At 72.0% G+C, this 106,398-nt stretch carries 118 protein-coding genes, 1 tRNA gene and 1 pseudogene (2 of these 120 running past the window's edge); 51 read left to right on the top strand and 69 right to left on the bottom strand.

What is annotated here, in order from left to right; translation table 11 throughout:
* Positions 1-1,144, top strand: the 3' portion of a protein-coding gene (locus HPS36_RS09580) for an NAD-binding protein (RefSeq protein ID WP_173229967.1). The gene continues 32 nt to the left of window position 1, outside the view; the window shows 1,144 of its 1,176 coding nt (coding positions 33-1,176); the start codon falls outside the window, past its left edge; the stop codon is at positions 1,142-1,144.
* Between the two features lie 16 nt (positions 1,145-1,160).
* Here the strand turns inward: HPS36_RS09580 and HPS36_RS09575 are convergent, their stop codons facing one another.
* From HPS36_RS09575 to sdhC, 6 genes are all read right to left on the bottom strand, one after another.
* Complete coding sequence (locus HPS36_RS09575; protein WP_173229966.1) at positions 1,161-1,796, bottom strand: uracil-DNA glycosylase; 636 nt, start codon at positions 1,794-1,796, stop codon at positions 1,161-1,163.
* A gap of 124 nt (positions 1,797-1,920) precedes the next feature.
* Positions 1,921-2,148 carry a helix-turn-helix domain-containing protein gene (locus tag HPS36_RS09570; RefSeq protein WP_053770751.1) on the bottom strand — a complete coding sequence of 76 codons (228 nt, stop codon included), beginning with the start codon at positions 2,146-2,148 and terminating at the stop codon, positions 1,921-1,923.
* 287 nt (positions 2,149-2,435) lie between these two features.
* Positions 2,436-4,265: an FAD-binding protein gene (locus HPS36_RS09565; RefSeq protein WP_137705441.1), complete on the bottom strand. Its 1,830-nt coding sequence runs from the start codon at positions 4,263-4,265 to the stop codon at positions 2,436-2,438.
* A gap of 53 nt (positions 4,266-4,318) precedes the next feature.
* Positions 4,319-5,203 (bottom strand): succinate dehydrogenase/fumarate reductase iron-sulfur subunit, encoded by an 885-nt coding sequence (locus HPS36_RS09560; RefSeq protein WP_121562831.1) that lies wholly within the window; start codon positions 5,201-5,203, stop codon positions 4,319-4,321.
* A gap of 7 nt (positions 5,204-5,210) precedes the next feature.
* The gene (locus HPS36_RS09555) at positions 5,211-5,582 is read right to left on the bottom strand and encodes a succinate dehydrogenase hydrophobic membrane anchor subunit (RefSeq protein WP_004596874.1); all 372 of its coding nucleotides are present in this window, start codon (positions 5,580-5,582) and stop codon (positions 5,211-5,213) included.
* Position 5,583: 1 nt separating this feature from the next.
* A complete protein-coding gene (gene sdhC / locus HPS36_RS09550; protein WP_053770748.1) occupies positions 5,584-6,009 on the bottom strand; it encodes a succinate dehydrogenase, cytochrome b556 subunit in 426 nt (141 codons plus the stop codon).
* Between the two features lie 224 nt (positions 6,010-6,233).
* Between sdhC and HPS36_RS09545 the strand changes: the two genes are divergently transcribed.
* The 4 genes from HPS36_RS09545 (at position 6,234) to HPS36_RS09530 (ending at position 9,680) form a co-directional block, all read left to right on the top strand.
* Positions 6,234-6,428 carry a cold-shock protein gene (locus HPS36_RS09545; RefSeq protein ID WP_004596869.1) on the top strand — a complete coding sequence of 65 codons (195 nt, stop codon included), beginning with the start codon at positions 6,234-6,236 and terminating at the stop codon, positions 6,426-6,428.
* 168 nt (positions 6,429-6,596) lie between these two features.
* The gene (locus tag HPS36_RS09540; RefSeq protein ID WP_173229965.1) at positions 6,597-7,298 is read left to right on the top strand and encodes a TetR/AcrR family transcriptional regulator; all 702 of its coding nucleotides are present in this window, start codon (positions 6,597-6,599) and stop codon (positions 7,296-7,298) included.
* Positions 7,295-8,575, top strand: a complete 1,281-nt coding sequence (locus tag HPS36_RS09535) for an MFS transporter (RefSeq protein ID WP_173229964.1) — start codon at positions 7,295-7,297, stop codon at positions 8,573-8,575. The genes HPS36_RS09540 and HPS36_RS09535 overlap by 4 nt, the downstream gene beginning before the upstream one ends.
* Before the next feature lie 628 nt (positions 8,576-9,203).
* Entirely contained in the window at positions 9,204-9,680 is a 477-nt protein-coding gene (locus HPS36_RS09530) for a 50S ribosomal protein L11 (RefSeq protein WP_173229963.1), read from the top strand.
* A gap of 55 nt (positions 9,681-9,735) precedes the next feature.
* Here HPS36_RS09530 and HPS36_RS09525 read toward each other — a convergent pair whose 3' ends face one another.
* A complete protein-coding gene (locus tag HPS36_RS09525) occupies positions 9,736-10,467 on the bottom strand; it encodes a DUF4013 domain-containing protein (protein ID WP_173229962.1) in 732 nt (243 codons plus the stop codon).
* Between the two features lie 134 nt (positions 10,468-10,601).
* Here HPS36_RS09525 and HPS36_RS09520 point away from each other — a divergent pair, with 134 nt between their 5' ends.
* Positions 10,602-10,898, top strand: a complete 297-nt coding sequence (locus HPS36_RS09520; protein ID WP_173229961.1) for a transcriptional regulator — start codon at positions 10,602-10,604, stop codon at positions 10,896-10,898.
* Between the two features lie 3 nt (positions 10,899-10,901).
* On the opposite strand, the gene HPS36_RS09515 is transcribed toward HPS36_RS09520, so the two are convergent.
* Positions 10,902-11,363, bottom strand: a complete 462-nt coding sequence (locus HPS36_RS09515) for a universal stress protein (RefSeq protein WP_121562837.1) — start codon at positions 11,361-11,363, stop codon at positions 10,902-10,904.
* 136 nt (positions 11,364-11,499) lie between these two features.
* On the opposite strand from HPS36_RS09515, the gene HPS36_RS09510 reads away from it, so the two are divergent.
* Entirely contained in the window at positions 11,500-11,733 is a 234-nt protein-coding gene (locus HPS36_RS09510) for an RDD family protein (RefSeq protein WP_173229960.1), read from the top strand.
* A 51-nt stretch (positions 11,734-11,784) separates the two neighbouring features.
* Here the strand turns inward: HPS36_RS09510 and HPS36_RS09505 are convergent, their stop codons facing one another.
* A complete protein-coding gene (locus tag HPS36_RS09505) occupies positions 11,785-13,677 on the bottom strand; it encodes an ATP-binding protein (protein ID WP_173229959.1) in 1,893 nt (630 codons plus the stop codon).
* Positions 13,678-13,800: 123 nt separating this feature from the next.
* Here HPS36_RS09505 and HPS36_RS09500 point away from each other — a divergent pair, with 123 nt between their 5' ends.
* Together HPS36_RS09500 and HPS36_RS09495 are read left to right on the top strand one after the other, a co-directional pair.
* Entirely contained in the window at positions 13,801-14,136 is a 336-nt protein-coding gene (locus HPS36_RS09500) for a DUF7113 family protein (protein ID WP_053770739.1), read from the top strand.
* Positions 14,137-14,217: 81 nt separating this feature from the next.
* Positions 14,218-15,576 (top strand): M28 family peptidase, encoded by a 1,359-nt coding sequence (locus tag HPS36_RS09495; RefSeq protein ID WP_173229958.1) that lies wholly within the window; start codon positions 14,218-14,220, stop codon positions 15,574-15,576.
* Between the two features lie 48 nt (positions 15,577-15,624).
* Here the strand turns inward: HPS36_RS09495 and HPS36_RS09490 are convergent, their stop codons facing one another.
* The 4 genes from HPS36_RS09490 to HPS36_RS09475 all read right to left on the bottom strand — a co-directional run bounded on the left by HPS36_RS09490 (position 15,625) and on the right by HPS36_RS09475 (position 18,618).
* Entirely contained in the window at positions 15,625-16,152 is a 528-nt protein-coding gene (locus HPS36_RS09490; RefSeq protein WP_173229957.1) for a hypothetical protein, read from the bottom strand.
* 80 nt (positions 16,153-16,232) lie between these two features.
* Positions 16,233-16,421 carry a hypothetical protein gene (locus HPS36_RS09485; RefSeq protein ID WP_121562843.1) on the bottom strand — a complete coding sequence of 63 codons (189 nt, stop codon included), beginning with the start codon at positions 16,419-16,421 and terminating at the stop codon, positions 16,233-16,235.
* Between the two features lie 47 nt (positions 16,422-16,468).
* Positions 16,469-17,209: a helix-turn-helix domain-containing protein gene (locus tag HPS36_RS09480; RefSeq protein WP_173229956.1), complete on the bottom strand. Its 741-nt coding sequence runs from the start codon at positions 17,207-17,209 to the stop codon at positions 16,469-16,471.
* A gap of 335 nt (positions 17,210-17,544) precedes the next feature.
* Positions 17,545-18,618, bottom strand: a complete 1,074-nt coding sequence (locus HPS36_RS09475; RefSeq protein WP_173229955.1) for an aldo/keto reductase — start codon at positions 18,616-18,618, stop codon at positions 17,545-17,547.
* 145 nt (positions 18,619-18,763) lie between these two features.
* Between HPS36_RS09475 and HPS36_RS09470 the strand changes: the two genes are divergently transcribed.
* The 5 genes from HPS36_RS09470 to HPS36_RS09450 all read left to right on the top strand — a co-directional run bounded on the left by HPS36_RS09470 (position 18,764) and on the right by HPS36_RS09450 (position 21,977).
* The gene (locus HPS36_RS09470) at positions 18,764-18,940 is read left to right on the top strand and encodes a hypothetical protein (protein WP_173229954.1); all 177 of its coding nucleotides are present in this window, start codon (positions 18,764-18,766) and stop codon (positions 18,938-18,940) included.
* Between the two features lie 63 nt (positions 18,941-19,003).
* Positions 19,004-19,915, top strand: a complete 912-nt coding sequence (locus HPS36_RS09465) for an acyltransferase (protein ID WP_173229953.1) — start codon at positions 19,004-19,006, stop codon at positions 19,913-19,915.
* Between the two features lie 114 nt (positions 19,916-20,029).
* A complete protein-coding gene (locus HPS36_RS09460; RefSeq protein ID WP_173229952.1) occupies positions 20,030-20,623 on the top strand; it encodes a DJ-1/PfpI family protein in 594 nt (197 codons plus the stop codon).
* A gap of 18 nt (positions 20,624-20,641) precedes the next feature.
* On the top strand, positions 20,642-21,487 hold the full coding sequence (locus HPS36_RS09455; RefSeq protein WP_173229951.1) for an Nmad3 family putative nucleotide modification protein: 846 nt from the start codon (positions 20,642-20,644) through the stop codon (positions 21,485-21,487).
* A gap of 79 nt (positions 21,488-21,566) precedes the next feature.
* Positions 21,567-21,977: a DoxX family protein gene (locus HPS36_RS09450; RefSeq protein ID WP_173229950.1), complete on the top strand. Its 411-nt coding sequence runs from the start codon at positions 21,567-21,569 to the stop codon at positions 21,975-21,977.
* Positions 21,978-22,059: 82 nt separating this feature from the next.
* On the opposite strand, the gene HPS36_RS09445 is transcribed toward HPS36_RS09450, so the two are convergent.
* From HPS36_RS09445 to HPS36_RS09425, 5 genes are all read right to left on the bottom strand, one after another.
* On the bottom strand, positions 22,060-23,136 hold the full coding sequence (locus HPS36_RS09445; protein ID WP_173229949.1) for a CNNM domain-containing protein: 1,077 nt from the start codon (positions 23,134-23,136) through the stop codon (positions 22,060-22,062).
* An 87-nt stretch (positions 23,137-23,223) separates the two neighbouring features.
* A complete protein-coding gene (hisS, locus tag HPS36_RS09440; protein WP_137716613.1) occupies positions 23,224-24,546 on the bottom strand; it encodes a histidine--tRNA ligase in 1,323 nt (440 codons plus the stop codon).
* A gap of 75 nt (positions 24,547-24,621) precedes the next feature.
* Entirely contained in the window at positions 24,622-25,077 is a 456-nt protein-coding gene (locus tag HPS36_RS09435; RefSeq protein WP_121562852.1) for a DUF892 family protein, read from the bottom strand.
* A gap of 107 nt (positions 25,078-25,184) precedes the next feature.
* A complete protein-coding gene (locus tag HPS36_RS09430) occupies positions 25,185-25,778 on the bottom strand; it encodes a DUF7411 family protein (RefSeq protein WP_173229948.1) in 594 nt (197 codons plus the stop codon).
* Positions 25,779-26,132: a DNA-binding protein gene (locus tag HPS36_RS09425; RefSeq protein ID WP_053770715.1), complete on the bottom strand. Its 354-nt coding sequence runs from the start codon at positions 26,130-26,132 to the stop codon at positions 25,779-25,781.
* Positions 26,133-26,255: 123 nt separating this feature from the next.
* Here HPS36_RS09425 and HPS36_RS09420 point away from each other — a divergent pair, with 123 nt between their 5' ends.
* Positions 26,256-27,401, top strand: coding sequence for a 60S ribosomal export protein NMD3 (locus tag HPS36_RS09420; protein ID WP_173229947.1), 1,146 nt, complete (start codon positions 26,256-26,258; stop codon positions 27,399-27,401).
* Positions 27,402-27,503: 102 nt separating this feature from the next.
* Here HPS36_RS09420 and HPS36_RS09415 read toward each other — a convergent pair whose 3' ends face one another.
* Positions 27,504-27,695 carry a UPF0175 family protein gene (locus HPS36_RS09415; protein WP_121562855.1) on the bottom strand — a complete coding sequence of 64 codons (192 nt, stop codon included), beginning with the start codon at positions 27,693-27,695 and terminating at the stop codon, positions 27,504-27,506.
* A gap of 83 nt (positions 27,696-27,778) precedes the next feature.
* Here HPS36_RS09415 and HPS36_RS09410 point away from each other — a divergent pair, with 83 nt between their 5' ends.
* Positions 27,779-27,949, top strand: a complete 171-nt coding sequence (locus HPS36_RS09410; protein ID WP_173228006.1) for a hypothetical protein — start codon at positions 27,779-27,781, stop codon at positions 27,947-27,949.
* A gap of 76 nt (positions 27,950-28,025) precedes the next feature.
* Here HPS36_RS09410 and HPS36_RS09405 read toward each other — a convergent pair whose 3' ends face one another.
* Entirely contained in the window at positions 28,026-29,930 is a 1,905-nt protein-coding gene (locus HPS36_RS09405) for a helicase C-terminal domain-containing protein (protein ID WP_173229946.1), read from the bottom strand.
* A gap of 92 nt (positions 29,931-30,022) precedes the next feature.
* On the opposite strand from HPS36_RS09405, the gene HPS36_RS09400 reads away from it, so the two are divergent.
* A complete protein-coding gene (locus HPS36_RS09400) occupies positions 30,023-30,253 on the top strand; it encodes a hypothetical protein (RefSeq protein WP_173229945.1) in 231 nt (76 codons plus the stop codon).
* Between the two features lie 28 nt (positions 30,254-30,281).
* On the opposite strand, the gene HPS36_RS09395 is transcribed toward HPS36_RS09400, so the two are convergent.
* Positions 30,282-30,746, bottom strand: coding sequence for a DUF302 domain-containing protein (locus HPS36_RS09395; protein WP_173229944.1), 465 nt, complete (start codon positions 30,744-30,746; stop codon positions 30,282-30,284).
* Between the two features lie 173 nt (positions 30,747-30,919).
* Between HPS36_RS09395 and HPS36_RS09390 the strand changes: the two genes are divergently transcribed.
* Positions 30,920-32,395 carry a carotenoid oxygenase family protein gene (locus tag HPS36_RS09390; RefSeq protein WP_173229943.1) on the top strand — a complete coding sequence of 492 codons (1,476 nt, stop codon included), beginning with the start codon at positions 30,920-30,922 and terminating at the stop codon, positions 32,393-32,395.
* A 131-nt stretch (positions 32,396-32,526) separates the two neighbouring features.
* Positions 32,527-33,138 (top strand): hypothetical protein, encoded by a 612-nt coding sequence (locus HPS36_RS09385; RefSeq protein ID WP_173229942.1) that lies wholly within the window; start codon positions 32,527-32,529, stop codon positions 33,136-33,138.
* Positions 33,139-33,278: 140 nt separating this feature from the next.
* Here the strand turns inward: HPS36_RS09385 and HPS36_RS09380 are convergent.
* Together HPS36_RS09380 and HPS36_RS09375 are read right to left on the bottom strand one after the other, a co-directional pair.
* Positions 33,279-33,353 (bottom strand) — tRNA-Glu (locus HPS36_RS09380).
* 94 nt (positions 33,354-33,447) lie between these two features.
* Positions 33,448-34,524 (bottom strand): M28 family peptidase, encoded by a 1,077-nt coding sequence (locus tag HPS36_RS09375; RefSeq protein ID WP_173229941.1) that lies wholly within the window; start codon positions 34,522-34,524, stop codon positions 33,448-33,450.
* A 99-nt stretch (positions 34,525-34,623) separates the two neighbouring features.
* Between HPS36_RS09375 and HPS36_RS09370 the strand changes: the two genes are divergently transcribed.
* Entirely contained in the window at positions 34,624-35,724 is a 1,101-nt protein-coding gene (locus HPS36_RS09370; protein ID WP_173229940.1) for a zinc-dependent metalloprotease, read from the top strand.
* Between the two features lie 13 nt (positions 35,725-35,737).
* Here HPS36_RS09370 and HPS36_RS09365 read toward each other — a convergent pair whose 3' ends face one another.
* Positions 35,738-36,145, bottom strand: coding sequence for an SHOCT domain-containing protein (locus tag HPS36_RS09365; RefSeq protein ID WP_173229939.1), 408 nt, complete (start codon positions 36,143-36,145; stop codon positions 35,738-35,740).
* 104 nt (positions 36,146-36,249) lie between these two features.
* On the opposite strand from HPS36_RS09365, the gene HPS36_RS09360 reads away from it, so the two are divergent.
* Positions 36,250-36,900: a non-canonical purine NTP pyrophosphatase gene (locus tag HPS36_RS09360; protein ID WP_173229938.1), complete on the top strand. Its 651-nt coding sequence runs from the start codon at positions 36,250-36,252 to the stop codon at positions 36,898-36,900.
* An 18-nt stretch (positions 36,901-36,918) separates the two neighbouring features.
* Here the strand turns inward: HPS36_RS09360 and HPS36_RS09355 are convergent, their stop codons facing one another.
* Entirely contained in the window at positions 36,919-38,259 is a 1,341-nt protein-coding gene (locus HPS36_RS09355) for an aminotransferase class III-fold pyridoxal phosphate-dependent enzyme (protein WP_173229937.1), read from the bottom strand.
* A 223-nt stretch (positions 38,260-38,482) separates the two neighbouring features.
* Here HPS36_RS09355 and HPS36_RS09350 point away from each other — a divergent pair, with 223 nt between their 5' ends.
* Both HPS36_RS09350 and deoC read left to right on the top strand, forming a co-directional pair.
* On the top strand, positions 38,483-38,845 hold the full coding sequence (locus HPS36_RS09350) for an Hsp20/alpha crystallin family protein (RefSeq protein WP_053770988.1): 363 nt from the start codon (positions 38,483-38,485) through the stop codon (positions 38,843-38,845).
* A 154-nt stretch (positions 38,846-38,999) separates the two neighbouring features.
* Positions 39,000-39,665, top strand: a complete 666-nt coding sequence (deoC, locus tag HPS36_RS09345; RefSeq protein ID WP_173229936.1) for a deoxyribose-phosphate aldolase — start codon at positions 39,000-39,002, stop codon at positions 39,663-39,665.
* On the opposite strand, the gene HPS36_RS09340 is transcribed toward deoC, so the two are convergent.
* Both HPS36_RS09340 and HPS36_RS09335 read right to left on the bottom strand, forming a co-directional pair.
* Entirely contained in the window at positions 39,662-42,112 is a 2,451-nt protein-coding gene (locus HPS36_RS09340; RefSeq protein ID WP_173229935.1) for a methyl-accepting chemotaxis protein, read from the bottom strand. The two genes, deoC and HPS36_RS09340, sit on opposite strands and share 4 nt — an antisense overlap.
* Positions 42,109-43,263 (bottom strand): BMP family lipoprotein, encoded by a 1,155-nt coding sequence (locus tag HPS36_RS09335; RefSeq protein ID WP_173229934.1) that lies wholly within the window; start codon positions 43,261-43,263, stop codon positions 42,109-42,111. The genes HPS36_RS09340 and HPS36_RS09335 overlap by 4 nt, the downstream gene beginning before the upstream one ends.
* Positions 43,264-43,421: 158 nt before the next feature.
* On the opposite strand from HPS36_RS09335, the gene HPS36_RS09330 reads away from it, so the two are divergent.
* Together HPS36_RS09330 and HPS36_RS09325 are read left to right on the top strand one after the other, a co-directional pair.
* Positions 43,422-43,646: a hypothetical protein gene (locus HPS36_RS09330; protein ID WP_173229933.1), complete on the top strand. Its 225-nt coding sequence runs from the start codon at positions 43,422-43,424 to the stop codon at positions 43,644-43,646.
* Between the two features lie 72 nt (positions 43,647-43,718).
* Positions 43,719-43,889 carry a hypothetical protein gene (locus HPS36_RS09325; RefSeq protein ID WP_173229932.1) on the top strand — a complete coding sequence of 57 codons (171 nt, stop codon included), beginning with the start codon at positions 43,719-43,721 and terminating at the stop codon, positions 43,887-43,889.
* Between the two features lie 32 nt (positions 43,890-43,921).
* On the opposite strand, the gene HPS36_RS09320 is transcribed toward HPS36_RS09325, so the two are convergent.
* From HPS36_RS09320 to HPS36_RS09305, 4 genes are all read right to left on the bottom strand, one after another.
* Entirely contained in the window at positions 43,922-44,749 is an 828-nt protein-coding gene (locus HPS36_RS09320; RefSeq protein WP_121562870.1) for an ABC transporter ATP-binding protein, read from the bottom strand.
* Positions 44,737-45,540: an ABC transporter permease gene (locus HPS36_RS09315; RefSeq protein WP_121562871.1), complete on the bottom strand. Its 804-nt coding sequence runs from the start codon at positions 45,538-45,540 to the stop codon at positions 44,737-44,739. Before HPS36_RS09315 ends, HPS36_RS09320 begins: the two co-directional genes overlap by 13 nt.
* Positions 45,540-46,562, bottom strand: a complete 1,023-nt coding sequence (locus HPS36_RS09310) for an ABC transporter substrate-binding protein (RefSeq protein ID WP_173229931.1) — start codon at positions 46,560-46,562, stop codon at positions 45,540-45,542. Before HPS36_RS09310 ends, HPS36_RS09315 begins: the two co-directional genes overlap by 1 nt.
* A 231-nt stretch (positions 46,563-46,793) precedes the next feature.
* A complete protein-coding gene (locus tag HPS36_RS09305; RefSeq protein WP_053770698.1) occupies positions 46,794-47,003 on the bottom strand; it encodes a hypothetical protein in 210 nt (69 codons plus the stop codon).
* Positions 47,004-47,145: 142 nt separating this feature from the next.
* Here HPS36_RS09305 and HPS36_RS09300 point away from each other — a divergent pair, with 142 nt between their 5' ends.
* Positions 47,146-47,949 (top strand): SDR family NAD(P)-dependent oxidoreductase, encoded by an 804-nt coding sequence (locus HPS36_RS09300; RefSeq protein ID WP_173230806.1) that lies wholly within the window; start codon positions 47,146-47,148, stop codon positions 47,947-47,949.
* A 49-nt stretch (positions 47,950-47,998) separates the two neighbouring features.
* Here HPS36_RS09300 and HPS36_RS09295 read toward each other — a convergent pair whose 3' ends face one another.
* Positions 47,999-48,595, bottom strand: a complete 597-nt coding sequence (locus HPS36_RS09295) for a PadR family transcriptional regulator (RefSeq protein WP_173229930.1) — start codon at positions 48,593-48,595, stop codon at positions 47,999-48,001.
* Positions 48,596-49,123: 528 nt separating this feature from the next.
* On the opposite strand from HPS36_RS09295, the gene HPS36_RS09290 reads away from it, so the two are divergent.
* From HPS36_RS09290 to HPS36_RS09275, 4 genes are all read left to right on the top strand, one after another.
* Complete coding sequence (locus HPS36_RS09290) at positions 49,124-50,728, top strand: heme-binding protein (protein WP_173229929.1); 1,605 nt, start codon at positions 49,124-49,126, stop codon at positions 50,726-50,728.
* Between the two features lie 69 nt (positions 50,729-50,797).
* Entirely contained in the window at positions 50,798-51,262 is a 465-nt protein-coding gene (locus HPS36_RS09285) for a universal stress protein (protein WP_173229928.1), read from the top strand.
* Positions 51,263-51,338: 76 nt separating this feature from the next.
* A complete protein-coding gene (locus tag HPS36_RS09280) occupies positions 51,339-52,604 on the top strand; it encodes a DHH family phosphoesterase (protein WP_173229927.1) in 1,266 nt (421 codons plus the stop codon).
* A gap of 4 nt (positions 52,605-52,608) precedes the next feature.
* Positions 52,609-53,616, top strand: a complete 1,008-nt coding sequence (locus HPS36_RS09275) for a carbohydrate kinase family protein (RefSeq protein ID WP_173229926.1) — start codon at positions 52,609-52,611, stop codon at positions 53,614-53,616.
* 50 nt (positions 53,617-53,666) lie between these two features.
* Here HPS36_RS09275 and HPS36_RS09270 read toward each other — a convergent pair whose 3' ends face one another.
* The 4 genes from HPS36_RS09270 to HPS36_RS09255 all read right to left on the bottom strand — a co-directional run bounded on the left by HPS36_RS09270 (position 53,667) and on the right by HPS36_RS09255 (position 56,318).
* On the bottom strand, positions 53,667-54,572 hold the full coding sequence (locus tag HPS36_RS09270; protein WP_173229925.1) for a DUF106 domain-containing protein: 906 nt from the start codon (positions 54,570-54,572) through the stop codon (positions 53,667-53,669).
* A gap of 116 nt (positions 54,573-54,688) precedes the next feature.
* On the bottom strand, positions 54,689-55,312 hold the full coding sequence (locus HPS36_RS09265) for an adenylate kinase (protein WP_173229924.1): 624 nt from the start codon (positions 55,310-55,312) through the stop codon (positions 54,689-54,691).
* Between the two features lie 50 nt (positions 55,313-55,362).
* Entirely contained in the window at positions 55,363-55,953 is a 591-nt protein-coding gene (locus tag HPS36_RS09260) for a GNAT family N-acetyltransferase (protein WP_173229923.1), read from the bottom strand.
* Positions 55,950-56,318 (bottom strand): universal stress protein, encoded by a 369-nt coding sequence (locus tag HPS36_RS09255; protein WP_137716636.1) that lies wholly within the window; start codon positions 56,316-56,318, stop codon positions 55,950-55,952. The genes HPS36_RS09260 and HPS36_RS09255 overlap by 4 nt, the downstream gene beginning before the upstream one ends.
* An 89-nt stretch (positions 56,319-56,407) precedes the next feature.
* Here HPS36_RS09255 and HPS36_RS09250 point away from each other — a divergent pair, with 89 nt between their 5' ends.
* Both HPS36_RS09250 and HPS36_RS09245 read left to right on the top strand, forming a co-directional pair.
* Positions 56,408-57,148, top strand: a complete 741-nt coding sequence (locus HPS36_RS09250; RefSeq protein ID WP_173229922.1) for a DUF5806 family protein — start codon at positions 56,408-56,410, stop codon at positions 57,146-57,148.
* The gene (locus tag HPS36_RS09245; protein WP_173229921.1) at positions 57,145-58,806 is read left to right on the top strand and encodes a sensor histidine kinase; all 1,662 of its coding nucleotides are present in this window, start codon (positions 57,145-57,147) and stop codon (positions 58,804-58,806) included. Before HPS36_RS09250 ends, HPS36_RS09245 begins: the two co-directional genes overlap by 4 nt.
* A gap of 27 nt (positions 58,807-58,833) precedes the next feature.
* Here the strand turns inward: HPS36_RS09245 and HPS36_RS09240 are convergent, their stop codons facing one another.
* The 6 genes from HPS36_RS09240 to glyA form a co-directional block, all read right to left on the bottom strand.
* Positions 58,834-60,555, bottom strand: a complete 1,722-nt coding sequence (locus HPS36_RS09240; protein WP_173229920.1) for an aldehyde ferredoxin oxidoreductase family protein — start codon at positions 60,553-60,555, stop codon at positions 58,834-58,836.
* A gap of 97 nt (positions 60,556-60,652) precedes the next feature.
* On the bottom strand, positions 60,653-61,195 hold the full coding sequence (locus HPS36_RS09235) for a YfcE family phosphodiesterase (RefSeq protein WP_173229919.1): 543 nt from the start codon (positions 61,193-61,195) through the stop codon (positions 60,653-60,655).
* Between the two features lie 82 nt (positions 61,196-61,277).
* Positions 61,278-62,279, bottom strand: coding sequence for an ornithine cyclodeaminase family protein (locus tag HPS36_RS09230; RefSeq protein ID WP_173229918.1), 1,002 nt, complete (start codon positions 62,277-62,279; stop codon positions 61,278-61,280).
* 95 nt (positions 62,280-62,374) lie between these two features.
* Positions 62,375-62,734 carry a hypothetical protein gene (locus HPS36_RS09225; protein ID WP_394353757.1) on the bottom strand — a complete coding sequence of 120 codons (360 nt, stop codon included), beginning with the start codon at positions 62,732-62,734 and terminating at the stop codon, positions 62,375-62,377.
* A 100-nt stretch (positions 62,735-62,834) separates the two neighbouring features.
* The gene (locus HPS36_RS09220; protein ID WP_173229917.1) at positions 62,835-63,245 is read right to left on the bottom strand and encodes a DUF3054 domain-containing protein; all 411 of its coding nucleotides are present in this window, start codon (positions 63,243-63,245) and stop codon (positions 62,835-62,837) included.
* A 77-nt stretch (positions 63,246-63,322) separates the two neighbouring features.
* Entirely contained in the window at positions 63,323-64,570 is a 1,248-nt protein-coding gene (glyA, locus tag HPS36_RS09215) for a serine hydroxymethyltransferase (RefSeq protein WP_137716644.1), read from the bottom strand.
* A gap of 232 nt (positions 64,571-64,802) precedes the next feature.
* Between glyA and tbsP the strand changes: the two genes are divergently transcribed.
* The 5 genes from tbsP (at position 64,803) to HPS36_RS09190 (ending at position 70,090) form a co-directional block, all read left to right on the top strand.
* The gene (tbsP, locus tag HPS36_RS09210; RefSeq protein ID WP_137716645.1) at positions 64,803-65,624 is read left to right on the top strand and encodes a transcriptional regulator TbsP; all 822 of its coding nucleotides are present in this window, start codon (positions 64,803-64,805) and stop codon (positions 65,622-65,624) included.
* 122 nt (positions 65,625-65,746) lie between these two features.
* Positions 65,747-67,438: a YcaO-like family protein gene (locus HPS36_RS09205; protein WP_173229916.1), complete on the top strand. Its 1,692-nt coding sequence runs from the start codon at positions 65,747-65,749 to the stop codon at positions 67,436-67,438.
* Between the two features lie 85 nt (positions 67,439-67,523).
* Positions 67,524-67,862, top strand: a complete 339-nt coding sequence (locus tag HPS36_RS09200; protein ID WP_173229915.1) for a cupin domain-containing protein — start codon at positions 67,524-67,526, stop codon at positions 67,860-67,862.
* 101 nt (positions 67,863-67,963) lie between these two features.
* On the top strand, positions 67,964-69,241 hold the full coding sequence (locus tag HPS36_RS09195; protein WP_173229914.1) for an aminotransferase class V-fold PLP-dependent enzyme: 1,278 nt from the start codon (positions 67,964-67,966) through the stop codon (positions 69,239-69,241).
* 255 nt (positions 69,242-69,496) lie between these two features.
* Positions 69,497-70,090, top strand: a complete 594-nt coding sequence (locus HPS36_RS09190) for a response regulator (protein WP_173229913.1) — start codon at positions 69,497-69,499, stop codon at positions 70,088-70,090.
* A gap of 68 nt (positions 70,091-70,158) precedes the next feature.
* On the opposite strand, the gene HPS36_RS09185 is transcribed toward HPS36_RS09190, so the two are convergent.
* Positions 70,159-70,320 (bottom strand): DUF7331 family protein, encoded by a 162-nt coding sequence (locus HPS36_RS09185; protein ID WP_173229912.1) that lies wholly within the window; start codon positions 70,318-70,320, stop codon positions 70,159-70,161.
* A 113-nt stretch (positions 70,321-70,433) separates the two neighbouring features.
* On the opposite strand from HPS36_RS09185, the gene HPS36_RS09180 reads away from it, so the two are divergent.
* The 3 genes from HPS36_RS09180 to HPS36_RS09170 all read left to right on the top strand — a co-directional run bounded on the left by HPS36_RS09180 (position 70,434) and on the right by HPS36_RS09170 (position 73,804).
* On the top strand, positions 70,434-71,534 hold the full coding sequence (locus HPS36_RS09180) for an NADH:flavin oxidoreductase/NADH oxidase (protein WP_173229911.1): 1,101 nt from the start codon (positions 70,434-70,436) through the stop codon (positions 71,532-71,534).
* 104 nt (positions 71,535-71,638) lie between these two features.
* Positions 71,639-72,892 carry a GNAT family N-acetyltransferase gene (locus tag HPS36_RS09175; RefSeq protein WP_173229910.1) on the top strand — a complete coding sequence of 418 codons (1,254 nt, stop codon included), beginning with the start codon at positions 71,639-71,641 and terminating at the stop codon, positions 72,890-72,892.
* Between the two features lie 75 nt (positions 72,893-72,967).
* On the top strand, positions 72,968-73,804 hold the full coding sequence (locus HPS36_RS09170; protein WP_173229909.1) for a DUF7547 family protein: 837 nt from the start codon (positions 72,968-72,970) through the stop codon (positions 73,802-73,804).
* 6 nt (positions 73,805-73,810) lie between these two features.
* On the opposite strand, the gene HPS36_RS09165 is transcribed toward HPS36_RS09170, so the two are convergent.
* The 8 genes from HPS36_RS09165 to HPS36_RS09130 form a co-directional block, all read right to left on the bottom strand.
* Positions 73,811-74,560 carry a sugar phosphate isomerase/epimerase family protein gene (locus HPS36_RS09165; protein WP_173229908.1) on the bottom strand — a complete coding sequence of 250 codons (750 nt, stop codon included), beginning with the start codon at positions 74,558-74,560 and terminating at the stop codon, positions 73,811-73,813.
* Between the two features lie 115 nt (positions 74,561-74,675).
* Positions 74,676-74,882, bottom strand: coding sequence for a hypothetical protein (locus tag HPS36_RS09160; protein ID WP_173229907.1), 207 nt, complete (start codon positions 74,880-74,882; stop codon positions 74,676-74,678).
* A 154-nt stretch (positions 74,883-75,036) separates the two neighbouring features.
* Positions 75,037-76,110: a methionine synthase gene (locus HPS36_RS09155; protein ID WP_173229906.1), complete on the bottom strand. Its 1,074-nt coding sequence runs from the start codon at positions 76,108-76,110 to the stop codon at positions 75,037-75,039.
* Positions 76,110-77,126, bottom strand: a complete 1,017-nt coding sequence (locus HPS36_RS09150; protein WP_173229905.1) for a 5-methyltetrahydropteroyltriglutamate--homocysteine methyltransferase — start codon at positions 77,124-77,126, stop codon at positions 76,110-76,112. Before HPS36_RS09150 ends, HPS36_RS09155 begins: the two co-directional genes overlap by 1 nt.
* Positions 77,127-77,201: 75 nt before the next feature.
* On the bottom strand, positions 77,202-77,819 hold the full coding sequence (locus HPS36_RS09145; RefSeq protein WP_173229904.1) for a HemK2/MTQ2 family protein methyltransferase: 618 nt from the start codon (positions 77,817-77,819) through the stop codon (positions 77,202-77,204).
* Positions 77,816-78,994 (bottom strand): mechanosensitive ion channel family protein, encoded by a 1,179-nt coding sequence (locus HPS36_RS09140; protein WP_173229903.1) that lies wholly within the window; start codon positions 78,992-78,994, stop codon positions 77,816-77,818. The genes HPS36_RS09145 and HPS36_RS09140 overlap by 4 nt, the downstream gene beginning before the upstream one ends.
* Before the next feature lie 2 nt (positions 78,995-78,996).
* On the bottom strand, positions 78,997-79,908 hold the full coding sequence (locus tag HPS36_RS09135; RefSeq protein ID WP_137716659.1) for a 16S ribosomal RNA methyltransferase A: 912 nt from the start codon (positions 79,906-79,908) through the stop codon (positions 78,997-78,999).
* A gap of 73 nt (positions 79,909-79,981) precedes the next feature.
* Positions 79,982-80,617: a DUF655 domain-containing protein gene (locus HPS36_RS09130; RefSeq protein WP_173229902.1), complete on the bottom strand. Its 636-nt coding sequence runs from the start codon at positions 80,615-80,617 to the stop codon at positions 79,982-79,984.
* A 102-nt stretch (positions 80,618-80,719) separates the two neighbouring features.
* Here HPS36_RS09130 and HPS36_RS09125 point away from each other — a divergent pair, with 102 nt between their 5' ends.
* A complete protein-coding gene (locus HPS36_RS09125) occupies positions 80,720-81,523 on the top strand; it encodes a hypothetical protein (protein WP_173229901.1) in 804 nt (267 codons plus the stop codon).
* The gene (locus HPS36_RS09120; RefSeq protein WP_173229900.1) at positions 81,481-82,230 is read left to right on the top strand and encodes a class I SAM-dependent methyltransferase; all 750 of its coding nucleotides are present in this window, start codon (positions 81,481-81,483) and stop codon (positions 82,228-82,230) included. The genes HPS36_RS09125 and HPS36_RS09120 overlap by 43 nt, the downstream gene beginning before the upstream one ends.
* A 27-nt stretch (positions 82,231-82,257) precedes the next feature.
* On the opposite strand, the gene HPS36_RS09115 is transcribed toward HPS36_RS09120, so the two are convergent.
* The 3 genes from HPS36_RS09115 to HPS36_RS09105 all read right to left on the bottom strand — a co-directional run bounded on the left by HPS36_RS09115 (position 82,258) and on the right by HPS36_RS09105 (position 83,419).
* Complete coding sequence (locus HPS36_RS09115; RefSeq protein ID WP_121562906.1) at positions 82,258-82,692, bottom strand: universal stress protein; 435 nt, start codon at positions 82,690-82,692, stop codon at positions 82,258-82,260.
* 75 nt (positions 82,693-82,767) lie between these two features.
* A complete protein-coding gene (locus tag HPS36_RS09110; protein WP_173229899.1) occupies positions 82,768-83,124 on the bottom strand; it encodes an RNA polymerase Rpb4 family protein in 357 nt (118 codons plus the stop codon).
* 1 nt (position 83,125) lies between these two features.
* Positions 83,126-83,419 (bottom strand): 50S ribosomal protein L21e, encoded by a 294-nt coding sequence (locus HPS36_RS09105; RefSeq protein WP_006112901.1) that lies wholly within the window; start codon positions 83,417-83,419, stop codon positions 83,126-83,128.
* A 271-nt stretch (positions 83,420-83,690) separates the two neighbouring features.
* Between HPS36_RS09105 and mptA the strand changes: the two genes are divergently transcribed.
* Complete coding sequence (mptA, locus tag HPS36_RS09100; protein WP_053770660.1) at positions 83,691-84,617, top strand: GTP cyclohydrolase MptA; 927 nt, start codon at positions 83,691-83,693, stop codon at positions 84,615-84,617.
* A gap of 15 nt (positions 84,618-84,632) precedes the next feature.
* On the opposite strand, the gene HPS36_RS09095 is transcribed toward mptA, so the two are convergent.
* The 3 genes from HPS36_RS09095 to HPS36_RS09085 form a co-directional block, all read right to left on the bottom strand.
* Complete coding sequence (locus HPS36_RS09095) at positions 84,633-85,436, bottom strand: TrmB family transcriptional regulator (protein WP_121562908.1); 804 nt, start codon at positions 85,434-85,436, stop codon at positions 84,633-84,635.
* A 124-nt stretch (positions 85,437-85,560) separates the two neighbouring features.
* Positions 85,561-87,219 carry a DUF255 domain-containing protein gene (locus tag HPS36_RS09090; protein ID WP_173229898.1) on the bottom strand — a complete coding sequence of 553 codons (1,659 nt, stop codon included), beginning with the start codon at positions 87,217-87,219 and terminating at the stop codon, positions 85,561-85,563.
* A gap of 179 nt (positions 87,220-87,398) precedes the next feature.
* Positions 87,399-87,620, bottom strand: coding sequence for a hypothetical protein (locus HPS36_RS09085; RefSeq protein WP_121562910.1), 222 nt, complete (start codon positions 87,618-87,620; stop codon positions 87,399-87,401).
* 280 nt (positions 87,621-87,900) lie between these two features.
* Here HPS36_RS09085 and HPS36_RS09080 point away from each other — a divergent pair, with 280 nt between their 5' ends.
* Both HPS36_RS09080 and HPS36_RS09075 read left to right on the top strand, forming a co-directional pair.
* Entirely contained in the window at positions 87,901-88,959 is a 1,059-nt protein-coding gene (locus HPS36_RS09080) for an asparaginase domain-containing protein (protein WP_173229897.1), read from the top strand.
* 105 nt (positions 88,960-89,064) lie between these two features.
* A pseudogene (locus tag HPS36_RS09075) lies at positions 89,065-89,745 on the top strand (hypothetical protein); the annotation flags it as partial.
* Positions 89,746-89,857: 112 nt separating this feature from the next.
* Here HPS36_RS09075 and HPS36_RS09070 read toward each other — a convergent pair.
* The 9 genes from HPS36_RS09070 to cheB all read right to left on the bottom strand — a co-directional run bounded on the left by HPS36_RS09070 (position 89,858) and on the right by cheB (position 99,941).
* Entirely contained in the window at positions 89,858-91,093 is a 1,236-nt protein-coding gene (locus tag HPS36_RS09070) for a carbohydrate kinase family protein (protein WP_173229895.1), read from the bottom strand.
* Positions 91,090-92,061: a ribose 1,5-bisphosphate isomerase gene (locus tag HPS36_RS09065; RefSeq protein WP_173229894.1), complete on the bottom strand. Its 972-nt coding sequence runs from the start codon at positions 92,059-92,061 to the stop codon at positions 91,090-91,092. Before HPS36_RS09065 ends, HPS36_RS09070 begins: the two co-directional genes overlap by 4 nt.
* 102 nt (positions 92,062-92,163) lie before the next feature.
* The gene (locus tag HPS36_RS09060; protein ID WP_173229893.1) at positions 92,164-92,856 is read right to left on the bottom strand and encodes a class II aldolase/adducin family protein; all 693 of its coding nucleotides are present in this window, start codon (positions 92,854-92,856) and stop codon (positions 92,164-92,166) included.
* The gene (locus HPS36_RS09055) at positions 92,853-93,566 is read right to left on the bottom strand and encodes an HAD family hydrolase (RefSeq protein WP_173229892.1); all 714 of its coding nucleotides are present in this window, start codon (positions 93,564-93,566) and stop codon (positions 92,853-92,855) included. Before HPS36_RS09055 ends, HPS36_RS09060 begins: the two co-directional genes overlap by 4 nt.
* A gap of 84 nt (positions 93,567-93,650) precedes the next feature.
* On the bottom strand, positions 93,651-94,523 hold the full coding sequence (locus HPS36_RS09050) for a CheF family chemotaxis protein (protein ID WP_121562917.1): 873 nt from the start codon (positions 94,521-94,523) through the stop codon (positions 93,651-93,653).
* The gene (locus tag HPS36_RS09045; RefSeq protein WP_173229891.1) at positions 94,524-95,738 is read right to left on the bottom strand and encodes a HEAT repeat domain-containing protein; all 1,215 of its coding nucleotides are present in this window, start codon (positions 95,736-95,738) and stop codon (positions 94,524-94,526) included. It lies immediately after the preceding gene.
* Positions 95,738-96,556, bottom strand: coding sequence for a CheR family methyltransferase (locus HPS36_RS09040; protein WP_121562919.1), 819 nt, complete (start codon positions 96,554-96,556; stop codon positions 95,738-95,740). Before HPS36_RS09040 ends, HPS36_RS09045 begins: the two co-directional genes overlap by 1 nt.
* Entirely contained in the window at positions 96,553-98,847 is a 2,295-nt protein-coding gene (locus tag HPS36_RS09035) for a chemotaxis protein CheA (RefSeq protein ID WP_173229890.1), read from the bottom strand. The genes HPS36_RS09040 and HPS36_RS09035 overlap by 4 nt, the downstream gene beginning before the upstream one ends.
* On the bottom strand, positions 98,847-99,941 hold the full coding sequence (gene cheB / locus HPS36_RS09030; RefSeq protein ID WP_137716677.1) for a chemotaxis-specific protein-glutamate methyltransferase CheB: 1,095 nt from the start codon (positions 99,939-99,941) through the stop codon (positions 98,847-98,849). Before cheB ends, HPS36_RS09035 begins: the two co-directional genes overlap by 1 nt.
* A gap of 102 nt (positions 99,942-100,043) precedes the next feature.
* On the opposite strand from cheB, the gene HPS36_RS09025 reads away from it, so the two are divergent.
* The 4 genes from HPS36_RS09025 to HPS36_RS09010 all read left to right on the top strand — a co-directional run bounded on the left by HPS36_RS09025 (position 100,044) and on the right by HPS36_RS09010 (position 102,365).
* Entirely contained in the window at positions 100,044-100,517 is a 474-nt protein-coding gene (locus HPS36_RS09025; protein ID WP_137716678.1) for a chemotaxis protein CheW, read from the top strand.
* A 108-nt stretch (positions 100,518-100,625) separates the two neighbouring features.
* Positions 100,626-101,321, top strand: a complete 696-nt coding sequence (locus HPS36_RS09020; protein WP_137716679.1) for an RAD55 family ATPase — start codon at positions 100,626-100,628, stop codon at positions 101,319-101,321.
* Complete coding sequence (locus tag HPS36_RS09015; protein WP_173229889.1) at positions 101,321-101,713, top strand: hypothetical protein; 393 nt, start codon at positions 101,321-101,323, stop codon at positions 101,711-101,713. Before HPS36_RS09020 ends, HPS36_RS09015 begins: the two co-directional genes overlap by 1 nt.
* Positions 101,714-101,756: 43 nt before the next feature.
* Positions 101,757-102,365: a DUF7504 family protein gene (locus HPS36_RS09010; RefSeq protein ID WP_137716681.1), complete on the top strand. Its 609-nt coding sequence runs from the start codon at positions 101,757-101,759 to the stop codon at positions 102,363-102,365.
* Positions 102,366-102,405: 40 nt separating this feature from the next.
* Here HPS36_RS09010 and HPS36_RS09005 read toward each other — a convergent pair whose 3' ends face one another.
* Positions 102,406-102,996, bottom strand: a complete 591-nt coding sequence (locus tag HPS36_RS09005; RefSeq protein ID WP_173229888.1) for a DUF6517 family protein — start codon at positions 102,994-102,996, stop codon at positions 102,406-102,408.
* Positions 102,997-103,122: 126 nt separating this feature from the next.
* Here HPS36_RS09005 and glmM point away from each other — a divergent pair, with 126 nt between their 5' ends.
* The gene (gene glmM, locus HPS36_RS09000; protein WP_173229887.1) at positions 103,123-104,487 is read left to right on the top strand and encodes a phosphoglucosamine mutase; all 1,365 of its coding nucleotides are present in this window, start codon (positions 103,123-103,125) and stop codon (positions 104,485-104,487) included.
* A 143-nt stretch (positions 104,488-104,630) separates the two neighbouring features.
* Complete coding sequence (locus tag HPS36_RS08995) at positions 104,631-105,224, top strand: type IV pilin (protein WP_173229886.1); 594 nt, start codon at positions 104,631-104,633, stop codon at positions 105,222-105,224.
* Between the two features lie 86 nt (positions 105,225-105,310).
* On the opposite strand, the gene HPS36_RS08990 is transcribed toward HPS36_RS08995, so the two are convergent.
* On the bottom strand, positions 105,311-105,985 hold the full coding sequence (locus tag HPS36_RS08990) for an Sjogren's syndrome/scleroderma autoantigen 1 family protein (RefSeq protein ID WP_173229885.1): 675 nt from the start codon (positions 105,983-105,985) through the stop codon (positions 105,311-105,313).
* A gap of 87 nt (positions 105,986-106,072) precedes the next feature.
* A protein-coding gene (locus HPS36_RS08985) for an iron-sulfur cluster assembly scaffold protein (RefSeq protein WP_121562930.1) crosses the window boundary here: on the bottom strand, positions 106,073-106,398 show its 3' portion. Its footprint extends 97 nt past the window's final position; the window shows 326 of its 423 coding nt (coding positions 98-423); its start codon lies off the right edge, out of view; the stop codon is at positions 106,073-106,075.

Genomic DNA, 106,398 nt, shown 5'->3' with positions numbered 1-106,398 from the left:
CGCGTCGATCGCGTTGACGTTCGGGGTCGCGATCCTCTCCATCCTCGCCGGGCTCGCGCAGATCGGGGGACTCGGCGTCGACGGGCCGCTCGCCCCGTACGTGCCCGGCGTCGTCCGGCAGACCGTCGGGTTCACGGGGACGATAACCGGCTTCGCGATGTTCGGGAGCGGGTTCGCACTGCGGAACGGGTACCGCGTGGGATGGTACTCGACGGCGGTGTTGCTCCCGCTGACGGCCCTCCAGGGGCTGATGCAGGCGTCCGTCCTGTCGTTCCCGCTCGTGGCGCTGTCCGTCCTGTCCGCCCCGACGCTCGTGATCAACCGGGGGCGGTTCGACCGGCGGTTCAGCCCCTCGCCCACGCAGTTGGCGGCGGGCGCGGCGCTCGTCGGGGCGGTCGCGTACGGAACGGTCGGCTCGTACGCCCTCAGGGACCAGTTCGAGGGGATCGAGACGATCGTCGACGCGTTCTACTTCACGATCGTCACGGCCTCGACGGTCGGCTACGGCGACATCCACCCGGCGACCGGCCCGGCCTCCGACATCGCGCAGCTGTTCGCGCTCTCGTCGCTCGTGGTGAACGTCGCCGCCTTCGCGGTGGCGCTCGGGGTCCTCCTCACGCCCGCAATCGAGGCGCAGCTCTCCAAGGCGCTCGGGAAAATGACAGACAGACAGATAGACCTCCTCGACGACCACGTCCTCGTGTTAGGCTACGGGGACCTGACGGAACCGATCCTCGAAGAGCTCGACGCCCGCGACGGCGTTGAGTACGCGGTGGTGACGCCGGACGAAAACGTCGCCAGGCGGCTCACGGACCGCGACGTGCCCGTGTACACCGCCGACCCCAGCGACGTCGACCCGCTCGAACGGGTCAACCTCGACGGAGCCCGCGCCGTCGTCGCCGCCACCGAGGACGACGCGCGCGACGCGCTCGCCATCCTCACCGCCCGCCAGCTCAACCCGGACGTGCGGATCGTCGCGGCGGTGACGCAGCGAGAGAACGTCGACAAGCTCCGCCGCGCCGGCGCCGACCAGGTCATCTCGCCGTCGACGCTCGGCGGGCACATCCTCGTCGACTGCGCGTTCGGCGCGGACAGCAGGGACGCGACCGAAGGGATCTTAGACGACGTCGACCTCGACGACTGAGGCCGGACCGCGAGGGCTACCGGCTCCGCCGCCCCTTCGTCTGCCGGTAGTCCCGGCTCAACACGTTCTCGCGCATGTGGTCGCGGAAGGCGTCGGCCTCGTCGTCGGTCATCGCGGCCGGCTCGGTCATCGGCACGAGTTCGAACCCCCGCCCGCGGATCGTCGTCGCGTGTTCCGCGTCGACGTCGAAGGAGTCCGGCCGGCGCGTCGTGTACTCGACGGCCAACTCCCTGAGCGGGCGCTCGCCGACCGGCACGATGATCTGCGGGTTGATCATCCGGATCTCCGCGTTGAGGAAGGGCTCGCAGGTGTCGACCTCGCGGTCGGTCGGCCCGCGCTCCGGGTGGCGACACCGCGTGAGGTTCGTGAAGAAGACGTTTTGCACGTCCGGCTCCGCGGCGTCCGGCGCCGACCGGACGAAGCCGAGGTCGGCGAAGATAGACTGGACGCGCTCGCCGCCCCCCTCGCCGGTGAAGGGGACGCCGTTGCGCTCGGCGGCCGCCGTCGGCGCCGTCCCGACCACGAGGAACTCGGCACCGACGTCGCCGTAGCCGTGGACGACGCGGTCGCGGGCGCTACACAGCGCCTCACAGTTCTCGCAGTCGGTGTCCATCGCGAACGGGTTCTCGAACTCCGTCTGGTTCGCGTCCACGGTCGATGTGGGCGCTCCGCCACCCTAAACGCTCCGCTGCGGCGGGGAACGCGAAGAGAGGAAGGCGGCGTCGCGGGCGAGGGATCGCGAGCCCGGGGGCCGCGCGGTCGGCGCCACGGCCGCGTCAGTTGGGGACGTAACAGTCGCCGTCGCAGTCGACGAGGCCCTCGTTGCGGAGGGTCTTCAGGATGCTGTACAGGGAGAGCTTCTTCATGCCGAGCGACTCGCCCATCTCCGAGACCGTGGCGTCGCCGTTCGTGGTCAGGTAGAGGTACACGAGCTTGGCGCGGGGCGACTGGAGCTCCCGGGGCAGCGCCGGGGCGGCCGCGGACGCGGTTTCCGTCTCGATCATCTTGTCCGATCCGTGTAGTTCGACGATAATAAATCCCCTATTCAACGTTCGTCGAAACTACCGGAAGGCGTCGGAGAGCGCGTCTTCCGTCGATTCTCTCGGACCTCGTGCGAGAAACGTCGATTAACGAACGGGAAATCGACGCGTATCGACGGTCGGTTTCGACCGTCGACGGATAGGAGACCGTGAACGATCCGGATCGATCGGGTGAAAGCGAGGGGGTATCGAAGCGAGTCGCCGCCGACCCGCGGCGGACGGTCGCGGGCGGCCGCGCGTCGCCGGACGGCTCAGTACGAGCGGCTCTTCGGCTCGTACGTCTTGTTCTCGCCCTCGAGGACGACCGGCTTGTACCACAGCTCGGGCTCGCCGTCGTTCCACGAGATGAGCGTGTGCTTCAGCCAGTCTTCGTCTTTGCGCTCCTGGTGCTCCTTGCGCCAGTGGGCGCCCCGGAACTCCTCGCGGGCGAGCGCGCCCATCGTGAGCGCCTCCGCGATGTCGAGGATGTTCCGCGTCTCGATGGTGTGGATGAGGTCGGTGTTGAACGTCCGCGACGGGTCCGACACCGCGACGTCCTTGTACGCCTCGCGGGCCTCGCGGAGGTCTTCGAGCGTCTCCTCCAGGCGGCCCTCCTCGCGGAACACGTTGACGTTGGCCGTCATCGTCTCCTGGACGGCGGAGCGGATCTCCGCGTGGTTGCGCCCCTTCCGGGAGAGCAGCTCCTCGACGCGCTCCTGGGCGCGGTCGACGGCCGCCCCGAGGACGCTGTCGGCGTCGGTCGCCACCGCGCCGCCGTCGGCCGCGGCGGGGCCCGAGCCGCCGGTCTCGCCGACCTCGACGCCGAACTCGTAGTCGGCCGGCTGCCAGTCGCCCGAGCGGCCGGTCTCGATCTCGGCCTCGCCCATCTCCTCGCCGGCGGCGTGGCGGCCGGCGCGCTTGCCGAAGACGATGAGCTCCGGCAGCGCGTTCCCGCCGAGGCGGTTCGCGCCGTGGACGGAGGCGCAGGCGCACTCGCCGGCGGCGTACAGCCCGTCGATGACGGTCTCGCCGAACTCGTTCGTCTCGATGCCGCCCATCGCGTAGTGCTGGCCGGGCTTGACCGGCATCGGCTCCGTGAGCCCGTCGGCACCCTCGAAGTCCTCCGCGAGGTGGAGGATGTTCTCCAGGCGGTCGAGGATGCGCTCCTCGCCGAGGTGGCGCATGTCGAGGTGGACGTACTCGTCCTCGATGCCGCGGCCCTCGTTGACCTCGGTCAGCTCGGCGCGGGAGACCACGTCGCGGGAGGCGAGCTCGCCGGCGTTGTTCGCGTAGCCGTGCTCGAACATGAACCGCTCGCCCTCGCTGTTGTAGAGGATGCCTCCCTCGCCGCGGACGCCCTCGGAGATGAGGACGCCGGTCGACGGCAGCGTCGTCGGGTGGAACTGGATGAACTCCATGTCCTCCATCGGGACGCCGGCGCGGTACGCCATCGCGACGCCGTCGCCGGTGTTGGCGACCGCGTTCGTGGTGTGGTCGAACACCTGGCCCATCCCGCCGGTGGCGAGGATGACGCCGTCGTTGGCTTGGAACCCGCTAATTTCGCCGCTCTGGATGTCGTAGGCGACGACGCCGTGGCAGGTCCGCTCGGCGGGATCGTCCTCGTCGGTGACCGCGAGGTCCATCACGTGCCACTCGTCGTACACCGTGATCCCGCGTTTGACCACCTGCTCGTACATCGTGTGGAGCATCTGGTGGCCGGTCTCGGCGCCCGCGTAGGTCGTGCGCGGGAACGAGAGGCCGCCGAACGGCCGCTGGGAGACGCGGCCGTCGTCCTCGCGGGAGAACGGCATCCCCCAGTGTTCGAGGCGGATGACCTCCTCGGGGCTCTCCTGGCAGAGCGCCTCGACCGCGGGCGCGTCGCCGAGGTAGTCGGACCCCTTCATCGTGTCGTACGCGTGGTCCTCCCAGGAGTCGGCGTCGCGCAGCGCCGCGTTGATCCCGCCCTCTGCCGCGCCGGTGTGGGACCGGACGGGATGGAGCTTCGACACCATCGCCACGTCCGCGCCCGCTTCCTGTGCCGCGATCGCCGCCCGGAGTCCCGCCCCGCCGGCCCCGACGACGACGACGTCGTGTTCGTACATTGTTGGTATGTAATTTCGTAAGTTCCGGAGTCCCTTGATACTGTCTGTCGGGTTTACCAGAACTTCAGGTTGTTTTTGACTGCCTCCCGCTTCAGCTCCTGGATGTGCTCGGTGAGGGGGATGTCCTTCGGGCACACCTCCGTACAGGAGAACTGGGTCTGACACCGCCAGACGCCGTGTTCCTGCTCGATGATCTCCAGGCGCTTCTGTTTCATCTCCTCGCCCTCGCGCTCGTCCATGGCGAACCGGTACGCCTTGTTGATCGCGGCCGGCCCGAGGTACTCGTTGTCGCCGGCGGCGATGTTACACGAGGACATGCACGCGCCGCACCAGATACAGCGCGTGGACATCTTGATCTTCTCGCGGTTCTCCCGGTCCTGTCGCTGCTCTTCGAGCTCGCCGTCCGGGTACTCGTTCGTCTGGAAGTACGGCTCGACGGCCTCCATCTGGTCGTAGAAGTGCTCCATGTCGACGACGAGGTCCTTCGTGACCTCGGCGTGCGGGAGCGGCTCGACGCGGACCGGCTCTTCGAGGTCCGAGATCTGCGTCTTACACGCCAGCTTCTGCCCTCCGTTGACGAACATGGCGTCCGATCCGCAGACGGCCTGCCGGCAGGAGTGCCGGAACGTGAGCGAGGAGTCGTACGTGTCGCGCGCGTACATCAGCGCGTCGAGGACGGTCATCCCCTTCGTGAACGGGACGTGGAACGTGTCGAAGCGCGGCTCCTGTTTCCCCTCGACCTGCGGGTCGTAGCGGAACACCTTCAGCTCGACCGTGCTCTCGTCGGCGGCCGCCTTCTCCGCCTCCTCCTCCTGTCGCTGCTCGCGGCGCTCGGCCGCGCGGCGCCGCTTCTCGGCGCGGCGCTCGTCGCCCTTCGAGGCGGGCTCCGTCTCGGTCTCGGTCGATTCCTCGGTCTGCTTCGGAATTTGCGTGCTCATTGTCGGTTCAGTAGAGTCCGATGCCCGCCCACGCGTTCGCGGTGCGGATTCCCTGCGCGATCAGCACGACGCTCGCGGCGACGAGCGTCCACTTGATGACGGTGCGTTTCGTGCCGGTGAGCCCCTGGTTCACCAGGGCGTTGTAGACGCCGTTGACCCCGTGGAACGTCGCCGTCACGAGGAAGAGGATCATCAGCGAGTAGTAGCTCAGCTGCTCCATCCGCGCGGAGCTGGCGAGGAACGACACCTCGTCCGCGTGGTGGACGAAGTGGAGCAGGAAGAAGTGGAACGCCAGCACCACCAGCAGGAAGACAGCGGTGACCCGCTGGAGGAACCACATCCGGCCGCCCGACTGGAACGAGGAGTAGCGCTCGGCCATCTCAGAACGCCCCCGCGATGAACGTCGGAACCGACGCGACGGTGATCGCTCCCGTGAGGATCAGCGACGCGTAGAAGCTCTTGTCCTGTGCGTCCAGTCCGATGCCGAGGTCGGTGAGGAGGAGCCGGGTCCCGTTGAGCATGTGGAAGACCGCCACCGCGAGCAGGCCGACCTCCAAGAGGCGGACGAGCAGCAGCCCCTCAAGCGAGACGATGGTCTGCGTGTACACGTCGTTCCCCGCGGCGATCGCTGCTTCGCTGGCACCGGCGGCCGGGATCCCCGTACTCAGGACGGCGATGTGCGTGAACAGGTACCCGATGAGCACCCATCCCGTGAACTTGTGGAAGATCCACGCCCACATCCCCGCCTCGAACTCCCGCCAGCGGCCGAAGTCCTCGATGAGGCCTCGATTGTACGACTGACTCATACCTAACGGTTCTGGACCGCGCTGGTATAGTAGTTACTAACACGGCGGCCTGCGCGGACGGATCCCGGACCAATCGGATCGGCGCGGAATCGGAAAGAACGAGGGCCTCAAGCGGCCGAATTCCGAGACGGATCCGACCCGCGAACGCGGTCCGTGCGAGGGCGTTCCACGCCGCGGATCGTCGCGGAAGCCTTATATGTCACAGTCCCGCTTCTACGGTCGCAATGGCGAAAGGCGAAGTTGACTTCTTCAACGACACTGGCGGCTACGGTTTCATTTCGACTGACGACGCGGACGAGGACGTGTTCTTCCACATGGAGGACGTCGGCGGCCCGGACCTCGAAGAGGGTCAGGAAGTCGAGTTCGACATCGAGGAGGCGGACAAGGGTCCGCGCGCGTCGAACGTCACCCGTCTGTAAGTCGGCGACACCCGAGGCGAATCGGCTTTTCGACTGTTCTCGACCGCCGAGCGGCGGCGCCGTCGCGCGCCCCGCCGCGGACGGGCGTCGCTCCAGCGCCGAGCGGTTTCGGCGCCGAGCGGCCCCGACCGATAGGAATTTACCGCTCGTTGACTGACCGGTCAGTCAATGAGCGACTCGCCGAGCGCGGCCGCGGAGATCATGGACGGGGTGTACAGCGCCCTCCGCGCTCACGGCTACGCCGACCTGACGATGCAGGACATCGCCGACGAGTGTTCGAAGAGCAAGTCGCTGCTCCACTACCACTACGACACGAAGGAGGACCTGCTCGTCGCCTTCCTGGAGTACATCATCTCCGACTCCGAGGACCGGATCGCGGCCCGCGCGGACGACCCGCCCGTCGACCGGCTGGTCCAGTTCGTGGGATGGTTCGTCTTCGCCCGCGACGAGGCCGACCGCGAGGCGTTCCACATCGCCCTGCTGGAGCTCCGCACCCAGGGCCCGTTCAACGAGCGGATCCGCGAGCAGTTGGCCCGTAGCGACCGGCTGCTCCGCGGGACCGTCGCCGACATCCTCGCGGACGGCATCGAGGCGGGCGTCTTCCGCGACGTCGACGTCGAGGAGACCGCAGCCCTGCTCGTGGCGACCCTCGACGGCGCGCGGACCCGACAGATCACGCTCGCCGGCGCCGAGCGCGACGCCGAGGGCGAGGGCTACACCCGGGAGGTCGCGGAGGCGGCGCTCCGGCGGATCGTCGGTCCACTGCTCGCCGACGGGGTCGAACTGCCGCCGCTCGACGAGGCGATCGATGCGCTCCGGCTCGACGCCGACGAGCCGGGGAGCGACGCCGCCACGGACCGCACCGAATGACCCGCTTCGGGTTCGAGCGCCCGCCGCCGGTCCTGCTCGCGGTGATCGCGAGCACGTTCTTCGTCGGCTTCGGCGGCGGCGTCGTCTTCCCGATCCTCCCGAACCTCGGCGCGGTCCTCGGCATCTCGGCGTTCATGGTGGGCGCGATCCTCTCCGCGAACCGGTGGGTGCGGCTCGTCGCGAACGCGCCGGCCGGCGCCCTCGTCGACCGGTACGGGACGCGCACGCCGTTCGTCGTCGGGCTGTTCGTCGAGGGGGTCGCCACGCTCGGGTACGTCGTCGCGCTCGCGGTGCCGGCGGGGATCGCCCCCGAGGCGTGGTTCCTGCTCGCGCGGGTCCTCTGGGGGCTCGGCTCCGCCGCGGTGTTCGCGACCGCGTACACCATCGCCGCCGACCTCTCCGACAGCGGCGACCGCGGGACGAACATGGGGATCGTCCGCGGCGGGATCACGATGGGGTTCCCGGCCGGCCTCGTGCTCGGCGGGGTCGTCTCGGCGGTCGCGGGCAACGTGGCGGCGTTCGCCGTCGCCGCCGCCTTCGCGCTCACCGCGAGCGTGGTCGCGTACCGGTACGTCCCGGAGACGCACGTCACCGGCGACCGGTCCGGCGACTCGATCAAGCCCTGGGAGGTCGACACCGCCGTCCCGGCCCTGACGGTCGGGCTCGTCAACTTCGGGCTGATGTTCGCGTACATCGGCGCGCTGTTCTCCACGCTCGTGCTGTTCCTCGGCGCGAACGACATCTCGCTGTTCGGCCTCGCCCCGCAGGGGACCTCCGGGCTGTTCATGGCCGGCACGGTCGTCTCGGCTGCCGCCTTCATGCTCGTCGGCGGGCGGGTCTCCGACACCCGCGAGTCGCGGACGCCCATCCTCCTGATCTTCCTCGCGGTCTCGTTCGTCGGGTTCCTGCTGCTCGCCCGGGCCGGGTCGGTCCTCTCTCTCGGGCTCGCCTGCGTCTTCATCGGCGCCGGCCAGGGCGGGACCAGCGGCCCGATGATGGCCCTGCTCGCCGACCTCACCCCCGACGAGCGGATGGGTCGCGCCTCCGGGACGAACAACGTCCTCGGCGACGTGGGGGGCGGGCTCGGCCCCATGGTGTCGCTCCCCCTCATCGAGGCGGTCGGCTTCGCGCCGATATACGCCGCCTGCGCCGCCCTGCCGCTGCTCGCCGGCGGCGTCCTCCTCCTCGGCGTCCGCCGAGAGACCGGGACGTTCCTCCCCGGCCGCGTCGCCGACGAGGCGGGGGCGACCGACCCGTCGAGCGTCGTTGACTCGTAGGTGCGGACTTCCCGCTCCGCTTCGCAGACCGATTAATAAACCAGACCAAGCAGTGGCGCGTGCCGATGCGCGCCCGAAGGGCGCGAATCGACCGCGCGAGGGAGTCGCTGGCTCCCGGAGCGAAGCGGAGGGACCAGCGACGAGGCTGGGGAGGCGTGAGGTGCGGTTGCTGTGCGGTCGGGGTGGGACTCAAAGGGGCAGTCGCGAGGAGGTCGTAGGCGACGCAAGCACTGGAAGGAGCGAGCAGCGCGAGCGACTGAAGCGCGCAGCGAGCGTACGGCCTCCTCGCGGCTGGGGCTTTGGAGATCACCTCGGCAACAGCGATCACGTCTCACCGAGCGGTTGGAGCTTTGAAAACCACCTCAGCAGCGACCAGGTCCCACCGAGCGCCTGGGGCTTTGGAGGTGTTCGGCGTCGATCCGCAGCCAGTGTCTTGTAAATAGACGATACGATCGTCGACGGGGGACCGCGCGATGTTGAGTGGTGACGTATGAAGTCAGACCGGACAGGCGCGCACCGCCGAGCGAGCGGCTCACCGCCGGGGAACCCAGACGTACGGTGTGCGAACCGCTGACTCCCCCTACCCGAAAGAACAACCGTTAAAAGTCGGCGACGGGTTCGTACGGACATGGCTGGAACTATCGAAGCGCTCGTCCCCGGCGGGCAGGCCAACCCCGGCCCGCCGCTCGGTCCCGAGCTCGGACCGACGCCGGTGGACGTCCAGGACGTCGTCGCGGAGATCAACGACGAGACCGCTGCCTTCGACGGCATGGAGGTGCCCGTCACCGTCGAGTACGACGACGACGGCTCCTTCACCATCGAGGTCGGCGTGCCGCCCACCGCGGAGCTCATCAAGGACGAGGCCGGCTTCGACACCGGCTCCGGCGAGCCGCAGGAGAACTTCGTCGCCGACATGTCGATCGAACAGGTGAAGAAGGTCGCCGAGCAGAAGTCGAGCGACCTGCTCGCGTACGACACGAAGGCCGCCGCCAAGGAGGTCGGCGGCACCTGCGCCTCCCTCGGCGTCACCATCGAGGGCGAGGACGCCCGGACGTTCGACGAGCGCGTCGACGCCGGCGAGTACGACGACGTCCTCAACGAGTAACGCCGCCCCTTTTCGCGAGCTCCCGCCCTTCCGCGGCGATTTCGATTCGACCCCGTTACACCGCGGGCCGTTCCGCGGGCTCCGTCTCCGGCGGTTCCGTCCCGACCGGGCGCACGTCGGTCCACGTCCACCCGACGATGGCGGCCGCCGCCACGAGCGCGTAGAACTGGACGAACACCCCCGCGATCGTCCCGAGGATCGGGACCACGGAGAGCACGCCGATCGCGAGCGCGCCGGCGAGCACCACGACCGCCGCGGTGATCCACCCCGTCGCGTACGCCCGCTTCGTGACGACGCCCCAGAGCGTCCCGAGGGCGAAGCCGTCGCCGACCTTCCCGGAGTCCGCGACCGCCGCCAGCGCCGCGGGCGTCACGTAGAGGCCAACGAGCGACAGGCCCAGGGCGACGAGCCCCGCGACGAGGACGACGACGCCGACGACGAAGGTGCCGAGGAACGTCCCGGCGCCGGGGTCGCCGGTCCCGGGCACCACGACGAACGCGCCGACGGTCAGGGCCCCGGCGACCGCGAGGACCCCGAGCGGCAGCAGCGAGTAGACGAACGCGACGACGAACGCCTTCAGGCCGTCGACGAACAGGTCGCCCCACGCCTCGAACGCCGGGGGCTCGTCGTCGCCGCCGGCGGTGCGCCGAATGACGCGGGTCACGTAGCCGAAGACGAGGATCGAGGGGATGATGAGCGGACTCGCGAGCAGCAGGACTCCGCCGATGACGGCGGTAGTGACGGCGTCGTCGCCGTCGCGAAGATAGCTGAGCGATGCTTCTAACATGGTGATTCTCACGGCCACGACGCGCCGTGAGGTATTAAAGTAGTACGGCGGCGGTCCGCAGTAGCCGGGCGGCGGCCACGCTGCGCGACCGACGGAGCCGACGGCTTTTATTCTGACCGCACCGACCTGCCGGTATGCCGGATCTACACCCGATCGCGAAGCGGATCCACAACGTCCAGCCGCGCCCGGTGCGGCTCGAACTCGACTCGGGCGAGACCGGCGTCTACGAGTTCTCGTCGACCGAGTTCTTCCAGCGCGAGTTCCGCGGCGAGGGCACTCGGACCGACGCCGACGCGGACGCCGAGTTCCGCCTGATCAGCTCCGAGGACTACGAGCGGATCCTGCTCGGTCAGTCTGGGCCCGACGAGGAGGGCTGGTCGATGGTCGGCGAAGTGGTCGAAGCGGAGGCGGCGGCGGCGGCCGAGGAGTGAGCCTCAGCGGACGACCGTCACGGGCATCTCGGCGCGGCGGACGACCCCTTCCGCGACGCTGCCGAGGAGGACCCGCGAGAGCCCGGTCCGGCCGCGGCTCCCGACGACGACGTGGTCGAACGGCTCCGGGTCGGCGGGCTGGTCGCGGTCCGTGGTCGGCTCCGTCTCCCCCGCGGCGACGCCGAGGATGGTCGCCGTCGGGCGACCGACCTCCATGCGGGTGTCGATATCGCGGTCGACGGACTTCGCCGCCTCGCGGAGGATGCGCTCGCCGCGCGCGGTGGCGCTCTCGTACCACTGGTCCGCGGCGCCCGGGAACCCGCCCTCCGCGCCGGTGGTCGAGTCCGCCGGGTTGACCACGTACAGCGCCGTCAGGTCGGCGTCGGGCCACTCGGCGACGGCGAACGAGAGCGCTTCGGCGGCCTCCTCCGACCCGTCGACCGCGACGAGGATGCGTTTGCTCATGCGCGGGGATTCGCCCGCACCGAATAAAAAGGGCGACGGCGACTCCGGGCCGGCGACAACGCGCCGCGGGCGGCACGTTTCGGGGGCGGAGGCGACCGGTCACAAAGCACTTGCTGGCGCCGGCTCAGGCGCTTGTATGAGCACCCCGTACGCGCGGTCGCAACTGGCGTCGGTCACCGCCCGCGGCGGCGCGTGGCTCATCGACATCGTCGCGAGCGTCGCCGTCGCCGCGGTCGTACGGAACGTCACCAAGATCCTCGGCGGCCCCTCCCTGTTGCTGATCCTCGCGGGCGTCGTGTTCATCGCCGACTCGCCGGACAACCAGCGGCTCGGCGACCGGTGGGCGGACACGCTGGTGGTGCGGGTCTGAGTCGGGTCGGGACCCCCGTCGGCGACCCGACGGGCCCGGGGCGGCCGGCCGTCAGTCGTGCCGCGTCACGCACTCCGAGAGGCCGATCAGCTCGACGGGCTCGGAGTTGTCGGGCGAGTAGACGACCATCTGTCCCTTCTCCATGTACGGCACCTTCCCGGCGAGGTTCGTCGGGATGTTGACGCTGGAGATGGCGTCCTCGTCGCCGAGGTTCAACACGATCTTCGTGTTCACCTGCTTGAACACCGACTCGGCCACGTCCTGCGGGTCCTGGGTGATCAGGAACAGGCCGAGCCGCTCCTTGCGGCCCTGCTTGGCCGCCTCGGTGAACTTCTGGACCACCTTCTGCGCCTGGACGTTGTCGGCGTCGGCGAGGAAGTTGTGGGCCTCGTCCATCCCGACCAGAAGCGGCGTCTCCTTGATCCGGTCGCTGTCCGGGTCGTTCGAGAGCTTGTCGTCGATGAGCAGCCCCGCGACCGCGAGGACGACGATCTCCTTCTGCCGGGAGGTCGGCAGGTGGTAGGTGGGGACGACCGAGAGGCCGCCCGGCCGGACGAGCGTGTGATCGAGCTCCGTGATCGGCTTCGCGTCCTGGTCGAACACGCCGCCGGGGACAACACGGACACGACGCATCACCGCCTCAAACGTTTTCTCGTGGATCCGGCCATTCTCGTCATACTCCTCTTTGAGCGCCGGGTCGTCGAGGAACGAAAGGAACTGGTTGTACGTTCCAGATTCTCCATAATCCCTGAAGAATCGGGTTATCAGTGTCCTCAGTGCCGAGTACTGGTTGTCGTTGAGACCCGATCCGGCCACCAGCCACGGCATGTCCCGCGCCAGCGAGAAGGGGATGGTGAACTCGACGCGCTCGGCGCGGTGCCCCTCGCCGGGGTACGTCGCGTTCGCCGCCCGCGGAACGAGGGCGACGGTGTCGTCGTGGCCGCCGTGGGCGATCCCCTCCCGCTCCAGCCGGCGGGCGAAGCCGTCGTCGAGGTCGGGGTTGTCGTCGTGCATCTGGGCGTACTCGTCCTGCGGGTCGAACTGGACGACCGCCATGCGCGACTCCCGACCGTCGCCCATCGGGTACGTCCGGTCGTCGTCGAGGTACTGCCGGAGGACGTTCTTCGAGGCGTGGGTCTTCCCGGACCCGGTCCCGCCGGCGACGAGCGTGTGCCGGAACGCGAGCGGATCGCCGTCGGCGTAGTCGTCCTTCACGCGGTAGTCGACCGTCGGGGGCTCGGCGGCGGTGCGCACCTTCTCGCCGCCGACGGAGAGGTGCCCGAGGAAGACGCCGTCGTCGGGGATCTTCAGCCCCGTCTTGATCTCGGCGTCGTCGGCCGCCTCCTCGACGACGGCGCCGGGCTTCGGGACCCGGTCGGTCATCCGCCGCTTCATCGAGTCGCCCTCGCCGTAGACGACGGACATCGGCTCCAAGTCGGCGACGAACTTGTAGTCGCGCTCGGCGAACTCGTCGCGGCGCATCTGCCGGCGGGCGTGGATCTCGGTCGCGTCGTCCGACTGGAACTCCTGGGCGTACTCCAGGCCCGTGATCCGACAGAACAGCCGCTCACCGTCCGGATACGGGATCAGGAGGTACTTCCCGAGCCGCACCGACTCGCGGTTCCCCGTCGTGACGAACGCCTTCAGCGACGTCTCCTCCTCCTCCTCGGCCACGCGGAGCCCCTGCGAGACCGAGACGACGCCCAGGCCGGCGTCGCTGCCCGCCGGCGTCGCGTCGTAGGCGGCGAACGCGTCCTCGTCGGCGTCGGCCCCGGGGGCCTCGCTCGCGCTTCCCCCGTCGGCGACGCCCCCGCTGTCGGCCGCGGCCTCGCCGTCGACCGCGGACTCGCCGTCGCCCCCGCCCTCGGCGCGGTCGGCCTCGCTCGGGGCGCCGCCGTCGTCGTCACCGTCCCCGGTGAAGTCGGTGAAATCCTCCAGCGTCATGGCGTATCCACCGGTCGCCGGGCCGAAAGCGTTTGCCCTCGCGCCGCGGGCGGCCTCCCCCCGTCGGCGGGCGCTCTGCGTCCGTCACGGGGCGCTTATCACGCTCGACCCCGTATCTGTGGCATGATACTCGTTCGCGGCAGCGGCGGCGGGACGGACCTCACCGGCACGGTGTTCGAGCGCGGCGAGGAGCCGCCCGCGTACAAGGGCGCGCCGGACGAGGACGCGCCGTACGTCTGGGTCTGCGACTCGTTCTACGAGGTCGAGAGCGGCGGCTCGCCGCTCGTCGTCGACGGCGAGGAGATCCGCGTCGCCTTCGAGGAGCCGATGCCCCGCGGGTTCGACACCCGCGACCAGGCGGTCGAAGCGGCCCGCGAGCACGTCCGGACGCAGTTCGCCCGGATCGGCGTCGACCCCGACGCCGTCGAGGTCGAGGTGACCGCGGCCGACCCGGCCTGAGGTCGGACGCGCCGAGCCGTCCGCTCCGACCGCGGCTTCGCCTCCCGCAACCCCTTTTCGCCCGGGGCCCAACCGGACCGTATGACCGACCTACCGGACCGCGTCGTGGGCGACGCGCGGACGAGCGACTTCGGGTGGAACCTCCTGACCGACCTGACCGACATCGGGAACCGCATGGCGGGATCGGCGGGCGAGCGCCGCGGCGCCGAGCGCGTCGTCGAGGCGTTCGAGGCGGCCGGCCTGCGGAACGCCGGCCTCGACGAGTTCGAGATCCCCGGCTGGTGGCGCGGCGAGTCGTCGCTGTCGGTGACAGGCGCCGTGGACCGCCACCACGAGGGCTCGCACGAGGTGATCGCGCTGCCCGGCACGCCGAGCGGCGAGGCGTCGGCCCCGCTCGTCGACGTGGGCGACGGCACCGACGAGGAGTTCGCGGCCGCGGAGGGGGACCTGGAGGGCGCGGTCGCGATGGCCTCCTCGCGGACGCCGGACTCCCACGACCGGTGGATCCACCGGATGGAGAAGTACGTCGCGGCGGCGGAACGCGGCGCGGTCGGGTTCGTCTTCCGAAACCACATCGAGGGCGCGCTCCCGCCGACCGGCGAGATCGGCTACCACAACCGGCCCGGCCCGATCCCCGCGGTCGGCGTCTCGAAGGAGGTCGGCGACCGGCTCTCGCGGCTCGCCGCGGACGGGGGCGGCGACCGCCCGACCGTCTCGCTCGACATCGATTGCCGGAACGAGCCGACGACCTCGGTGAACGCGGTCGCGGAGGTCGGCCCCGACACCGACGAGGCGGTGTACCTCACCGCCCACGTCGACGCCCACGACGTGAGCGACGGCGCCAACGACAACGGCGCCGGCTCGGCGCTCGTCGCGGAGGTCGGGCGCCTGCTCGCGACCGTCGAGGGCGACCTCGACACCCGGGTGCGGCTCGTCACGTTCGGGTCCGAGGAGATCGGGCTGTGGGGGGCGTACCACGCCGCGGAGACGACCCCGAAGGAGGACATCGCCTGCGTCGTCAACCTCGACGGCACCTGTAGCTCGCGGGACCTCCGCGTGGGGACGAACGGGTTCGAGGGGATGCGCTCGACGTTCGAGGCGGTCGCCGACGCGTTCGACGCGCCCCTGACGACCGGCGAGACGATCTCGCCGCACGGCGACCAGTGGGCGTTCGTCCAGGAGGGGATCCCGGCGGTGATGGCCTCCACGACGAGCGACCAGTCCGGGCGCGGCTGGGGCCACACCCACGCCGACACCCTCGACAAGCTCGACTCCCGCGACCTCCGGGAGGTGGCGACGCTCGTGACCGCGGCCGTCTACCGGTTCGCGACCGGCGAGGTCGGGGCCGAACACCGGTCGCGGGAGTCGATCCGCGACGCCATCGACGAGGGGTACGTCGAGGAGCTGAAGACGGGCGGGCGGTGGCCCTACGACGAGTGACGGCGCCGCGCGCGTCGCTTCGACTCCGACGGTCGGGCTCCGCACGCACTACTTCGGGAGCCGCGACCACCATCGTCGCTGCTCGTCCGGCGACCGGTAGAGCGCCTCCATCCCGAGGAAAAAGATCCCCGCGGCCGGGACCACGAACGCGAGTGCCAACGCGAGCACGCGGAGGAGTTCCGGGTCCGACATGACGTAGCCGGGCGTCCGGTAGAACTCGGCCGGCGGAGTCGCTCCCCGGATCCAGAAGGCGACGGCGCCCCCGTTGACCGCGAACGCCGCACCGACGAGGACGTTCCAGATGTGCCACCCGTACGCACGGAGCGTCGCGAGACCGACGAAGGCGCCGAGCCCGAGGTTCGCTCCGAGGGTCGCCTTCGTCCTCGCGACCTGTCCCGCGACCGAGTGCGCCGCGAGTTCGGGCGAGAGTCCGAGGACCGCCACCGTCGCCTCGAAACCGACGTACCAGCAGACGAGCCCAACGCAGGGAACGAGGAGATTCAGCGGGAGCGGCCGGCGGAACGGCTTGAACACTGCCCACGCGGAAACGCCGGTCGACTCGTCGGCGTCGGCCATCGGCGCGAGTTGTGCTGCCTCCTATTAGGTTCCACCGGCGACGGTGGGCGCCTCGGCGACCCGTCGGCCCGCCGCCCGGCTCACTCCTCGGCGGAGTCGTCGCAGACGCCGAGGGGGAGCGTCTCGGGGGCCTCGTCGCCGTCGAGGCCGGCGTACGCGTCGTCGATGAGCCGGGCTAGCTGCGTCTCGGGGCTCACGCCGCGGGCGGCGGCGAGGGCCGCGAGCCGCTCGTACTGCTCGTCCGGCACGGAGACGGTTCCGTCGTCCATACGCTGCGCTCCGTCCCGAAGCTACAAAAGCGTTGGTCTGAGCCCGCTCACGGCGATTCCGACCGGTCCGTCTCGCGCACGGCGCCGATCGGCTCGCCCTCGGCGAACCGCTCGAACAGCGCGTTCATCACCGACGACTCGGCGCGCGAGAGGTGCTCCCACACCGTCGTCGAGCCGAGACCGAGCTCGGCGGCGACCTCCTCGACGCCCACGCCCCCGCCGTGGTCGTAGTAGCCCGCGGCGATGGCGGTCGCGAGCACCTCCCGCTGCCGGTCGGTGAGGCCGTCGAGGAGCCCCGAGGCCGGGAGCTGCGGCGAGCGCTCGATCGACGCCAGCTCCACGTTCCGCGCGAGCTCGACCTCGTTGCCGCCGCGCTCCAGCTCGCGCATCACCGCCGAGAGGTCGTCGTCGTCCTCTAGGTACGCCGTCCAGCGCTCGACGCCGCCGACGATGGTCGTCCCGGTCCGGTAGTGGATGCCCATCCGCGAGAACCGCTCGCCGATGCCCTCCCAGTCGGCCGGCCCCGCGTCGATCGTCAGGGCGACGTAGGCGTGGGTGCCCTCGATCGGCGCCAGCGGCTCCGCGGAGACGACTAGGTCGAACTCGCGGAACTCCTCGACGAACGCCTCGATCTCCGCCGGCGGTCCGGTCAGTTCGGCGATCCGCTTGCGTTCGGGGCCGCTGCCCGTCATCGAGGAGACGGACCGGTACCGCACCTCCGGGTGGCGCGCGCTCACCTCGCACTCCGGCTCCCCGGCGTGGCGGATCCGGAACGTCACTTCCCGCATGCCAGAGCCGAGGGCGCCGGGGTTCAAACGGGTTCCGGACCGTCGCGAGGCATTTATCACCGCGACCGCGCAACCGTCGACGTGGTGGCGATGACGAGTCGGTTACCCCCACTGAGCCCCTTGTGATGACGGGTTTCGACCGAGCCACCTTCCACCCTCGCCAGCGGCGCGACTGCGCCGCCCCCGAACGGTCGTCGACATCCCACGGGGCGGCGCCGAGCGACGGAGCGCGGTGAAAGTGATTCAGCGCCGTGGCAACCGCTTGCTTTCGGGCGGTTTCGAGGCGAAAAGGGCGGGTCGGTCGGCGTCGATTCCGGCGGACGGGGCGCTCCCGCTCAGTACGAGGCGGCGCGCTTGTCGAGGCCGGCGGCCTGGATGTCCTCGCCGTCGACGGAGGTGCGGAGCACGTCCATCCCGTCGTCGCGGTCGACGTCGAAGTTGCGGGCGTACAGTTCCTCCAAGCGCTCGTACTCGGCGTCGGAGATCGGCGGCACGTCGGCGGCGGCGCTCCACTCGGCGATGTCGTCGCCGTCGCGGAAGGTTGGCGTGACCGACGCGACCTCGTCGTGGGCGAGCAGCCAGCGGATCGCGGCCTGCGCCATCGTCCGGGTCCCCTCGACGCCCTCAGGGTCCTCGAGGAAGCGGATCGCCTCCACCTTCTCCCAGCCGGTCTCGTACCACTCCTTCGGACGGTGCGAGCGGTGGTCGCCGTCCTCGAGGACGGTGTCGGGCGTCACCTGCTCGTTGAGCAGGCCGGAGGAGTGCGGGACGCGCGCCATGACGGAGGTGTCCGAGCCGGACTCGCGGATCGTCTCGACGAAGTGGCGGCCGGGCTCCTGCTCGAAGAGGTTGAAGACGGTCTGGACCGCGTCGAACTCCTCGTACTCGACGGCCGCGTCGCCCTCGGCGAGCCAGCCGATCGAGGGGCCGAGCGCCCAGCCGAGCGCGCGGACGCGCCCGTCTTCCTTCCACTCGCGGAGGAGGTCGCGCACCTCGGGCGTCACCTCGTCGACGTTGGCGTTGTGCAGCTGGAGCACGTCGACGTAGTCCGTGTCGAGGCGGTCCAGCGAGGCCTCGAACGCCTCGGTGAGGTACTCGCGGTTCAGCTCCTTGGGGAGCTCGCCGTGGCCGGCCTGCGGGTTGTCGTAGAAGTCGTAGCCGATCTTCGTCGACAGCGTCACCTCGTCGCGGCGGCCGTCGATCGCCTCGCCGATGATCGCCTCGCTGTCGCCGTGGCCGTACACGTCGCCCGTGTCGACGTAGGTGACGCCCGCGTCGAGCGCCTCCTCGACCATCGCGACCGCCTGGTCGTCCGAGCGGTCGCCCCACCAGTCGGTGCCGACGACCCACGCGCCGAAGCCGATCTCCGAGACCTCGACGCCCGAGTTACCGAGTTCGCGGTGTTCCATACCGGCCGGTTGGCGGTCGGGACACTTATCGGGCGCGGTCGCTCTCGGCCCGCCGGAACCGACGCCGTGCGGGCGCGGGGGACCGCGGTCCCGGGTCGCGGCCCGCACCGGTGGATATTACTCTCGCGTCGCCGATCCGAGACTCATGGACGACGCCCTCCGCCGGCGCCTCGACGCCGTCGTCGCCCTGCTCGCGGTCATCGCCATCGTCTCGGTCACCGCCCTGTTGCTCTCGTTCGGCAGGGCAGCGATCGCCCCGGTCTTCACGGTCGCGTTCGTCGGCGTCCTCGCCGGCCTGTTCGTCCACGCCGAGCTGTACTGACCGGATCGGGCGCCGCGCTCGCACAACCGAATCCCTTTGAGGGGCGGCGACGAAGGTGGGCCGATGACAAAGCGACACGTGTCCCTGCCCGACGGCGCCGAGGCCGGGGTCCGAGGGTTCATCGACGAGGTGGACGAGCGGCTCTCCTCGGACGAGGACACCTGCGAGGTCGTCCGCGACGTGCTGATCGACCTCCACGGCGACCGGGAGGCGTGGGAGGCGTGGCAGGACGGCGAGTCGGTGTCGCGCGCCGAGCGCGTCCGCCTCCAGGGGTACGACCCGTGTAACGCGACGCTGGAGTCGGAGTACTACGCCGAGAAGGACGAGGACCGCTTCCAGCGCTCGAAGCACCTCCAGTGGCTCTGGCGGCAGTTCGACGCCACCCCGATGGCCGACAACGTCGAGTTCGCGCTCCGCTTCCGGCAGATGCTCGGGAACCACCTGTTCGCCGAGTGCGGGGACAACTGCCGCTTCTTCAAGGGCATCTCCGTCACCTACGGCCACAACATCGAGGTCGGCGACAACGTCGTGATCCACGACGACGTCCACCTCGACGACCGCGGGAAGCTGACGATCGGCGACCGCGCCTCCATCTCCGACGGCGTCCACCTCTACAGCCACGACCACGATATCGTCGACCAGACGGAGGTCCGGAACTTCCACACCATCGTCGGGGACGACGCCCGGGTCACCTACGACGCGATGGTGCGCGCCGGCTGCCGGATCGGCGAGAACAGCGTCGTCGGCGCGCGCTCCGTGGTTCAAGGCGACGTGCCCGACCACCACGTCGTCGTGGGGTCGCCCGCGCGCTCCGTCCGCGTGAAGCCCGGGTGGGAGGATGTCGCCGACGACCTCGAAGACGGGCGGCTCCCCGACAACCAGGACGGGCGCGAGATCGAGTACGAGCTCCCCGAGGACCTCGAACAGTTCGACGAGTTCCAGCGGGACCTCCAGCCGCCGAACCGACCGCGCTGACGCCGCCGTGCGGTCGACCCTGCGGAGACCGTGAACCGACGGTCACGTGGTGTGTTACCTCTCGCCAGCATCGTTATTTGACAGTAGCACGTACCGGCGACCGGTGTTACACGCATGACAGGACAGCGGATACTGATGATCGTCGGCGACTTCGGGGAGGACTACGAGATCATGGTCCCGTTCCAGGCGCTTCAGGCGGTCGGCCACGAGGTCCACGCCGTCTGCCCGGACCGGGAGGCGGGCGAGACGGTCAAGACCGCGATCCACGACTTCCGCGGCGACCAGACGTACTTGGAGGAGCGCGGCCACGACTTCGAGCTTACCCACGGCCTCGACGAGGTCGACCCGGCCGACTACGACGCCCTGGTCGTGCCCGGCGGGCGCGCCCCCGAGTACCTCCGCGGCTACGACGAGGTGCTCGACGCGGTGCGGCACTTCTTCGAGGCGGACAAGCCCGTCGCGTCGATCTGTCACGGCCCGCAGATCCTCGCCGCCGCGGGCGTGCTCGACGGCTACGAGATGACGGCGTACCCGGCGGTCAGGCCCGAGGTCGAGGCCGCCGGCTGCTCGTGGGTCGACGGCGTGACGACCGACGGCAACCTCGTCACCGGGCAGGCGTGGCCCGACCACCCCGAGTGGATCGCGCAGTTCCTCGACCTCCTCGGGACCGAGGTCGAACACAAGGGGCCCGCCGCGACGGCGGACTGAGTCCCCCGATTTTCCCGCATGCCCGACCCCCGCGCGGTCGCCGTCAACGTCGCCGCCAACACGAACGAGCCCGGGTTCCGCGGGCCCGTCTACCCGGACGGCTCCTTCGCGTACGTCCCGATCCCCGAGCCGGCGGCGACGCTGCCGCGCGACCGGTTCCCGGTCGACGAGCCGCTCCCGACGTACGCCGACCTCGACCTCCCCTTCGCGGTCCCCGCCGACCTGCGCGCGACGCCGGTCCACGCCGACCCCGAGTTCCCGGGCGTCCACGGCCGCGAGCGGGCGACCTACGGCGACCCGTACGCCGTGAAGGCGGGCCGGATCGCCGCCCTCGACCCCGGCGACTGGCTCCTCTTCTACGCGACGCTGACGCTGCGGCCGCGCGACTGGGCGGGGCCGGGCGACGGGCGTCCCGGCGATTCGACCGGCGTCCGCGACGGCGGCGCGGACGACCGCGACGGCGCGTGGCTCCGGGAGCGCGGCGTCGCCGTCGACGACGACCTCGCGCCCGACTGGGGCGCGTACCTCTTCGCGGGGATGCGGATCGAGCGGGTGCTGTCGGGCGGGGACGGTGACGAGGGGACCGAGACCGTCGACCGCGCGGCCGCCGCGAGGGCCGCGCCGACCAACGCGCACCTGAAGCGCGACCCGTTCGACGCCCGCGTCGTCGTCGCGGGCGACCCGGACGCCTCCGGGCTCTTCGACCGCGTCGTGCCGCTGAGCGCGCCCGACGCCGGGAGCGAGGCGAACCGGATCGTCACCGACCTGTCGAGCGACTCCGGGAAGGGGCCGTGGTGGCGCCGCCCGATGGCCTTCGACGCGGCGGCGACGAGCCGGCTGCTGACGCGGATCGACGGAGTGTGAGGGCCGGGCGAGACGGCGGCGCGGGGCGCCGCCCCGGGCGCCACCGCGATTTATGAGGCGCGCTCCCGTTGCGTGCGGTATGAGCGACGACGACACGGAGACGAGCGACGGGGCGACCGGCCGCGGCGCGCCGTCGCGGCTCGGCCGCGTCCTGCTCGGCGTCGGCCTCGCCGCGCAGGCCTCGGAGGACTTCCGCGACATGGACGACACGATCGAGTACGCCGAGTCGGCGGGCGTCCCGATGCCGGACCTCGCCGCGCCGTTCGCCTCCGGCATGATGGTGGTCGCCGGCCTCGGGATCGCGCTCTGGCGGCTCCCCCGGGTCGCGACCGGCGCGGCGGTCGCGTTCCTGACCGTCGTGACCGGCACGATGCACGACTTCTGGAACGCCGACGAGGACGACAAGAGCGGCGAGCGGCTCGCCTTCTTCGGGAACCTCGCGATGCTCGGCGGCGCGCTGGTGTTCCTGCGCGAGGCGTACAAGAGGTGAACGGCGGCGCGGAGCGGGGATCCGAGGTCCCGGCCCCTTATTTCTAATCAGCCGCCGGATCGCCGGGGAGCGCCGGCGTCGCCTACAGGTTCCCGGCGTCCAGCGGGTCCTCGAGCTGGCCCATCACCGCCTCCATGGCGTCCGTCGCGGTGATCAGCCCGACGACCTCGCCGTCCTCGATGACTAAGGCGAGCTCCTGGGACTCCGCCTGGAACCGGTCGAACGCGTCGCTGACGCTCGCGTCCGCCGCGACCGTCATCGGCGGGGCGGCGACCTCGGCGAACGTCAGGTCGCCGTTCCGCAGCTCGTCGTAGCGGCTCACGATCGAGGGGGCGTACACGATCCCCTCGAAGTCGGTCAGGTCGTCGCCGACGAGCGGGAAGCGGGTGTGCGGCGTGTCCCGGATCCGGTCGAGGTTCTCGTCCACGGACGCCCCCGTCGTCAGCGAGACGATCTCCTCGGGCGCGGTCATCACGTCCGCGACGGTCACCCGGTCGACGTCGAGCGCGCTGAGCACCTCCTCGCGGCGCTCCTCGGGGAGTTCGACCTCCTCCATCATCGACCCGAGGCGGTTGCGGAGCTCGGCGCGCGTCTCCAGCACCTCCTCTTCGGCCTCGGTCCACGAGGCGGTCATCTCGACGCCGAACAGCCCGAGCGTCGCCTTCGCGACCCAGTCGCCGACCTTGATCAGCGGCGAGATGAGCCACGCGAACCAGTAGAGCGGCCGCGAGCCGTACCGGGCGACCTGCTTCGAGCGCTCGACGCCGAGGTACGTCGGCGTCTGCTCGCCGTGGGTCAGGTGGACCATGTTGATGATGAAAAAGCCCAGGAGCGACCCGGCGCCGGCGGACGCGAACGCCGTGTTCTCGAATATCGGGGCGAAAAGCGCCGCGAGCCCCGGCTCGGCGACGATGCCGAGCGCGATGGACGTGCCGGAGATCCACACCTGACAGGTCGTGAGGTAGAACTCCAGGTCGTCGGTCATCTCCCAGGCGCGCCGCAGCCCCGGGGTGTCCATCTCCGACTCGGGGTACTGCCGGAGGCGCGTCAGCCCGAACTCGATAGCCACGAAGTACGCGTTGATCAGGATGAGGAGGACCCCCGCGGCCACGCGGAGGGCGACCTCGGTCGGGGGCATCGCCGTCGCGAGCGGGATCATCGTCCACACCGTCCCGACGCGCGACGCAAAAGCGTTCAGGGATCGCGTCGCCCGGCCGGCGGGACGGGCCGCGGGCGCGCCGCGGCGTTACTCGTAGTCCTCGTAGGTCGGCAGCCCCTCCTCGGGCGGGAACTCCTCGACCGGGACCGTCGTCTCGTCGCCGCTCGCCATGTCCTTCACCGTGTACTCGCCGTTCTCCAGGTCGCGCTCGCCGACGACGACGACCGTCTCGGCGTTGATCGAGTCGGCGTAGCCCAGTTGGGCGCCGAACGAGCGGCCGGAGACGTCCTGCTCGACGACCACGTCGTCGCCGAGCGCGCGGAGGTCGCTCGCGAGCGCGGCCGCCTCGCTCCGCGTGTCGCCGACCGAGAGGACGTAGTAGTCGGTCGTCAGCTCCTCGTCGGGCCAGACGCCGGCGCGCTGGCAGAGCAGCTTGAGCGTCGCGTGGCCGGGCGCGACCCCGACCGCGGGGGTGGGCTGGCCGCCGAAGCTCTCGATGAGGTCGTCGTAGCGGCCGCCGCCGAAGACGGACCGGGACACCTCGCCGGTGGAGTCGAAGCACTCGAAGACGACGCCGGTGTAGTAGTCGAGCCCGCGGGCGGTGGTCAGAGACACCTCGCAGAACTCGCCCGCGCCGAAGTCGTCGGCCGCGGCGAGGACGTTCCGGAGGTTCTCGACCGCGGCCTCGACCGCCTCGCCGCCGGCCTCGGCGACCGCGTCGAGGTCGTCGACCGTCTCCACGTCCGCAATGAGGTCGTCGAAGTCGCGCGCGGTGTCGCGGGCGAGGCCCGCGTCAGAGAGGAGCCCGAGGTACTCGCCGTCGTCGACCTTCGCGCGCTTGTCGACCGCGCGGATCGCGGCCGCGGTGTCGACCGCGTCGGGGTCCGCGGCGAGCGAGCGGACGAGGCCGCCGAGGATGTCGCGGTGCGAGACCCGGAACTCGAAGTCGTCGCCCGTGAGCCCGAGGTCCGTCAGCGCGTCGGCGGCGACCGCCAGCACCTCGGCGTCGGCCTCGGGCGCCGAGGAGCCGAACACGTCGATGTTCGTCTGGTAGAACTCGCGGAACCGACCCTGCTGGACCTGCTCGTAGCGCCAGAACGGACGGGTGGAGACCCACTTGATCGGCTTCGACAGCTCCTGGCCCTTCGCGACGACCATCCGGGCGACGGTCGGGGTGAGCTCGGGGGTCATCGAGACGCCGCGGCCCCCTTTGTCGTCGAAGGCGTACAGCTCCTCGACGATCTCCTCGCCGGACTTGTCGACGTACATCTCCGTCCGCTCCAAGGCGGGGGTGGCGATCTCCCGGAAGCCGTGCCTGGCCGCCGCGTCCTCGACCGCGTCGGTCACCTCGCGGCGGGCGGACTGCTCGCCGGGGTAGAAGTCGCGGAATCCCTTGAGGCCGTCGTACATACGCGTCGGTTCGGCGAGCGCCCGCTTGAAAGCATCCTTTCGGGGGCGGCGCTCGCCGGCGTCGCCTCGGCCCGTCTACTCGCGCTGGTACTCCTTCTGGAACCCGCGGAACTCCGTCCGGTGAGCCTCCTCGTCCGAGAGCAGCGTCACCGCGAGGTCCTCGGTGACCGGGTCGTCGGCCGCCTCGGCGGCGTCGATCAGCTCCCGGTACGTCGCGATGGCGTCTTCCTCGGCGTCGAGCACGCCGTTGATGACGGCCAGCACGTCGGTCGAGTCCTCGGGCGGCTGTAGCGACTCTTGGCCGGCCGTGAACTCCGCCGAGCCGGGCGGCCGCGCGTCGAGCTGTTTGAGCCGCTGGCCGAGCTGTTCGGCGTGGCCGAGCTCCTCTTGAACGTCCTGTTTGAGGCTCTCCTTGATCTCCTCGGCGCGGACGCCGTCGAGGACGATCGCGTTCGTCTGGTAGTTCATTACGGTCTCGATCTCGTCGGCGTACGCCGTCCGGAGCAGGTCGACGACGCGGTCGGATGACATGCCTCACGCTACGCCCGGGGGGTCGAAAGGCGTTCCGGCGGGCGGGCGACGACGGCGGACGGGGACGGCGGGGGGTCGCCGACGGCCGACGGAGAACGAGGGGTCGGTCAGTCGCTGCGGCCGTGGACGTACGTCTGGTCGTGGTCGGGGAACACGTCGCCGACGGTGCCCTCGCCGTACCGGTCCGCGATGAGCGTGCGGAGCTCGTCCTCGTAGTCCGCCTTCGGGACCTCCTCGCTCGGGCCCTGCTGGACGTCGAAGGTGGCGTCGACGAGCTGGTCGACGGCGTGGCGACCGAACCCGGACAGCGGGGAGATGTAGTCGATCCCGTTGCGGTCTTCGAGGCTCTGCGCCTGCGCCCGCGACACCGTGGGGACGCGGTCGTCGCGGCGGGTGCCGTCCGCGATGGCGTCGACGTCGAGCGCGGCAATGGTATCCAGGGCGTGCTCGTGGACGCGCTGGATCCCGTTTCGCGGGTACCCGTCGGCGACCATGGTCTCGGCCGCGCTCTCGGCGACCTCGCGGTCGAGGTCGACGCGCTCGAACGGGAACCCCAGCTCGGCGGCCGCCCGCTCGGCGTGCTCCCAGTCGTCCGTGAGCCCGAAGCTCCCCGTGACGCAGCGGACCTCGTAGAACCGGTCGAGCAGGTGGGCGGCCAGCGAGGAGTCTTTCCCCCCGCTGTACAGCAGCGCGAGTTCCATTTACCGGTGGCGGATGTCGAAGCTCTTCTGGTCGGGCTGGAGCTCCTTGAGGAGCTCGCGCATCTGCTCTTCGTCGATCTGTCCCTGGATCCGGCCGCTCTGCGCCAGCGCGGCGACCTGCTGTTTCACCTTCTCGCCGAACTGCGGCTTGGACATCTCGACCGCGTTGAGCCGCTGGCGGGCGCCGTCCGTGAGGTACTGCTTCAGGACGGCCTCCTGCTGGGCCTCGGCGCGCTCCTGCGCCTGCTGTTGGGCCTCGGCGGCGTCGCCCTCGCCGCCCTGCCGCTCGCGGAGCTCCTCCATCTTCTGTTCGCGCAGTTCCTCGAGCCGTTCGTCGTCGGGGTTACCGCTCATACACGCCCGTTCTCGGTCCGTGCGAAAAACCATTTCGGAGGTCGGGACCCGCTCGGAGCGGCCGTCGGCGCCGACCGGGGCGGTCCGCGCCGTTTAAACGGGTCCTCGGCGTAGCGGGCGCCAATGAGCGAGTCGCGGGAGTTCTGTCCGCGCTGCGGCGACCCGGTCCCCGAGCGGCGCGACCCCCTTCCGGGCGAGCCGCGCGGGCGAGACGCCCTGCTGTGCGACGACTGCTACTTCGAGGACTTCGACCTGGTCGACGCCCCCGACCGGATCGAGGTGCTGGTCTGTTCCGACTGCGGCGCCGTCAGGCGCGGCGAGTCGTGGCGCGACGTGGGGGCGCGCGACTACACCGACGTGGCCGTCGACGAGGTCGCCGAGGCGCTCGGGGTCCACGTCGACGCCGCGGACGTGGAGTGGGGCGTCGAGCCCGAGCAGGTCGACGAGAACACGGTCCGGATGCACTGCCGCTTCTCCGGCGTGGTGCGCGGCACCCTGCGCTCCGCGGAGGTGACGGTGCCCGTGAAGATCTCGCGGGGGACCTGCGACCGCTGCGGGCGCATCGCCGGCGGGTACTACGCCGGGATCGTCCAGGTCCGCGCCGACGAGCGCGACCTCACGCCCGCCGAGCGCGCGGAGGCGCTGGACATCGCCGAGCGGTACGTCGCCGACCAGGAGGCCGACGGCGACCGCGAGGCGTTCATCACGGAGGTGACGGAGACCGACGACGGGCCGGACATCAAGCTCTCCTCGAACCGCCTCGCGCAGAACGTCGCGACGCGGATCACCGAGTCGCTCGGGGGGAGCTTCGAGTCGTACCCGACGCTCGTCACCGAGGACGGCGACGGCAACGAGGTGTACCGCGTCACGTTCGCGGTCCGCCTCCCGAGGTACGCGGAAGGCGAGATAGTCGACCCCGAGGACGGGGACGGCCCGGTCCTCGTCACGGGCGTCTCCGGGCGCCTCCAGGGCGTTCGGCTCGCCACGGGCGCGGAGTACACCTCGGCGTTCGCGGACGGCGACGCCCCCGACGCGACCCGGCTCGGCACCCGCGACGACGCGGCGGAGACGACGGTCGTGACCGTCGAGGACGAGAACGCGATCCAGGTGCTCGACCCCGTCACCTACGAGGCCAAGACCGTGCCGAACCCGGCGTTCGTCGACGACGACGCCGAGTCGGTCCTCGCCTTCGAACACGACGGGGAGGTCCACCTCGTGCCGGACGAGAACGCGGGACGGCCGGCGGAGTCGGTCTCGAACCGGGAGTGAGGGAGCCTCGCGGCTCGGTGGGAAAGGAGAACTGATCGTTCGTAGGACGAGTCGGAACGCCGACGCGGAGCGCCGCCCTCGCTGGCGGCGACGGAGCGCCGTTCAGTCGGCGCGAGCGGGCTGTTCGCGGCCGAGCGCCGCGGCGCGCTCGGACTCGGTTACCTCGATGCCGCGGCGTTCGAGTTGATCGATGAATTCGGCCTCGCTGAGCCCTGCCTGTGCGGCCGCCTGCGACAGCGTCAGGGTTCGCGCACCGTACAGCGTCAGCGCACTCGACAGCCCGTTCGTGGCCATACACCCAGTAGTCGGGTGAGGGATTATGAAGGTTACTACTTCATTGAGGGGCCTGATACACCTTATACGATATATATTGACGAATGATCGACGTGGGGGTGGTAATATGGCTCGCACCCGGGCGCCCGTCGCCCGCAGGAGTTATACGGCTCTGCGGTCGACACGCCGACATGGACAGACAACAGCTCATGGCGCTGTTCTTCGCGTTTCTCATGGTGAGCTCCATGGTGGCGTACGGCGTCTCGCTGCTGTAACCGACGGGCGGTCGCACGCCGCCGGTCCCCGCTCTCGCGGCGGTCGCCCGTCGCGCCTCGGCGGCGTCGGTCCCCGTCAGCCGTCGCCCCACACGTCCGACAGCGGGTGGTTCTCCCGCCGCTCGGCGTCCTGCTCGGACCGGGTCCGAACGGGGTCGTCGCCGCCCGTCCCGCCGTCGCCGGTCGCGTCGCCGCCGTCGCGCCCTCGACCGGGGCCGTCCCGAGACGAGCGACCGCCGGGTGCGCCGGCCGACCCGCCCGTCCGACGGCTCTTCCGGCGACCCGCTCCCGCGCCGCTCGACGGCGACGCGTCGACGCCGGCCAGCGCGGCCTCGGGGTCGAACGCCGGCAGCGAGGGGGTCGTCATCGCGTCGACCTGATCGCGGAACCAGTCGGGCGTGTCCGCCGCCGCGCGTTCGAAGAGGTCGAGCAGGGAGTCGTCGGCGAGGTAGGTCGCGCCGTGGTCGTCCGGGGCGCGGACGACCCGCCCGCACGCCTGGATGACGGTGCGCAGCGCGGTCCGGTGGTACCACGCCCACTGCCCGTCCGCCAGCCGGCGGGCGACCCGCGAGTCGTTCGTGTTCCGGTACGGCGCCTTACACACGACCTGCCAGCGACAGAGGTCGCCCTTCAGGTCCAGCGCCTCCTCCATCTTCACGGAGACGAACACCTCCGGGTCGGAGCTCGCCTTCCACGCCTCCAGCTCGGCGTCGCGGTTCGACCGGTCGTGGCGCCTGACGCGCGCGGCGACGCCGAACTCGCCGAGCCGCTCGGTGATCCGCTCCGCGATGTCGTACGAGTGCGCGTGGATCAGCCCCTTCTCGTCGGGGTGTTCTGCCATCAGCCGGACGATCAGGCGGGCGATCTTCGGGGTCGTCTCGTCGCGGTGCTCGTAGGTCATCGACCCCTGCGTCACGTCGTACAGCGGGCGGTTCGCGAGCGGGAACGTGTGCTCGACGTCGACGAGCGCGACGTCGGCGGGGTCGAGCCCGACCCCGCGGCAGAACGCCTCCTTCGAGAGGATGGTCGCCGACAGCAGCGCGAACCGGTTGCCCCGGTCCCACACCGTGTGTCTGAGGTACCGCGCGGGGTCGAGCGGCTTGATCTCCATCGCCGACCCCTCGCCGCCGGGCTGGTCGACGACCCACGAGGTGGGGGACTGCGGGTCGCGGTAGTCCTCAAGGAACCAGCCGAGCTCGCTTATCAGCTCCTGAAGACGGTCGCGCCGGGCGACCTCCTCCCGGTCCAGCTCGGGCCGCCCCACCAGCTCGTCTTTCGCGCGGATCGCCACGTCGCGGAGCGCCTCGACGAACCGCGCGGTGCGGTCGACGGCGTCCTCCTCTGGGCCGGCGTCGGCCGCCACGTCGGGGACGCCCACGTCGTCCCAGACCGGGACGCGCTCGGGCGATATCTCGATGGTCGCGTACATCTCGGCCCACTCGGCGAGCCCGTGCGCCTCGTCGATGACGACCACGTCGCGCTTCCGGAACACCTCGGAGCCGGCGGTGCGCATGAAGTACGCGAGCGTCATCGCGGCGAAGCGGTTGCCGGAGGCGATGGCGCGGTCGGAGAAGTACGGACAGCGGTGCCGGATCGAGCAGTCGAACCCCTGCTGGCGCGCGCAGGGCGCGCGGTTCACCGGCGTGTCGTGCTCGCCGGGCAGCACGCAGTCGTAGTTCGACTTGCCGCGGATCACGGCCAGGTCGTCGAGCAGGTCGTCGGCCTCGACGTCGTCGATCTGCGACACCTGCGGGGTCGTGTAGTAGGCCCCCGTCGCCTCGCTGGGGGCCGCCTCGCCCGCCGTCTCGGCCGCGCCCATGATGGCGCGGGCGAGCAGCGACTTGCCGCTGCCGGTCGGCGCGCGCACCAAGACGACCCGGTTGCCCGCCGCGAACGCGTCGCGGATGTCGGCGAGGGCCCGCTCCTGCGCGCCGCGGAAGCTCGGCGCGGGGAACTCGGCGGGGATCCGGCTCGGGTCCACACGACGCCCTCGCGCGCTGGCGGAATTAAACCCTCGCTTGGGCCGCGGGGGCGACACCTATTGGTAGCCCGGGGCGAAAGGGAGAAGCGACGATGAGCGACGACGGGATCCTCGGGTCGCTGTCCGCCGTCGGCCTGCTGAGCCTCTGTTGTATCGGGTTCGGCGGACTGGCGGGCGGGGCGGCGGTGGTCGGCGGCTCCGCCTCGGCGAGCGCGTTCGCGACCGGCGCGACGAGCGCGCGCGGCGCGCTGATCTCCGGCGCCGTCACGTTCGGGACCGTCCTCCTCGCCGCCGCGGTGATCCGCTGGCGGCTGAACCGCTGAAGCGGCGCGCTCGCGTCGACCGCGGCGCTCACTCCCGGCCGTGCGTCTCGATGTTCTCCCAGACGACGGCCATCAGCTCGCCGGTCTTCGCCACGAGGTCCTCGACGGCGTCCTCGTCGACGCCGGCGGCCGACGCGCAGCCGAGGTCGCGGATCGCCTTCGTCGCCGACACGTGATGGACGTGAACGCGGTCGTCGCCGGCGCGCTCGTAGACGACGGTGGTACACGGGAGCATGCCGGCGAGCGTCGGGTCGATCCGCAGGGCGTCGTACGCGATCTCGGGGTGACAGACGACGATCAGCGCCGTCCGTTCGACGTCGTCGTGACCGAGCATCCCCCCGATCATCTCGTCGAGCCGCGTGACGCGCACCGTCTCGAAGTCCGCGAGCTCGTGTTCGAGCTGGACGAACGGCACGGCGTCGTCGAAGGGGAGGTCGACGGTCGTGTGGAGCGCCTCGTCGGCGGTCGGCGCGGGGCGTGCGGCGTCGCTCATGGGAACGCTTCGCACGCCACCCTGCTAAACGGGTTTCGCCGTCTCAACACCTGCCGCTACCTCCGACAGGGAACCGCCTCGGCCGAGGGGTCAGTGCGCGAGCGCGCGGCGCAGCGAACGGTCGGGGTCGGCACCCCCGTCAGACCTTAGCCCGGCGCGTCCCGTGCCCCCGTATGGCGCACTCGGGCTTCCACTCGCTCCGCGAGGAGACGGCCGCCTCGCTCCCCGTGACCGGCGACCTGCCGGACTGGCTCCGGGGGAGCCTGATCCGGAACGGTCCCGGCGCGTTCTCGTTCCCCGACGGGAGCGCCGTCGACCACTGGTTCGACGGGCTCGCGATGCTCTACCGCTTCACCTTCGACCCGGGCGGCCGGGCGAGCGGGGGCGGTGACGCGGTCCACTACCGGAACCGGTTCCTCCGGACCGACGCGTACGAGGCGGCGCGGTCGGGGGAGTTCGACGGCGGGTTCGCCACGGGCGAGACCACCCTCCGATCGCGGCTGGCGGGGTTCCTGACGGCGCCGTACGACAACGCGAACATAGTCGCCGAGCGGGTCGGCGACCGCTACGTCGCGCTGACCGAGTCCCCGCGCGGCGTCGGCTTCGACCCGAACACGCTGGCGACGACCGGACCGGTCGACCGCGAGGGCGACGCGCCGAGCGGCCAGCTCTCCTGTGCCCACTTCAAGCGGGACCCGGCGACCGGGGCGCTGGTCACCCTCGACACCGAGTTCGGGCGGACGAGCCGGTACCACGTCACCGCCTGGACGCCGAGCGGGGACCGCCGGCACGTGGCGACCGTGCCGACCGAGAAGCCGGCGTACATGCACAGCTTCGCGCTCACGCCGCGGTACGTCGTGGTGACGGAGTTCCCGCTCCGGCTCGACCCGCGGCGGTTCCTCAGGCCTGGGCGACAGGCGCCGTTCATCGAGCAGTTCGAGTGGGAGCCGGACCGCGGCACTCGGATCGCCGTCGTCGACCGGACGACCGGCGCGGTCGTCGCGGAGCCGGTGACCGAGCCGCTGTTCGGCTTCCACCACGTGAACGCCTTCGAGCGGGCGGGCGGGAGCGAGGTCGTGTTCGACTTTGAGACCGTCCCGGACGCGACGGCGATCGACTCGCTGTACCTGGAGACCGTCCGCGCCGGCGAGATGGGCGCGATCGCGGGGCGGGTCGACCGGTTCGCGGTCGACCTCGGCGGCGCGGTCGGGACGGACCGCTACGGCGCCGCGGAGGCGACGGTCTCCCGCGAGCGCCTGTCCGACGAGGGCACCGCGCTCCCGACCGCGTCGCCGGCGCGCTGGTGTCGCGAACACCGCTACGTGTACGCGATGGGGATGGACGCGCCGGTCACCGAGTGGGCGCGGCGGGTCGTGAAGCTCGACGCGGAGACGGGCGTGACCCGGACCTTCGGCGACGGGGCCGACTACTTCGGCGAGCCGGTGTTCGTCCCGGCGCCCGACGGCGACGACGAGGACGACGGGGTCGTGCTGACGATCGCGCTCGACGTCGACGCCGACCGGTCGCGGCTGTTCGTCCTCGACGGCGAGACGCTCGCCGAGCGCGCCCGGGCGACGCTGCCGCACGCGGCGCCGTTCGACTTCCACGGCCGGTACTTCCCGGAGCTCCGGGCGGCCGCGGCGGAGTGAGGCGACCGCCGCCTCGATCGACGCACCCGACCGTCCGGCGGGGGTCGAGCGCCGGCGATCGGCGGTCGACGCACCGGCCGGGCGTGGGGGTCGGCCACAGACCTTTGCGGCTGGCGGCCGTCGGTTCGGCCATGAGCGACGACGAGGCCGCGGGCGACGCGGTGACCGAGTGGGACGGCGGGTTCGGCTGGATCGCGGTCCCCGACGAGGAGGCTCGTCGGGCGAGCCACGCGCTGGCGACGGGCGACGGGGTCTGGGTCGTCGACCCGGTCGACGCCGAGGGGCTCGACGACCGCCTGCGCGAGCTAGGCGACGTGGTCGGGGTCGCGGTCGTCCAGGACCGTCACACCCGGGACGCCGAGGCGGTCGCGCGGCGGCACGACGTCCCCGTGGCCGCGCCGGAGTGGGCGTCGCTGACGCGCGAGAAGCTCGACGGCGAGGCGGCGCCGCTCGGGGCGGCGCTCGACGGGACGGCCTACGCGGTCCGCGACCTGATCCGCCGCGACGACTGGGAGGAGGCCGCGCTGTGGGACGCGGCGGCCGGGACGCTGCTCGTCCCCGAGACGCTCGGCACCCTGCCGGCGTTCACCGACGGGGACGCCGCGCTCGGCGTCCATCCAGCGATCGACGACCCGCCGAGCTGGCTCGCCGACGCGGACCCCGACCGGGTGCTCGTGGGCCACGGGTCGAGCGTCCACGAGGACGCGAGCGCGGCGCTGGCGGCGGCGGTCGGCGACCGCTGACGACCTGTCGCCGAAGTAGAACTATTACGCCAGAGACGCGCGAACGTCCCATGAGGGACGGATCAGCCGGCTCTGAGGCGGGCGCCTCGCCCGGACGACCGAGGCCGGGCCTCAGAGGAAAACTGCCGCGAGAATCGGGATGCTCCGGCTGGGATTTGAACCCAGGTCCTTGCCGTGAGAGGGCAAGATGATTGGCCGGACTACACCACCAGAGCGCGTCCGTTCGTCGCAATCAACGGTAGGTGAGCGGATTGTAAAACAGTTCCGTTTCGACCCCGCCGTGCCCCGGTTTGTCGTGCCGGGGCGCGCTCAGACGTCGACGGCGAACGGCTCCGGTCCGGCCGCGTACTCGCCCGCCGCGGCTCCGATAGCGGCGAGGAGGTCGGCGACCTCGTCGAGGTCCCCCGTGTCGATCACCTCGACCGGCGTGTGCATGTACCGGTTCGGGATCGAGACGTTGAGCGCCGGGGTGCCGCCGCGGACCGTGTAGAACGCGTCCGCGTCGGTGCCGGTGCGGGTGCCGGCCGCCTGTAGCTGCACGTCGACGCCGGCGTCGGCGGCCGCCTCGCGGGCGAGGTCCACGAGGACCGGGTGGTTCGCGCTGCCGCGGCCGATCACCGGGCCGGCGCCGAGCTCGATCGGGCCGCGGTGCTCGCGGTCGACGTCAGGGTTGTCGGTGGCGTGGGTGACGTCGACCGCGACGAAGGCGTCGACGGCGTCGAGGTCGACGCCGACCATCCGCGCGCCCTGGAGGCCGACCTCCTCCTGGACCGTCGAGACGGCGTAGACCGTGGCGTCGACGTCGCGCTCGGCGGCGCGTCGCAGCCCCTCCGCCGCCGCCCACGCGCCGGCGCGGTTGTCGACCCCGCGGGCGGCGATCCGGTCGCCGACGAGGTCGCGACGGCCCGTCGAGAACGTGACGGGGTCGCCGACCTCGACGTGCTCGCGCGCCTCGGCGGCGTCCTCGGCGCCGATGTCGACGAACTGGCCCGCGACGTCCTCGTACTCGTCGTCCGCCTGGTCCCGCAGGTGGATCGCGGTCTGCCCGACGACGCCCTGGACCGGCTCGTCGGCGTGGACCGTGACGTGCTGGCCCTTCGAGACGGTGCGGTCGGAGCCGCCGATCCGCCCGATCCGGAGGAAGCCGTCGTCGAGTACGTCGCGGACGATGAACCCGATCTCGTCGGCGTGGCCGGTGACCGCGACCGTCGGCGCGTCGGGGTCGCCCTCGTGGACCGCGACAGCGTTGCCGTACGCGTCGGTTTCGACCCGGTCCGCGAACTCGCGGACGTAGTCGGTCCACACCCGCTGGGCGGCCGTCTCGAAGCCCGAGGGGCTCGGCGTCGCGAGGAGGTCGTCGAGGAACGCTCTGCGCGCGTCGTCCATGTCCGTGGCTGTGGGGCGGCCGGCAAGAAAACGTCGGTGTCGGATCCGGCCGCGACCGGTCGACACAAGCGCTTTGAGGCGCCCGCCCGTCCGATCCGTATGGACATCCTCCGAAGCGTCCGGACCGTCGCCGAGGCCGAGGGGCCGGGCGTCGTCGACTGGGACCGGGCCGCGGCGGCCGCGAAGGACGCCACCGACCCCGGATCGGTCGCGCTCTCCGACGCGGAGCGCGCGGGGTACGCAGGCGACGTTCGCGACGCCCGCTCGCGGCTGGCCGAGGTCGCCGGGATCGAGTTCGACGTGCCCGACACCGTGGAGGTACAGAACCGCCACCACTGGATCGACGCGAGCGTCGACACCTTCCGGCGCGTGATGGACCCGATAGAGGCGGCCGCGGCGGGCGACGCGGGCGGTCGGATCGGCGCGGACGCGGGCGGCGACGCCGGCACCGACTCGCCGGACGTGTTCCCCGACGCCTCGTCGGGCCCTGTGGGGCCCGCGCCCGGCGCCGGGTTCGCGCGGGACCTCTCGCGGGTCGCCAACACCGGGTCGATGGCGTTCGCGCTGGGGTTCCTCGCGCGCAACGTCCTCGGCCAGTACGACCCCCTCCTGCTCGCCGACGAGCCGGACGCCGACCACGGGCTCTACTTCGTCCATCCGAACATCGTCGCGGTCGCGAGCGCGCTCGACGTTGGGTACCCCCGGTTCCGCCGCTGGATCGCGTTCCACGAGGTGACCCACGCCGCCGAGTTCGGCGCGGCGCCGTGGCTCCCGGAGTACCTCGAATCGCGCGTCGAGCGCGGGGTGGAGGGCATGGTCGGCGGCGCGGGCGGCGTCGAGGGGACGGCCGGTCGCGGGCTCGACCCAGACGCGTTCGCGGAGCTCCAGGCCGCGATGACCGCGGTCGAGGGGTACGCCGAGGTGCTGATGGACCGCGCGTTCGACGGCGAGTACGCGGACCTCCGGCGGAAGCTCGACGAGCGCCGCGGCGGCGGCGGGCCCGTGCGGCGGCTCGCGCAGCGCCTGCTCGGGCTGGGGCTCAAGCGCCGGCAGTACGAGCGCGGCGCCGCCTTCTTCCGGCACGTCGCCGACGAGCGCGGCATCGAGGCCGCGGGCGCGGTGTGGGAGCGTGCCGAGAACCTGCCGACCGGGGCGGAGATCGACGACCCCGAGGCGTGGCTCGTCCGCGTCGACCCCTGAGCCCCGCGCCGACTCACTCCAATTCTACGTCGCGCTCCCGGCGCCGGTCGCCGCGGGCGGGCTCGGCCCGGTTGAGGCGCTCGTCGAGGTCCTCGGTCGCGAGCAGGCGGTCGAGCCGCCGCTCGAACTCTGCCTCGTCGATCTCGCCACTCGCGTAGCGGTCGCGCAGCGCGGCCACCGGCCGCTCGGCCGTCGCGTCGCTCGCGGCCGGCGCGTCGGGCTCGTCGGCCGCGACGAGCGGGAAGTCCTCGCCCAGCACCAGCACCAGCGGGATCAGGATGAAGAACCCGGTGATGAACGTCGCCGGGATCAGCGGCCCCAGCGCGGTCGGGAGGAGGACGGCGAAAAGCGACGTGAGCCCGAACGAGAGGATCGCGATGAGCCCGATGAGCCGCTTCTTCTCGAACGTGGGGAGGGACATACGTGACCGATTCAGTCGCGCTGACAAAAACGTGCTGCCGTCGGCGGCCGCGGCGACCGCCCGCGACCGACGCCTATTCGTCGCCGGCGCGCCCACGGCGATCCGTGCTCAGGTACGTGACGACGAACCCGGGGAAGGTGCGTGAGGCGGAGCGGTACCTCCCGGACGGCTCGGTGGAGCGGCTCGACTTCGACTACGCGGAGGTCCAGGCCGACGAGCTGGGCCTCATCGCGGCGCGGGGCGCGCGCGAGGCGTACCGCCACGCCGACGCGCCGGTCCTCGTCGACGACGCGGGGCTGTTCGTCGAGGGCCTCGACGGCTTCCCGGGCCCGTACTCCTCGTACGTCGAGGAGACGCTCGGGATCGAGCGCGTCCACGACATCGCCGCCGACCTCGACGACCGCCGCGCCGCCTTCCGCTGCGTGCTCGGCTACTGCGACGGCGAGGGGTTCGCCGCGAGCCCCGATCCGGTGGACCGAGGCGACCGCGACGCGGCCGCCGCGGCGGGGCCGGACGGAGCGGACGACGCGAGCGGCGGCGACGCGGGCGGAGCGGACCCGCTCCCGGTCAAGCTGTTCGAGGGGTACGTGCCGGGCCGGATCGTCGCGCCGCGGGGCGACGGCGGCTTCGGCTACGACCCGATCTTCGAACACGACGGCGAGACGTTCGCGGAGATGGACACCGACCGCAAGAACGCGGTGTCGCACCGCGGCCGGGCCTTAGAGAAGTTCGCGGAGTGGTACGCGGACCGATAGCGAACGACGACGTCGAGCCTACGTCGCCGCTTCGATCGCGTCCGTGAGGAGGTCGGCGCCGAGGTCGATCTCGCGTTCGGTGACGTCGAGCGGCGGAAGGATCCGGAGGACCTTGTGGCCGCACGCGAGCGTGAGGAGGCCGCGAGCGAACGCCTCGTCGACGACCGCGTCCCGCCGCTCCTTCGTGTCGAACTCGACGGCGAGCAGCAGCCCCTTCCCGCGCACGTCCTCGACGGGGTCGAGGGCGGCGTCGCGCATCGTCTCTTTGAACTGCCGGCCGCGGGCGACGGCGTTGGTCATCAGGTCGGCCTCTTCGATGGCGTCGAGGGTGAGCGCGCCCTGCGCGGCGGCGATCACGTCGCCGGCACCCCACGTCGAGGAGAGCCGGCCGGTCTCCTCGGGGAACACGTCGCTCCGCGAGACGGTCGCGCCCACGCGGAGCCCCTTCGCGCTCGCGATCACGTCCGGGTCGTACGCGTAGTGGTCGGAGCCCCACATCTCGCCGGTGCGCCCGACGCCAGTCTGGATCTCGTCGGCGATCACCGTGATGTCGTGCTCGTCGGCGAGCGCGGCGATCTCGTCGGTGAACGCCTCGGAGGGGAACCGGTAGCCGCCCTCGCCCTGGATCGGCTCCATGATCAGGTACGCCACGTCGTCCGGGTGGACGTTCCCCCGCTTCGGGTCGAGCTTCCGCCGGAGCCGGGAGACGCCGTCGGCGAAGAAGCCGCACGAGCAGGTCTCGGGCGAGCAGGTCCGGTCCTCGCAGAACGGGACCTCCGTGACGCCGCTGACCTCGGGGAAGTCGCGGCGGTACACCGACTTCGAGCGGTTGAGCGAGAGCGCGCCGAGCGTCCGGCCGTGGAACGCCCCGTCGAAGGTGATCGCGTACTTCGCGCCGTCGGAGGCGTCGTAGGCGATCTTGATGGCGTTCTCGACCGCCTCCGCGCCGGAGTTCGAGAGGAAGACGGTGTCCATGTCGTAGTGGCTCGTGAGGTCGGTGAGCCGGTCCATGAGCCCCGACGAGCCGGGGATCCCGTCCCCGGGCGCGGGGCCGCCGGCGGCGTAGAAGTCCTGGCCGGCGATCTTCAGGGGGTCCACGAGGTCGAACTCCGCGAGCCGGTCCATGATCAGCGGGTTGTTGTAGCCGAGCGGCGCGGCGGCGACGTGGCTGGTGAAGTCCATGAGGACGTTGCCGTCGACGTCGGTACAGAACGGGCCCTCGGCGGGGGCGGTACGGTCCCAGACGAACTCGTAGACGTAGGTGCTCGGCGCTGCCGACTCGTGGTGGTAGTCGACCCACTCGCGAGCGCGCTCGCCGGGGAGGTCCGAGACGGCGGGCGTGGCGGTGTCGCGATCCATGCGTCGGGGTGGCACGCGGACGAAATAAATCCGGGGCGATCGCGAGAACGTTGGAGAAATATCCAACCGAACGCGTCACACCTTACCGACCGTCCGGGAACGAGCCCGTTCGCCGGGGCGGTCCGCCGTCCGAAAGCGGTTGTTAATTACCCCCAAAATTCGTTGGATTTTTATAGAATCGCCGCCCTACTACTAACTGAGTTCGAGGTGGTCAGCAATGCCCATGCTCGAACCGGCGAACACGTGGACGCAAGGACTCGACTTCCCGAGCCGACTGTTCGAATCCGGTAGCAACGACTACGAACTGTACGAGGAGGACGGCGAGTTCGTCCTCTCGGTCGAACTGCCTGGGTTCGACCCCGCCGAGATCACCGCCTCGTGGAACGACGGCGTGCTCAACGTCGCCGGCGAGCACGAGGACGAGCGGCGCGGGACCCGCCGGACGTACCACCGGCGGTTCCGCTTCCCGAAGGCGATCGACGAGGACGGCATCCGGGCCGAGTACCGGAACGGCATCCTGACGGTGCGGCTCCCCGTGACCGTCGAGGACGCCGTCTCCGGCACGGAGATCGAGATCGAGAGCTGAGCCGGACCCCCGCCGGCCGGTGAGCCGCCGGTCGGCGGCCGTCCGTGTTCCGTCCCTCGTTTCTCGTCCGTAGCCGCGTTTTTTCAGCGTCGCTCGCCCGGAGCCGGCGGTGCGACCCAGCACGCCTTTGAGGCCGCGCCGCGAGGGGAGACCCATGAACCGCGAGGAGTTCGCCGCCAGCATCGACCACACCGTCCTCGGTCCGGAGACGACCTGGGACGACACCCGGACCGTTCTCGACGAGGCCGCCGCCCACGGCATGAACGCCTGTATCCCGCCGTGTTACGTCGCGGAGGCGGCCGACTACGAGAACGCGCCCGAGACGATCGCCACGGTGGTCGGGTTCCCGCACGGCCAGCACGCCCCGGAGGTGAAACGCGACGAGGCGGTCACGGCCTGGGAGGCGGGCGCCGACGAGGTCGACCTCGTGATCAACGTCGGGCGGCTGAAGGCGGGCGACGACGGCGCGGTCGCCGACGAGCTCGCGGACGTGGTCGCGGCCGTGCCGGTCCCGGTGAAGGTGATCATCGAGACCGCGCTCCTCGACGACGCCGAGAAGCGCCGCGCCTGCGAGGCCGCGGTCGCCGCCGACGCCGACATGGTGAAGACCTCGACCGGCTTCGCCGACGGCGGCGCGACGCTCGCCGACGTCGAGCTGATGAGCGAGTACCTGCCGGTGAAGGCCTCCGGCGGCGTCGGCTCCTACGAGGAGGCGACGGCGATGCTCGACGCGGGCGCGGTCCGGATCGGCGCCTCGTCGGGGGTCGCCATCGTCGAGGGACACCCCGAGGCCGGCGGCGAGACGCGGTCGGCGGACTAGGCGTCGTCGCCGTCGGCAGGCCGGTCCCGGCCGTCGCCGTCGGCGGCGAGACCGGGATCGCCCGCCGAGTCACTCTCCGTCTCGGCCGGCGAGTCGCTCTCCGTCCCGGCCGGCGAGTCGCTCTCCGTCTCGGCCGGCGCTCCGAGGTCCGTACCGTCGGTGCCGGCGCCGTCCGCCTCCGCGCCCTCGATCTCCTCGGGCGCGACGTCGACCTCGAACGCCGAGACCGACTCCGAGAGCGACGCGGCCTGGTCGCGGAGCCGGTCCGCGTTCTCCGCGATGGTGGTGACGGTTGCGGTCTGCTCCTCGGCGGCCGCGGACACCTGCTCGGAGCCGCTCGCGACCTCGCCGCTCACCTCGGCGACGTCCTCGACTCCCTCGACCGCGCGCTGGGTCGACCGCGCCTGGTCCTCCGCCGCCTCGCTGATCTCCTGGACGCCGTGGTTCGTCTCCTCGACAGCGTCGACGACCGCCTCCAGCGACGACGACGCCTCGCGGACGGTGTCCGACCCCTCGTCGATCCGGGCGTTCGTCTCGCGGATGTCCGCGACGGTCTCGTCGGTCTCCTCGCGGACCGCAGCGATCTCCGACTCGATCTCGGCGGCCGCCTCCTGCGTCTCCTCCGCGAGTTCCTTGACCTCGTCGGCGACGACCGCGAAGCCCTCGCCGGCCTCGCCGGCGCGGGCGGCCTCGATCGAGGCGTTGAGCGCGAGGATGTTCGTCTGCTCGGCCACGTCCGTGATGAACTCGACGACCTCGTCGATCTCGTCCATGCGCTCGTCGAGGGCCTCCATCTGCTCGACCGCGGCCGCGGAGCGGGCCTCGATCGCGTCCATCTCGTCGAGCGCCTCGGCGGCGGCCTCGCGCCCCGCCTCGCCGCGCTCGGAGGCGGCCTCGGCGGTCTCGGCGACGGACGCCGCGGACGACGCCACCTCCTCGATGCTCGCCGAGAGGTCGCTCATCTCGTCGCTGACCGAGTCGAGCCGCTCGTCCTGTCGGACCGCGCCGTCCGCGATCTCCTGGATCTGCTCGCTGACGGTCCCGCTCGCGGTCTCGACCTCGTCGGCGCCCGCCGCCAGCTCCGCGCTGGCGTCGTCGACCTCGCCGGCGAAGGCGGCGACGCGCGCGGTCGTCCGCTCCAGCTGCGCGACCATGTCGTTGAACTCCTCGGCGATCTCGCGCATCGCCTCGCGGTCCGCGTCGGGGTCTATCCGGCGGGTGAGGTCGCCGTCGGCGACGGCGCCCATCACCTCGCTGTAGTCGGCCGCCCGCGCCTCCATGTCGCGGGTGACGGCCTCGGCCTCCTCGCGGGCCGCCTCGGCCTCGTCGGCGGCGGTCTCCGCCTCCGCGATCCGCTCGCGGAGCGCGTCGCGCATCTCGGCGAAGCTGGTGAACAGCCGCCCGATCTCGTCGACGCGGCCGGTCGACAGGTCGACGTCGAGATCGCCGGACTCGATCCGCTCGGCGCGGTCGCGGAGCCGCGCGAGGGGGACGACCGTGCGCCCGCCCAAGACGACGCCGACTGCCCCGAGCGACGCGAGCGTGAGGAGGAGCAACAGCAGCACCGAGTTCCCCACGTCGTTGCGCACGGCGAACGCCGTCGACTTCGCGACGCTCGTCACCGCCACCCAGTCGGTGCCGGGCACGGCCGCGTACGCGTGGACCTCGTCGTCGCCGATCGTCGTCGCGGTCGTGGCGTTGCCGTCGCGGACCGCCGCGATCCCCTCCGCGTGGCGGTCGCCGTCGACCGTCCCGTCGATGTCCAGCACGGTCTCGCCCGCGGCGTTGAGGATCGTCGTCTCCTCGCCGGTGTCTGTGTCCTGGATCCGTTCGAGCTGCGGCTGGATCCGCGTCACCACGACGAGGTACCGGCCGTCGGCCCGCGGCACGGAGCTGGCGAACGCCATCACCGGCCGGTCGTTGAGCACGGGCGAGCGGTACGACCGGGCGGAGCGCCAGACGCGGTCGTTCTCGCCGACTCCCTCGGGCACGTCCGCGTCGCTCCACGGTGCGTTCAGCTCGCTCGGCGCGCGCCCCTCCAGGGGCCGCTCCGTGCTGGCGACGACGCGGTCCTGCGCCGCGTCGACGAGGTGGATGCTGACGATGTCCTCGGAGAGCAGCTGGTCTTTCAACAGGACGTACGCCGCCGCGCGGCGGTCGGACCGGAGCTCGTCGGCCGCGGACATCGACCGGGTCTGGGTGGTCATCCGCTCGGTCCACGAGCCGATCGCGTCCGCCTGGAGCCCGCTCGTCTCCGCAAGCTGGGTCGTGGCGTCGGTCTCTACGGCGTCCCCGGTCTGGAGGTACGTGAACGCCCCGCCGGCCGCGACGACCGCGGCGACGACGAGGAACGCGAGCGCGAACTTGGCGGCGTACCGCCGGCGGACCGCGTCGGGGAGGACGCGGCCGACGGCGCTCGCCAGCCGTTCGAGCGGTCCGGCGCTCATCGCTCGACCGCCTCCGGGTCGGTGGGCACCGACAGCTCGCCGGCGACGATCCGCTCGCCGGAGTCGGCGATGGCCGCGCGCACGTCGTCGGGGATCACCGGCCCGAGCGTGGTGCCGTACACGAGCGCGACGCCGTCCTCCGCGAGCCCGAGCGCGGTCGTCGACCCCGTCCGGAGCGAGTCGTCGATCGTCCGCTCGGCGGCGTCGTACACCGCGGTCCCGACGCGTTTCACCATCGACCCCAGAATCACGTCCGCGTACCGCGGGTTGCTCCGCGACTGGTCGGAGTCGACGCCGATCGCGTACCGGCCGTACTCCTGTGCGGCCTGAAAGACGCCGAGGCCGCTGCCGCCCGCCGCGTGGTACACCACGTCCGCGCCCTGCTCGTACATCTCCGCGGCGGCGTCGTAGCCGGCCTCGGGGTCGTCGAAGGCGCCCACGTACGTCCGCAGCACGGACGCGTCGCCGTCGGCGTGCGCGACGCCGGCGAGGTAGCCGGCCTCGAACTTCGCGATCAGCGGCGACTCGACGCCGCCGACGAAGCCGACCGTCCGCTCGCCGTCGACGGTCCCGCCGGCCCCGACGGAGAGGTCGCGGCCCGTCACCAGCCCGGCGAGGTGCCCGGCCTGGAACGACCCCTCGTGCTCGCGGAACACGTAGTTCGCGACGTTGTCGCGGTCGACGACGGAGTCGACGAGCGCGTACTGCTGGTCGGGGTGCTCGCCCGCGACCGTCGAGAGCGCGTCCGCCTGGAGGAAGCCGATACAGCAGATCAGGTCGTAGTCCGGCTGTTCGGACGCCGACAGCGCCGCCTGCGTCGTCTCGAAGTCGGCCATCGAGCTCGGCTCCTGATTGGTGAACGCCACGTCGTGGTCGAGGCGCGCCCGCTGTATCCCCCGGTTGGCCGCGTCGTTGAACGAGCGGTCGTCGAGGCCGCCGAGCGCGTACACCATGCCGATCGTCGCGCTCGCGTCGGCCGAGACGGCCGGCGCGTCGTCGCCGCCGTCGGTCGCCGCGTCGTCCCCGTCGTCGATCGACGCCGTTCCGGTCGGATCGGTTCCCAGACACCCGGCGACGGCGCCCGCGACGCCCGTCCCCAGGGCGGCCGCGAACCGCCGGCGCGAGTGCGTGATGCCTCTCGTGTCGGTCATCACGCCGACATCGACGAGAGGGGTCTAAAACGCCTCCGCGCAAATTATCAACGGCAATAGTCAATATTGGTAGGTTGTCGCACGACCGGAGCCGTCGCCGTTCCCCGGACCTGAGAATCCCGACGGCGGATTTATGCCGGGAACGCGTACGACGGGGTATGAGTCACCAACGGAGATCGCGGGGCTTCGACCTCGACGCGGCGTTCAAGGCGTTCGGCGCGGTCGGCATCGCCATCTCGGTCGCGCTCATCGTGGCGGTGTTCGCGCTGACCGATCCGTTCGGCGACTACGTCACCGCGTCGCCGGCCGTCTTCGGCACGCTGCTCTCGGCGGTCCTCGTCGTCGCGGTCGGGTACACGACGCACGCACTCCGGCGCCGGTGACGAGCGAGCGCCCGGCGCGGCGGCGACCGCGGCGCCGAGAGACATAAACCGCTCGCGGGCGGAGCGACGCGCATGTCCGACGAGTCGACCGACGAAGCGGTGGAACGCTTTCTCGACCGAGCGGCGGCCGCGCTCGACGACTACGATCAGGGGTACGCCGACGCGGACGCGACGCTGGCGACGCTGCGGACCCACGTCGACGAGCTGGCGGCGAGCGCCGAAGGAGACGGGGACGGCGCGTAGGCGCCGACGAGCGGGGACCGGCGTCGGGGCGGCTACGGCCCGGCCCCGATCAGCTCTCGCACGCGGCCCACGCGCTCCGCGAACGCGGCGTCGCCGCGGTCGCGCGGGCGCTCGATGTCCACGTCGACGATCTCGCGGACGCGCCCCGGGTCGGCGGCCATCACGACGATGCGGTCCGCGAGCGTCACCGCCTCCGCCACGTCGTGCGTGACGAAGAGGATCGTCTTGCCGGTCGATTCCCACACGTCGAGCAGCTCGCGCTGGAGCATCTCGCGGGTCTGGGCGTCGACCGCGCCGAACGGCTCGTCCATCAGGAGGAGGTCCGGGTCGACCGCGAGCGACCGGGCGATGGCGACGCGCTGTTTCATCCCGCCCGACAGCGACTTCGGGTAGGCGTCGCGGAACTCCGTCAGCCCGACGAGATCGAGCATCTCGTCGACGCGCGCCTCGCGCTCGGCGGGCGAGCGGTCGCTCCGTTCGAGGCCGAAGCCGACGTTCTCCGCGACGGTGAGCCACGGGAACAGGTGGTACTCCTGGAACACGACGCCCATGTCCGTCGTCGGGCCCGTGACCTCGGTGCCGTCGAGGAGGACGCGGCCGTCGGTCGCCTCGGTGAGCCCGGCCGCGATCCGGAACAGCGTCGTCTTCCCGCAGCCCGACGGCCCGACCAGACAGACGAACTCCCCGTCCGCGACCGAGAAGGACACGTCGTCGAGCGCGCGCACCGAGCCGCCGTCGCCGTCGCCGGGGTACGTCTTGCCGACGCCGTCGAGCGCGACGCTCGCCTCGCTCGGCGCCGGGGGGTCTCGCCCGTTGCGCTCGGCGGCGTCGGCCGCCCCGTCACCGTTCACGCCCGCCACGCCAACGCCCTCCGTTCGACCGCGCGGAACGCCACGTCGACGAGCAGGTACATCAGGCTCAACACAAGGATGTACGCGATCGCCCGGTCGACGCGGAGGTTGTTGCTGGCGCGGATGATCTCGCGGCCGACCCCGGGGACGCCGAATATCTCCGAGGCGACGACGAGCATCCAGCACCGGCCCAGTCCGGTCCGGATCCCGGTCATGATCCCCGGCAGCGACGCCGGCAGCACGATCGACCGGACCGCGTCGAGGTCGCCGCGGACGCCGAGCGTCCGGCCCACGTCGAGGAGGTCCTCGCTCACGCCCTCGACCGCGCCGTACGCCGCGTAGAAGTTGATCCAGAACGCGCCGACCGCGATGATGAAGGCGGCGCCCCAGTCGTTGATCCCGAACCACGCGATCGCGAACCCGATCAGCGCGAGCGGCGGCACGGGCCGCAGCGTCCGCACGAGCGGCGCCGTCAGGTCGTCGAGCAGGCGGCTCCACCCGAACGCGACGCCGGCCGCGACGCCGAGCCCGGTCCCGGCGACCGTGCCGGGGATCCAGTGCCGGACGCTCTGGTAGAGCGCCGTCGTCATGTCGCCCGCGGCGAGTTCGCTCGCGAACGCCCCGGCGACCGCGACCGGCGAGGGGAGGACGAACGGGTCCTGCGTGAGCGAGACGGCGTGCCAGACGACGAGGAAGCCGGCGACGCCGACGACCCCGCGGAGCAGTCGCCGGCCGTCGCCGAGCGCGACGCCGGCGAGCGCGTCCCCCTCGCCGGCGGCCGATGCGGTTTCGGTCGCCATCAGAGCGAGCCGTACACCTCCAGGTCGAATATCTCGTCGGTCGACAGCTGCGCTTCGATCTGGCCGTTGTCGGCCGCGAACTCGGAGAACACCTGCGTCGCCTCGGTGATCTCGTTGGGGTCGGTGATGAAGTTCGACAGCGGCGAGTCGAGCGCCTTCCGCGCGCGGTCGACCGGCATCCCGATCCCCTCCTCGACGTGCTCGGCCGTCGCGTCGGGGTTCGCGTCGATGAACTCGGTCGCGCGGACGTGCTGTTCGAGGAACTGCGCCGCGAGCGGCGAGTCCCGGACCGCGTCGCTCATCAGCGTGACCGCGGCGGGCTGGCCGGGGAGGACCTCGGCGGCCGTGCGGAGCATCGTCACCGAGGAGCCCTCCGCCTGCGCGATGGTCGGCACCGGCTCCATGATCGAGGTGCCGTCGATCTCGTCGTTCGCGATCGCCTGCCAGACGGAGCTCGCGCCGTTGATCTCGATGATCTCGACGCTGTCGTTCGCGGCGGGGTCGACGCCCACGTCGCGGAGCCAGTAGCGGAGCAGCACGTCCGGGACGCTCCCCTGCGGGAACGTGCCGAAGGTGAACGGCTCGCCCCGCTCGTCCGCCCACGCCGCGAACGCGTCGGCGCCCTGCTGTTCGAACGTCTCGTGGAACGACTCCTCCGCCATGATCCCCATCGGCTCGCGGATGTTCGCGGCGGTCACCTGCGCCGAGATGCCCCGGTCGATCGCGATCATCGCGGGGACGATTCCGAACATGGCGATGTCGATGTCGCCGCCCCCGAGCGCCTGGACGATCGCGGGACCGTTGCCGAACTCCTGGCCGCTGATCTCGGCGTCGATCTCGGAGAAGTACCCCTCGCCCTCCATCACGTACCACTGGAGGTCGGGGTAGATCGGCATGTGCGCCACCGTCAGTTCGTCGAGTCCGCCGCCGCCGCCCATACAGCCCGCGAGGCCGACCGTCGCAGTTCCGCCCGCCGCCGCGAGGAACGACCGCCGCGACGCTGTCAGATCTGAGTCGTACATACCATTCCAAGCCGCCGGGCGGGCAACACCCTCGCGTCACCAGCAACTGCGGCGGATTCCGATGACGGACGTAATCACAGAATTCGACGATGTAGGGCCTGAAACCGCTGTAAGTACCTTTTTCAGTATCTCAACCCGTCACCGAACGACGCAATTATTGCTCCCATCTTCCCGCGTCGATGCGTGTCGCTGCCAGCGAGCGCTCGCGAACGGGGGTTCGGCGGCGCTCGCTCAGGCCTCCTCGTCGAACAGCCCCAAGTCCTCGGCGACGAGGTCGGCGAGGCGGTCCTTGATCGCGGGGTCGACCTCGGCCACGGACTCGCCGCCGTGCTTCTGGGCGTTGTGCTTGTCGAGCGCGTCCGCGAGGTCGTCGAGCGGCACGCGGGTCTCCGTCTCGCACTCGTCGCACACGATCGGGACGGACGGCTCGTCGGTGGACATTACGCCGACCATCGCCCGTGTCGGATATATGCCTTCGGGCGTCGACCGGGAGACCGACGCCGGCGGCGCCGCCCGCGTCGCCGAGTCCATCTCCGGCGACGCGAACCGCCACCGTCTACTGGCCCCGCCGCGACCCTCCGGCATGTACGTTCTCGTGACGGGGGCCGCGGGCGGGATCGGCGGGGACGTCGCGCGCTCGCTCGCGGCCGCCGGCCACGACGTCCTCGGCGTCGACCGCGACGCGGACGGCCTCGCGGCGCTGCCCGACGCGGTCGAGACCGCCGTCGTCGACCTCCGCGACGAGGCGGCGGTTCGCGACCTGCTCGCGGAGCGCCCGCTCGACGCCGTCGTCTCCTGCGTCGGCGGCTACGAGATCGCGTCGGTCGAGGACACCTCGGCCGAGGCGTTCCGCCGGCAGGTGGACACGAACCTGACCGCGGTCCACGTGACCGCGTCCGCGGCGCTCCCGACGCTGCGCGAGCGCGGCGGGCGCGTCGTGGTCGTCGGGTCGATGGTCGGCTCCGTGGCGCTGCCGTACCACGGCGCGTACAGCGCCGCGAAGGCCGGGCTCGACGGGTACGTCGACGCGCTCCGCCGCGAGGTCGAGCCGCTGGGGGTCGACGTCGCGCTGGTCGAGCCGGGGCCGGTGCCGACGGGGTTCAACGAGCGGGCCGCCGCGGCGGTCGAGGGCGCGGGTGGCGAGGGGCCGTACGCCGACGCCTACCGGGAGTTCGAGGGCTACTCCCCGGCCGCCACCGACGTCGAGACGGTCGTCGAGCGCGTGGTGACCGCGGCGACCGCGGAGCGACCGGAGACGCGCTACCGCGTGAGCCGCCGGGCGCGGTGGCTGCCGCGGATCGCGCGCGTCCTGCCCGACCGGCTGTACGACCGGCTCGTCCGCGCCGGGCTCCCCGGCGGGCTCCTGTGGCGGCTGCTCAACCGGTGAGTCGCGACGCTGCGAGGCGGGAGCGCCGGCGCGGACGGAGCGCCGCGCGTCAGTCGTCGGCGGCGCCGGAGGAGGGCTCCTCGGCGTCGTCCGCGGGCTCCGTCTCGGCGGAGTCCGGCTCGGCCGCGTCCGCCGCGGCGCCGTCCTCCCGGGCGTAGAACTCCTCGGGGGAGGCGTCGATCCGCTCGAACTCGCCGAAGTCGCGCTCGTGGTGGCGGATCATCTGCTCGACGATCCACGCGCTGTACCGCTCCGAGAACGCCCAGTCGGCGTCCGCGTCGTCGACCTCGAACCGACCGTCGGTGGCGAGCGCGGCGTACAGGTGGTAGAAGCCGAGGACGACATCGCCAAAGTCCTTCGCCTCGCCGCCGATCGCGCGGCGCTTCTCGGCCAGCTCCTCGCGGCCCGCGTCGGTGAGCGCGAAGTACTTCCGGTCGGGCTCGTCGGCGCGCTCGACGCGCTCGGCGACGCCCCCCTCCTCGAACTTGTAGAGGATCGGGTAGACGGAGCCGTAGGAGGGCTCCCAGTGCCCGCCGCTGATCTCCGTAATCTCGCCGAGCAGCTCGTACCCGTACCGCGGTCGCTCGTCGAGCAGCTCCAACACGAGGTACGAGATCAGTCCTTTCGGCGGGCCGCTTTTCCGCATCGTCCGGACATTTCGGGGTCGCGTCGAAAGGGTTTCGGTCACGGTGACTGCTGACGCGAGCCGCGACGATCCGGGCGGTCGGGCACTTCGACGCCTCCGGAGCCCGACCGGACAGCCACGTGCGGCGGCGCGTGCCTGCGAGGCCGCTTTGCGGCCGAGGAGCACGCGCGAGGGACGCCGCGAGCGAAGCGAGCGGCGAGGCTGGGGAGGCGTGAGGTGCCGTGCGATGCGGGGCGGGACTCAAAGGGGCAGCCGGGAGGCGGGCACAGGCGATGTAAGCACCGCAGGGAGCGAACGCAGTGAGCGACCGAGGAGCACAGCGAGCGTGCGCCCGCCTCCCGGCTGGGGCTTCGGCGGTCTCGGTAACGGCGTCCCCGTTAGCGAAGGCACTCGGGTACACCCGAGCGGCTGGGACTTCGAAACCGTTTGTGCCGCTTTCCGCACCGACGCGACCGGCGACGGTCCGGCCGATTACTACGTCTCGGGACGACCCGCAAACCCCTAAGTCGCGGGGCACCAACCCGGCGTATGGTCGAGGCTCCACAGACCGCCGAAGGGTGGTTCTCGCTGCACGACTTCCGCTCGATCGACTGGGACGCCTGGCGCGAGGCGCCCGAGTCCGAGCGAGAGCGGGCGATCGAAGAGGGCGAGGCCTTCCTGAAACACCGCGAACTGGTCGCCGACGCCGACGACGGCGAGTCGGCGCTGTTCTCCGTGCTCGGGCACAAGGCCGACCTCCTCTTCTTACACTTCCGGCCGTCGCTCGACGACCTCTCCGCGATCGAGCGCCGCTTCGAGGACACCGCGCTCGCGAAGTTCACCGAGCGCGAGACCTCCTACGTCTCCGTCACCGAGGTGTCGGGGTACGTCTCCGACGACTACTTCGAGGAGGGCGCCGACGCCGTCGACGAGGGGCTCCGCCGGTACATCGAGGGGAAGCTGAAACCCGAGATCCCGGACGAGGAGTACGTCAGCTTCTACCCGATGAGCAAGCGCCGCGGCGAGGAGCACAACTGGTACGACCTCGAGTTCGAGGAGCGCGCCGAGCTGATGGCGGGCCACGGCGAGGTCGGCAAGGAGTACGCCGGCAAGATCAAGCAGGTGATCGCCTCCTCCGTCGGCTTCGACGACTACGAGTGGGGCGTCACGCTGTTCGGCGCGGACCCGACCGACATCAAGGACATCGTCTACGAGATGCGGTTCGACCCCGCCTCCTCGCGGTACGGCGAGTTCGGCGACTTCTACGTCGGCCGGCGGTTCCCGCCGACCGACCTCGACGCCTTCCTCGCCGGCGAGACGGTCCCGACCGGCCGCGTCCCCGAGCGCGACAGCGCCGGCCACCCCCACGGCGGGGGCGGCCACGGCGACGAGGGCGGCCACCACGGCGAGAGCGGCCATCACGGCGACGACGGTCACGGCCGCGGCGAGGGCCACGATCGCTCGGGCACGGGCGGCGGCTCCGCGCACGGCGATCACCCGCACGGCGACGGAGACGGCGGCGAGGGCGACCACCCCCACGGCGAGGACGGCAGCGACGACGGGGGCGCGGACGAGGACATCCGCGGCGAGCTCGCCGACCTCGACATCTACGCCGGGAAGCCCCACGGCGAGGACGTGTACGCCACCGTGCTGTACAGCGAGGCCGACACCGGGGAGCTGTTCGACGAGGTCGAGGGGCTCCGTGGCAACTTCGACCACTACGGCACCCACGTCAAGACCGCGGTGTACGAGGGGCGCCACACCGACCGCGCCGCGGTCGTCTCCATCTGGGACACGGCGTCGGCCGCCGAGACGGCGGCAGGCTTCCTCTCGGAGCTGCCCGACATCGTCGCCCGCGCCGGCGAGGAGTCCGGCTTCGGCACGATGGGGATGTTCTACACGGTCAAGCCCGACTACCAGACGGAGTTCGTCGAGACGTTCGACGACGTGGGCGAGCTGCTGGCGGAGATGGACGGCCACGTCGAGACCGACCTGATGGTGAACACGGAAGACGAGAACGACATGTTCATCGCCAGCCAGTGGAACGCGAAGGAGGACGCGATGGCCTTCTTCCGCTCCGACGAGTTCTCCGAGACCGTCCAGTGGGGCCGCGACGTGCTCGCCGACCGCCCGCGGCACGTGTTCCTGGCGTAGGCCGACCCCGCCCCGGACTCCCCGCTCCGACCGCCGGGTTTTAGGTTCCGCTGCGGCGAACGAGAGTCCATGTTCGACACCATCGTGGTCGCGACCGACGGCTCCGACAGCGTCCGGCGGGCCGTCTCGGTCGCGGTCGACGTGGCGGCGCGGTTCGACGCCGACGTCCACGCGGTGTACGTCGTCGACGCCGGCGAGGTGGAGTCGTCGCCGGACACGGTCCGCGAGGACCTCCGCGACGCGCTCGACGACCAGGGGCGCGACGCGCTCGACCGCGTCTCGGCGGCGGCGCATGAACGCGACAGCGACCTCGGCGTCACCATCGAGGTCCGGGAGGGCCGCCCGGCCTCGGAGATAGACGCGTACGCCCGCTCGGTCGACGCCGACCTCGTCGCGATGGGCACGCGGGGGCGCCACGGCGAGAACCGCTTCCTCATCGGCTCCGTCGCCGAGCGCGTCGTTCGGACCTGTCCGATCCCCGTGTTGACGGTCCGCCAGCTGACCGACGAGGACCCGCGCCGGACGACCGTCTGAAGGGGTGCGGAGCGGCCCGACGCCGCGGCCGACGCGAGAGCGGCGGAGTTTTCCGGCTGCCGCCCGCCCCGACGGTATGGACGACGACCTCATCGACGCGGGGGACGCCCCCCGATCGCGGTACACGAAGCTCCCGGGGAAGGGGTTCTTCTACCCGGACTCGCTGGACGACGAGCGCGCCGAGCGCCGAGCGCGGGAGACGATCGAGGGCAGCGAGGCGGTCGTGATCGCCGACGGCGACGCCGACGGCCTCGCCTGCGCCGCGATGGTCCGCGAGGCGTACGACGCCGCGCTCGACGTGGAGCCCTTCGAAGACGCCATCGCGGCGCGGCTGGAAGCGGGAGGCGACGAGAACGACGACGCGGACGCGGGCGACGAAGATGCGGACGGCGACGAGACGGCGGACGACGACCCCCTCGCCGACGCCCACGCCGAGTCGCCGGTCGGGCTGCTCTCCGCCGGGCCGTACTCGATCGACACCGCGCTCGAACGGGTCGAGGCGTACGCCGACCCCGGGATCGACCTGTTCGTCTGCGACCTCTGTCCCGACGACTACGAGTGGATCGCGGAGCCGCTGGAGGCGCTCGCGGAGTCGACCGACGCGATCCGCTGGTTCGACCACCACCAGTGGGACGACGCGACCGCGGCCGCGGTGCGCGACGCGGGCGTCGACCTCGTCGTCGGCGACTCCGACGAGGAGTGTACCGCCGACGTGACGCTCCGATCGCTCGACCACGCGTTCGACGACCGCTGGACCGAGCTGGCCGCGGTCACGCGCGACCACGACCTCTGGATCAAGGAGGACTCCCGGTCCGACGACCTCGCCGACTACTCCTACTGGGCCGGCGCCGAGGAGTACGCGGCCGTGATCGGCGCGTACGGCGTCGACCTCCCCGAGACGGTCCGGTCGTTCGTCGAGGAGCGCCGCGTCGAGAAGGAGGCCCGGATCGACCTCGCGGTCGACCGCGCGGTCACCCACGAGGTCGGCGACTGGCGCGTCGCGGTCACCTACGGCCGCTGCTCGCAGAACGAGGTCGCGGAGGCGCTCCGCGAGGCCGGCGCCGACGCCGCCGTGATCGTCAAGCCCGCCGGGTCGGCGTCGATCCGCGGCTCCGAGGACTTCCGCCACGCGCACGAGGTCGCCGGCCGCGTGAACGGCGGCGGCCACCCGCAGGCGGCGGGCTGTAAGCCCGACATCTACGACGACATGCTCGACTACGCCCACCACTGGAGCACCGAGGGACAGGCGTGTAAGCGCGTCATCCTCGCGGCGTTCGAGGCGGTCGCCGAGGAGGTCGCGGCCGACGGGAGCGACGCCGACGAGGCCGCGGCGGCCGAGTAGGCCGATGTTCGAGGTCCTCGTGGCCGGCGAGACGCTCGTCGACTTCGTGCCCGGCGCTGGGGAGACGCTGCGCGAGGTCGACGGCTACGCCCACCGCCCCGGCGGGGCGCCCGCCAACGTCGCGGTCGGGCTCGCGCGGCTCGGCTCGCCGCCCGCGTTCTGGACGCGCATCGGCGACGACGCGTTCGGCGAGTTCCTCGCCGAAACGCTCGCTGCCGAGGGGATCCCGGAGACGCACGTCGAGCGCGTCGAGGGGCGAACGACGCTCGCGGTGGTCGCCCCGCCCGGCGCGGACGGCCCGCGGTTCGACTTCTACGGCTCGCGAGACGCGACGTTCGGGTTCGACCCGGACGCCGTGCCGAGCGAGGCGCTGACGGCGGAGGCGACCGGCAAGGCCGGTGACCCGCCGTGGGTCCACCTCGGCGGCGCGGCGCTGACGCACCCCGACGGGCGGGCGGCGACCCGCGAACTGCTGTCGGCGGCGACCGACGCCGGCTGCCCGGTCTCGTTCGACGTGAACTACCGCGCGGACCTCGTTCCGGACGGGAGCGGAGCGGCCGCGTCGAACGCGGTCCGCGAGGCGGTCGCCGCGAGCGACGTGGTCCTGTGTAGCGCCGAGGACGTGGCGGCGGCCGGGCTCTCGACGGACGACGGGGCGGCGCTGGCCCGCGACCTGCTCGGCTTCGGACCGCACACAGCGGTCGTCACCCTCGGTGAGGAGGGCGCGCTCGCGGTCAGTTCGGGGGCGGCGCCGTGGGGCGCCGCGACCGTCCGGCACGACGGGTTCGCCGTCGACGCCGTCGACGCGACCGGAGCGGGCGACGCGTTCACCGCGGGGCTGCTCTCGCGGGTCGCGACCGGGAACGGGCGACGGGTCGGCGGCGAGGACGGCCTCCGCGACGCGCTCGCGTTCGGCAACGCGACCGCCGCGCTCTCGGTGCGGTCGGTCGGCGGGATGGGGTCGATCCTGTCGCGCGATGAGGTGGCGGCGTTCCTCGCGGAGCGGGAGTAAGGGAGGCGAAAGCGGGTCGAGAAAGGACGGACCGGAGCTCGGAGCGCCGCCTACGAGGAGGACGGCGACATCTCGATGTTGAGGCTCTTCTGGACGAGCTGCGTGAACGCCATCGAGCAGAGGAAGTACCAGAGGATCCACATCTGGATCGGGCCGACGATCCCCGTGTCCCACGTGACGGTCCCGGCGAGCGGGACGACGAGCTCCTGGGCGGCGACGGCCGGGTACGCGGCGTCGGAGCCGCGGTAGCCGATCACCCAGAACATCCAGAGGAACGCGGGGATGGTGAGGAACATGATCCACACCATCGGGCGGAACTGCTCTTTGAACATGCCGAGCTGGTCGCCCATCGCCTCCATCTGCTCTTCCTGGATCTGGTCGAGCGCCTCGTCGTCGTCGCGCTTCTCGGCCTCCTTCCGGCGCTCCTGGATGTCTTTCATCCGCTCCTGGTACGCGCCCATCTTCTCCATGTCCATGAGCCCGGCGCGCAGGAGCGTCGAGTACAGCCCCGTGCCGAGCGCGATGACCATGATGACGACGTAGAACGGGACGATGTTCAGGAGCGGGCCGAGGACCACGTCGATGGCGCCGGCGATCGCGTCGCGGACCGGCGGGACCGCGTAGCCGACGAACGCGCCGACGGTCGCCAGCCCGGCGAGCTTGTCCCACTTCGACCAGCTGGTCGTCTCGGGCGTCTCCACGTCGCCGCCGCCCCCGTCGTCGTCTTCCATGCCGGCCTCGATGCCGTCGCGGTCGGCCAGGGCGAACCCCTCCTCGCCGTCGACGAGGATCTCCTTCTCGATGAGCCGGCCCCACTGCCCGCTCGTGATCTCGTCGCGAACGTCGACCCAGCGGACCTCGCCGCCGCTGGCGTTGTCGAGGACGGTTTGGATGGCGTCCCGCATCTCGCCGTCCTCGCGGACCAGCGAGCGGACTCGCCGTTCGACTTTGCTCATTACCGGCTGATTAGCGGTCGACGGTTAAGAAGCTTGTAGAATCGGCGCTCGAATCGACCCGAGGCGACGCGGATCGGTTCGCGGCGCCGGGGCGCGTCGCCCCTCGGCGCGCCGGGTCAGTTCTCGACGACGTCGCGGATCCGCTCGAAGACCTCGTCCGGGGTCGCCTCGCCGTCGACCTCGACGAGAACGCCCTCGTCGCGGAAGTGGTCGACCACGGGCTCGGTGTTGTCGTAGAACACTTCGAGGCGCTCGCGGGCCGTCTCCTCGGTGTCGTCGTCGCGCTGGACGAGGTCGCCGCCGCACTCGTCGCAGACGCCGGGCTCTTCCGGGGGCTGGAAGTCGACGTGGTAGTTCGCGCCGCAGTCGTCGCAGACGCGGCGGCCGGTGAGGCGGTCGACGAGCACCTCCTCGTCGACGTCGAGGAGGACGACCGCGTCGAGGTCCGTAATCTCAGAGAGGTACTCGGCCTGGTCGAGGTTGCGCGGGTAGCCGTCGAGGACGAACCCGTCGGCGTCCTCGAGCGCGGCCTTCACGATCTCGTTGACGACCGGGTCCGGGACCAGTTCGCCCGCGTCCATGAACGACTTGGGCGTCCCGTACTCCGTCTCCATCTCCTTGTTCGCGCGGAGCGCGTCGCCGGTCGTGACGTGTTCAACGCCGTACTCGTCGGCGAGCTTCGCGCTCTGCGTCCCCTTCCCGGCGCCGGGCGCCCCCAACAGCAGAATTCGGTGACTCATACCGGAGCGGTCGCGGGCCGCCCCTAAAGGCTTGAAGATTCCGGCCAACCCTACTCGTCGCCGTCGGCCTCGCCCGCGGATCCGCCGGCCCCCTCCGCGGCCGCCTCGTCGGCGCGGAGCCGCAGCCCCATCTCCAGTTCGAAGCTCTCGGCGTCCGAGGTCTCGAAGCCGATCTTCTTGTACAGCGAGACCGCGGCGCGGTTCCACCGCTCGACGGTGAGCCACACCTTCGCGACGCCGTTCGCCTGCCCGTGCCCGAGCAGCCCGCGGATGAGGTGGGTACCGATCCCGGCGCGCTGGTACTCCTGGTGGACGAAGATCGCAAGCTCGTAGGCGTCGCCGTCGGGCACGAGCGTCGCGTGGCCGGCCGCCTCGTCGCCGCACCAGGCGATCACGTTGTAGCAGTCGTCGCCGAGGACGGCGCCGAGCCACTCGCGGATGCGCTCCTCCCCGCCCGGCGGGATCCCCTGCGCGCGGTCGGCCGGGTCGAAGTCGTCGTACATCTCGACGAGGGCCTCGCGGGCCGCGTCGTCGCCCTCGTACGGCCGGATCTCGACCTTGCGGTCCTCGCGGTCCGTGAACGCGGTCGGCGGCGGCGGGAACTCGTCCGCCACCGCGTCCGGGTAGCCTCGGTCGCTCATCTGACCAGCGTCACCGACGTCTTTGCGTTCAACAGGACGAACTCCGCGATCGACCCGATCGTGATCTTCCCCATCGGGCTCGTGTGGCCGCCGCCGAGGACGATCTCCTCGAACCCCTCGGTCTCCGCGATCTCGACCAGCCGGCTGCCGGGGTCGCCCTCGACGCGCCGCACCTCGGCGTCTATCTCGGCGTCGTCGACCGCCTCCCGGGCGCGGTCCATCACGTCGCCCGGAGCGACCGACGAGTCCTCGTTGTCGACCACGGCGATGGTCAGGTCGTCGTCCGCGACCGCCGCGCGCTCGACCGTCCGGTCGAGCGCGCGGAACGAGTCGTCGCTGCCGCCGATCCCGCAGAGCACTTTCATGCCCCATCCCTCCACGCGGCGGTACAAAAGTGGATCTCCGGCGTCCGGCCACCGACAAGGCTTTTGCCCGCCCGCGGGGTTTCAAACGTATGAGCGACCAGACCGGTCCCGCGGCCGACGACGCCGACGGGACCGGCGACGACGCCGCTGACCGCAGCCCCCCCGAGAGCGGCGACGGCGGTGAAGCGACCGGCGGAGACCCGACGCCCCCCGACGGGGACGCGGCGGCCGACGACGCGACGGACGGTGAGAACGCGGCGGCCGGCGACGCGACGGACGCCGGCGACGGCGACGCGTCGGACGTGCCCCGCGACGTCCAGAAGTACGAGCGGTTCCAGAAGATGGACGGGGCGCGCTACGAGCGCGTCAACGAGTTCCTCCGCGACCGGACGTACATCACGGCCCGCGAGTGGGCGATAGCGCGCCTCTGTGCCGACTTCCGCACGGAGACCGGCGTCGAGATGACGAAGATCGGCGAGAACCTCCCCGAACTGGTCCCCTTCATGACCGACACCTACACCCCGCAGGCGGTCAACCAGGCGCGCTACTCCTTCGAGGAGAAGGTGACGAAGGCGGGCGCGACGTTCCTCTACGGCGCGATGTCCGGCTTCTTCACCGCCGAGGACTTAGACGAGATGATGTACGAGGTGACGGAGGTCGCGAAGTTCCTCCTCGAAGTGGAGGGCGTCGACCTCGCCGTCGCCGACGAGTTAGAGGCCGAGGACAAGATCAGCGAGGTGATGCGCGACGTGCGCGCCTCCTCGGCGGACCTCCGGGGCGAGGAGGTGCGCTGCCCGGAGTGCGGTCACGTCCACGAGCCGGAGGAGTGACGATGGACAGCTTCCCGGAGGCGATCGACGCGACCCCGGACCCGACGCTCGTCGTCGACGGCGACGGCGTCGTCCGCGCGGGGACGCCGAGCGTCGAGGCGGTCTTCGGGCTCGACCCGGCCGAGCTCTCGGGGCGGTCGGTCGGCGCCGTGTTCGAGGACCCGACAGAGGTTGACCTCGACGACGTCGCAACGACCGCGGCCCTCGACGCCGACCCGGGCGACGGCGACGCCGAGTCCGCCGGCGAGGCGACAGGCGACGGGGAGGCCGACGCGGGCGACACCGTCGCCGCGCTGGTCGACGCGGTGCGCGCCGGGGAGTCCCGGTCGCTGGCCGACGGGTTCGAACTCGTCGTGCGCCGCGGCGACGGCGTCCTGATCCCGGTCCGCGTCAGCGTCGGCGCCTTCGGGCTCGACGCCGACTCGTACGCGGTCGTCACCGCGATAGACGTCTCGAACGAACGGACGCGGCAGCTGGCGCTCCGGCGCCGCACGGAGACGCTCGAATCGCTCCACGAGGCGACGAGGGAGCTGCTGAAGACGACGGACAGGGAGGCGGCCGCCGAGGCGGCGGTGTCGTACGTCGACGACGTGCTCGGCCACCCCATCGCCGCGATCTGGTTCCACGACGAGCGGCGCGACGCGCTCGAACCGGTCGTCTGGACCGAGACCGCCGAGACCGTGGTCGGCGACCATCCAACGTTCGACGCCGCGGGGCAGAGCATCACCTGGGAGGTCTTCGAGAGCGGCGAGCCGACCTACGTGGCTGACGTCGCCGACGACCCCGACCGGTACACCGAGGACGCGACGATCCGCAGCGAGCTCGTCGTCCCGCTCGGCCGGTACGGCGTGTTGAACGTCGGCGCCACGGTCCCGGACGCCTTCTCCGAGTCCGACCTGGCGATCGCGCGCATCTGGGCGGCGACGGTGACGATGGTGCTCGTCCGCATCGAGCGGGAGCGACAGCTCCGGCGCCGCGAGGCGGAGGTGGCCCGCGAGCGCGACCGCTTGGAGGAGTTCGCCAGCCTCGTCTCGCACGACCTCCGGAGCCCCCTCAACGTCGCGACCGGCAACCTCGAAATGGTCGCCGACCGACTCGCCGAGGAGTCGATAGAGGTCGCGGAGCTGAGCGCGGTGAAGCGCTCGCTGGACCGGATGGACACGCTCATCGAGGACCTGCTCGCGCTGGCCAGGCAGGGGGCCGGCATCGACGAGACGGAGTCGGTTCCCCTCGCCGACCTCGCCGCGGAGTGCTGGAAGACCGCCGACACCGAGTCGGCGACGCTCGCGGTCGAGACCGACGCCGTCGTCGCGGCGGACCGGAGCCGCCTGCGGCAGGCGCTGGAGAACCTCTTCGTCAACGCGGTCACGCACGTCGGTCCGGGCGTCACCGTCACGGTCGGCTCCCTGCCCGACGGCGACGGCTTCTACGTCGAGGACGACGGCCCGGGGATCGACCCCGCCGAGGGGGAATCGGTGTTCGAGGCGGGCGTGACGACGGATCCCGACGGCACCGGATTCGGGCTGAAGATCGTCGCCGAGGTCGCGGAGGCGCACGGGTGGACGGTCGAACTCGGCGACGGCGACGGCGGCGCGCGGTTCGAGTTCCGCGGCGTCGACGTGGTCTCGGCCGGAAACACCGACGAGACGGCCGACTGACGCGGTCGCGTCCGCGAGCGCCCGCCGTCAGTCGTCGGCGGGCGCCGCGCTCGCCGGGTCGATCCCGTCGCCATGTCCGGGCACGGTGCCGTCGTCGTTCCAGCCGCGGAGCGCGTAGTACTCCGACAGCGCCGCGTCGAACCCCTCGATCGCGTCGGCGTACGGGAGCGTGTCGTCCGCGCGGTCGAAGCCGCGGGCGTTGTTGAACGCGCGCTCCAGTTCGACGATCCGGGCGCCCAGCGTTTGGAGGGCGTCGTAGTCGGCGTCGAGCAGCGCGGCGAGCCGGTCGTCGGTGACGGTGCCCCGCGAGAACTTACAGACGACCGCGGAGTCGAGTACCGCGTTGCGGTTCTCCTTCGCGACGAGCTTCGGGGGCTTCCCCGACAGCCCCTCGGGATCGAACGCCTCGTCGGGGTCGACGAGGGGGTACTCGTACGGGTAGAACTCGCCGTACATGTGGTCGGCGCCGCGGTTCGCGGTCGCGAACGCGAGCCCCTGTCCGTTGAGCGCGCGGCCGTCGTGGCCGGAGAAGGCCATCCCCTTCACCGTCCAGTCGTCGGCGCCGAACTCCTCGTGGGCGCGGTGGACGCCCTCCGCGAGCTTGTCGCCGACGCCCTCGCGGTAGGCGATCTGCTCGACGAGCGAGCGGACCAGCTCCGCGTTGCCGAACTCGTCTTCGCTCTGGAGGAACATCGAGACGGCGTCGCCACAGGAGATGGTGTCCATCCCCAGCTCGTCGCACAGCTCGTTGGCGGCCATCACGTCGACGATATCGCCGACGCCGGCGTTCGACCCGAACGCCATCACCGTCTCGAACTCGGGGCCCTCCGTCTCGACGCCCGTCTCCTCGTCGCGGGTCGGGAGCTTACAGGCGAACGCGCACTGCGAGCAGGTTCCCTTCTTGTACTTCTTCTCCTCGACGCGGTCGCCGGAGATGCCCTCGACGCCCTCGAAGGAGGTCTCGGCGAAGTAGTAGGCGGGGAGCGCGTCCACCTCGTTGGCCAGCTCCGTCACGCTCGTCGTCCCCTGCCGCTTCATGATCGAGTCGGAGGTCGCGGCCTCGCGGTGGACCTCGCCCGCCGCGTCGGGCCAATCGAGGTCGAGGTCGACCTCGGCCTCGCCGTCGAACGTGAGCGCCTTCACGCCCTTCGAGCCGAGGACCGCGCCGAGGCCGCCGCGCCCGAACGCCCGCGTGTCCGAGGTCATCACCGACGCGAACCGCACCTCGTTCTCGCCGGCGGGGCCGACGCAGGCGACGTGTTCCGGCTCCAAACCGTGCGTCTCAGCGAGGCGGTCGGAGACGGCGGACACCTCCGCCTGCGCTAGGTCCGGGACCCCCTCGAACGTCACGTCCGGCTCGCCGTCCGGACCGATCTCGCGGACGTGGACCGCGAGCAGGTCGTCGCTCGCGCCGACCAGCTCGACCGCGGCGTACCCCGCGCCGGTGAAGTTCCGCGAGAGGAACCCGCCCGCGTTCGACGACAGCAGGCCGTTCGTGAGCGGCGAGAGGCCCGTGGCGGCCATGCGCCCGGTGTAGGAGGTCGTCGAGTACTGCATCGGCCCCGTCGAGAGGAACAGGCGGTTCTCCGGGCCCAGCGGGTCGGCGTCGAACGGGATCCGGTCGTACGCGAGCGACGTGTTGAGCCCGCGGCCGCCGACGAACGACGCGAGCCGGTCGTCGATCCGCGTCGTCGACGCGGTCCGCTCTGTCAGGTCGATCGTGAGGAGCGGTCCCTGCGCGTGTCTCATACGCGTACGGAGCGAGCGATCGGCGATAAAACTCGGGGTGCGGCGGCGTTCGGCGCCACCGTCGCGGGGGCGTCGGGCGCCCGTCGCCGCGACGCCGTCAGCCGTCGAGGAGGTGGTGGGTCACCGCGTCGGCCCCCGACTCCGCCGTGTCGAGCGTCGCGACCCGGAACGCGTCGTCGGCGCCCTCCACGGGGATGGGGAGGCCGCCGGGGTTCACGCGGACGGTCCCGCCCCGCGCCTCGACGCCGTGCGCGTGGGTGTGGCCGTGGAACACGTAGTCGTAGTCGCCGCAGTCGACGAGCGCGTCGACGACGAGGTCGCTCGTGCCGTGGGTGACCGCGACGTCGACCGCGTCGGCGCCGGCCGCGTCGCCGCTCCCCGCACCGTCGAACGAGAGCGCGGCGGCCTCCCCGTGGTAGGTGCCGAACTCCTCGACCGTCGACTCGACGGCCCACTCCCCGTCGTTGTTCCCGCGGACCGCGTGGAAGTCGAAGTCCGCGTCGAACGGCGTCACGGAGAAGGGCGCGACGAAGTCGCCGCAGTGGACGACGGCGTCGACCCCCTCGCGCTCGAACAGCGAGACGGCCGCCTCGACGGCGGCCAGGTCGTCGTGCGTGTCGGAGACGATGCCGATGCGCATGTCTGCGGGCAGGCGGGCGCGGCACTTCAACCTCTGCCCCGTCGCTCGGCTCCCCCCGCCCGCGCCGCCCGCGCCACCGGCGCTACTCGCCCGTCAGCGCCTCGCTCGCGGGCGCGAAGTCGATGGTCTCGCCCCGTCCGGCGTCGCTCGCCCGCTCGTACAGCATGTGCGCGGCGGCGACCGTCTCGACCCCGGTCCCGCCCGAGTCGAAGACGGTCACCTCCTTGTCGCTCGTCCGGCCGGGATGGTCGCCCGCGACGACCGCGCCGAGGTCGGCCGCGATCCCCTCACCTTCCTCGATCAGGCCGGCCGCGACCGCGGCGAGGTACGAGCCGGCGTCCTGCGTCGCGCGCGCTCGGAGGTCGGGGACGTAGGTGGCGCGCGCGACGAGCTCGGGGGGCAGCTCGTTCTTCTCCGGGTGGTACTGGCCCATCGCGGTGACGTGCGTGCCCGGCACCACGTCGGCGTCGGCGATCACGGGGTCGCTCGCGGTCGTCGCGGTGATCACCACGTCGGCGCCCGCCAGCGCGTCGCCCGCGCTCTCGACCGCCGACACGTCGGCGTCGAGTCGCTCGTCGAAGTCGGCGGCGAACGACTCGCGGTTCTCCGCGGTCGGCGAGAAGACGCGGACCGCCTCGAACTCGCGGACCGTCGCGGTCGTCGCGACCTGCCCGCGCGCCTGCGCGCCGCTGCCGATCACGGCGAGCTCGGTCGCGTCGTCGCGGGCGAGCGCGTCGACCGCGACCGCGCCCGCGGCGCCGGTCTTGAACGGGTTCATCGACGCGCCGTCGAGCAGCGCGAGCGGCTCGCCGGACTCGGCGTCGAACAGCGGCGTCATGAACCACGCGTCGCCCGCGCCGAACCCCGCCGAGTAGGTGTACCCGCCCATCGCGCCCGTCTCCGGGAGGACAGCCGCGTAGGTGGTGAGCATGCCCGGCGGCTCGCGGTTGAACAGCTTCGTCCGCGGTTCGGCCGGCGCGCCCTCGCCCACCTGGCGGTACGCGTCGCGGACCGCCGCGACGTAGTCGGCCGGCTCCGCGAGGTCGTCGACGTCGCCGCTCGACAGGAACAGGGTCTCCGTCATACCCGACCACTCGCGGCGAGGGGACTAAACGGTACAGGACGCGGCGAGCGGTCGGGATGACGGGCCCGGACCGCGGGGGTCGGGCGGCCGAGCGCTCAGTCGGCGGCGCCCGCGGAGGAGCCGCCTCCCGCCGATCCGCCGGTCGCCGAGCGCTCGCCGGCCTCGCCGTCGAGCGACTGGCGTGCGGGCGCCTCGCCCGCGACTGGATTTCGGACGAACATCGCGTGAGCCATCACCGCGCCCGCGGCCGCGGCGCCGACCGGGAGCGCGGCGGTCAGGGACAGCCCGACCAGCGTGAGCGAGGCGGTCACACCGATCAACGCGCCCGGAATGAGCCCAAGGACGTAGTCGTAGTATCCAGCCATGCTGTCGTTGAATACTAACTGGATCGTCCGTATTAAATTTTTCTCGCGGTTCGCGGGCGGTTCGACCATGAACACGCAGATGTAACTCATAACTTATGAGCCGCACGAGGGACCCGGGAAGCCGTTTCGGTCGGACGGGGAGAAAGGGGCGGCGCGGTCGGTCGCCGGAGTCGGCGGCGGAACGCGGGGGCTACCGCAGTCGGAAGTAGAGCGCGCGCCAGCCGCCGAGCGCGAGCGATCCCAGCACGAGCATGACGGCCGCGAAGGTGAGCTCGGCGCCGCCGCGGAAGACGAACGCGCGGAGCGCCAGCCCGACGACCGCCGCGGGGATCCACGACCTGACGACGAGCGGCACCGACGACTTCGCCGTCTCGGCCGCGCCCGCGGAGTAGGCGCCGACGAGCGGCGCAACCGCCGCCCAGCCGATCAGGAACGGGGCGTAGACGCCGGGGAGGTACAGCGGGTTGGCGGTGAGGAACGCGACCGACTGGTGGTTGAGCGTCCCGACGGTCAAGAGTAGGATCAACGCGATCACGTCGCCGACGACCAGCGGGGCGGCGTCGCGGTCGAGGCGAGCGGCGAGAAACGGCGGAGCGTCCATACCGACCCCTGCGGGCCGCCCCCACTTTTACGCACGGATTCGTCGACGCGGACCGACCCCGCGACGGCGCCGGGTCGTCACTCGTACAGCGGGTGGGCCTCGCAGAGCTCGACGACGCGCTCGCCGACCTCGTAGATCACGTCGTCGCTGTCGGCGTCGTCGACGACGCGGTAGATCAGGTCGCCGACCTCCTCGATCGCGTCCGCGTCGAACCCGCGCGTCGTGAGCCCGGCGGTGCCCGCGCGGATCCCGGAGGGGTCGAACGGCGAGCGCGTCTCGCCGGGGACCGTGTTCCCGTTGAGGACGATGTTCGCGGCCGCCAGCGCGTCCTCGGCCTCGCCGCCCGAGAGGTCCGGGTGCGAGTCGCGCAGGTCGGCGAGCACGAGGTGGTTGTCGGTGCCGCCGGAGACCAGCGAGAGGCCGTGCTCTTGGAGCGTCTCGGCGAGCACCTCGGCGTTGTCGACCACCCGCTGGGCGTACGCCTCGAACTCGGGCTGGAGCGCCTCCTTGAAGCCGACCGCCTTGCCGGCGACGTTGTGCATCAGCGGGCCGCCCTGCCCGCCGGGGAAGACGGCCGAGTCGACGTCGTCCGCGAACTCCGCGTCGCACATCACGATCCCGCCGCGGCCGGCGCGGATCGTCTTGTGGGTCGAGCCGGTGACGAAGTCGGCGACGCCGACCGGCGAGGGGTGGACGCCGGCGGCGACGAGGCCGGTGATGTGCGCGATGTCGGCGAGGTGGTAGGCGTCGACCGCGTCGGCGGCCGCCTGGATCTCCTCCCAGTCGACGGTGCGGGGGTACGCGGAGTAGCCCGAGACGATGATGTCCGGGTCGAACGACTCGGCGGTGTCCCGGAGCCCCTCGTAGTCGATGTAGCCGCTCTCGGGGTCGACCTCGTACTGCTCGACGTCGTACAGCTGCCCCGTGAAGTTCGCGGGGTGGCCGTGCGAGAGGTGACCGCCGTGGTTCAGCTCCAGCGAGAGGATCTTGTCGCCGGGTTCGAGGACGGAGTAGTACACCGCCTGGTTCGCCTGCGTGCCGGAGTGGGGCTGGACGTTGACGTGGTCGGCGCCCCACAGCTCCTTCGCGCGTTCGATCGCCAGCTCCTCGACCTCGTCGGCGTACTCGCAGCCGGCGTAGTAGCGCGACCCTGGATAGCCCTCGGCGTACTTGTTGGTGAGGACGCTGCCCTGCGCCTCCAGTACCGCCTCGCTCACGTGGTTCTCGCTGGCGATCATCGCCAGCGTCTGCTCCTGTCTGTCGCGCTCCCCGGCCAGCGCGTCGGCGACCGCCGGGTCGACCTCCCGGACGTGCTCGTGGTCCATGTGCGAACCCGGGCGCGACCGCGCATTAATCCTTCCGTCGCCGCCGCGGCACCCCGCCGCCGATCGGTCGCGCACCCGGCAACGATGGCGACCGTCGAGACGCCGATCGACCGGCGATCGCCGTCGGGGCTGATCGGGCGATTTCGGCCTTTTGAGGCCTCCTACGTGAGTTGTCCGAACCATGAATCCCGTTAATATTAAATACGCAACCAGCTTTTATACCGAGAGACAGATGGTATCGAATTTACTGGCGGCCGACGTCGAGGCGGCGCTCGAAGCGGCCTTCGCCGGGGGCGACGACGAGCTGCTCGTCGTGGACCCCTCCGCGGAGACGATCGTATCGCTGGTCGAGACCGCCGTCGGGCGGGACGACCTCCCGGAGCTGTCGATGCTCGCCGACGAGCGCACCCTCAAGGACGTCATGGACGACTTCGTCGTCGCGTCCCGGGCGGCCGACCTCGTGGCCGACGGCGCCTTGGACCTCCGGGTGCTGGACGGCGAGGTCGACAACGCGCTGTTCGTCTCTCCCTCTCGGGTCGTGGCGCTCGTCACCGCCGGGGACGACGTCGCCGCGCTCTCGACCGACGACGGCGAGTTCGTCGACCAAGTGTACGAGTCCCACCGCGGCGCGTTCGAGGACGCCGAGCCGTACACGCTCCGCACGCCGGCGATCAGCCGGGTCCGCGAGACGATGGCGTCGGAGATCGGCGAGGAGGCCCGCGCCGACTTCGACGCCGTCCTCGACGCGACCGAGGGCGAGGACGGCGCCGACCTCGACGAGGTGACCGTCTCCCTGCTCGTCGCGGCGAAGAACGACGTGCTCCTCTACGACATCTCGAAGTGGGGCGAGGACGTCGGGATCGCCTCGAAGGCGACCTTCTCCCGCACGAAGACGCGGCTGGAGGACCTGGGGATCATCGACACCGAGAAGGTCCCGATCGACGTCGGCCGACCCCGGCTCCGCCTGAAGCTCGGCGACGAGCGGCTCGAAGGGGTCGACGCCGCCGACCTCGCCGCCGAGGCCGCCGAGATGATGGCGGCCACGCCGGCCTGAGCGGACCGCCCGCCCGACCGCCGCCTCCCTCTCTTTCCCCGCGTCCCCGAGCGTTCGTTCTCCGTCCGCCCTCCCGCGCCGCGGACCCGCGGCTTTTTTTCCCGGCCTCGCGTCCACGGGGTATGGATATCGGACTTGTCGGCGACGGCCCCGCGGTCGAGGCGGCCGGGGCCGCGCTCGGCGACGTCGACGTGAACGCGATGCCCGTGGAAGCGGAGCTGCTCGACGGGTTCGACCTCGCGGTCGTCGTCGACACCGCCGGGTCGGCGGCGTTCGCGACCGCGACCGAGCTGCTCGACCGGTGGGTCGCCGTCGAGGTGGGCGGGCTCGGCGGCGTCCCGCTCGCCGACCTCGACGCGGCGGTGACCGTCTTCGACGACGCCTGCTACGACTGCCTGCGCGCCCGGGTCGAGAGCGGCGGCGCGGAGCCCGCCGACGCCCCGACCGGCCGCCGCTCCGCCGTGCGCTACGCCGGCGCGGTGGCCGGGCGGCGGGCGATCCGACTGCTCGCCGGCGACCCCGTGGCGGACACGGTCGTCGAGGTGCCGGGCGGCGAGCGGACGCTCCTCCCGGCGCCCGGGTGCGGCTGCGGCGCCGACCCCGGCGACGCGCTCCCGCGCGACCACGCCGACCGCGACCTCGGCGAGACGCTCGACCGCGCGGAGCGGGCGGTCGACCCGCGGGTCGGCGCGCTGAGCGAGGTCGGCGAGCAGGAGTCGTTCCCGCTGCCGTACTACGTCGCGCGGGTCGCGGACACGACGCCCTTCTCCGACGGCGACGCGGCCGACTTCGGCGGCGGCGCGGCAGCCGACTGGGACGCCGCGTTCATGAAGGCGCTCGGCGAGGGGCTAGAGCGGTACGCGGCCGGCGTCTACCGCGAGGCCGCGTTCACGCGCGCGCCGGCCGCGAACGTCCCGAACCCGGTCACGCCGGACGCGTTCGTGCGCCCCGAGAGCGCCGAGGCGTACGGCCGCGACGACCGGCTCCCGTGGGTCCGGGGCGAGCGGCTCGGGACCGGCGAGCCGGCGAGCCTCCCGGCGGAGTTCGTCCACTTCCCGCCGCCGGAGCGCCGGTACCGCCCGGCGATCACGACCGGGCTCGGGCTCGGGAGCTCGGGCCCCGACGCCGCGCTCTCCGGGCTCTACGAGGCGGTCGAGCGCGACGCGACGATGACCAGCTGGTACTCCACGACGGAGCCGCTCGGGCTCGACGTCGACGACCCCGGGTTCGCCGAGCTGGAGAAACGGGCGCGCGCCGAGTCGCTGTCGGTGACGGCGCTGCTCGTCACGACCGACGTGGACGTGCCGGTCGTCGCCGTCGGCGTCGGCCGCGAGGGCGACTGGCCGCGGTTCGCCGCGGGGTCGGGCGCCGACCTCGACCCGGCCGCGGCGGCCCGGAGCGCGCTCGCGGAGGCGCTCCAGAACTGGACCGAGCTCCGCTCGATGGGCCGGGAGGCGGCCGACGAGCAGGGCGCCGCGATCGGTCACCACGCCGACCGCCCCGCCGAGACCGCGGCGTTCTTCGACCCGGACGCGACCGTCTCGACCGACGGGCTCGGCGAGCCGGCGCTGTCGGGCGAGGCCGAGCTCGCCGCCGTCGTCGACCGCGTCGAGGCCGTCGGCCTCGACCCGTACGTCGCGCGGGTGACGACGCGCGACCTCGCGTCGCTGGGGTTCGAGGCGGTCCGCGTGCTGGTGCCCGGCGCGCAGCCGCTGTTCACCGGCGAGCCGTTCTTCGGCGACCGCGCCCGCGACGTGCCGCGGTCGATGGGGTTCGAGCCCGCGCTCGACCGCCCGTACCATCCGTTCCCGTGAGAGCCCTGAGGCGGCGCCGGCGTCGCCCCCGGCACCGGCTGCCCGTCCCCGCGGATTTAGGTGCCTCCGGACCGCCGGAGCGCGTATGGAGGTCGCACCCGACGCGGACGCGGAGGCGGTCGAGGCGGTCGACGGCGTGTTCCTCACGCAGGGGGCCGTCGGCGAGGACACGAGCATCCAGCGGTTCGAGATCGAACCGGGCGAGGGCGTGCCCGAACACGACCACCCGCACGAGCAGATCGGCGTGATCACGGCCGGCCGGCTGACGTTCCTCGTCGACGGCGAGGAGCGCGTCGTCGGCCCCGACGACACGTACGTGATCCCCGGCGGCGAGCCGCACGCGGCCGAGAACCGGACCGACGAGCCCGTCGTCGGCTTCGACATCTTCGCGCCGCCGCGGGCGAATCCGGACTGGGGAGAGTAGCGGGATGAGCCCCCGCGGATCGCGGCGTTCCGCGCGTCCGCGGTACCCGCAAGACGTACCGGACCGAAGGTGTGTTAGTGCTCGGGGCCCGATAACGGGTAATGGGAGTCCAAGAACAGTACCCGTTCGACGTGGAGGCGCTCCGCGCCGACTTCCCGGTCCTCGACCGGAAGGTCGGCGGGGACCCGGAGACCGCCGGGGAGGGCGAGGGCGACGACACCCCCCTCGTCTACCTCGACAACGCGGCGACCTCGCACACCCCCGACCCGGTCGTCGACGCCATCGCCGACTACTACCGGAGCTACAACGCCAACGTCCACCGCGGGATCCACCAGCTGAGCCAGGAGGCCTCCGTCGCCTACGAGGAGGCCCACGACGCGGTCGCCGACTTCATCGGCGCCGCGGGCCGCGAGGAGGTCGTCTTCACCAAGAACACGACCGAGGCGATGAACCTCGTCGCCTACGCCTGGGGCCTCGAAGCGCTCGGCCCGGGCGACAACGTCGTCCTCTCGGAGATGGAGCACCACGCCTCGCTCGTCACCTGGCAGCAGATCGGCAAGCGGACGGGCGCCGACGTGCGCTTCATTGACGTCACCGACGAGGGGCGGCTCGACATGGACCACGCCGCCGAGCTCATCGACGGCGACACCGAGATGGTCTCGGTCGTCCACGTGTCGAACACGCTCGGCACGGTGAACCCGATCCGCGGGCTGGCCGACATGGCGCACGACCGCGACGCCTACGTCTTCGCCGACGCCGCGCAGTCGGTGCCGACGCGCCCGGTTGACGTGGAGGCGCTGGACGTCGACTTCCTCGCCTTCTCCGGTCACAAGATGTGCGGCCCGACCGGGATCGGCGCCCTCTACGGCCGCGAGGCGATCTTAGAGGAGATGCAGCCGTACCTCTACGGCGGCGACATGATCCGCCGCGTCTCCTTCGAGGACTCCACCTGGGAGGACCTGCCGTGGAAGTTCGAGGCCGGGACGCCCTCCATCGCGCAGGGGGTCGGCCTCGCGGCCGCCATCGAGTACTTAGAGGATATCGGCATGGACCGGATCGAGGCCCACGAGGACCTACTGGCCGAGTACGCCTACGACGAGCTGACGGCGCTCGGCGGCGTCGAGATATACGGCCCGCCGGGCGACGACCGCGGCGGGCTCGTCTCGTTCAACGTCGAGGGCGTCCACGCCCACGACCTCTCCAGCATCCTCAACGACTACGGCGTCGCGATCCGCGCCGGCGACCACTGTACGCAGCCGCTCCACGACGAGATGGGCGTCGCCGCCACCGCGCGCGCCTCCTTCTACTTCTACAACACCGTCGAGGAGGTCGACGCGCTCGTCGACGCCGTCCGCGAGGCGCGCGACCTATTCGCCTGAGCGGGCCGGGTCCCCGCCGACCCGGCGCTGCGGTCGGATAGGCGGACGCGGACGCGACCCGGCGACGCGCCGCCCGCGCCGTCGGTGAACCGCTCGGCGCGTCCTCGGTTATACCACCGAATAATCGACGTAGGCGCCGTGACAACGGTGATCGCGCAATTATTATAACACCGCTCCAGCAAATATTGTACGAAGAAATATCACAACTCGCGTAGTGAGTCGCGCTCCGCCGAGTCGTCGCCCGCCACCAAACGAATGACCGACCACACATCTCCGCCGTCAGACGCGCACGCGGACACGAACGCAGCCGCCGACCGATCAGCACAGCCAGCAGACGGGCCCGCGACGGAGCCCGACGAGCCGATCACCGTCCTCCAGGTCGAGCCCGACGCGCGCTCCGCCGAGCTGCTGGAGACGTTCGCGACGCGGCTCACCGAACGGGTCCGGATCCGCTCCGTCGAGCGCGTCGCCGCCGCCGTCGACGCGGTCGAGGAGGGCGTCGAGGTCGACGGCGAGCGGGTCGAAGTCGACTGCGTCGTGACCGAGCAGCGGCTCCCCGACGGCGACGGGGTCGGTCTCACCGGACGGCTCCGCGAGGCGGGCCACGGGGTCCCGGTCGTCTTTCACACGACGTGTTCGGGCGAGGAGTGCGAGGCGGCGGCGTTCGGCGCCGGCGCGGACGCGTACTTCGAGAAGCGGTCCGAGCGCGGCCGCTTCGGTTCGATACTCGATCGGATCCTCGCGGTCGTCGACGGGGATCGGGAGCGCGGGACGGCCGCGGCGCGGGCGACCGCGTCGCCGCCGCGCACATCGGGCTCGCCCCGCGGGACGCTCCGCTCCGAGGAGTGAAGTCGGGGGCGCCGAACGGCGCCGGAAGCGGAGCCGCCGCGGTGGCGCGGGCGGCGGGAGGAGGTTCGTTACCGTTCAAGTTCGACCGTGAGGTCGGTCGCGATCCACGCGTCGGTGTTGCCCTGTTCTGCGAAGACGGTCCGGTCCTGCGAACAGCGGGTCGCGGCGACCGTCGGCCGCTCGTCGGTCGCCGACTCGGCGTCCCGCTCGATCCGGTCTCCCGTTGTCATTACAACCCGCTCAGTGGCCGGCGGTGTTATAGATTTCGGTCGGCCTAAACCACAGGCGGCGATCCGCGCGGGGGATCGGAGGGCCTTACGTGGCGGGGGTCGTTCGTCGACCCGTGACTGACACGCTGTTCACGCCGCTTACGCTCCGCGACACAGAGTTCCGAAACCGGGTGATGCTGTCGCCGATGTGCCAGTACTCCGCCGACGAGGGCCTGGCGAACGACTGGCACCGCGTCCACCTCGGCGCCCGCGCCGCCGGGGGCGCCGGCGTCGTGATGACCGAGGCGACCGCCGTCGAGGCCCGCGGCCGGATCACGCCGAACTGCCTCGGGATCTGGTCCGACGAGCACGCCGAGGCGATCGAGCCGATCGTCGAGTTCGTCCGGTCGCAGGGCGCGACGCCCGGGATCCAACTGGCCCACGCCGGGCGGAAGGCCTCCCACAGCCCGCCCGCGGAGGGGGGCGGTCCCATCCCCGCCGACGAGCCCGCGGGCTGGGAGACCGTCTCCGCCAGCGACAAGCCGTACCCGCATTCCGAGGTCGACGACGGGGACCTGGCCGACACCCGACGGCTCGACGGGGACGGGATCGACGCGGTGATAGACTCCTTCGCGGCCGCCGCCGAGCGGGCGCGCGACGTCGGCTTCGAGGTCGCGGAGGTCCACGCGGCCCACGGCTACCTGCTCCACCAGTTCCTGTCGCCGGTCACCAACGACCGCGACGACGAGTACGGCGGGAGCTTCGAGGACCGCACCCGGCTCCTCCGAGAGGTCGTCGCGGCCGTCCGCGAGGTCTGGCCCGACGGCAAGCCGATCTTCGTCCGGATCTCCGCGACCGACTGGCTCCCCGACCGCGACTCGTGGGACGTGGACGACTCGGTCCGGCTGGCCCCCCTGCTGGCCGAGGCCGGCGCCGACCTGATCGACGTCTCCGGCGGCGGTATCCACCCGGACCAGGAGATCCCGAGCGCGGGACCGGGCTATCAGGTGCCCTACGCCGAGGCGGTCCGCGAGGGGACCGACGTGCCCGTGGCCGCCGTCGGGGGGATCACGGAGCCGACCCACGCTGACGCCCTCGTCCGGAACGGGCGGGCCGACCTCGTCGCGCTCGGCCGCGAGATGCTCCGCCACCCGTACTGGCCGCTGGAGGCCGCCCACGAGCTCGGCGAGGAGGCCGAGTGGCCGGTCCAGTACCGGCGCGGTCAGTTCGACTGAACGAGCCGCCGGGGCGACCGCCGACCGGGCGACCGCCGACCGGAGCATGAGAACCACGCGCAGGCGCCGGGAAGGCTTATCAGGCTCCCGGGCGCCGACGGCGTATGGGCGACCTCGACTACCGGCCCTTCCCCGAGGAGCGGGGCGACGAGTTCAGCGCGTTCATGCGCTACGCCTTCTCGCCCGAGGAGGGGCCGTACGACCCCGAGGAGGAGGACGACGACCGCGAGCACCTCGCGGAGTACCGGGGGCTGTTCGACGGCGACGAGCCCGTGGCGGTGTGCGGGCACCACGACTTCTCGCTCCGGATCCGGGGACGCGACCGCGACGTGGCCGGCCTCTCGGCGGTCGCCTCGCCGCCCGAGCACCGGCGCAACGGACACATCGAGCGGCTCCTCCGCGAGTCGCTGACCGAGTACCGCGACGACGGGGTGCGCTTCTCCGCGCTGTGGCCCTTCGAGCACCCGTTCTACCGCCGGTACGGCTGGGGGACGGTGAACCGCTACCGCTGGGTGAAGGCGCCGCCGGAGCAGCTGGCGTTCGCGGCCGAGGAGAGCGACGGCGGCGACGAGGCGGGCCGGTTCCGGCGGCTCGGCGAGGACGACCACGGCGCGGCCGCCGACCTGCTGGCCGCGACCGCGGAGCGCTACGACTTCACGATGGCGCGGACCGAGGCGTGGTGGCGCGAGCGCACCCTCCGCGGGTGGCAGACGGACCCGTACGTGTACGGCTTCGAGCGCGACGGCGACCTCAAGGCGCTCCTCTCGTACACCTTCGAGGAGCGCGACGACGGCGACGGGCGCGCGATGGTCGTCTCCGACGCCGCCGTCGCCGACTCCGCCGACTGGGACCGCGTCTTCCGGTTCTGTCGCGATCACGACTCGCAGGTCGAGCGCGTTCGGCTCCGCCTCCCCGCCGACGTGAGCCTCCTCGACCGCGTCGACGACCCGCGTGCGGTGACCGAGGAGGTCCGCGCCGGCCCCATGTTCCGGCTCGTCGACGTCCCCGACGCGCTGCCCGCGCTGGCGCCCGACCCCGAGCTCGAAACCGCGTTCACGCTCGGCGTCGACGACCCGCTCGTCGGCTGGCACGACCGACCGATCCGGGTGACCGTGGAGGACGGCGAGGTCACCGCCGAGCGGGTCGCCCCCGAGGAGGACGGCGCTCCCGGGGCGACGGCGGTCGACGCGACGGCCGGGATCGGCGCGCTCTCGCAGCTGTACGCCGGCTACCGCGACCTCGACGACCTCCGGGCGCACGCCGACCTCGACCTCGCGAGCGGCGCCCCGGACGGCCTCGCGGCCGACCTGGCCGCCCTGTTCCCGCCGCGGCGCACGTTCCTGCGCGAGGGGTTCTGAGCGGCGCGCCGCGACCGATCGGGGCGCCACGCGGCGCTGCCGGGCTTTTTATTCGCGGCCCGCCTACGAGGCGGCATGAGTTCCCGCGACCGACGCGACGACGACCTCGAGGAGCGGCTCGACGAGCTCGAATCGGTGTTGGGCGAGCTCCGCGCCGACCTCCGGGAGAGCGAGCGCGACCGCCGCGGGCCGCCGCGGCCGCCCCGGCTCTCGGAGCTGGTGCGGTTCACCGAACAGTACACCATCCCGACGGTCATCGCGCTGCTGGAGACGACGATCAAGTCGCTGGAACTGCTCCGGGGCACCCTCCGGCTCGCCGACCCCGGCCGGAGCGTCGCCGAGGGGAGCGAGGGCGCGGGCGACCGCCTCGCCGACGTCCGCGACGGCGCGACGGCCGGGCTCGCCCGGTCGCTCTCGGAGCTTCGCACCGCGCTCTCGGAGGCCGACCTCCCCGAGGACGCCGCCTCCCGGTCGATCATCGCCGACGCGCGCGACCTCACCGCGGAGATCGAGTCCCGGATCGACGAGGGGCGCCGCGAGGCGGACGCCGCGCGGGACCGCCGGCTCGGGCGCGACCGCGACCGGGGCCCCGGCGACGAGGACGGACCGCGGAGCGCGCCGGACGCCGGGCGTAACGACGACAGCCCGGTCCAGATCGACGTGACCGAACCCGGAGAGGGCGTCGACGCCGAGAGCGAGGCGGCCGAGGACGACCCGCCGGAGGTCGACGTCGAGTCCGAGTTGGAGTCGATAAAGCGCCAGATCGACGGGGACGCTGCGGGGGACGAGGCCGACGCGGAGGCGGTCGAGGCCGACGAACCGGACGACGACGGAGACGACGCGAGCGCGGACGACGCTGCGAGCGCGGACGACGATGCGGACGGGCAGGGCGACGACGACCGGGCGGACTGACGCCCGTCAGAAGGAGGCGCCGAGCCGGTCGGCGACGCGCTCCGCGGAGTCGACGAGGAGCGCCTCGTCGTCGGTGAACACTTCGAGCGCGACCGTGCCGTCGAAGCCGGCGAGTTCGGACGCGACGAGGTCGTAGTCGACCTCGCCGGCGCCCACGGGGAGGTGCGTGTCGCCGCGGCGGCGGGCGTCGTGGCAGTGGAGGTGCGAGACCCGGTCGCCGTGGCTCCGGAGGAACCGCTTTATCGCCTTGTTGCCGCCCTCCATGTAGGCGTGGCCAACGTCGAAGCAGACCGGCGTGTCGGTCTCGCGGGCGAGGTCGCCGAGGACGGAGAGCTGGAGCCCCGCGTGCTGGTGGCCGACGTTCTCGACGACGACCTCGACGCCCGCCTCGCGGCCGGCGTCGGCGACGCGGCGGAGCTGCTCGGCCGCGGTCTCGCGGAACTCGATGTCGTCGCGGTCGGCGGAGGTGGCGTGGATGACCGCCTTCTCCGCGTCGAGGTCGCCGACGGCTTCCAGCAGCCGGCGCTGGTAGTCGACGATGGCGTCGTTGACCTCGGGGACGTACGTCGCCAGCCGCTGGCTGTACGGGAGGTGGACGAGCAGGTCGCGACCGGCGAGCGCGTCGGTCAGCCGCCCCGGGTCGATCTCGCCGGGGACGAGCGTCGGCTCGCCGACGCCCAGCTCGCAGAAGTCGAACCGCGTCGGCGACGCCACGAGGCGGTCGAGGTCGTCGCCGACCGTGAGACCGATCTCCATGTCGGTGGTGAGGTCGGCGCGGTTTTATAAATAGTGGCGCGGACTCCGAAACGCGGTCGGGACCGAACGCGGCCGCGCCGCACGCGGACCGCTCGGCCGGCGGGGACCGCGTTCGTCAGTACCGGTCGGGCGCGGAGTCCACGTACCCCTTCAGCGCGACCGGAACCACGAAGAAGCCGATCACGCAGGCGATCGTCACCGCGATCTGGTCCGCCCTCGGGAGGTCGCCGAGCCCGACGAGCAACGTCAGCGACGTGCCGAGGTAGAGGAACGCGATCGCCCATCGGACGGCGGGGTTCGCCAGCAGCCGAACGGCGTTCACGGTTAGAACCGTACGTGGTCTCGGTACGAAACGTTTGGCCTCGGTCCGACCGCGCTCGCAGCGGTCGGGGGTTTCGGAGGGGTATCGCCGACCCGGAGCGCCACAGAAGGACCGAGCCACGGGAGCGGTCCCGAGGCGAACCGTCGACGGCGCCTCAGTCGTCCGCGATCGGGTTCTCGACGTCGATCTCGCCGGAATCGATCTCGGCCTCGACCTCGCGGACCGCGGTGACCATGTTCTCGGTCTTGCCGTACGCGATGTCGCGCGGGAGGAGCTTCAGCCCGCAGTCGGGGGAGATGGTGAGCTTCTCCGGCGGCACGACGCGCAGTCCCTGCCGGATGTTCCGCTTGATCTCCTCGACGGACTCCACCTCGGCGGTGTGGGCGTCGACGACGCCGAGCGCGAGGTCCGGCTCCAGTTCCGGCTCCTCGAAGACGGGGATCTGCTCGTAGTCGCCGTTCGACAGTTCGAGGTCGAACTCGTCGATCGGGTAGTCGTTGATCTCGGGGTACACCCGCGAGTAGTCGCCGTAGCAGACGTGGAGGCCGATGCGGACCTCGTCGGGAATGCCGGCGGCGATGCGTTCGAGCGCCTCGCCGACGACGGCGTGGTCCTCGGGGGTCGTCGCCAGCGCGGGCTCGTCGATCTGGATGTAGCGGGCGCCCGCCTCCACGAGCTTCTCGACCTCCTCGTTGACGAGGTCCGCGAGGTCGTAGACGAGCTCCTCGGTCGAGGGGTACGCCTCGTTGAACGCCCAGAAGCCGAGGGTGTACGGCCCCGTGATCGGGACCTTCACCGGGCGCTCGGCGACGCCGGCGGTGAACTCGAACTCGTCGACCAGCCACGGCTCGTCGTACTCGACCTCCTCGACGACGCTCGGCTTGTCGAAGTAGTTGTGGCCCCACACCTTCACCGGCCCGTTGAACTCGTAGCCGTCGATGCGGTCGGCGAAGAACTCCACCATCTCGTTGCGGCGCATCTCGCCGTCGACGACCGTGTCGAGGCCGGCGCGCTCGTGCTCGTGCGTGATGAGCCGACAGGCGTCGTCGTGGGCCTCTTCGAGGTCAGACTCGTCGAACTTCGAGTCGGGGTCCTCGACGAGCTCGTCCGCCCGGTTGAGCCACTTCGGCTTCGGGTACGAGCCGACGACGGTCGACAGCAGGAACGTCTCGTTCGGGTGGTCGTCCGGGCGGAACTGGTCGCGGTTCGCTTCGGGGTTTCGGACCATCAGTCGAGCACCTCCGCGGCGGCGGCGAGCGCGTTCAGCTTCTCTCGGTACTTGTTCGTCGGCAGGTAGAACAGCTCGGTGTTCGGCGTGAGGTAGGTCCGGTCGAACCCTTCGAGCGGGATCTGCGACTCGAACCACTCGACGCGCTCCGCGACCGTCTCGGCCTCCTCGACGAGCGTGTTCTGCCCCTCGACGAGCCCGAGCGACAGCGAGTCGGTCGAGCCGAACTCCTGGACGTTGTAGACGGTGTCGTCGCGGTCGCCGGCGACGAGGTCGAGCCCGATTGCGTCCGCGCCCGCCTCGTCGACGAGGTGGGCGTACAGCTTCTCGCCGAGCGCGCCGTAGAACGTCTGGACGACCACGTCGGCGTCGGTCGCGTCGGCGACCGTCGCGATGGCGTCCGTCGCCGTCGACTCGTCGCCCTCGGCGGGCGGGTCCGTGACGAGCGACGGTTCGAGGAGGAACAGCGTCTCGTGGGCCGGGAACGCCGCGACCTCGTCCGCGAGGAACTCGGCGACCGCGGCCTGGAACTCGGCCTCGTCGCCGTAGTGCTCGTCGGTCGCGAGCGCCGCGAGCGAGTACGGGCCGGGGAGCGTCGCGGCGAGCGACGCGTCGTCGCCGCCGTCGGCGGCCGCGAGCAGGTCGGCCGCGTCCGTCAGTTCGTCCGCCACGTCGCCGGAGAAGCGGAGGTCGTCGACGACGCGCGGGTCGCGGTAGAAGTTGTTGTTGTCGTAGTACCGGACGATCCCCCCGGTCTCGACCGCGTCGCTGACGGTCAGCGGGTGCGCGATCATGTCGTCCCAGCGGCCCTGCCCCTCGGAGATCAGGTCGAGGCCGGCGTCGAGTTGGTCGTCGACGTACTCGGCGCGCACCTCGTCGTACTCCGCGACGATCGCTTCGCCCTCGTCGCCGCTCAGGAGGTCCCCCTTCTGGTGGCCCTTCAGGTCGGAGAGCGTCTCTTTCGCCCGGTCCGGGAGCGGATACAGCCCCGGCGTCGCCGCGACACGTTCGGTCATCACCGTCCGTTAGATATGCCGTCGTATAATATTTGCTAATATGTTTTATGCCCTATAGTAATCCGCCGCGGAGGCCTACGCCCGGCGGAGGGCCAGCACCGTGAGCGTCTCGAAGGGGAACGACTCCTCGACGACCGGCTCGGCCGCGAAGCCGGCCTCGTCGACCAGGTCGAGCACCTCGTCGTAGCCGGTGAGCGAGGAGACCAGGAGGAGGACGACGCCGTCCGGCGCGAGCGCGCGCCCCACGTCCGCGAGGAACGGTTCGATGAGCTCGCGGCCCGACTCGCCCCCCGAGAGCGCGTGCTCCATCCAGTCGTCCCACTCGTTGTCGGGGTCGGTGGGCAGGTACGGCGGGTTGAAACACACCGTGTCGAACGCGTCCGCGCGGAACGGCGAGAGCAGGTCGGCGACGACGGCCTCGACGCCGCGCTCGCGGGCCTGACGCGCGGCGTGCGGGTTGAGGTCGGTCCCGACCACGTCGAGGCCGCGCTCCTCGGCGATCCGCTCGGCGACCCACCCCGACCCGGTGCCGACCTCCAGCACGCAGCCGTGCGCCTCGGCGACCGCCGCCTCCGCGAGCAGGCCGGAGTCCTCCGCGGGCTGGTAGACGACCGCGTCGTCGACGCCGCGCCGCGCCGCGAGGCCGTCGCCGTTTCCGTTTCCGCCGCCGCCCCCGCTCCCGTCGCCGCTCATCGGTCGCCCTCCGCCGCGTCGCCGTCGGTCGACGCCCCGTCCGCGTCGCCCGCGTCGGCCGAGCCGCCGCGCGTCGCCGCGCGCCCCTCGACCGCGGCGTCCAGCTGCGGGCCGGAGGCGCCCTCCGTGCGGGCGGAGAGCGTCTGCTGCGGGAACGGGATGACGATCCCCTCGTCTTCGAGGGCGTCCTTCATCGCGCCCATCGCGGCGGTCTGCGTCCGCCAGCGCTTGCGCATGCTCGGGTTGCGGATCCAGTACCGGAGCCCCAACACAACCGCCGAGTCGCCGAAGCGCTTCGTCACCGCGTTCGGCTCGGGCATCTCCGCGACGTCCTCGACGCCCGCGACCGCCTCCTCGACCACCGCGGCCGCGCGCTCGACGTCGGTGTCGTAGTCGACGCCCACCTCGATCTCGATCCGCAGCCGGTTCCGGCGCGACCGGTCGACGATCGACCCGGACCGGACGTCGTCGTTCGGCATCGTGATCACCTCGCCGTCGAACGACCGCAGCCGCGTGCTCATGATCGATATCTCCGTCACCGTCCCCTCGTGGTCGCCGATCACCACCCAGTCGCCGACCTCGAACGGCCGGGAGAACATCAGCACGAACCCGGCCAGTATCGCGCCGAGCGTCTGCCGCGCCGCCATGCCGACCACGATACCCAGGAACCCCGCGCCGACGAGGAGGCTGCCGACGTTGTCGGTGAACAGCCCGACGACGGCGAGGATCGCGGACGTGTAGACGCTCAGCTGCGTGATCCGCAGGATGACCTCCTGCTGATGTTGCGAGATCGAGGCGCTCTCGGCGCCGATCTCGCGGATGACGCCCCCGAGGAAGTCCGTGAGCGCGTACGCGATCGCTAAGAGCAGCACGGCGAGGACGACGTTCGACAGCTGGTTCGCGCTCAGCGCCGACCGGGCCGTCTCGAAGAGGGCGCCGCTCTGGTCCCACACCGCGATCAGCGTGATCGCGCCCAGCGCGGTGGCGCCGCCGACGCCCGCCGACAGCAGGAGCCGCTGCGTCGAGCTGAGCTCCCTGTCTCCCCGCCGCAGTCGCCGCGTGAGGAGCCGGACCCCGAGCACCGCGGCGACGATCCCGACCGAGGCGGCGAACCGCTCGGCGTTGCCCGCGAGCGCGCGCTGAAGCTCCGTCACGAGGCCGACCCAGCCCGTCATCGTCACGCCTCCGCGGGGGAGCCGCGCTCGCGGGCCAGCTCAGCCAGCGCCGCGAACGCCGCCGGCTCCAGCGTGCCGGGGCGGCTGCTCAACAGCTCCTCGTCAGCCGCGTCCACGACGGCCTCCGGGTCGTCGAGCCCGGAGATGTGCGCCGTGTTCCGCACCGCGTTCCGCACCGTCTTGCGCCGCTGGGTGAACAGCGCCTTCACGAACCGGAGGAAGAACGCCTCGTCGCCGACGGCGTAGTCGGGGTCACGAGGGGTACAGCGCACGACGGCGCTCTCGACGGCCGGCTGGGGGTCGAACGCCTCCTTCGGCACGCGCTCGACGATCTCCACGTCGGCGTAGTGCTGCGCCGACACCGAGAGGCGGCCGTACGCGGACTCGCCGGCCGAGGCCACCATCCGGTCGGCGAACTCTGCCTGAAACATCACCACGAGCGGCTTCTTCTCCGGGAGCAGCCGGAAGGCGATCTCCGAGGAGACGCCGTACGGCAGGTTGGCGACGCAGGCGGAGAAGGGCGGGAGGTCGACGTCGAGCGCGTCGCCCTCGACCACGTCGAGGAGCCCGTCGGCGACCGCGGCCGCGAACTCCTCTCGGAGGAACTCGGCGAAGGCGCCGTCGCGCTCGATCACGGTGACGCGGCGGGGCGGGGAGTCGCCGGTCGCGGCGGCGTCGCCCGTCGCCGCGGCCAGGAGTCGGTCGGTGAGCGCCCCCGCGCCGCCGCCGATCTCGAGGAGGTGGCTCCGGTCGGCGTCGTCCGGGAGGTAGCCCGGGATCCGGTCGAGGACCCGGTCGTCGACGAGGAAGTGCTGGTCGCGGTCGGGGTCCGCCCGCGCGCCGGCCCGCCTCGCGAGCGCGTCGGGGTCGCGCTGCCCGTACGCGGCGCCCTCACCCGTCGATGAGTCGGTCATAGCCGGGGTACACGCGGTGTTCGGGTAAAAGTCTCGTTTCGGGGACACCGGGAGGACCCGAGGGCGGCGCGGCTCACTCCTCGCGCCCGACGAACGTCCGGTACTTCAGGTCGGACTCGCGGATCTCCTCGACGATCCGTTCGAGGATCACCTCTCGGGGGCGGTGAAGTCCGGAGATGCGCTCCTCGACGTCCGCGAAGCTCTCGAAGGGTCCGCGCTTCCGCTCGTCTAAGAGGTCGTTCCGCAGTTTCTTGCCGATCCCCGGCAGCAGGTTCAGCTGGTGGAGCCGGAGGGTGATCGGCCCGGCCTCGTTGTAGAAGTCGACGAACCGCTCCTCGTCGGCCTCGACGATGGCCTCCGCGGCGTACTCGACCTCCGCGGCCGCGTTCCGGGTGAGGTCGTCGAACGACACCTCGCGGTAGCGGCCGACGTGGGGGCCGTCCAGCGCGATCCGGTCGCCGACGGAGGCGTCCGCGTCGTCGGCGAGCGTCAGTTCGTACAGCGCGAACGACGGCGCGCCGAGCGCGTACGCCACCGGCGACTTGCGGGACTGCGGACGGTCGTCGTCGGGGCGCCCGTTCGGCAGCACGTCGAGCAGGACGGCGGTGGGGCCGCCGCCGTCGTCGCTCCGTTCCGCTCCGGCGTCCGCGGCGGCGCCACCCCCGTTCCGGTCGTCTGCCGGCGTCCCGTCGCCGTCGGCGTTGTCCATGTATCGTTTATCGCTCCGAGCGGTGAAAAAACCGCTGGCGAGGCGGGTCGCGGCGCGGCCGCCGACGGTCGGATTCAATAGCGTCGGGTGCGACGTGGTACCATGGCGAAACCGGACCCCGAGGAGCTGGTTCGACTCGTCGAGGCGTTTCCCGGACCGTCGGTCGAGGCGGACGGCCCCGACCGCGGCGGGGCGACTGAGGCGACGGAGATCGGTCGGGTCGACGAGTTGCTCGACGGCGCGTACGGCGCCCTGACGCGGCGCTGGTACCCAGAGCTCCGCCGGCGCGCCGCGGCGCACGCGGACGGCGACTGCCTCCGCGAGCGGGTGCTCGAACACGTCGAGGCCGTGCCGTCGTTCCGCCTCTCGGACGGGCCGACCGCGCTGACGGAGCGGCGCGAGGCGCTCGCGGAGGCGGCGGCGCTGACCGACGAGGTCCGCGAGATCGCGGAGTGGTACGGCACGCTCCGGTCGCGGCTGGAGGGCGACCGCGCGTCGCTGACGCGGGGCGAGCGGCTGCTCCACGACTTCGGCTACGCGCTGGCGCACGTCCTGTTCCTCGGCGCGTCGTCGCCGCGCGCCGTCGTCCGCCGGCTCCGGCTCGCGTACCGCTCCGTCGGCGTCAAGATCGACGAGACGGCCTCCGAGGGCGGCATCGAGGAGACGACGTTCACCTGTCCGTACCGGAACGTCGCGGCCGGGACCCGCGGGAAGCGGTGGGTGTGTCACGAGAAGCTGGACCGCGTCGACGACGGCTACGTGTCGTACCTCGCGGAGCGCGGGATCAGCTACCAGCGGCCGCGGGGCTGTGCGGGCTCGGAGCAGTGCCGGTCGACGGTCGCCCGCGACGGGCCGGCGCGGTGGTGGCCGAAGACGCCCCCGGCCGCGGTCGGCGCCGACCCGTGACCCGCGACGGCGCGGCGGGCGGCCGGGCGGGTTCGGAGGCGCCCGCCGCGGAGCCGGACTCGGGGCGCCTGCGTCGGGTCCGGCGCAGCTACGACGCGTGGGCCCGCGTCTACGACTGGTTCGCGCGGGCCACGGCGTCGGTCGGCGGCGTCCGCGCCGCCTGCGTCCGCTCGCTCGACCTCGCGCCGGGCGACACCGTCGTCGAGTTCGGCTGCGGCCCGGGGGTGAACCTCCCCGCGCTCCGCGAGGCCGTCGGACCGAGCGGCCGCGTCGTCGGCGTCGACGTCTCGACCCGGATGCTCGACCGGGCCGCGGGGCTCGTCGCGCGGCGCGGCTGGGAGAACGTCTCGCTCGTCGAGGCGGACGCCGAGCGCCCGCCGGTCGCGGCCGCGGACGCCGTCCTCGCGACGTTCGTCACGTCGCTTTTCCCCGACCCGTACGCGGTCGTGCGCCGCTGGTGCGACCTGGCGGACGCCGTCGTCGTCGCGGCGTTCGTCCCGGAGGGGAACCGCGCGGCGAACGCCGCGCTCCGGGCGTTCGTGGCGCTCAACGGGCGGCTCTTCGACGCCCGGACCGACGACCCGCTCGGCATGCTCGCGGAGCGGACCGCCGCGGCGCGGCGCGCCCTCGACGACGGCACGGCCGTGCGCGAGCGCGACCGGCGGCTCTTCGGAACGATCGTCGTCGAGGCCGGCCGCGACCGGTGACGCGCGGGACCCGGCGCCCGCTCGGGGTCACCCGGAGACGGGGACGGAGACGACCGTGGCGTCCGCGGTCCGGATGACGCGCTCGGTCGTGCTGCCGAGGAGGTCGTCGGCCGCGGCGTCGAGGCCGCGCTTGCCCATCACGACCGCGTCGGCGTCGACGGCGTCCGCGTGCGCCGCGATCTCGTGGGCGGGGACCCCGGACTCGATCGCGGTCTCGCTGTCGATGCCCGCGTCCGCGACGGCGGTCGCGACCCGGTCGACCGCCGCCGCCAGCCGCTCGCGGCGCTCGGGGTCGTCCTCGTCGAACTTCTCCGGCTTCCCCGACCGCTCGTACATCGGTATCTCCTCGACGACGCCGAGGACGTGTACCGTCCCCTCCGCCGCCGTGATCTCGATCGCGTCGTCGACCGCGTCGAGGGCGGCGTCGCCCTCGCCGGTCGGCACGAGGGTGGTCTGGTACATGCGGCTCGACGTACGGGCGGAAATCTGAAAAAACGTGTCGGCAACCCGTCCCGCCGGGCCGGGTGGGACCCGCCGTCAGGCGTACTTCGCGACGACGTTGAGGATCTCGTCGAGCTCGTCGCCGTCGAGCGAGTAGCGCTCCTGGGCGAACACCGAGCGGAGCTCCGTGCGGTCCTCGGGGAGCAGGTCGGCGATCTTCACCGCGGTCGGCACGTCGATCTGTTCGAGGTCGGTGAGCTCCTCGACGAGCTCGCGGGACTCGTCGGCGTCGAGGTCCGCGAACCGGTTGACGTGCTCGATCGCGCGGGCGAGCTCGTAGCGGAGGTCGCGGTCCTCGTCGGCCGCCCGCTCTTCTTCGATCTCCACGAGGATCTCCTTCGCCTCGGAGGTGGTGACGTACTCCTCGTCGAGCTTCTCTTTGAAGATCGTCATCTCAGTTCTGCTGCGCCCGCATGTGGGCGGCGGTGACGATGAGGGTCTTCGTCTTGCCGCCGTCCGGAATCTCGACTTTGAACGCCGACCCCTGCTTGCCGACGACGGTGCCGGTCCGACCGTCGAAGCGGGGGTGGAAGCGGCCCTTGGGGACGCTCGGGTCGATCTTGAGGTGGACCTGCGACCCCTCGTCGAACTCCTGGATCGCTCGCTGCGGCGGGGAGGTGCCGCGGTTGCGGGGCTTGTTCGAGAGCTTGTCGCGAGTCGCCTTCTGCGGCCCATTGGAACTCGGCATGGTCTTGGGATACCTTCCGCTGCCGCCGTTATAAATCGTGCGTTACGACCCGCAGGACGTTGGCTCCTCACACACGCGGCGATCCGCGGGACCCGGCGACGCGGGAACCACTCGATCGACGGGGGCTCGGGGACGCCGTTCTCGCGACCCGGTTCCTCGCGCGACCCGCTCCTCTCGCGACCCGCTCCTCGCGCGGCCGGGTGCGCGCGACTACCAGACGAACCTCCCCCTTCCGAAAGGGCTAATCCCGGGAGTCCCTATCATGTTCGTAATGAGTCATCAGCTGCCGGACGTACAGGCGTCGTCCCCCGACGTCACCGTCGGGCTATCGCAGGTCGGCGTCACCGGCGTGGAGAAGCTCGTCAAGCTGGCGCGCGGCGACAAGCGCCCCATCGTTCTCATGGCGGAGTTCGAGGTGTTCGTCGACCTCCCGAGCGGCCGGAAGGGGATCGACATGTCGCGGAACCTCGCGACGGTCGACGAGATATTGGAGGACATCACCCGCGAGGAGGCGTACCGCGTCGAGGACGTCTGCGGCGACGCCGCCGAGCGGCTCTTGGAGAAGCACGACTACACCACCACCGCCGAGGTGTCGATGACGGCCGAGCTCGTCACCCGCGAGCACACGCCGGCCTCGGACATCGAGACCCAGAGCACGGCGACGATCGTCGCCAGCGCGACCGCCACCGAGGAGGGGACGCGCGAGGAGATCGGCGCCGAGGTCACCGGCATGACCGTCTGCCCCTGCTCGCAGGGGATGAGCGAGTCGCGGGCCCGCGAGAAGCTCGCCGAGCTGGGCGTCGACGAGGAGACGACCGAGGAGTTCTTAGACGCCGTCCCGCAGCCCGGGCACTCCCAGCGCGGCCACGCGACCCTGACGATCACGACGGACGGCCACCCGGACGTGGACCTGCGCGACGTGATCGACGTCGCCCGCGACTCGATGAGCGCGCGCATCTACAACATGGCGAAGCGGCCCGACGAGGACCACATGACCTACGAGGCCCACGCCGACGCGAAGTTCGTCGAGGACTGCGTCCGCGCGCTCGCCGAGGGCACCGTCACCGAGTTCCCGCACCTCTCGGACGACGCCGTGATCCACATGAAGCAGTCGAACGACGAGTCGATCCACCAGCACAACGCCCACGCCGAGCGCGAGGTCCGGCTGGGCGACCTCCGCGACGAGCTCGACCGATAGCCCGCCGGGACGGCCTCAGAACGTCAGCAATTCCGAGTCCGCCCAGCGCGGCTCGAACTGCTCTTTCACGCTCGTCGCGAAGTCGATGTCCTTCACGTCGATCATCGCGAACGGCTCGTCCGCCGACAGCGGGTGCGGGACCTCGATACACACCTCTATCTCGTCGAAGACGTTGAACGTCCCGTCGACGTTCGGGGAGGTCCGGACCTCGAACCCGTCCATGTCGGCCAGCTCCGACGTGTACCGGCGCCCGACGCTCCGCGGGAGCGCGTCGACCGTCGCCGGCGACAGCAGCACGCGGATCTCCACGCCCCGTTCGAGCGCGGACTCGAGCTCGGCGGTCACCTGCTCGCCGATCGTTCCGAGATCGAAGCCGGTCGCCGGCGCGCCCGCGACCACGACGACCCGGCGCTCCGCGGCGGCGATCCGCTCTAAGAGGAGGTCCGTCGCCTCTTCCGCGCCGACGGCCGCGGTCCAGAACTGGCCGTCGACCGGCTCGCCGGCGTCGAGCTCCGCCGAGAGGTCGTCGACGACGGACTCGTACTGCTCGGCCTGCGTCCGCAGCTCCTCCTTCTTCTCGTCGAGCAGCCGGTCGAGCGCCGCGTCCGGCTCGACCGCGACGTACTTCTTCGGGCGGCTCGCGGCCTGACTGCGGACCAGGCTGTGCTGCTCCAAGCTGTTGAGCACGTCGTAGATCCGTCCCATCGGAACCTCGCTGGCCCGCGAGAGGTCCTTGGCCGTCGTCGGCCCGGTCCGAAGGAGCGCGCGGTACGCCCGGGCCTCGTACTCGGACAGCCCCAGGTCGCGAAGAGATGCCATACGTTGGGATGCCCCGGCGTCCGTATAAACGCATCGTCCGTTTACGATCCGCGAAGGGCCTCGCGGACGACCGTCGAAGCGAGGTCGCTGCCCCCGACGCGTCGATCCAGCCCGGTCGCGGATCTCAGGCGAGCACGTCGCCGACCCGGTCCATCAACTCGTCGGGCGTTTCCGCCGGCTCCGAGGCGCCGTCGCCGGCGAGGACGACCGCGGTCCCCTCGGGGACCGTCCGCGGCGCCGGCGCGTCGGCCTCGTGGGCGTTCGGCGCGACGACCTTCTCGTGGTCGGCGACCCGCCACGCGGCGCGGTGGAGGTCGCTCCCGGGCTCCGTCCCGACCGCGATGACCGTCGTGCCGCGCCGGAGTCGGGCGGCGAGGCTCCCGTAGGCGGCGACCTGAACGCTCAGTCGCTCGGTGGCGCCGGCGAACGCCTCGGCGGTCTCCCGGGCGACCTCGCGGTAGCGGTCCTCGCCGGTGAGCGCCGCGAGGTCGCAGAGCGCCGTCGCCATCTCGACGTTGGCGTCGAGCGGGCGGAACGACCGGTCGAGCAGCCCGGGTCCGGTGCGCGGGCCGTCGACGAACGAGCCGTCGACGCGGAGCCGGTCGATCGCTCGGTCCGCGACCGCGCGGGCGACGGCGGCGCCCTCGCCGCGCACGCCGGCGGCGCGGACGTACGCGCCGACGACGCGGGCGGCGTCTTCGAGCAGGTCTGACTCGCCGGTCTCGTCGCTGCCGCGGTAGTGCGTCACCTCGCCGGTGTCGGCGTCGATCAGGTCGCGTTCGAGCCCGTCGAGGATGCGCCCGCCGTACTCGCGGGCCCGCTCGTCGTCGGTGTAGGCGGCCACCGCGAGGAGCGCGTCCGCGGCGAGCGCGTTGCCGCCCGCGAACACGGTGAGGTCGCGGCGGGGCTCGTCCAGGTCCGCGCGGTCCTCGGCGGGCGCGGCGTAGTAGGCGCGACCGAGCCCCGGGCCGAGGCTCCCGCCGACGCCGTAGCCCGTCCAGAGGTCGTCCGTGAGGAAGGAGACGGCGTCGAGCGCGGGGTCGAGGTAGGCCTCGTCGCCGGTGTAGAGGAAGGCGTTGGCGAACGCACGGGTCACGGCGGCGTTCGTGTCGAGCGGCTTCTCGTAGGCCACGTCGCCCCAGTCCGACGTGCCCGCGTACCGGAAGAACCCGCCGTCGACGTCGTCGGTCAGGTGGTCGCGGACCGCGTCGAGCGTCCGGAGCGCCCGGTTCCGGTCGCGCTTCAGCGCGAACTCGACGGTGCGGGGGAGCGGGAACTTCGCGTCGGTCCCCCAGCCGGCGTGTTCGGCGTCGTACTTGGCCTCCAGCTGGCCCGCGAGGTGGCTCTCTATCGCGTCGGTCACCTCGCCGCGGGGCGGCAGGTCGGCGTCGAGCGCGCGGGGGACGCGCCCGGCCTCCCGGCCCTTGTCGGCCCACATCTGCCGGACCGACTCGAGGACCTGCCGCATGCCGTCCACGTCGAGGTAGCCCGCGCCCGTCAGCAGCGTCCCCTCGGGCGTGAGGAAGGCGGTCGTCGGGAACCCGCCCATGTTGTACCGCTCGCGCACCCGGGGGTGGCGGTCGACGTCGACGCGGACGGGGACGAACCCCTCGTTGACGTTGGCCGCGATCCGCGGCTCCGCGTAGGTGATCGCGTCCATCTCGTGACAGCCCTCGCACCAGGTGGCCGACAGCGAGAGCAGCACCGGGCAGTCGCGCTCGTCCGCCTCAGCGAACGCCTCGGGGCCCCAGTCGCGCCACTCGACGCGGGTCTCGTCGCTCATATCCCCAGTCGGACTGGGGCGGGGGTAAGCGCTTCGAGAGCGGCCCGCTGGGACGGCACGCGGAGGGCGACGGAGCGGCGGCTGTGAGGGGAAACGACGGAGGGCGGAAGGAGGGCGCTGCGTCGGTGTCCACGCGACGCATCGGCGTTCGGACGGGCGGTTCGGTCGGCGGTCCGGCGTCAGCGCTTGTAGTCGTGGCCGAGCGCGAGCGCGAGGGCGTTCGCGAACAGGAGGGCGACGAACAGCTGCCCGGTGCCGCCGTCGAGCCCCGAGTACAGCAGCACGGGGTACGCCGCCGGGATGGCGATGGCCGCCCAGAAGGCGGCCGCCTTGACGGTACCGGTCATCAGCCCGGCGAGCCGTTCGCCGGAGGCGATCTGGGTGGGAGCGGGGGTTGACATGGACACTTCTCCGTACGACGGGGACCCACATATACCCCGCCGAGGGTTCGGCGAATTTCACGGCGTTTCTCGACCGATCGGGTCGTTTTACAACCGGCGCAGAAACGTTTTAACCGTTCATCGAGCCCGCTAATCCTTTGTTCCCGGATCGTCGCCGATCCGGGCGTTCCGGTCGCTCACGGGGCGTCCCGCGGGGCCGACCGCGGCGGCCCGGCGGACGCCGGCCCGGGCGACTGCCGCGGCACCAACCGCTTTGTCCGTCGGGCGGCGAGTGAGGGGCATGACCGAGACCGATCGCCGCGACCGACGCGATGACCGGACGGACCGAGACGACGACGCGCGCGCCGACGGCGGCCGCCCGCGGGTGGCGGTCGTCGCCTGCGGCGGCACCATCGCCTCGGAGCCCGGCGACGACGGCGCGGCGCCCGAGAAGACCGGCGACGACCTCGTGGCCGCGGTGCCGGCCGTGTCGGACCACGCCCGGGTGACGACGGCCGAGGTGTGCTCGCAGCCGGGATTCGACGTGCGGTGGCGGGACGTGCTCGCGACCGCGGCGGCCGCCCGCGACGCGGTCGGCGAGGGGGCCGACGGCGTCGTCGTCACCCACGGGACGGACACCTTGGCGGACACCGCGTTCGCGCTCGACCTGCTCACGGACCTCGACGCGCCGGTCGTCGTCACGGGCGCGCAGCGCCGCCTCGACGAGCCCTCCAGCGACGTGCCGGCGAACCTCGCGCTCGCGGTCCGGGCGGCCGCAGATGCCCGGTTCTCGCCCGGCGTTCACGTCGCGTTCGACGACGAGCTCCACGCCGCGCGCGACGTCGTGAAGGGGCACAGCAACGCGCTGTCGACGATGACCTCGCCGGGGACGGGGCCGGTCGCGACGTTCACCCGCGACGCCTCGCGGCTCGTCCGCACCCCCGAGCGCGGCGTCGCGGTCGACCCGCTCGCGGACGCGATCGAGGACTCATCCGACGTCCCCGAGGTCCCGGTGATCCACTCCGGGACCGGCGTCGGCGCGGGCGCGATCGAACGCGCGCTCGACGCGGGCGTCGGCGGGATCGTGGTCGAGGGCACCGGGCTCGGCAACGTCACCGGCGCGCTCGGCGACGCGATCGGTGAGGCGGTCGCGTCCGTACCGGTCGTCGTCGCCGGCCGCCCGCCCGCCGGGCCGACGGAGCCGGTGTACGGGACGCCGGGCGGCGCCGTCACGCTCGCGGGCCACGGCGTGACGTTCGCCGGCGACCTCCCGGCCGCGAAGGCGCGCGTCGCGCTCGCGCTCGGCCTCGCCGCGGGGCTCGACGGCGAGGGGATCGAGGCGCTGTTCGCGCCGGCGTGAGGCGACCGCGGGCGCGCTGAAGGGGCGGAATCGCCCGCCGGTGTCGGTCAGACGGTTGTTTTCGTTTACACGAGGCCCTTATGTGCCGCCCGCGTACCGGGAGGTATGAGTCAGCTCACGCGACGAGCCGCCCTCTACGGCGTCGCCGGCGGCGTCGCCGCGCTCGCGGGGTGTACCGAGGCCGGCGTCCCGGCGGACGGGGACGGCACCGACGGCGGAGACGGAGTCGGAAACGGCACGGACGGGAGCGACGGGGACGGAAGCGACGGAGCCGACGGAGACGGCGGCGACGGACCCGACAGCGACGACGAGGAGGTAACGACGGTCGTCCAGCAGGTCGGTGCCGCCCTCTCGGGCCCCACGTGGGACCGGACCGAGCAGCGCGGCTTCTGCGCGCTGATCGCCGAGGAGGGGGACGCCTCGTGGCTCCTCGACGACGCACCCGAAGAGGTCCGCGCGTTCGTCGAGGAGACCGACTTCGCGGCGTCGGTGCTCGTCTACGTCGAGTCCGTCGGTCCCGACACCTGTCACGACGAGATTACGTTCGATAGCACCGGCATGGGCGTCGAGGACGGGACCTTCGTCGCGGACGCGACGGTCCAGGGGCCGGGGAGCGACGACGTCGCCTGCGGCGAGGCGATCACTTACCCGGCCGCGCTGATCCGGGTCACGAGCGACCCGCTCCCCGACGCGGCCCGGCTCACCGTCACCGACGGCTGGGGCGAGACGGGGACGGTGCGCGACGGCGAGGGCGTCCCGGACTCGGACCGGCTCGCCGGCGGGATCTGATCCGCCGGGGACGGCTCGACCGTTCCTGTTTCGGTCGCCAACGACGTGGAGCGGGCCGCTCCGCGCCGCTGCGCGAGGCCGCGGCCCGTGGACGACGCCCGCGCCCGATTCAGGCCCGGACCTCGATGAGGAGGTCCGTCTCGGGCGACTCGCCCATCCGCTCGCGGACGCGGTCCCACGAGAGGTCGGTTCGGGCGGTCACCGACTCGGTGGCGACGGCGCCGCAGGCGTTCCCGACGAGTATGGGCACCTGGTAGTCGCGCGGGTCGTGCGAGAAGCCGTCGCCGGTGATCTCCGGCTCGCGGAGCGCGGCCGCGAGGAACCCGGCCGCGAAGGCGTCGCCCGCGCCGGTCGTGTCGACCGGGTCGACGTCGAACCCCGGGTGCGAGACGCTGCCGTGCGGCGTCCGCACCGTCGCGCCCTCGTCGCCGAGCTTGATCGCGACGACGCGGTCGTCCGGCTCCCACGGGTCCACGTCGGTCGCCGCGTCGAGCGCGTCCGCCTCCCGGTCGTTTACGAAGAGCACGTCGCTCGCGTGGAGCGCGGCGTCGAACTCGCGGTCGGCGACGCGGCGGCCGGGGTCGAAGCTGCGGGTCGCGCCCGCCTCCGCGGCCGCCGTCGCGAGCGCCGCCGCGGTCTCGGGCTGTTGCCCGGTGAGGTGGAGGTGGTCGGCGGCCGCGAGCGTGTCGCGGTCGAGCCCGGCCGCCGAGAACGACTCGTTGGCGCCGTCGTTCGCGAGCATGAGCAGCTCCCCGCCGCCGTCGACGATGACGTACTTCACCGAGGTGGGCTCGTCGGCGTCGACGAGCACCTGTCCGGGGTCGACGCCGGCGCTCGCGAGCTCGCGCAGCGCGAGCGCGCCCGACTCGTCGCCCCCGACGCTGCCGTAGACGACCGACTGGCCGCCGAGGTCGACGAGCCCGACCGCGACGTTCGCGGCGCTGCCCCCGCCGGACTGTTCGAGCCGGTCGATCCGCGTCTCGCCGTCCGGCTCGGGGAGGCTGTCGACGTGGATCGTCACGTCCCAGTTGATGTGGCCCGCCGAGACGACCTTCGGCACGCGGTCGGCGTCGTCCGGGGTCAGGTCCGGGTCGCGGTCGACCGCGGGGTCGACCTCGTCGTCGGAGGCGGTGCCGGCGGCGTCGCCGCCGTCGTCGCTCACGTCGCTCGCGTCGCCGGAGGGGTCGCCCTCCCACTCGTCGACCTCGCTTTCCCACTCCGCGACGGTCTCGTCCCAGTCGTCGACGCCCTCGCCGTCGTCGGGGTCGGCGCCGGCGGGGCGGTCGCCGTCGGCCGGGTCGTCCGCCGAGGGCTCGTCCCCCGGAGCGCCGTCGCGCCCGCTCATGGCTCGGCCCACGGCTCGGCGGCGCCCTCGCCGAACAGCTCCCGCATCAGCGTCACGATGCTCTCCGGGGGGAACTGCCCGTGTTCGGTGACGATCGCGTCCATGTACCGCGGCGGCGTCACGTCGAACGCGGGGTTCTCGACGGTTATCTCGCCGATCGCCTCGCGGGTTCCCGGCTCGATCACCTCCTCCTCCGAGCGCATCTCGATCTCGACGGTGTGGCCCGTCAGCGTCTCCGGGTGGAGCTTGATCGTCTGGGCCGCGGTCATGATCGGGACGCCGCGCTCGCGGGCGTTGACCGCGAGCCCGGAGGTGCCGATCTTGTTGATCACGCCGCCGTCCGCGGCGATCGAGTCGGCGCCGACGACGACGTGGTCGACCTCGTCGAGGTAGCGCCGCGCCGCGGAGTCGACGATGAGCGTGACCGGAACGCCCATGTCGCGGAGCGCCTCGGCCGTGATGTGCCCCTGCTGGCGCGGGCGCGTCTCCTTGACGACCGCCGAGATGGACTTGCCCTGCTCGACGGCCGCCTCGATACACGCCAGCGCGTCGGTGGAGTGGCAGTGCGTCATCACCGTGTCGCCGTCCGCGAGGCGGTTCGCGCCCACCTGGCCGAGGTCCTCCTGCGCGCGGTCGAGCTGGTCGACGAACGCCTCGCTGGCGTCGACGACGCTCCGGCGGAGCCGGTCGACCGAGTCACCCTCCATCCGCTGGAGGACGTATCGGAGTGCGTTCGGCAGCGACACCGCGGTCGGGCGCGTCTCGCGGAGCGTCCGCGCCGCGGCGCGCATCGACGCGCGGAACGCCTCTGGGTCGCTCGCGGTCGCGTCCGCCTCGGCCGCGGCGGCCGCCTGGTCGGCGAGCGCCTCGGCGGCGGCGGAGGCGATGGTGGCCGCGCCGCGGATCTCCATGGTCGCGATCGACTCGGCGGTCTCGCGGACCGCCGGCGACGGCTCCGTGTCTGTCATACCGATCCGGTAGCCGCCCGTGTATTTATAAAACCGGCCGACTGGCGGCGCGGGGCGTCGGGCCGCGCCGCGTCGCCTCGGCCCACTCCGCGTCGGGCCGCCCTACTCCGCGTCGGGCTGTTGCCCGTAGCTCTCGAACCGCTCCTCGACCGTCGCCATCTGCTCGTCGGTGAGGACGTGCGGCTCGCCGACGGCCGACGCGCGGAGGTAGAGCCGGCAGATGTCCTCGACGTGGCGGGTGTTCTCGACCGCCGTCGCCACGTCCGGGCCGGTGACGACGAGCCCGTGGTTCGCTAAGATTGCGGCGTCGGAGTCGGCCTCGGCCATCGCGGCGACGACGTTCGCGGCCAGCTCCTCGGTGCCGTACGGCGCGTAGTCCGCCAGCGGGACCTCTCGGCCCACGGCGGCGATCATGTAGTGGATCGGCGGGAGCCGCCGGTGGAGCGTCGCCATCGTGGTCGCCCACGGCGAGTGGGTGTGGACGATCGCGCCCGGCCGGTCGTGTCCGTAGATGCCCGTGTGCATCGGCACCTCGCTCGACGGCGCCATCCGGCCGGCGAGCCGCTCGCCGTCGAGCGAGACCACCGGCACGTCGACCGCGTCGAAGGAGTCGTACGGGACGCCGGTCGGCGTGACGGCGACGCGGTCGCCCTCGCGGACGCTCAGGTTGCCGGTCCGGCCGGGCGTCAGGTCCGCGAGCGCCGGCGCGTACGCGACGACCGCCTCGCGCGCCTCGCGCAGGAGGTCCGGGTTCGCGTCCGGGTCGGAGCCGGCGCCGGAGCCGTCAGGGCTCACGCCGCCACCTCCGTCAGGTCGGCGAAGGCGTCGAGCCGGTGGTCCGGCCGCTGCGGCTCCGAGAGCTCCGCGTCGGCGGGCGCGTCGCCGTCGGCGACGAACAGCGCCGAATCGAGTCCGACCGCGTCGGCGCCGGAGATGTCCGTCTCGACGTTGTCGCCGACGGCCAGCGCCTCGCTCGGGCGGTGGTCGAGCTCCGCGAGCGCGGTCGTGAACGGGAGCGCGCTCGGCTTCTCGCGGCCCACCTCCTCGGAGGTGACGAGCAGGTCGACCCGGTCGTCGATCCCGAGGCGCACGAGCTTGCGAAGCTGGACCCGCGTGGTGAGGTTCGTCACGACCGCCACGTCGGTCCCCGCCGCGTCGAGGGCGTCGAAGACCGCCTCGACGCCGTCACAGAGCGACATCGCGCCGAGGAAGCCGTTCCAGTAGGCGTCGCCGGCCGCCAGCGCGCCCGCGGGGTCGGGCCCGCCGGCGTGTCGGGACAGCCCGCGCTTGAAGTAGACGTGTCGGGAGTGCGAGGCCGCGGTGCCGCCGGTCTCGCGCTTCGTCTCCCGCCGCCCGGTCGCGTACAGGTCGTCGAACGCCGCGCGGTCCAGCTCGTACCCGCGCTCGCGGAGGGCGTCGAGCGCGGCCCGCTTGCCCGCCTCGTTACAGGGGGCGTACGGGTACAGCGTGTTGTCGAGGTCGAAAAGCACTGCCTCGTAGCTCATGCCCGTACTGCGCCGGGCGGCGACTTAAGGGTGATTCGACGCGCCGACGCGGAGGCGGGATCGCCCCCGGAGAGCGGGCGCGCCCTACTGCTCGTTCATCGCCTCGCTGGCGATGTTGCGGCCGCGGGAGTTGAGCGCGACCTCGCGGCGGATCCGGACCTCCTCGACGACCTCCAGCTCGACGAGCCGCTCGAACGTCTCCTCCACGTCGTCGACGTCCATCCCGAGGAACGAGGGGATCTCGAACGGCGAGACGCCGGAGTACAGCGCCATCAGCACCTCGCGGTCGCGGCTGGAGAGGTCGACGTTCGTCGACGACCGCTCCTCGCCCTTCCGGAGCCACGACTCGACGAACCGCATCCGGCTCGGCTCGCCGGCGACGTGCGTCTCGATGCTCGTCCCCTCGTCGTCGGTGTGCGACACCTCGATGACGGGCTTCTTCTCGCCGTTCACCGTGCGCTTCGCGGCGTCGAGGCCGCTGATGTCGTCGAGGTCGAACTTCACGAACGCGCCGCGCTCTAGGGCCGCGTTGAGCCCGTTCTCGTCGATCTTCACGCGGGCCTGCTCCCACTCGGTGTCCTGGACGACGCCCCCCTCGATGGCGGGGTGTTTCGCCATCACGGTCTTCTGGTCTAAGAGCGCGCGGTACACGTCGCGCTCGAACGGCTCGTGGTCCGAGGCGGCGACGAGCAGCACCTGCTCGCCGAGGTCGAAGCTCACGTAGTTGGAGACGCGCGCGACCGACTGGTTCGCGTCGTGGCGCCCGCCGAGCCGCTCCAGCTTCGACAGCGGGACGGTCCGCTTCCCGTCGTTGCCGGCCAGGATCAGCCGCCGGTTCGAGAGGAGGACGCGCCCGGGCGTCCACGATACGTCGCTCACCTTGCGGCCCTCGCGGACCGCGACGGCGAACTTCGCCTGCGTGTCCGTGATCTTGTACTCGCCGTCCTTCTGCGCCATTTAGGGACCCCCCGCGCGGAGCTTCGAGACCGCCGAGAACACGCGCTTCCTGACGGCCTGGCTGTCGTCGTCGGCGTACTCTTCGAGCTGGTTGAGCGTCTCCTGCCCGCCGATCTGTCCGAGGACGAACACCGCCTTCGCGCGGGCGTCCTCCGGGTGTTCGGGCCCGAGCTTGTCGAGCAGTCGGTCCTCGACGACCGGACCGCCGAGGCTCTTCAGGCTCGTGGCCGCGAACTGCGCGGTCTGCGGGTCGTCGTCCGCGAGCGCGTCGGCGAGCGCCTCGACCGCGGCCGACGCGTCCGGGTCGGCCACGCGCCCGAGGATCCACGCCGCGTTCCGCCGCTGGCGGGACTGCTGGCCCTCGGTGAGGATCTCGACCAGCGGCTCGACGACGGTCGCGTCGTCGGCCGCCTTCAGCTCGGAGACCACCTGGTCGCGGACCGCGTGGCTCTGCTGGGTCGGCACGTTCGAGAGCAGTTCGATCACCGAGTAGACGGCGGCGTTGCGGACGACCGCGCTCTCGTCGCCGAGCGCCCGCGCGAGCGGCTCGACCGGCTCCGGGTTGCTCGCCTTCCCGAGCGCGCCGGCCGCGATCCGGCGGATCGACTCGTCGCCGTCGTCGAGCAGGTCCAAGAGCGGCGACAGCGCCTCGTCGGTCCCGATCGTGCCCAAGGCGTTCGCCGCGGCGCGCCGGACGCGGGGCTCCGCGTCGCCGAGCCGCTCGCGAAGCCCCGGGATCGCCCGGGGGTCGGCGAATGTCCCGCAGGCCTGCGCCGCGCGGAGGCGGACGCGGGGGTCGTCGTCGTCGAGCGCGGTGACGAGGGGTTGGAGGCCGCTCGCGTCGTCGAGGCGGCCGAGCGCGTTCGCCGCCGCCATCCGGAGCTCCGGTCGGTCGGCCTTCAACGCCCGCGCGAACTTGCGCGCGGTGACCCACTCGGCCTCCGAGTCGCCGCCGCCGCCCGTCAGCTCCTTCAGGAGCTGTTGGAGCGCGGCCTCGCCGATCTCGTCGAGCGCGTCGACCGCGGCCCCGCGGACCTCGGGGTCGTCGTCCGTCGTCGCCGCGCGGAGCAGCGCGTCGATCGTCGGCTGATCGCCCTCCTCGCCGACCTCGCCGAGGAACTCCGCCGCGCGCCGCCGGACGGCCGCGCTGTCGCTGCCGAGCGCGTCCCGGAGGCGCTCCGCGTTCCCGTCCCGAGCGTGCTGGTACAGCGACATCAGCGCCTCCCGAACACCCGCCGTCGCTTGTCGATCGGTTCGTAGCGGTCGCTCCGGTCCGGGGGGACGCTCTCGGTCATCCCCAACACGAGGACGCCGTCGTCGGCGAGCGACGCCTCCAGCGTGTCGAAGAGGGCGGCCTTGTGGTCGACGTCGATGTAGATGAGCAGGTTCCGGCACAGCACCACGTCGAAGGGGTCGCGGGCGCCGTCGCGGATCAGGTCGTGCGTCTCGAAGTCGACGAGCCGCTTGACGGCGGGGCGCACCTGAAACGCATCGCCGTCGCGCTCGACGTAGCGATCCGGGTCCGAGAGCGGTTCGAGCTCCTCGGCGATGTCGGTCGTCCGCGTGGTGTGGTAGACGCCCTCGCGGGCGTTGTCGAGCGCCTCCTCGCTGATGTCGGAGCCGAGCACCTCCACGCGCGACTCGTCTATCTCGGGGTCGTCGCAGGCCAGCATCGCGACCGAGTACGGCTCGCGGCCGTCCGCCGACGGCGCCGACCAGACGCGGACGCGCCGCTGCTCCGCGGTCCGCTCGCGCAGCACGTCGCGGAGCACGTCCCACATCTCCGGGTTGCGGAAGAACTCCGTCACGTTGATCGTCAGCGCGTCCATCAGCGCCTGCCGCTCCTCGGCGTCCTCGCGGAGGATGCGCTCGTACTCGGCGTGCGACTCGGTGTCGCGGCGTCGCATCCGCGCCGTGATCCGGCGGTCGAGGTACGACTCGTTGTAGTACCCCGGCTCGAACGGGACCGTGTCGTCGATCTGGCGGAGCACGCCTTCGAACGCCGTCTCGCCGTCGTCCGCGGACCCGCTCATAGGCTCACCACGTCGAGCACGGCCACGACGTCCCCGTCGCCGAGGACGGCCGTGCCGCTGAGGCCCGGCGTCCCCGAGAGCGGGCCGTCGAGGGGTTTGACCACCACTTCCTCCTGGTCTAACACCGCGTCGCAGTGGAGCGCGACCTGGCGGGTCTCCTCGCGGATGCGGACGAGCATGCCGTCGTCGTTGAGGTCCCCGTCCGATCCGTCGGCCGCCGCGGGGTCGGCCGGGACGAACCCGTCGTCGCCCGGCTCGTCGACCGCGACGCCGCCGTCCGCGGCGGGCGACTCGGTCGAGGTCGGCTCGGCCGCGTTCGGATCGATCTCGCCGAGCCGCTCGTTCAGCCGGATGACCGGGTAGAGGTCGTCCTCGTGTCGCACGACCTCGTCGCCGTGGACCTCCTCGACGTCGTCGGCGCGGGCGACCTCCGCGATCGACTTGATCGGGATGCCGTACTCCGTGCCGCCGACGTCGACGAACATCACCTTCACGATGGCGACGGTGACGGGCAGCCGGAAGCGGACCGTGCTCCCCTCGCCCGGCTCGCTCTCGATCGAGACGGAGCCGTCGAGGTCGCGGGCGGTCGTCCGGACCACGTCCATCCCGACCCCGCGGCCGGAGACGTCGGTGACCTCCTCCGCGGTGGAGAAGCCGGGGTGGAACACGAGGTCGTACACCTCGTCGTCCTCCATCGCCTCGACCGCCTCGCGGCTCTTGACGCCCTCGTCGACCGCCTTGTCGCGGAGCTGGTCGGGGTCGAGCCCGCTCCCGTCGTCCGAGACCTCGATGATCACGTGGTCGCGCTCGCGCTCGGCCGTGAGTTCCACGTGGCCGGTCGGGTCCTTCCCGGCCGCCTCGCGCTCCTCGGGCGACTCGATCCCGTGGTCGACCGCGTTCCGCAGGACGTGGACGAGCGGGTCGCGCATCTCCGTGAGGATCGTCCGGTCTAACTCCACGTCGTCGCCCTCGATCTCGAAGTCGATCCGCTTGTCGAGGTCCCGCGAGATGTCGCGCACGAGCCGCGGGAACGAGTCGGACACCTGCGAGAACGGGATGAGCCGCATGTCCATCGCCGTGTCCTGGAGGCTGGAGGCGAGCTTGTCGAGCTCGTCTAAGGCGTCGGACTCCGCGTCCGTCCCCTCTATCTCCCGGCGGAGCTTGATCCGGCTCGTCACCAGCTGCTCGACGAGGCCGTACAGCTCGTCGACCTGGTCGACGTCGACGCGGATCGACTTGATCTCGTCGCCGGACTTGGAGTCGGAGCCCCCGGCGGAGCCGGAGTCGTCGCCGTCGTCGGACCGGTCGTCCGCCCCGTCGGCTTCCTCGTCCGGACTCGCCTCGTCGGCCCCTTCGGCGGGCGTCGGGTCGGCGGCCGCGTCGTCTTCCGCCGGGTCGTCCGCGGGCGCGTCGTCGTCCGCTGCTGTGTCGTCCTCCGCCACATCGTCCGCCCCGGCGTCGGGCGACGCGGGCTCCTCGCCGCCCGCGTCGCCCGAGTCGCCGACAGCGACGGCGGCGACGGACTCGACCTGCGTGAGCGCCCGGAGCCCCTCGGCGACGACGTCGGGGTCGGCGCCGCCGACGAAGGCGTCGAAGGACTCGTCGTACTCGCCGTCCTCCAGCGCCTCCGGGGACGGGTCGGTCGCGTGGCCGTCGAACTGCTCGTCGAGGGCCTGGAGGACGAGCGCCGCGTCGACGCCCGGCATCTGGGCGTCGCCGATCGTCACGTCCGCGTACGCGACCGGGCCCGGCAGGTCGGCCGCGCCCGCGGGCGGTTCGGGAACCGACACGTCCGGCGCGTCGTCGGCGTCGCCGCCGGCGTCGCCGTCGTCCGGCTCCTCGGCGTCGGCGTCCTCGGCGTCGGCTTCCGCCGCCTCCTCGCTCCCGGCGTCGGCGCCGTCTCCGCCGCCGACGGTGCCGTGTTCCTCCATCTCGCGCAGCCGCGATTCGAGGTCGGAGGGGTCGGTCGACACCTCGCCGGTGTCGGCGATCTCCTCGACCATCGCCTCGACCGCGTCGACCCCCTCGAAGAGGAGGTCCATCAGCTCCGGCGTCACCTCGCGCTCGCCCTGGCGGACCGCGTCCAGCAGGTCTTCCAGCGCGTGCCCGAAGTCGGAGACGTCCTCGTATCCCATCGCCGCCGCGTTCCCCTTCAGCGTGTGGGCGACGCGGAACACGTCGTCCATCGCCTCGGCGTCCTCGGGGTCGGCCTCCAGGGCGAGTAAGGCGTTGTTAAGGTCGGTGATGCCGTCCTCGGCCTCGGCGACGAACGCCGCGCGGTGGGAGTCCATCAGGCCTCACCCCCGACTATCGCGCCGGCCACGTCGTCGAGGTCGTACACCGCGTCGACCCCGCCGGTCTCGACCGCGCGCTTCGGCATGCCGTAGATGACGCAGGTGTCCTCGCTCTGCGCCAGCGTGCGCGCCCCGGCGTCGGCCATCGCGCGGATGCCCTCGGCGGCGTCCGAACCCATCCCGGTCAACACGACGCCGACGAGCGGGTCGTCGATCACCTCGGCCGCGGAGCGCATCGTCACGTCGGCCGCGGGGGTGACGGTGTGGGTGTCGTCGTCCGCGTCGAGCTTGACGCGGAGCCGCCCCGCCCGGTAGCTGTCGATCACCGTGTGGCTCCCGCCGCGGGCGACGAGCGCCTCGCCGGCCCCGATCCGCGCGCCGTCGCTCGCCTCGCGCACGTCGTACGCGGAGGCGGCGTCGAGCCGGTCCGCGAACCGCGAGGTGAACGCCTCCGGCATGTGCTGGACGATCACCACCCGGCAGTCCGCCATCGGCAGCGCCGACAGCACGCGCTCGACCGCGTTCGGCCCGCCGGTCGAGGCCGCGATCACCACGGTCAGCGGCCCGTCGACGGCCGCTCCGTCCGCGTCGGAGCCGGCGTCCGGCGAGCGCGACGCCGCCCCGCTGGGGTCGTCGCGCTCCCGGGTCGCGGCGTCGAGGTCGGCACCCGCGACCGAGCGCACCGCCTCCACGAGCCGGTCCGACTCCCGCGAGACGCCGGTCGACACCTCGCCGCCGGGCTTCGCGAAGAAGTCGACGGCCCCGCGGTCCAGCGCCTCGAAGGTGACCTCCGCGCCCTCGTCGGTGTGCGCCGACAGCATCAACACCGGCGTCGGCGTCTCCTCCATCAGCCGCTCGACCGCTTCGAGCCCCCCCATCCCGGGCATCTCCACGTCCATCGTGACGACGTCCGGGCGGGTCTCGGCGACCACCGAGAGCGCCTCTTCACCGTCCCCCGCCTCGCCGACGACCGCGACCCCGGCGTCGCTCAAGAGGTCGCTTATCAGCCCCCGCATGAACGGGGAGTCGTCGACGACCACCACCCGCGGCGACCCGTCCCGACCGCCGCGCCGATCCGTCGTCCTGCTCATGTCACAGGGCGGGCGCAGAATCAGCATAAATCCACGGACCCAGTAATCACCCCTGATAATTCAGGGAACACGGTTATTTGTCGGTTTACCGCAGGTGTGGGCATGGCAGCCACAGAGGCGGAGGCCGAACCGACCAAGGTGTTGGAGTTCGGGCTAGGCGACGGGACGTACTGTCTGGACATCGGCGTCATCGACGAGATCGTCGACGCGGGCGAGCTGACGCGAATTCCCAACTCGCCGGACCACGTCGAGGGGGTAATGGACCTCCGCGGCCGGACGACGACGATCGTCGACCCGAAGACGCTGTTCGACATAGAGGGGGACGGGAAGCGCGAGCGGATCGTCGTCTTCGACGACGCCGAGATCGACGAGGGCGGCACCGTCGGCTGGATGGTCGACGAGGTGTTCCAGGTCCGCGACGTCTCGCCCGAGGACGTCGACCAGGGCACCACCGTCGAGGACGAGGGCGTCCGCGGCATCGTCAAGTCCGACGACCGGTTCGTCGTGTGGGTCTCGCCGGACGTCGACGACGCGCTCGCCGCGGACCTCGACGACGTCGACGCCGCGGAGGCGTAGACGGGGGATCCGGCCGTCGCGCGGGCGCCGACCCGCCGCGGCCGATCGGTTCTCACCCGTGAGAACCGGGTGCCAACGCTTATCAGCGGTCCAACGGGTCACATACGTATGCGTGTCTCAAGCGGCGTCCCGGGGTTCGACGACCTCGTCGACGGCGGGTTTCCCGACGGCCGGCTGTACGTGGTGAGCGGTCCGCCCGGGAGCGGCAAAACGACCTTCTGTTCGCAGTTCGCGGCCCAGGGCGCCCGGAACGGCGAAGACGTCCTCTACATCAGCATGCACGAGACCAAGGAGGGGATCCGCGAGGACATGAGCGGCTACGACTTCGGGTTCGACCGCGCGCTCGACTCCGACCGCGTCACCTTCCTCGACTCCTTCTCGTCGGACGGCCGCCGCTTCTTCGGCCTCCCCGGCGACCGCCGCGACCGGTCCGGCGTCACCAACCGGCTCACCGGCTTCATCAACTCCCGCGACATCGACCGGGTCGTCTTCGACTCGACCATGCTGTTGCGGTTCCTCCTCGACGACGACGAGGACACGATGATCCAGCTGCTCTCCTCGCTGAAGCGGACCGACGCCACGACGCTCCTGATATCGGAGATGACCGACCCGAGCGCCTACTCGGAGGAGCACTACCTCGCGCACGGCGTCGTCTTCATGCACAACTACCTCGAAGACGAGGGGATGCGGCGCGGGGTCCAGGTGCTGAAGATGCGGGGGACGAACGTCGACACCGACATCCAGGACGTGGAGTTCACCGACGGCGGGCTCCGCGTCGGCTCGGCAGCGACGGTGACGCACTGATGTACGACCGCACGTTCGGCACGGAGTGGGACGACCTCTCCCGGGAGGAGGCCGTCGAGCGCGCCTTCGCGCTCGGCGTCGCGGCCGGCGTCGACAGCCCCCGTCCGGAGGAGTTGGAACGGGTGCTGGAGGCGTTCCCGGGGGGCTACGACCAGAGCATCGTGGAGCTGGCGTACGACGAGGGCCGGACGAAGGCGCTGGAGGCGGCGGCGGAGCGGGACGACCCCGACGACGAGGCCGTCTGGCGGTCGCTCGTCGACGGGGCCGGGGAGCCGCGCGAGTCCCCGGTGCCCGCCGCGCTGCCCGGTGCGATACGCGAGCTGACACTGACCGACGGGCCGCGGGAGGGCCCGCCGTCCTCGCTCGACCTCCCTTCCATGCTCCGAAAGTGATCCCTCGGAAGGGTTTTATCCGACACTCTCTCACGTCCACCAAATGACTGTGCTTCCCGACGCTGTCCGCGGTGCCGACAGCGTCCTCATCAGCGGTCCACCGATGAGCGGGAAGTACGACCTGTTCAACCGGCTGCTCGCGGCGTGGTCCGACGGCCCCGTCGTCATCTCGACGGGGCGGACCGCCGAGAAGGTCCGCGACGACTACGAGGGGCTGACGGGCGGCGACGGCGACGACGTGGTCGTCATCGACTGCGTCACCCACGAGCAGGGCGACAAGCGCGAGGACACCCCGACGACGAAGTACGTCGCCAGCGCGGGCAACCTCACCGACATCGGGATCAAGTTCACCGACGTCGTCGAGTCCTCGGCGGGCCGCGACCGCGCCGTCGGCGTCTACTCGCTCTCGCAGCTGCTCATGTACTGGGAGCCCGAGCGTATCTACCGGTTCACCCGGGTGATGACCTCGCAGACCTCCGGCGAGGGGTGGCCGTTCGTCGGCGTCGTCGGCTCGACCGCGCACGACGAACAGGTCGTTCACACCCTTCACGAGCCGTTCGAGGTCGTCGTCGAGACCCGCGTGGACGACGACGACCGGGAGTTCCGCGTCCGCGGCCGCGTCGGCAAGCCCTCCGACTGGCAGCCGTTCTGAGTCGGGGCGATCCGGGGCGGATCCCCGGAGGGGACCCGCCTCACCCGACCAGTTCGAACGCCGCGCCGATCGGCGGCGCGTCGACGAGCCCCCAGTAGACGAACCGATAGTTGCCGGGGCCGAGCGGCGGACAGACCGTCAGGTCGACGCCGTCGACCGCCTCGGCGATACCCGGCTCGGTCAGCGTGACGTCCCAGGCGTACGCCGAACTCGTGTCGAGCGTCGACTCGCTCCGGGGGAGCTCGACCGCCTCGCCGGTCGTCGACCCGCGGACGTCGAGCCACCCCTCGCCCGTCTCGCGCTGGATCGAGTAGGCGGCCTCGCCGCGCGTGGGCGTCGGGGCGTCGCCGGTGTTCCGGAGGACGAGCCGGAGCGACTGGCCGTACGTCTCGGTCGTCCCCTCGGAGGAGAGCTCCACGGTGGTCTCGCCCGTCTCGACGAGGGTCTCGGTGACCGACGCCTCGAACGGCCGATCGAGGCGGACGAACCCGTCGTCGTCGCAGGTCAGCGTCGCCGGCGTGCCCTCGGGGCCCTGCGGCCCGTCGCCCGCGGCGAAGTCGAGGCAGCCCGCGGTCGCGAGGGACAGGGCGAGCGCGCCCCCGGCGAGCGCGTCGCGTCGCGTGTGGTCCATACTGGGCGAACGGGCGCCACCGCCATGAACCGCACGCGTCGTCGCGGCGGGCTCCATCCCGCGGCTCCCGGCGCGCGGCCGCGGCGGTTCGGAACCGCTTTCCCCTCGGCCGGCGGATGGGCTCGCATGGAGCTGTTCGGATCGAGCGGCATCCGCGGGGTCGCGCTGCGGTACCTCACGCCCGCGCTCGTCCTCGACATCGCGAAGGCGGCCGGGACGGTGTGGGACGCCGACCGCGTCGCCGTCGCCCGGGACACGCGGACCACCGGCGAGCTGTTCGCGAACGCGGCCGCGAGCGGGCTCGCCGCGGTCGGCTGCGACGTCGACCGCCTCGGGGTCGTCCCCACGCCGGCGGTCGGCAACTACTGCGAGTCGGCGGGCGTCCCCGCCGTCCTCGTCACCGCCTCGCACAACCCGCCGGAGTTCAACGGGATCAAGCTCGTCGGCGACGACGGCGTCGAGCTCTCCGTCGACGTGTTAGAGCGGATCGAGCGGCGCGTCCTCGACGACGAGTACGACCACGCCGACTGGCGGTCGGCGGGCGCGACGACGCCGGTCGAGGGTGTCGTCGACGACTACGCGGCCCAGCTGATCGACGCGGTCGACGCCGAGGCGGTCGCCGACGCCGACCTCACGGTCGCGGTCGACCCGGGCCACGGCGCCGCGTCGGTCGCGTCCCCGCGGATCTACCGCGAGTTAGGCTGTGAGGTCCTGACCGTGAACGCGACCCCGGACGGGCACTTCCCCGGCCGCGACTCCGAGCCGGTCCCCGAGAACCTCGCGGACCTCTCGCGGCTGGTGGCGACCTCCGACGCCGACGTGGGGATCGCCCACGACGGCGACGCGGACCGGGCCGTCTTCGTCGACGAGGACGGCGAGTTCGTCGACGGCGACACCTCCTTCGCGGCGCTGGCCGACGCCTGTCTCGAACCCGGCGACGCGGTCGTCAGCGCGGTCAACGTCTCCCAGCGGCTCGTCGACGTCTGCGCCGCCAACGACGCCGACCTCGAGCTGACCCCCATCGGCGCGACGAACATCATCACCCGCACCCGCGATCTCCACGAGGAGGGGGTCAACGTCCCCATCGCGGGCGAGGGCAACGGCGGGGTCTTCTTCCCGCCGTACCGGCTCTCGCGGGACGGGGCGTACATCGGCGCGCGGTTCCTCGAACTGCTCGCGGCCGCGGACGGCGCCCCCGTCAGCGAGGTCGTCGCGCCGTACGCCGACTACCACTTCGTGCGGGAGAACGTCGAGTACGCGGACGACGACGAGCGCGACGAGATGCTCTCGGCCGCGCGGGCGTACGTCGAGACCGCCGAGGCGGAGCCGAACACGACCGACGGCTACCGGCTCGACTACGGCGACGCGTGGGTGCTCGTCCGCCCCTCCGGCACCGAGCCGAAGATCCGGATCTACGCCGAGTCCGCCGACGCCGACCGCGCCGAGCAACTGGCGGCCGACATGCGCGTCGCCGTCGAGAGCGGTCGGTAAGGAGACGGCCGCGCGTCGGCGCGAGTCCGCTCGGACGCGGCGGGGACGGTCGGGACGCGACGACTGGGTCCGGCCGTCCCGAACGTCGGCGATATGACCTGAAACGGAATTGTTATTTCCGCGGTGAGCCGTACGTACAATGAATGGATGCGTCGGAGGATGAGCGCGCGGTATCGCCGGTCGTCGGCGTGGTGCTGCTCGTCGCGATCACGGCCGTTATCGGAGCCGTTCTCGCCGGGTTCGCGCTCGGCCTCGCCGACGACCTCGGACCGCGGCCCACCTTCGCCGCCCTCGAACTGACCTTCGAGGAGGAACCCGCTTCGGCACCGCAGTACGATGAGTTCCGCTGGGATCTCAGTCTCACTAACACCGCGGGAGGCACCGTGGACGCCGAAGAGATCGTGGTCTACCTCGACCACGGGGATCAGCGGGTCACCGGAACGCTCGACCGGTCGCTGAGACCGGGGGAGACGGTCGAGTTGACGATCGTTCACAACAACCAAGACGGGGACACAATTCCGGCGGGCCTGAGCTGTTCGGACGTCAACGTGGCGTGTCGGCTGGCCGGCGATACCGGTAACTTCCCGGAGGAAAACCGGATCCGGCTCCAGATGGTCCACGAGCCGTCGGGGTCGATCCTCTACCGGGAACAGGTCGGGATCTCCGGCGAGTACGGGATATTCAACGGCAACCCGAGCGACATCGACATAACGGACGAAACGCTGACGTTCGCGTAACGCGCGCCGGCAGAGTCGTCGGCTCGTCGCCGAGCGATCGACGGGTTGCGGGACGCGCAGCTCGGATCCGAAGAAGGGACGGCGTCTCAGTCCAGCGCCGCGAGCGCCTCGGCCGCCTCGCGGGCCGCTTCGAGGTGGTCGCGGGCGCGTCGCGGGTCGTCCGTCTCCTCGGCCGCGCGGGCGAAGCGCGTCAGCGTCCGCGTCAGCGACGCGCGGGCCGCACCGACCCCCTCGGGGTCGTCGGCCGATCGCGACGGGGACGACCGGGAGGCCTCGGCCTGCGGGGCACCGTCGGACTCCGCCTCGGTCCCTCGGGACGCCGTGCGCTGGGGCGGCGCCGGGGGTTGTGACCGCGCGGGGCTCGACGCGGGCGCTCCCGACCGACCGGCGTCGCTCGCGGCGGCGTCGACCGCGTCCCCGCCGACCGCGCCGTTCTCGGCCGCGGCGTCGGCGCCGCCCTCGGCGTCCCCGTCGGCCGGGGTCGCGGGCTCGGCGGGCGGGGCGTCGCCCGCGTCGGCCGGCGTCCCGCCGGCGTCCGCGGCCGCGGCGCCCCCGACCTCGTTCCCGCAGGTGGGGCAGAACTCGCGGCCGTCGTGGCGGAAGATGGGATCGCCGCACTCCTCGCAGTGGCGGTTCGTCATCGTCGCGCCCTTCAGGAGGAGCTCGGACATCCGCTGGGTGTGCTCGCGCTTCTGCTCGTCCTCGGCGAACTTCTCGCGGAGCTTCTCGCGTTCCGCCTCCTTGTCGAAGCCGTCGCTCATGGGCGGACGAACGTGGTTCGCGGGCAAAAGTCCGGTGGGCTCGGGACGGCCCCCGCGAGGGGGTCGAGGACCGCCGCCGACGGCCGGCTACTCCTCGGTGATCGTGCGGTCGTCGGGGTCGAGCTCGCCCCGGTGGATCTTCGCGCCGTCCTGTGCGACCTGTCGGCCGAGCACCGCGCACTTCACGCGCATCGGGGAGATGTCGACGCCGAGCATCTCGGTGACGTCGTCGGTGTCGAGCGCGTCGAGGTCGTCGAGGGCCATCCCGTGGAGCCGCTCGGAGAGCATGCTCGCCGAGGCCATCGAGATGGCGCAGCCGTCGCCGGTGAACCGCACCGCCTCGACCGCCTCCTCGGCGTCGTCGAGCCGGACCTCCATCCGGATCGTGTCGCCGCAGGAGGGGTTCTCGCCGA

This window comes from Halorubrum salinarum (genome assembly GCF_013267195.1).
Lineage (GTDB): Archaea > Halobacteriota > Halobacteria > Halobacteriales > Haloferacaceae > Halorubrum > Halorubrum salinarum.
This window is presented reverse-complemented; position numbering and strand designations above follow the sequence as displayed.

What these genes read in the sequence shown, in the direction of transcription:
- HPS36_RS09570 (WP_053770751.1), bottom strand. Translation starts at nt 2,148, where the DNA reads ATGATCGAGACGGAAACCGCGTCCGCGGCCGCCCCGGCGCTGCCCCGG.
- HPS36_RS09565 (WP_137705441.1), bottom strand. Translation starts at nt 4,265, where the DNA reads ATGTACGAACACGACGTCGTCGTCGTCGGGGCCGGCGGGGCGGGACTC.
- HPS36_RS09560 (WP_121562831.1), bottom strand. Translation starts at nt 5,203, where the DNA reads ATGAGCACGCAAATTCCGAAGCAGACCGAGGAATCGACCGAGACCGAG.
- HPS36_RS09555 (WP_004596874.1), bottom strand. Translation starts at nt 5,582, where the DNA reads ATGGCCGAGCGCTACTCCTCGTTCCAGTCGGGCGGCCGGATGTGGTTC.
- sdhC (WP_053770748.1), bottom strand. Translation starts at nt 6,009, where the DNA reads ATGAGTCAGTCGTACAATCGAGGCCTCATCGAGGACTTCGGCCGCTGG.
- HPS36_RS09545 (WP_004596869.1), top strand. Translation starts at nt 6,234, where the DNA reads ATGGCGAAAGGCGAAGTTGACTTCTTCAACGACACTGGCGGCTACGGT.
- HPS36_RS09540 (WP_173229965.1), top strand. Translation starts at nt 6,597, where the DNA reads ATGAGCGACTCGCCGAGCGCGGCCGCGGAGATCATGGACGGGGTGTAC.
- HPS36_RS09535 (WP_173229964.1), top strand. Translation starts at nt 7,295, where the DNA reads ATGACCCGCTTCGGGTTCGAGCGCCCGCCGCCGGTCCTGCTCGCGGTG.
- HPS36_RS09530 (WP_173229963.1), top strand. Translation starts at nt 9,204, where the DNA reads ATGGCTGGAACTATCGAAGCGCTCGTCCCCGGCGGGCAGGCCAACCCC.
- HPS36_RS09525 (WP_173229962.1), bottom strand. Translation starts at nt 10,467, where the DNA reads ATGTTAGAAGCATCGCTCAGCTATCTTCGCGACGGCGACGACGCCGTC.
- HPS36_RS09520 (WP_173229961.1), top strand. Translation starts at nt 10,602, where the DNA reads ATGCCGGATCTACACCCGATCGCGAAGCGGATCCACAACGTCCAGCCG.
- HPS36_RS09515 (WP_121562837.1), bottom strand. Translation starts at nt 11,363, where the DNA reads ATGAGCAAACGCATCCTCGTCGCGGTCGACGGGTCGGAGGAGGCCGCC.
- HPS36_RS09510 (WP_173229960.1), top strand. Translation starts at nt 11,500, where the DNA reads ATGAGCACCCCGTACGCGCGGTCGCAACTGGCGTCGGTCACCGCCCGC.
- HPS36_RS09505 (WP_173229959.1), bottom strand. Translation starts at nt 13,677, where the DNA reads ATGACGCTGGAGGATTTCACCGACTTCACCGGGGACGGTGACGACGAC.
- HPS36_RS09500 (WP_053770739.1), top strand. Translation starts at nt 13,801, where the DNA reads ATGATACTCGTTCGCGGCAGCGGCGGCGGGACGGACCTCACCGGCACG.
- HPS36_RS09495 (WP_173229958.1), top strand. Translation starts at nt 14,218, where the DNA reads ATGACCGACCTACCGGACCGCGTCGTGGGCGACGCGCGGACGAGCGAC.
- HPS36_RS09490 (WP_173229957.1), bottom strand. Translation starts at nt 16,152, where the DNA reads ATGGCCGACGCCGACGAGTCGACCGGCGTTTCCGCGTGGGCAGTGTTC.
- HPS36_RS09485 (WP_121562843.1), bottom strand. Translation starts at nt 16,421, where the DNA reads ATGGACGACGGAACCGTCTCCGTGCCGGACGAGCAGTACGAGCGGCTC.
- HPS36_RS09480 (WP_173229956.1), bottom strand. Translation starts at nt 17,209, where the DNA reads ATGCGGGAAGTGACGTTCCGGATCCGCCACGCCGGGGAGCCGGAGTGC.
- HPS36_RS09475 (WP_173229955.1), bottom strand. Translation starts at nt 18,618, where the DNA reads ATGGAACACCGCGAACTCGGTAACTCGGGCGTCGAGGTCTCGGAGATC.
- HPS36_RS09470 (WP_173229954.1), top strand. Translation starts at nt 18,764, where the DNA reads ATGGACGACGCCCTCCGCCGGCGCCTCGACGCCGTCGTCGCCCTGCTC.
- HPS36_RS09465 (WP_173229953.1), top strand. Translation starts at nt 19,004, where the DNA reads ATGACAAAGCGACACGTGTCCCTGCCCGACGGCGCCGAGGCCGGGGTC.
- HPS36_RS09460 (WP_173229952.1), top strand. Translation starts at nt 20,030, where the DNA reads ATGACAGGACAGCGGATACTGATGATCGTCGGCGACTTCGGGGAGGAC.
- HPS36_RS09455 (WP_173229951.1), top strand. Translation starts at nt 20,642, where the DNA reads ATGCCCGACCCCCGCGCGGTCGCCGTCAACGTCGCCGCCAACACGAAC.
- HPS36_RS09450 (WP_173229950.1), top strand. Translation starts at nt 21,567, where the DNA reads ATGAGCGACGACGACACGGAGACGAGCGACGGGGCGACCGGCCGCGGC.
- HPS36_RS09445 (WP_173229949.1), bottom strand. Translation starts at nt 23,136, where the DNA reads ATGATCCCGCTCGCGACGGCGATGCCCCCGACCGAGGTCGCCCTCCGC.
- hisS (WP_137716613.1), bottom strand. Translation starts at nt 24,546, where the DNA reads ATGTACGACGGCCTCAAGGGATTCCGCGACTTCTACCCCGGCGAGCAG.
- HPS36_RS09435 (WP_121562852.1), bottom strand. Translation starts at nt 25,077, where the DNA reads ATGTCATCCGACCGCGTCGTCGACCTGCTCCGGACGGCGTACGCCGAC.
- HPS36_RS09430 (WP_173229948.1), bottom strand. Translation starts at nt 25,778, where the DNA reads ATGGAACTCGCGCTGCTGTACAGCGGGGGGAAAGACTCCTCGCTGGCC.
- HPS36_RS09425 (WP_053770715.1), bottom strand. Translation starts at nt 26,132, where the DNA reads ATGAGCGGTAACCCCGACGACGAACGGCTCGAGGAACTGCGCGAACAG.
- HPS36_RS09420 (WP_173229947.1), top strand. Translation starts at nt 26,256, where the DNA reads ATGAGCGAGTCGCGGGAGTTCTGTCCGCGCTGCGGCGACCCGGTCCCC.
- HPS36_RS09415 (WP_121562855.1), bottom strand. Translation starts at nt 27,695, where the DNA reads ATGGCCACGAACGGGCTGTCGAGTGCGCTGACGCTGTACGGTGCGCGA.
- HPS36_RS09410 (WP_173228006.1), top strand. Translation starts at nt 27,779, where the DNA reads ATGATCGACGTGGGGGTGGTAATATGGCTCGCACCCGGGCGCCCGTCG.
- HPS36_RS09400 (WP_173229945.1), top strand. Translation starts at nt 30,023, where the DNA reads ATGAGCGACGACGGGATCCTCGGGTCGCTGTCCGCCGTCGGCCTGCTG.
- HPS36_RS09395 (WP_173229944.1), bottom strand. Translation starts at nt 30,746, where the DNA reads ATGAGCGACGCCGCACGCCCCGCGCCGACCGCCGACGAGGCGCTCCAC.
- HPS36_RS09390 (WP_173229943.1), top strand. Translation starts at nt 30,920, where the DNA reads ATGGCGCACTCGGGCTTCCACTCGCTCCGCGAGGAGACGGCCGCCTCG.
- HPS36_RS09385 (WP_173229942.1), top strand. Translation starts at nt 32,527, where the DNA reads ATGAGCGACGACGAGGCCGCGGGCGACGCGGTGACCGAGTGGGACGGC.
- HPS36_RS09375 (WP_173229941.1), bottom strand. Translation starts at nt 34,524, where the DNA reads ATGGACGACGCGCGCAGAGCGTTCCTCGACGACCTCCTCGCGACGCCG.
- HPS36_RS09370 (WP_173229940.1), top strand. Translation starts at nt 34,624, where the DNA reads ATGGACATCCTCCGAAGCGTCCGGACCGTCGCCGAGGCCGAGGGGCCG.
- HPS36_RS09365 (WP_173229939.1), bottom strand. Translation starts at nt 36,145, where the DNA reads ATGTCCCTCCCCACGTTCGAGAAGAAGCGGCTCATCGGGCTCATCGCG.
- HPS36_RS09355 (WP_173229937.1), bottom strand. Translation starts at nt 38,259, where the DNA reads ATGGATCGCGACACCGCCACGCCCGCCGTCTCGGACCTCCCCGGCGAG.
- HPS36_RS09350 (WP_053770988.1), top strand. Translation starts at nt 38,483, where the DNA reads ATGCTCGAACCGGCGAACACGTGGACGCAAGGACTCGACTTCCCGAGC.
- deoC (WP_173229936.1), top strand. Translation starts at nt 39,000, where the DNA reads ATGAACCGCGAGGAGTTCGCCGCCAGCATCGACCACACCGTCCTCGGT.
- HPS36_RS09340 (WP_173229935.1), bottom strand. Translation starts at nt 42,112, where the DNA reads ATGAGCGCCGGACCGCTCGAACGGCTGGCGAGCGCCGTCGGCCGCGTC.
- HPS36_RS09335 (WP_173229934.1), bottom strand. Translation starts at nt 43,263, where the DNA reads ATGACCGACACGAGAGGCATCACGCACTCGCGCCGGCGGTTCGCGGCC.
- HPS36_RS09330 (WP_173229933.1), top strand. Translation starts at nt 43,422, where the DNA reads ATGAGTCACCAACGGAGATCGCGGGGCTTCGACCTCGACGCGGCGTTC.
- HPS36_RS09325 (WP_173229932.1), top strand. Translation starts at nt 43,719, where the DNA reads ATGTCCGACGAGTCGACCGACGAAGCGGTGGAACGCTTTCTCGACCGA.
- HPS36_RS09315 (WP_121562871.1), bottom strand. Translation starts at nt 45,540, where the DNA reads ATGGCGACCGAAACCGCATCGGCCGCCGGCGAGGGGGACGCGCTCGCC.
- HPS36_RS09310 (WP_173229931.1), bottom strand. Translation starts at nt 46,562, where the DNA reads ATGTACGACTCAGATCTGACAGCGTCGCGGCGGTCGTTCCTCGCGGCG.
- HPS36_RS09305 (WP_053770698.1), bottom strand. Translation starts at nt 47,003, where the DNA reads ATGTCCACCGACGAGCCGTCCGTCCCGATCGTGTGCGACGAGTGCGAG.
- HPS36_RS09300 (WP_173230806.1), top strand. Translation starts at nt 47,146, where the DNA reads ATGTACGTTCTCGTGACGGGGGCCGCGGGCGGGATCGGCGGGGACGTC.
- HPS36_RS09295 (WP_173229930.1), bottom strand. Translation starts at nt 48,595, where the DNA reads ATGCGGAAAAGCGGCCCGCCGAAAGGACTGATCTCGTACCTCGTGTTG.
- HPS36_RS09290 (WP_173229929.1), top strand. Translation starts at nt 49,124, where the DNA reads ATGGTCGAGGCTCCACAGACCGCCGAAGGGTGGTTCTCGCTGCACGAC.
- HPS36_RS09285 (WP_173229928.1), top strand. Translation starts at nt 50,798, where the DNA reads ATGTTCGACACCATCGTGGTCGCGACCGACGGCTCCGACAGCGTCCGG.
- HPS36_RS09280 (WP_173229927.1), top strand. Translation starts at nt 51,339, where the DNA reads ATGGACGACGACCTCATCGACGCGGGGGACGCCCCCCGATCGCGGTAC.
- HPS36_RS09275 (WP_173229926.1), top strand. Translation starts at nt 52,609, where the DNA reads ATGTTCGAGGTCCTCGTGGCCGGCGAGACGCTCGTCGACTTCGTGCCC.
- HPS36_RS09270 (WP_173229925.1), bottom strand. Translation starts at nt 54,572, where the DNA reads ATGAGCAAAGTCGAACGGCGAGTCCGCTCGCTGGTCCGCGAGGACGGC.
- HPS36_RS09265 (WP_173229924.1), bottom strand. Translation starts at nt 55,312, where the DNA reads ATGAGTCACCGAATTCTGCTGTTGGGGGCGCCCGGCGCCGGGAAGGGG.
- HPS36_RS09260 (WP_173229923.1), bottom strand. Translation starts at nt 55,953, where the DNA reads ATGAGCGACCGAGGCTACCCGGACGCGGTGGCGGACGAGTTCCCGCCG.
- HPS36_RS09255 (WP_137716636.1), bottom strand. Translation starts at nt 56,318, where the DNA reads ATGAAAGTGCTCTGCGGGATCGGCGGCAGCGACGACTCGTTCCGCGCG.
- HPS36_RS09250 (WP_173229922.1), top strand. Translation starts at nt 56,408, where the DNA reads ATGAGCGACCAGACCGGTCCCGCGGCCGACGACGCCGACGGGACCGGC.
- HPS36_RS09240 (WP_173229920.1), bottom strand. Translation starts at nt 60,555, where the DNA reads ATGAGACACGCGCAGGGACCGCTCCTCACGATCGACCTGACAGAGCGG.
- HPS36_RS09235 (WP_173229919.1), bottom strand. Translation starts at nt 61,195, where the DNA reads ATGCGCATCGGCATCGTCTCCGACACGCACGACGACCTGGCCGCCGTC.
- HPS36_RS09230 (WP_173229918.1), bottom strand. Translation starts at nt 62,279, where the DNA reads ATGACGGAGACCCTGTTCCTGTCGAGCGGCGACGTCGACGACCTCGCG.
- HPS36_RS09225 (WP_394353757.1), bottom strand. Translation starts at nt 62,734, where the DNA reads ATGAGTTACATCTGCGTGTTCATGGTCGAACCGCCCGCGAACCGCGAG.
- HPS36_RS09220 (WP_173229917.1), bottom strand. Translation starts at nt 63,245, where the DNA reads ATGGACGCTCCGCCGTTTCTCGCCGCTCGCCTCGACCGCGACGCCGCC.
- glyA (WP_137716644.1), bottom strand. Translation starts at nt 64,570, where the DNA reads ATGGACCACGAGCACGTCCGGGAGGTCGACCCGGCGGTCGCCGACGCG.
- tbsP (WP_137716645.1), top strand. Translation starts at nt 64,803, where the DNA reads ATGGTATCGAATTTACTGGCGGCCGACGTCGAGGCGGCGCTCGAAGCG.
- HPS36_RS09205 (WP_173229916.1), top strand. Translation starts at nt 65,747, where the DNA reads ATGGATATCGGACTTGTCGGCGACGGCCCCGCGGTCGAGGCGGCCGGG.
- HPS36_RS09200 (WP_173229915.1), top strand. Translation starts at nt 67,524, where the DNA reads ATGGAGGTCGCACCCGACGCGGACGCGGAGGCGGTCGAGGCGGTCGAC.
- HPS36_RS09195 (WP_173229914.1), top strand. Translation starts at nt 67,964, where the DNA reads ATGGGAGTCCAAGAACAGTACCCGTTCGACGTGGAGGCGCTCCGCGCC.
- HPS36_RS09190 (WP_173229913.1), top strand. Translation starts at nt 69,497, where the DNA reads ATGACCGACCACACATCTCCGCCGTCAGACGCGCACGCGGACACGAAC.
- HPS36_RS09185 (WP_173229912.1), bottom strand. Translation starts at nt 70,320, where the DNA reads ATGACAACGGGAGACCGGATCGAGCGGGACGCCGAGTCGGCGACCGAC.
- HPS36_RS09175 (WP_173229910.1), top strand. Translation starts at nt 71,639, where the DNA reads ATGGGCGACCTCGACTACCGGCCCTTCCCCGAGGAGCGGGGCGACGAG.
- HPS36_RS09170 (WP_173229909.1), top strand. Translation starts at nt 72,968, where the DNA reads ATGAGTTCCCGCGACCGACGCGACGACGACCTCGAGGAGCGGCTCGAC.
- HPS36_RS09165 (WP_173229908.1), bottom strand. Translation starts at nt 74,560, where the DNA reads ATGGAGATCGGTCTCACGGTCGGCGACGACCTCGACCGCCTCGTGGCG.
- HPS36_RS09155 (WP_173229906.1), bottom strand. Translation starts at nt 76,110, where the DNA reads ATGGTCCGAAACCCCGAAGCGAACCGCGACCAGTTCCGCCCGGACGAC.
- HPS36_RS09150 (WP_173229905.1), bottom strand. Translation starts at nt 77,126, where the DNA reads ATGACCGAACGTGTCGCGGCGACGCCGGGGCTGTATCCGCTCCCGGAC.
- HPS36_RS09145 (WP_173229904.1), bottom strand. Translation starts at nt 77,819, where the DNA reads ATGAGCGGCGACGGGAGCGGGGGCGGCGGCGGAAACGGAAACGGCGAC.
- HPS36_RS09140 (WP_173229903.1), bottom strand. Translation starts at nt 78,994, where the DNA reads ATGACGGGCTGGGTCGGCCTCGTGACGGAGCTTCAGCGCGCGCTCGCG.
- HPS36_RS09135 (WP_137716659.1), bottom strand. Translation starts at nt 79,908, where the DNA reads ATGACCGACTCATCGACGGGTGAGGGCGCCGCGTACGGGCAGCGCGAC.
- HPS36_RS09130 (WP_173229902.1), bottom strand. Translation starts at nt 80,617, where the DNA reads ATGGACAACGCCGACGGCGACGGGACGCCGGCAGACGACCGGAACGGG.
- HPS36_RS09125 (WP_173229901.1), top strand. Translation starts at nt 80,720, where the DNA reads ATGGCGAAACCGGACCCCGAGGAGCTGGTTCGACTCGTCGAGGCGTTT.
- HPS36_RS09115 (WP_121562906.1), bottom strand. Translation starts at nt 82,692, where the DNA reads ATGTACCAGACCACCCTCGTGCCGACCGGCGAGGGCGACGCCGCCCTC.
- HPS36_RS09110 (WP_173229899.1), bottom strand. Translation starts at nt 83,124, where the DNA reads ATGACGATCTTCAAAGAGAAGCTCGACGAGGAGTACGTCACCACCTCC.
- HPS36_RS09105 (WP_006112901.1), bottom strand. Translation starts at nt 83,419, where the DNA reads ATGCCGAGTTCCAATGGGCCGCAGAAGGCGACTCGCGACAAGCTCTCG.
- mptA (WP_053770660.1), top strand. Translation starts at nt 83,691, where the DNA reads ATGAGTCATCAGCTGCCGGACGTACAGGCGTCGTCCCCCGACGTCACC.
- HPS36_RS09095 (WP_121562908.1), bottom strand. Translation starts at nt 85,436, where the DNA reads ATGGCATCTCTTCGCGACCTGGGGCTGTCCGAGTACGAGGCCCGGGCG.
- HPS36_RS09090 (WP_173229898.1), bottom strand. Translation starts at nt 87,219, where the DNA reads ATGAGCGACGAGACCCGCGTCGAGTGGCGCGACTGGGGCCCCGAGGCG.
- HPS36_RS09085 (WP_121562910.1), bottom strand. Translation starts at nt 87,620, where the DNA reads ATGTCAACCCCCGCTCCCACCCAGATCGCCTCCGGCGAACGGCTCGCC.
- HPS36_RS09080 (WP_173229897.1), top strand. Translation starts at nt 87,901, where the DNA reads ATGACCGAGACCGATCGCCGCGACCGACGCGATGACCGGACGGACCGA.
- HPS36_RS09070 (WP_173229895.1), bottom strand. Translation starts at nt 91,093, where the DNA reads ATGAGCGGGCGCGACGGCGCTCCGGGGGACGAGCCCTCGGCGGACGAC.
- HPS36_RS09065 (WP_173229894.1), bottom strand. Translation starts at nt 92,061, where the DNA reads ATGACAGACACGGAGCCGTCGCCGGCGGTCCGCGAGACCGCCGAGTCG.
- HPS36_RS09055 (WP_173229892.1), bottom strand. Translation starts at nt 93,566, where the DNA reads ATGAGCTACGAGGCAGTGCTTTTCGACCTCGACAACACGCTGTACCCG.
- HPS36_RS09050 (WP_121562917.1), bottom strand. Translation starts at nt 94,523, where the DNA reads ATGGCGCAGAAGGACGGCGAGTACAAGATCACGGACACGCAGGCGAAG.
- HPS36_RS09045 (WP_173229891.1), bottom strand. Translation starts at nt 95,738, where the DNA reads ATGTCGCTGTACCAGCACGCTCGGGACGGGAACGCGGAGCGCCTCCGG.
- HPS36_RS09040 (WP_121562919.1), bottom strand. Translation starts at nt 96,556, where the DNA reads ATGAGCGGGTCCGCGGACGACGGCGAGACGGCGTTCGAAGGCGTGCTC.
- HPS36_RS09035 (WP_173229890.1), bottom strand. Translation starts at nt 98,847, where the DNA reads ATGGACTCCCACCGCGCGGCGTTCGTCGCCGAGGCCGAGGACGGCATC.
- cheB (WP_137716677.1), bottom strand. Translation starts at nt 99,941, where the DNA reads ATGAGCAGGACGACGGATCGGCGCGGCGGTCGGGACGGGTCGCCGCGG.
- HPS36_RS09025 (WP_137716678.1), top strand. Translation starts at nt 100,044, where the DNA reads ATGGCAGCCACAGAGGCGGAGGCCGAACCGACCAAGGTGTTGGAGTTC.
- HPS36_RS09020 (WP_137716679.1), top strand. Translation starts at nt 100,626, where the DNA reads ATGCGTGTCTCAAGCGGCGTCCCGGGGTTCGACGACCTCGTCGACGGC.
- HPS36_RS09015 (WP_173229889.1), top strand. Translation starts at nt 101,321, where the DNA reads ATGTACGACCGCACGTTCGGCACGGAGTGGGACGACCTCTCCCGGGAG.
- HPS36_RS09010 (WP_137716681.1), top strand. Translation starts at nt 101,757, where the DNA reads ATGACTGTGCTTCCCGACGCTGTCCGCGGTGCCGACAGCGTCCTCATC.
- HPS36_RS09005 (WP_173229888.1), bottom strand. Translation starts at nt 102,996, where the DNA reads ATGGACCACACGCGACGCGACGCGCTCGCCGGGGGCGCGCTCGCCCTG.
- glmM (WP_173229887.1), top strand. Translation starts at nt 103,123, where the DNA reads ATGGAGCTGTTCGGATCGAGCGGCATCCGCGGGGTCGCGCTGCGGTAC.
- HPS36_RS08995 (WP_173229886.1), top strand. Translation starts at nt 104,631, where the DNA reads ATGGATGCGTCGGAGGATGAGCGCGCGGTATCGCCGGTCGTCGGCGTG.
- HPS36_RS08990 (WP_173229885.1), bottom strand. Translation starts at nt 105,985, where the DNA reads ATGAGCGACGGCTTCGACAAGGAGGCGGAACGCGAGAAGCTCCGCGAG.